A 112,864-nucleotide genomic window follows, 5' to 3' on the forward strand; every position below is an offset into this window, starting at 1 on the left:
TCGCCACACGGTTCGACAAACTCGCGGTTCGTTACGAGGCAACCGTGCACATCGCGGCGATCAACGAGTGGCTACGACATTGAAACAGGCTCTAGGCCACCCTGGCCCTGACCGCGCAGCACCCGGCCGACCTCACGTTCACCCAGGGGGCGTTGTCGTTCGCGGTCGGCAGCACGGTGGGGTGCGGTGCCGGCCGTGGTGAGCCCGTTCTGGGTCGCCGCGGGACTGGCCGCGGCGGCACTGCTACTGGCGGTTCCGCTGCGGGGCAAGCCGCGTCACCGGCGCCGCCGGACGTAGTGGACGACCAGCAGCGCGATCGCCGCGATCGCGATGCCGCCGGCGACCATCCGCACCGGCAACCCGAAGCCCACCAAGGGACCTGCCGCGTTGACCGCGGCGCTGACCACCAGCACCAGCCACAGGAGAACCGGGCTCGAAGGACGCGTGGAAACGTTGTCGTTGTTCATGCCGGCAACGGTAGGGATCCGCGACGACGGCGAGAATGCCGTCCGCACCCGGATGCGGGGTGGTGCCTGCGCTACCCCGCGTCCCGACCCAGGTAGGCCAGCACCGCCAGGACCCGGCGGTGCCCCGCGCCTTCGTCGGACGGCAAGCCGAGCTTCGCGAAGATGTTCCGGATGTGCTTGAGCACCGCGCCGTCGCTGACGACCAGGAGCTCGGCGATCGTGCTGTTGTTGTAGCCCTCGGCCATCAGTCCCAGCACTTCCCGCTCCCGGGCGGTCAACGCCTCCAGCGGGTCGGCCGCGCGGCGGCGGGCCATCAGCTGGCCGATCACCTCGGGGTCCATCGCCGTGCCGCCCTTCGCGACCCGCTGGAGCGCGTCGAGGAACCGCTCGACCTTGCCGACGCGCTCCTTGAGCAGGTAGCCGACGCCGCCGACGCCGTCGGCGAGCAGCTCGACCGCGTAGCTCGTCTCCACGTGGGCCGACAGCACCAGCACCGGCAGCGCCGGGTGGATCTCGCGGGCGCGGACGGCGGCGCGCAGGCCTTCGTCGCGGTGGGTCGGCGGCATGCGGACGTCCATCACGACCGCGTCGGGCCGCTCGCCCTCGATGAAGGCCAGGAAGTCCTCGGCGTTGTCCACCGCGGCGGCCACCTCGATGCCGGCCGTTTTCAGCAGCAGGGAGAGGCCTTCGCGCAGCAAAGCGTCGTCCTCGGCGATCACGACCCGCATGGCAGCTCCACTCGCAGCACGGTCGGCCCACCGGGTGGGCTGGTCAGGGTGAGGGTTCCGTCGAAGGCTTCGGCGCGGCGGCGGATGCCGGCCAGCCCGCTGCCACGGGACTCGTCGGCGCCGCCGCGGCCGTCGTCGCGGATTTCCAGGCACAGCAAGGACGCCGTGCCGCCGAGGGTGAGGTCCACTTGGGACGCGTTGGCGTGCTTGGTCACGTTGGCCAGCACTTCGGCGACGACGAAGTACGCGGCGGCTTCGACCGCGGCCGGGCGGCCCGTCTCGTACTCGACGGTGACGCCGACCGGCACCGGGCTGCGCTCGGCGAGCGCGCGCACCGCGCCGGGCAGGCCGCGTTCGCTCAGCAGCGGCGGGTAGATGCTGCGGACGACCGTGCGCAGCTCGGCCAGCGCGTCGGTCGCGGTGTCCTGGGCCTTGACCAGCAGGTCGCGCGCGGTGGCGGGGTCGCGGTCGTACAGCTGGCCGGCGATGCCCAGCTGCAGCACGACCGCCGCGATCCGCGCCTGCGTGCCGTCGTGCAGGTCACGTTCGATGCGCCGCAGTTCGGCCCCGTGCGCCTCCAGCGCCGCCGCCCGGGTCGCGGTCAGCTCGGCGACCCGGTCCGCCAGCACGACGCCGGGTGCGGGCGCCAGCAGCTTCCGCGCGGTGCGGGCCTGCCACCGGGCGACCCGCGGCAGCTGCAGGGTGGCCGCGACCATCGCGGCGGCCACCAGCAGATCCAGCCCCGCACGCGGCCAGGAGTCGACCACGATCCCGAGTGAGCCTTCGATCCCGCCGGGCACCAGCGGCCAGACGAGGACCGTGATCACCTGCTGGACCGCGCCGAGCGGCAGGCCGAACGCCAGCGCGCCGATGATCAGGCCGGTCGCGGCGTGGATGGCGAGCCACGCGAGGTCGCGGCGGGTGGCCGGGTCCTTGACGGGGGAGCCGTCGCGGTAGGGCTCCGGGATCGGCTCGCCGAGTGCGCGCGCGGCCCGGCGGCGGTCGAACCCCACCGGCCACCGCGCCAGCCGGATCGCCGGGGCCAGCGACGGGATCCCGACGCCGAACGGGCACAGCAGCAGGACCGCGAACAGCCCGGCGAGGGCGAACAGCGAAAGCAGCGAGGTGCCGGCGCCGACCACCAGGTAGCGAACCGCCGACCAGCACTCGCGCAGGCGGGTCGTCACCCCGACAGTGTCCCACCCCACCGCCGTGGTGGTGCTGGCGCTACCCCCGATCCACCCCTCCACGGGATCGAAGTCCCGCTGCGCGCGACCTAGTTTTCCGTAGGACGCAAGGAACAGTCTTAAGGGGACAGAGATGACCACATCGAGCGCGTACGCGCTGGAGCTGACCGGGGTGCGGAAGGTGTACGGCTCCGGCGACGGCGCGGTCACCGCGCTGGACGGGGTGTCGGCGGGGGTGGCGCGGGGGACGTTCACCGCCGTGATGGGCCCGTCCGGCTCGGGCAAGAGCACCTTCCTGCACTGCGCGGCCGGCCTCGACCGGCCGACGTCCGGGCAGGTGCTGCTCGGCGGCACCGAGATCGGCAGGCTCAAGGAACGCGAGCTGACGGAGCTGCGGCGCACCCGGATCGGGTTCGTCTTCCAGGCCTACAACCTGCTGTCGTCGCTGAACGTGCTGCAGAACATCACGCTGCCGCTGCGGCTCGCCGGGCGGAAGCCGGACCCGCAGTGGCTGCGGGAGATCGTCGACGGCGTCGGGATCGCGAACCGGCTGGAGCACCGCCCGGCGGAGCTGTCCGGCGGCCAGCAGCAGCGCGTCGCGATCGCGCGGGCGCTCGTCACCCGGCCCGAGGTGGTGCTGGCCGACGAGCCGACCGGCGCCCTCGACACCCGCACCGGGCGGCAGGTGCTGGACCTGCTCCGCGCGATCGTCGAGCAGATGGGGCAGACCGTGCTGATGGTGACCCACGACCCGGTCGCGGCGTCCGCCGCGCACGGCGTGCTCTTCCTGGCTGACGGCAAGCTGGCCGGCCACCTCTCGCACCCCACCCCCGAGCGGGTGGCGGAGCGGATGACGCACCTCGGGGAGTGGTGAACGTGCTGACCCTCGCCTGGCAGACCATCCGGAGCCGGCTCGGCGGCTTCGCCGGCGCCTTCATCGCGATCCTGTGCGGCACCGCCCTGGTGGCCGCCTGCGGCGTCCTCATGGAATCCGGCCTGCGCGCCGGCGTCCCCACCCAGCGGTACGCCGCCGCGGCCGTCGTCGTCGGCGGGGCGCAGACCGTGCGCCCGCCCGGCGCCGACGCCCTCTCCACCGAGCAGGTCGGCGAGCAGCCGTCGGTCCCGGCCGCACTGGCCGGGCGGATCGCCGCGGTGCCCGGGGTGCGCGCCGCGGTGGCGGAGCAGAGCTTCCCGGCGCAGGTCGTGGCCCGCGACGGGCAGGTGCTCGCCGGCCGGGAGTCGCTGGGGCACAACTGGGACGCGGCCGTGCTGGCGCCGTTCACCCTCCGCGGCGGCGACGCGCCCAGGACCGCCGGCGAGGTCGTGCTGGACGCCGACCTGGCGCGCCGGGCCGACGTCGGCATCGGCGGCCAGGTGCGGATCACGACCCGGTCCGGGACGGAAGCGGTCAAGGTGAGCGGCGTCGTCGACGGCAGCTCGCGCCAGTCGGCGGTGTACTTCACCCCCGAGCGGGCCGCGGAGCTGGCCGGACGGCCGGGCCAGGTGCACGCGATCGGCGTCCTCGCCGACCCCGGCGTCGCACCGGAGACCCTCGCCGAGCGGGTGCGGGCCGTCACCGGCGGTGCCGAGGTGGCCACCGGTGTCGAGCGCAGCAGCATCGAGTTCCTCGACGTCAGCCAGACGCGGACGCTGCTGCTGGCCATCGCCGGCTCGTTCGGCGGCTTCGCGCTGCTCGTCGCGGTGTTCGTGGTGGCGAGCACGCTGGCCCTCACCATCAACCAGCGCCGCCGGGAGTTCGCCCTGCTGCGCGCGGTCGCGGCGACCCCGCGGCAGATCCGCAAGCTGATCGGCATCGAGACGACGCTGATCGCGCTCGTCGCCGGCGTGCTGGGCGGCGTGCTGGGCCTGGCGGTCGCCGGGGGGCTGCGGGACGCGTTCGCCGCGATCGGCGTGATCCCGGCCGACTTCGGGCTGGCGATCAGCCCGCTCCCGCCGCTGGCCGCGGTCCTGCTCGGCCTGGGCGCGGCCCGGCTGGCCGCTTGGGCGGCGTCGCGGCGGCCGTCGTCGATCCGGCCCGTCGAGGCGCTGGGCGAGGCCGCGGTGGAACGCCGTGAGCTCGGCCGCGGCCGCCTGCTCACCGGCTGGGGCCTGGTGCTGGCCGGCGTCGGCGGCGCGCTCACCCCGCTCTTCCTGCGCGGCGACATCGCCGCTGCGACCTCGTCGATGGCGACGCTGGTGATCGTCATCGGGCTCGCCGTGGTCGGCCCGCAGGTGACCCGGCTGGTGATGCGCTTCCTGGTCCCGGTGCTGACGCGGCTCTGGCGGATCAGCGGCTACCTGGCGGGCGCGAACGCCCACGCCAACGCCCGGCGCGTCGCGGCGGCGGTGACCCCGCTGATGCTGGCGGTCGCGTTCGCGCTGGTGACGTTCTACGGCCCGATGGCCACCACGACCGCGGCCCAGCAGGAATCGGCGCGGTCGACGACCGCCGACTACGTGCTCACCGCACCGGGCGGGGTCTCGCCGGAGGTGGCCGCGGCGGCCGGCCGGGTGCCGGGGGTCGCGGCGGCGACGCCGGTGGTCCGCACGTCCGTGATCACCGCGACGACGGTCGGCGACAGCGTGGAGGTCCAGCGGACACCGGCGCAGGGCCTGGCGGCCGACCAGGCCGGGGCCACCCTCGACCTGGGCGTCGACGCCGGGCGGCTCGCCGACCTGACCGGGGACACCGTCGCGCTCAGCGGTTCCGAAGCGGACTGGCTGGGCAAGAAGCTGGGCGACGAAGTCGAGTTCTACTTCGGCGACGGTGTCCCGGCGAAGCTGCGGCTGGTCGCCACCTACACGCACGACCTGGCCTTCGGTGACTTCGTCCTGCCGGTCGCGCTGGCCCGCGAGCACATCGGTGGCCGCCTGGACGATTCGGTGCTGATCCGGCAGCAGCCCGGCGCCGACGCGGGCGCGGTGACCTCGGCACTGAGTGCGTTGCCGTACCCGGGTTTGGTGCTGGCCCCGGCCGCGGTCATCGCCGCCCCGGACGGCGGGGAACGGCAGGCGCAGTTCTACCTGAACCTGGTGGCGGCCGGCGTGATCGTCGGGTACCTGGCGATTTCGGTGGCCAACACGCTGGTGCTGACGACCGCGCAGCGCGGCCGCGAGTTCGCGCTGCTGCGGCTGGTGGGCACGGCCCGCCGTCAGGTGACCCGCATGATGCGGCTCGAAGCACTGGCCACGGTCGGGATCGCCGTCGTCATGGGGACGCTGGTGGCCTTGCTTCCGCTGGCGTTGCTCAACTTCGGGCTGCGGGGCAACCCGGTGCCCGCCGGGCCGCCGGCCGTCTACTTCGGAATCATCGCCGGTGCGGTCCTGCTCGGGATGGTGGCGATCGGGGTGGCGACGTCGGTGGCGCTGCGGGCCCGGCCGATCGACGCGATCGGCCTGCGCGAGTAGCGGGTGCGGGGTGGGCCGGGCCGGCTCACCCCGCACGGGCGTCAGCAGGCGGTGTGGGTGTCCACGCCCTCGAACGAGGTCACCAGGTACTGGGTCGTCCGGCCGAGCAGCACCGCGGTGCCCGCGGGCACGCACTTCTCGCCCCACTTGGTGCGGATGCCGCCACCGTAGGTCAGCGCCCACACCTCGATCTTCGTGGCGGCGGAACCACAATTGCCCCAGTGGTAATCGCGCGCGGACGGGCCGGACGAGCCCGGCGTCCAGTAGTTGCCGCAGGTGACCGACGTCGACGCGGACGCGGTGCCCGCCGCCAGGGGCAGGGCCGTCACGGCCATCCCCAGCGCGAGCGCCGCCGCAATGCGTTTCATGTGAACCCCCCGTTGTGGAAACAGTGCGGCGTCCACGCTAGCGCTTTCCGGAGAAGCAAATCCGGCTCAATTCCCGGGGGGTTGACGGAAGTCCCGCGCCGCGGGAACATCGAAAGTTTCCGAAAGTTATTGCCCGACCAGCGGCACCACTCGCATGCTTTTGCCATCCTGGCTCGCCTGCCAGCCTCGACGAGGAGGAAGCATGCTCACCAAGAAACGCGGCCGCAGCAGGGTGTTCGCCGGCGGCGCCGTCCTTGCGCTGATCGCCGCATTCCTGCCCGGAACCGCCTGGGCCGACACGGTCATCACGACCAACCAGACCGGCAACAACAACGGGTATTATTACTCGTTCTGGACCGCCGGTGGCGGCTCGGTCTCCATGACGCTCGGGTCCGGCGGGAACTACCGGACCAACTGGAGCAACGTCAACAACTTCGTCGCCGGCAAGGGCTGGAGCAACGGCAGCCGCCGGAACGTGAACTACTCCGGCAGCTTCAACCCCTCCGGCAACAGCTACCTGGCGCTCTACGGCTGGACGTCCAACCCGCTCGTCGAGTACTACATCGTCGACAACTGGGGCAGCTGGCGGCCGACCGGGACGTACAAGGGCAGCGTGACCAGCGACGGCGGCACGTACGACATCTACCAGACGACCCGCTACAACGCGCCGTCCGTCGAGGGCACCAAGACGTTCAACCAGTACTGGAGCGTGCGCCAGCAGCGGCGGACCGGCGGCACCATCACCACCGGCAACCACTTCGACGCGTGGTCCCGCGCCGGCATGCGGCTCGGCAGCTTCAACTACTACATGATCTTGGCGACCGAGGGCTACCAGAGCAGCGGCAACTCGAACATCACGGTGGGCTGATCATGCGCGCGTGGAGCACTTTGCTGGCCACGGCGGCCATCGCCGTGGCGAGCACCATCGCCGTCACCCCGGCGCACGCCGCGGCGTGCAACGGTTACGTGGGCCTGACCTTCGACGACGGCCCGTCGAACGCCCACACGCCCGCCATCCTGAACGCGTTGCGGCAGAACGGGTTGCGGGCCACGATGTTCAACGAGGGCCAGTACGCGGCCGCGTACCCGGCCCAGGTCCGCGCGGAGGTGAGCGCGGGGATGTGGGTGGGCAACCACAGTTACACGCACCCGCACCTCACCCAGCAGAGCCAGGCCCAGGTGGATTCCGAGATTTCCCGGACCCAGCAGGCGATCGCGGCGGCGGGCGGCGGCACGCCCCGGCTGTTCCGGCCGCCCTACGGGGAAACCAACGCGACGGTCCAGTCGGTCGAGGCCAGGTACGGCCTCCGCCAGATCATCTGGGACGTCGACTCGGGAGACTGGAACAACGCGAGCGTGGACGCGATCGTCCAGGCCAACGCCCGGCTCACGAACGGCCAGGTCATCCTGATGCACGAATGGCCGGCCAACACCCTGTCCGCCATCCCGCGCATCGCCCAGACGCTCGCCGGCCGCGGGCTCTGCGCGGGGATGATCTCACCGCAGACGGGGCGGGCGGTCGCCCCGGGCTGACGGTGCTGGAGGTGGCGCGGTGGCTGCACCCCGCCGCGCCACCCTCCGATCCTCCACAGTGGACCCTGCGGTGCCCGCGACGGTGGTAGCCTGCCCCGGTGGCAGGAGGGGGATCATGGGGCAGCCGCGGGTGATCAGGGTCGTCGTGGTGGACGACCAGCAGGCCGTGCGCGAAGGCCTGGTCGCGCTCATGGGCCTGCTCGACGACGTCGAGGTGGCCGGTTCGGCGGCCGACGGCGCCGAAGCGCTCGCGTTGCTGCGGCGCCTCGGCCGGATCGACGTGGTGCTGATGGACCTCACCATGCCCGTCATGACCGGGGTCCAAGCGACCGAGCGGATCGCCCGCGACCACCCGGATGTCGCCGTGCTCGTGCTGACGACCTACGCGGACGACGGATCGATCGCCGGCGCGCTCGCGGCCGGGGCCCGCGGGTACCTGACGAAGGACGCGGGCCGCGGCGAGATCGGGGCCGCGCTGCGGGCCGTGGTCTCCGGGCAGCTGACCTTCGGCGCCGGCGTGTCGGGCCGGGTGGCTTCCGCGCTGTCCGGCCGGAGCGCCGGAAAGGACCGGCTGCCGGACGGGTTGACCGCGCGCGAGGCCGAAGTGCTCGGCCTGATCGCCGCCGGGCTGAGCAACGGCGAGATCGCGGCCGAGCTGGTCATCGCCGAAGCGACGGTGAAGACGCACATCAACAACGCGTTCGCGAAGATCGGCGTGCGCAACCGGATCGAAGCACTGCGGTACGCCGTGCAGCACGGCCTCGGCCGCGGCTTCCCGGCTTAGCGCTTTTCTCCTGTGGTGAGTTGCGGAGTTTCTGGTAGCTGTTTTAGCTTCGAGTTCACGCTCCGTCCAGTCGATCAGCCCGGCTGCGTCCGCCCGGGCCTGCAGCACGGCCAGGATCTGCGCCCCGACTCCGTCACGCTGCCACCGACGGAACCACCGGTACGGCGTCTGCCACGGCGGATACACCGCCGGCACATCACGCCACGGCGACCCGGTCCGCACCCGTCACCGGATCCCGTCGACGATCACTCTCATCGGCCATCTACGCGGCCGATCACGACCCGGTCCCGCCGGCAGCAACGGCTCAAGCGCCGCCCACTGCACGTCGGTCAGGTCATGCCGCCTCACTGCCCGCTACGCTCGGCACGAGGTCTCCGGTGTGAAGTTCTGCTTGGTCGCTGCCAACACCCACGCCGTACGAAACACGGCCTGGCGACCGAGTTCATCCACGAGCGCGCGATGCGGCAGTCGCCACAGCCCGGCCAGCGGCTCGAACACCGGGATCAACGGCTCCGCCGGCGCCCACAGCTCAGCGGCCCAGTTTCTTGAGAATGATCGCCACCACGCCCAGCAGCAGGACGAGCAGCAGTATTCCGCCGCCGATGACGGCGAAGCGGAGAAACAGAAAACCGAGCACTTCGTTCATGGTCTTCCTTTCCGGGTGATTCCGACGGAAAGGAAGCTAGTGCGGCCGCCGGGTGGAGCGGGACCACCCGGCGGTGGAGATCCGGGTGGATTACTCGGCGACGCGGGTGCGGCCGCACCAGGCGAACACCGGGACCTGGTCGCCGCCGCTGGTCGTGGTGAACTCGCCGTCGTGGGAGAAGTGCTCGTAGCCGCCGCCGAAGCTGACCTTCGCGACTTCGCCGATGCTGCCGACCGTCCATTCGCGGTGCCGGTCGATCAGCTCGGCGGGACCACCGGAAAGCGTCACCTTGATCTTCGTCATGAGTCTTCTCCGTGAGTCGGTCGGCGCGGTGAATGTGGTCTTCGTCTCTCGACGATGCCTGACGGCCGAATGCCGTGCCAAGCTATCCGGCTTCTCCTCGGAATTCTTTTGAAGAGAGTTGACAGCGATTTCGGCGGGGTGGTATTACCGGCCAAGGCAAGGCGCTGGTTAACTCGGACATTTCACCGGACCGGTGACGGCCGGCCGGGTGCCGTTCCCGGAGCGTTCACTTCGGCTGCCCGCACCCGTCATTTGCGGTGCCTAAGTTTCTCCGCGTGGACGAACCCTTGGCCGTGCGAGCCCGCGGGATCACGAAGTGCTTCGGCGACGTCGTCGCGCTCGACGGCATCGACTTCGACGTGGTGCCCGGGCGGATCCACGGCCTGGCCGGCCCGAACGGCGCCGGCAAGACGACCCTGCTCGGCCTGCTGCTGAGCCTGGCCGTCGCCGACGAAGGGCGGCTGGAGATCCTCGGGACACCGGTGGGCCGGGCGCTCGCCGCACCCGCCGGGGTCGCGGGGTTCGTGGACGGGCCGGGCCTCTACCCCTCGCTCACCGCGCGGCAGAACCTCGCGGCGTTGGCCAAGCTCGGCGGGTACCTCGTCGGCGACGTCCTCGAGGAGGTCGGGCTCGCCGACGTCGCCGACGACCGGGTGCGCGGCTTTTCCCTCGGCATGCGCCAGCGGCTCGGCCTGGCGGCGGCCCTGCTCACCTCGCCCCGGCTCCTCGTGCTCGACGAGCCGGCCAACGGCCTGGACCCGGCGGGCAAGCAGCACGTCCACGGGGTCCTGACCCGGCTGGCGGCGGCCGGCACGGCGGTGGTGCTGTCCAGCCACCGGATGGACGACCTCGAATCGCTGTGCGCGGAGGTGACGATCCTGGCGACCGGCCGGGTCGTCTTCACCGGGCCGCCGGCCAAGCTGTCCGCGGAGAGCGGCGAGCTGGCCTACCGGCTGCGGACCGCCGACCCGGCCGCCACCCGCCGGGCGATCGAACAGACGCGGGGGATCCGGCTCGTCGAGGCGCCGCGGGAGGCCGACGCGGTGGTCGTGCGGGCGCTCGTGTCCGCGCTGGACGAATTGGTGCTGCGGCTGGGGCGGGACGGGGTCGCGGTGCGCGAGCTCGCACCCGTGGTGCCGCCCCTGGAAGCGGCGTTCCTCGCACTGACCGGGCAGGAGGCCATCCGATGACCACGACCGTCGCCGCGCGTCCCGTTCCCCTCTCGCGCGCCTACCGCTTCGAGCTCGTCAAGCTCTTCGCCACCTGGCGCATCCGCCTGCTCGTCCTGGCCTGCTGGCTCGCCCCCGCGGTCTTCGTCGCCGCCGTGAGCGAACAGAGCTCGCTGCCCGTCGACACGCTCTTCGGCCGCTGGATGAACGCCACCGGGTGGGCCGGCCCGCTCGTCATGCTCGGCTTCGCCGGCACCTACGCGCTTCCCCTCCTCACCTCCGTCGTCGCCGGGGACGTGTTCGCCGCCGAAGACCGGCTGGGTACCTGGCGGCACCTGCTCGTCGCCGTCCGGTCCGCGAGCCGGCTCTTCGCCGCGAAAGCGCTTGCCAGCCTCACCGTCCTGCTGGTGCTCGTCGCCGGGATGGCCGTCTCCAGCACCGCCGGCGGCCTGCTCACCGCCGGGAACCGGGCCCTCGTCGGCTTCGACGGGCACCTGCTCGCTCCCGGCGACGCGGCCACCGGCGTGCTCCTCGCCTGGGTGAGTGTGCTCGCCCCCACCCTGGCCCTCGCCGGGCTCGGGCTGCTCGGGTCCGTCCTTTGGGGACGGTCGCCGATGGGTCTGCTCCTGCCCGCCGTCGCCGCCCTCGCCATGGCGCTCGCCCAGCTGCTGCCGCTGCCCGTCGCCGTGCGGCTCGCTCTGCCCAGCTACGCCTTCATCGCGTGGAACGGCCTCTTCACCGCCCCGGCGCAGCTCGGGCCGCTGCTCGTCGCGGCCGGCGTCAGCCTCGGGTGGGCCGTGGCCGCGACGACGCTGGCGTACCTGCTGTTCCTGCGCCGCGACTTCACCAACGCCGCCCACGACGGCTCCGGAGGCCGGGCGCTCGCCGCGGTGCCACTGGTCGTGCTCTTCGGCGCCACCGCCGCGATCGTCGCCGTGGCGACACCCGCGCTGGGCTCCGGGATCACCCAGGACAAGGTGCAGCGGTCGGTCGCCACCGCGTTCGCGCACCTCTACCGCCTGCAGGCCGGTCAGCTGCACCGCCCCGACGTCACCGAAGCGGAGCTGGCGGCGACGGCCGCGTGCACCAAGGGCGACGGCCTGGTCGAGGCCGAAGGGCCCGGCAACGACTGGCGGTGCGTCGTCTCCTGGCACCTGCCCGGCGTCACGGCCACCGGGTCGGCGATCTACCAGCTGGACGTCACCGCGGACGGGCGGTACGTCGCCGACGGCGACGGGCCGAAGGAAGTCAACGGCTACTTCCAGGTGCGGACCCCCGGGGGAGACCAGCCCAACCCGCTCTGGCAGTTCGACGCGAACGTCGAACTGCTCGCCACCACGAAGGGATGAGCTCCATGCAGGTAACACGCCGCAGAAGGCGGGCCGGGAAAAGCCGGCTGGGCGGCCATCGGCTGCGTTACGCGACCGCCGGCTCCGCCACGCTCGTGCTCATCGCCATCGGCACCGGTGTCGGCGTCGCGTCGACCGAGCAGTTCGGCCAGGACCAGGTCGGCCAGGTCACCGAGAACGGCCAGGTCGTCTCGGCCGACCAGTACCTCAAGCCGATCGGCGATCGGCTGGTCGTGAACAACGGCAAGATCATGGCGTCCGCGGTCAGCCCCGACGGCGCCCACCTCGCCGCGCTGACCGCCGACGGCGGGATCGCGCTGACCATCGTCGACCTGAAGAGCTGGAAGGTGCAGCAGCTCGTCGGCAACTCCGCCACGGCGAACCTGCGCATCGCCGGCAACGACGTCGGCCAGGAAGGCCCGTCGTACTCCCCGGACGGCAAGAGCCTGTGGCTCGCGCAGACCGACGGCTACACCAAGTTCACGGTGAACCCGGACGGCACGGTCGCCGCGCCGGCGCCGGTGAAGATCCCGGCGGACGGCACCAAGCACGCGCTGGTGGCCCAAGCCGTCTTCTCGCCCGACGGCGCGACCGTGTACTCCGCGGTCAACGGCCAGAACCGCGTCGTCGCCCTCGACGCGGCGACCGGCGCGATCAAGCAGAGCTGGGCCACCGGCAACGCCCCGCGCGACCTGGTCCGCGTCGGCACCAAGCTGTACGTCAGCAACGAAGGCGGCCGCGCGGCGAAGCCCGGTGAGCCGACGCTGAACTCCTACGACACCCAGGTGCCGGCGAGCCGGTTCACCGGGGCCACCACCAGCGGCACGGTCAGCGTCATCGACCTCGCGAACGCGGCCGCCGCGCCGAAGAGCATCGATGTCGGCCTCCACCCGACCGCGGTCTACTTCAAGAACGGCGCGCTGTTCGTCACGAACACCGCGAGCAACAGCGTCTCCGTCATCGACACCGCCCGCGACAAGGTCGTCCAGACCATCGCGACCCAGCCGTGGCCGCAGGCCTCGGTCGGGTACGAGCCGGACGGCGTGACGCTGACCGACGACGGCCACCTGCTGGTGACGCTCGGCCGCGCCAACGCGGTCGCCGTCTACCGCTACTGGTGGGCGCAGGCGCCGGTGAGCTACGTCGGGCTGCTGCCCACGGACTACTTCCCGACGGCGATCACCACGGTCGGCACGGACGTCGTGGTCTCCAACACCCGCGGCATCGACGCCCGCCGTCCCACGACCGCGGCCGGCCACGGGACGCACGACACGACGTCGAGCGTGCAGAAGTTCCGGCTGCCGGACGACCACGCGATCCGCGGTTACACCGGTCAGGTCTTCAAGCAGAACGGCTGGACGGACAACTCGGTCCAGGTGGCGCAGGACCACGGCCACCGCCGTCCGGTGCCGGTGCCCGACCGGCTCGGCGACCCGTCGACGATCAAGCACGTCTTCCTGCTGGTCAAGGAAAACCGCACCTACGACCAGGTGTTCGGCGACGACCCCCGCGGCAACGGCGACCCGTCGGTGACGCAGTTCGGCGAGAACGTCACGCCGAACCAGCACGCGCTCGAGCGGCAGTTCGGGTTGTACGACAACACCTACGACATCGGCACGAACTCCGCCGAGGGCCACAACTGGCTCATGCAGGCCGACAACCCCGAGTACACCGAATCGTCGGCGGGGGAGTACCTGCGCAGCTACGACACCGAGGACGACGCGCTCGGCCACCAGACGTCGGGCTTCCTCTGGACCGGCGCGCAGGCGGCCGGGAAGTCGGTGCGGGACTTCGGCGAGTTCCAGCAGTTCCTGACCAAGCCCGCCGGGGCGAGCTGGCAGAACCTGTACTGCGACGCGAAGAACATGGCGTCCACGGGGGAGCCGACGGCCTACCCGCTGGTGTCGTCGTCGCCGATCCCGTCGCTGAACGACGTGTCGGTGCCGGGCTTCCCGAAGTTCGACACGGCGGTGCCGGACGTCTACCGCTACCAGATCTGGAAGGACGACTTCGAGAAGCACGGCCCGGCGAACCTGAACATGTTCTGGCTGTCCAGCGACCACACCGGCGGCCCGCCGAACGCGGCCGCCCAGGTCGCCGACAACGACCTCGCGGTCGGCAAGATCGTCGACGAGATCTCGCACAGCCCGTACTGGAAGGACTCGGCGATCTTCGTGGTCGAGGACGACTCGCAGGCCGGTCTGGACCACATCGACGGCCACCGGGCGCCGGTGCAGATCATCAGCCCGTACGCCCGGCACGGCGTCGTCGACAGCCACTACTACTCGCAGATCACGATGATCCGCACGATCGAGCAGATCCTCGGCGTCAAGCCGATGAACCAGAAGGACAGCGCGGCGACGCCGATGAGCGCGGCGTTCACGCCGAAGCCGGACTACACGCCGTTCACGGCGCTCCCGAACCGGACGTCGTTGACCGGGGGCCTGGCGACCCAGCCGTCCTGCGGCGCGGACACCCCGGCGCCACCGAACCCGGCGGCCGCACCGGTGCCGTCGTCAGCGGTGCCGTCGGACAAGCGGCAGGTGGCGGCGCAGTGGCAGGAATGGACGGCGCACCAGCGCCTGACCGGCCCGGACGCGGTCGCCGACTACGCCAATCCCGCGCAGATGAACCACTTCACGTGGTACCAGACGCACGGGTGGCAACGGCCCTACCCGGGTGAGAACCAGGTGTACGCCCCGGAGCAGGTGCCGGGTGCGTACCTGCCGTCCGCGGAATCGGACGGCTGACCCGGACGGCTGATGCGGAAGGCGGGAGGTCCCGCGCGGGCCTCCCGCCTTTCGGTGAGCATTCACTGCCCGTAGCCCGTCGGCGGGCGTCTTCTTCCTGAGTTCAGCCGCAACCGGACATCGCGGTCGACGGCCCCAGCCGCCCGCGCACCGGCCGCGCGGCAACGGCGGCGGGGGTCCGGTATTGCCGGGACGCGGCGGGCTTGCTGCGGCGGGTGGAGGCCCGGATGGGCGACCGTCCGGACTCGGTGGCGGCGTTCGCGAGGTGAGCCGTGGTCGCGGGAGGTCCGGTCCGGCGAGCCCCGCCGGCCCGGCCGGGCGGTGCCGGTCCGCGGCGGGCCGAACCGCGACCGAAGCCGCGGATCGACCGCTCAGCGGGCCGGTCGCAGGTGTTCGGCGCGCCAGTGCCGTCCCCGGCGGGGTGTCCGCCAATGCCGTCCCCGCCACGGCCGCACCGGGCCGCGGGAGGCCAGGAACGCCGGCTGGTGCTCCGCGAAACCCTCCGCCGTGAGGCCCATCAGCACCGGGTACCGGACCTCGCCCCGGCGCAGCTCGGTGTCCCGGGGGCGGCCCTCCTCGCGGAAGCCCAGCTCGCCGTGCAGCGCCAGCGAGGCGAAGTTGCTCCCGTTGATGCTGACCTCGCACTTGCGGTACCGCCGCAGCTCGAACATGTACCCCAGCAGGACCGTGACGGCGTCGGCCGCGTAGCCGCAGCGGCGGTACTGGGGGCCGATGCCGATGCCGTAGCTGAAGTGGCCGGAGGCCGGGTCGGCCTGGATCCAGATCGACCCGACCAGCGTCCGGTTGTGCAGTGTCTCGATCGCGAAGTGGAAGTCGTCGCCCGCCGGGCCGCGGTGCGTCGCCCAGTGGCGGTAGCCGCCGACCTGCCGGTCCGAAGCACGGTCGAACCCGATCAGGGCGCGGTGATCCGCCGGGCGGACCTCCCGCAACCGCACCTTCCACCCCGCCCAGCTCATCGGCAGTGATGGTACAGCCCGATCACCAGTAGCACTGCGTGGTCATGTCGTCGAGCCGGACGAACCGGGACGAGCCGTTCGCCCCGATGATCGCCTTGACGAACACCGGGTTGACGCCGTTGAGGTTCCACCGGGCCGTGTTGACCGCCTGGTACGCGCCGCTGCCGTTGAGCCACGGGTAGGTGCTGGACAGCAGGTGCCCGGAGGAGTCCCAGATCTCGATGCCGACCTGCGCCCCGCCCGCCGTCTGCATGGAGAACTGCGACGCGCACTGGGCGTTGCCCGGCACCGAGTTCGTGGGCACCCAGAAGCCCTCGAACGCCCAGCCGTTGGTGGCGAACAGCCAGCCGTTGTTGCGGCCGGACCGGGCGGTCCCGGCCCCGACGTCGAACCCGGCCGACGCGGAACCCCCGGTCGCCACCAGCCACGACGACTGCGGGTTGACCTCGAACCCGTCCTGCACCTGCGACAGGGAGGCGTGGGCCACCCCGGACGTCAAGGCCATCAGCGCGGCGGCCACCGCGGTGACGCCACCCAGCTTGCGCAGAAGCCGGCTGCGGCCTCCGGAAAACGTTGCGGACATGTTCGGTCCCTCCCTCGATTCGGAGCACTTCCGCCCCTCTGAGCACGCAGGGAGGAGCGGTGATACGTCCGGTAACGAGAAGGCCGGCCGGGGCGACGGACAGGACACGATGAACCTGATGCCCCTGCCGGACCGAGCCGCGAGCGACGGCTTCCCGCGCTGCCTGACCGAGTTGCTCGAGCTGTGCCGCGTGCACCTCCCCGACCGGACGGCTGAGGCCGGCGAGCACGAGGAGGACCAGCGCGTCGTCCTGCGTGGCGCGCTGGGCTACCGGCACGCCGACTGCCCCGATCTCCCGGAGCCGTTCTTCGACGCGCTCGTGCGCGCCGCGGTCCACGACCCGGACCCCAGCCTCAACCGGCAATTCGTCGAGCCGCTCCGCCGGGCGTTCGGTGTGCGCCGGACCCAGGAAGCCTTCCTCGAAGTCCTCACGACCGGCACGAACCCGGAACGCGCCGGGGCGGCCCGCGCCTGGTACTGGGCCACGCTCGAGCGGCTCGACGACGTCCAGGACCGCTGGAACCGCGCCGCCCTGCGCGAGTTCGTGGCCAACGACGACCTCGACGTCCGCCGGTGCGTCCTGCCCGGGCTCACCCTCGACCCGGCCCACCACCCCGCCGAACTGCGCCCGCTGGTCGCCGAGGCGGTGCACCTCGCGCGGACCCACCCCGACGACTACCTCCGGCACCGCGTCGAGCTCCAGGTGGCCGACCCGGAGGACTGAGGTGTCACAAGCTTCGCCCCACCGGTGTCTCGAGGTCGTTCCCAACCCACGACACCGGAGGACGAACCCATGGAACCCCGCCTCGACCTGTTCACCACCGAAACCGGCTCCCGGCTGGTGAAGCGGTTCGCCGGCCTCGGCCAGGTCGTCGACCAGTCGCCGCTGCCGAAGCTCACCCGGGAGCTGGTCAGCCTGCGGGCCAGCCAGATCAACGGGTGCGGCTGGTGCCTCGACATGCACGCCAAGGAAGCCGCCGCGGCCGGGGAGTCGGCGGTCCGGCTCGCGCTCGTCGCCGCCTGGCGGGAGTCGACGGTCTTCACCGAAGCCGAGCGGGCCGCGCTCGCGCTGGCCGAGGAGGGCACCCGGCTCGCCGACGCCGCCCAAGGCGTGTCCGACGAGACCTGGGCCCGGGTGCGCGAGCACTACGACGACGAGCAGGTCGCCGCGCTGGTCGCACTGGTCGCCTTGATCAACGCCGCCAACCGGCTCGCCGTGATCGTGCACCAGAAGGGCGGGTCCTACGACGCCGGGATGCTCGCCGCCGCTGCCGAACGCGGCTGAGCCGACGGCGGCCGCGAAGCACGCTTCAACAGCGTGGCGAGGACGGTGCCGAGCACGACCAGCGGGGTGATCGCGAGGAAGGCCCCGCCGATGTGCCCGGCCACGTCCTCGCCGAGCAGGGTGCCGAAGACGGCGACCCCGAACGCGGCGCCGATCGACCGGGCGAAGGTGACCACCGCGCTCGCGGCCCCGATGTCGGCGGCGGGCACCGCGTTCTGCGCCGCCGTCAGCGCGACCATCGGGACCATCCCGATCCCGACGCCGGTGACGGCGAAGTACCCGATCAGCGCGAGCGGCGTGGTGCCGGGCGTCAGGGTGCTCAGCAGGAGCAGCCCGGCGACGTTCAGCGCCATGCCGGTCACCAGGACGACCCGCACGCGCGCCGGGTTCGCGACCCACCGCCCGGCCAGCGACTGGCTGACGACCAGCCCGAGCACCAGCGGCAGCAGGTGCACCCCGGAGAGCGTCGCCGAGACGCCGTCGACGACCTGCAGGTACGTCGGCAGGTAGACCAGCACGCTGAACATCGCGACGTTGGCGATGAACCCGACGAGCGCGGCCAGCACGACCGTGCGCGAGGCGAACATCGCCGGCGGCAGCACCGGTGCGGCGGCGCGGCGCTCGACCGGGACCACCAGTCCGATGAGGACGATCGCGGCGGTCGCGAGCGCCAGCGTGCCCGGCGACGTCCAGCCCCACCGCGGGCCGAAGGAGGTGATCAGGACCAGCGCGGTGGCCGCGCCGGCCAGCAGCAGCGCGCCGGCGTAGTCGATGCGGGCGGAGGGCCTGCGGACCGTGGCCGGCAGAGCCCGCGCCGCGAGCACCACGGCCACCAGCCCGACCGGGACGTTGACCAGGAACGCCCACCGCCACGAGAGGTGATCGGTGAACAGGCCGCCGAGCAGCGGGCCGGCGATGCTGGCGACGCCGTAGACCGAGCCGAACCAGCCCTGGTAGCGCCCGCGGTCGGCCGGCGCGGCGATGTCGCCGACCAGCGCGAAGGTCAGGACGATCATGCCGCCGCCGGCCAGGCCCTGCAGGGCGCGGGCGGCGATCAGCTGGGGCAGGTCCTGGGCGAGGCCGCACAGCGCGGAGGCGAGCAGGAACGCCGTCGTGGCGACGAGGTAGAGGCGCTTGCGCCCCAGCATGTCGCCGAGCTTGCCCCAGAGCGGGGTCGCGGCGGTCGACGCGAGCAGGTAGGACGCGGTGATCCAGGCGATGTCCCGGAACCCGCCGAGGTCGCGGGCGATCCGGGGCAGCGCGGTGGCGACGATGGTCTGGTCCAGCGCGGCCAGCAGGACGGCGAGGATCAGCGCCGTCATCGCCGGCCGCACCGCGGGTCTGGCGGGGGTGTCGATGCTCATTTCGCTTCCGGAACGGTGATGGTCTTGTATTCGGTGTAGGTGCCGAGCCCGGCGGCGCCGTACTCGCGGCCGAGACCGCTGGCCTTGAACCCGCCGAACGGGCCGTCGAAGCCGATCGGCGCGCCGTTGATCGTGACCGTGCCGGTCCGCACGCGGCGGGCGACGGCGAGCGCGTGCGCCGGGTCGGCCGACCACACGCCGCCGGACAGGGCGTACTCGGAGTCGTTGGCGATGCGGACGGCGTCGTCCTCGTCGTCGTAGGCGATGACGACCAGGACCGGGCCGAAGATCTCTTCCTGGGCGATCCGCATCGCGTTGTCGACGTCGGCGAAGAGCGTCGGCGTGACGTAGTTGCCCGCTTCCAGCCCCGGCGGCACGTCCGGGCCGCCGGTGACGAGCCGCGCGCCTTCTTCGACGCCGAGGCGGATGTAGTCGAGGACGCGCTGCTGCTGGTCGCGGCGGATCATCGGGCCGATGAACGTGCCGTCGTCGGCCGGGTCGCCGACGCCCAGGGACTCGATCAGGTCCTTCAGCCCGGCGACCACCTCTTCGTAGCGGCTGCGCGGCGCGAGGATGCGCGTCTGCGCGATGCACGATTCGCCGTTGTTGAGCAGGGAGCCGAACTTCAGGCCCTGGACCGCCGCGCCGAGGTCGGCGTCGGGCAGGATGATCGCGGCCGATTTGCCGCCCAGTTCCAGGCTGACCCGCTTGAGCTGTTCCCCGGCCAGCGACGCGATGCGGCGTCCGGCGCGGGTGGAGCCGGTGAAGGCGATCTTGTCCACGTCGGGGTGCCTGACCAGGTACTCACTGGTCTCGCGGTCGGCGGGCAGGACGCTGATGACGCCCTTGGGCAGGCCGGCCTCCGCGAGCAGCTCCGCGAGGAGGTTCATGCTCAGCGTGTTCTCGGGCGAAACCTTGAGGACGACGGTGTTGCCGGCGAGCAGCGCGGGGATGATCTTGGCGGACGCCGAGGAGAACGGCGAGTTCCACGGGATGATCGCGGCGACCACGCCGATCGCCTCCCGGCGCACGACCGACCGGAACGGCGCGGCGGGATCCGACGGCGCCAGGGTCTCCTCCCAGCTGAACTCCTCGGCCGCCTTCAGGTAGGCGTTGGCCTGCCGGGTCAGGCCGGGCTGGCCGGCCTTGGTGAACCAGAGTGCGGAACCGTTCTCCGCGGAGATGAGCGCCGCGACCTCGTCGGCGCGCTTCTCGCGCAGAGCGGCTAGCTCGCGGACGACGGCGATCCGCTCCGCGGGCGAGGTGCGCGGCCACGGGCCGTCGTCGAAGGCCTTCCGGGCGGCCGCGACGGCTCGATCGACGTCGGCGGGCAGCGCCTGCGCGGCGCGGCCGATGACCGAGTTGTCGTGCGGGGACCGGATGTCCACCAGCTCGGTGCTGCTCGGCGCGGTCCACGTGCCGCCGATGAAGAGGTCCTCGTAGGTGATCACTGCTGCCTCCCTAGGCTGATCTGTCACATCAGTGTAGCACTTAACTGCCTCAGCAGTGTGGCAGTTACTGCTAGGGTGGAAGAGTGAGAGCCGACGCCGCGCGCAACCTCGAACTTCTGCTGACCACGGGCGCCCGCATGCTCGCCGAAGACCCGGCCACGAGCATCGCGGCGATCGCGGCCGAGGCCGGCCTCGACCGCCGGACCGTCTACCGCCGGTTCCCGAGCCGGGAGGAGCTCTTGTCCGCGGTCTACCAAGCGCGCCTGGATGCGATCGAAGCGGCGATCGAGGCCGCCCGGCTCCGGGAGGCGCCGGTGCCGGACGCGCTGGACCAGTACGTCCAGGGGATCGTCAGGGTCAACCGCACCTGGCCGACCGAGGTGAGCCGGATGCGCTCGGACCCGGAGATCTGGGCCCGCCGCCAGCGCGCGGTCGAGGAGGTCGACCGGTTTCTCAAGCGGGCCACCTACGAGGGCTTCCTGCGGGCGGGGCTGCCGCCCCGCTGGCCCGGCAGCGTCCTGGGGGCACTGGTGCGGCTGTCCACAAAGGACCTGTCGGTCCTGAACGACGTCCAGGCCGCGAACGTCATCGTCGACACGTTCCTGCGCGCCTTCGGCACGGGCGACGCGGGCTAGGAGCGCCCGGCCGCGGGTCGGCCCGCGTACCCGGACGGTCGGCCGGCGTACCCGGAGGGTCGGTTCGCGTACCGGAGCGGTCGGCCGGCGTACCCGGAGGGTCGGTTCGCGTACCGGAGCCGTCGGCCACCGATCCGCACGCGCCGACGCTCCAGGTGCGCGGGCCGACCTCCTAGGTGCGCGGGCCGACTCTCCAAGTACGCGGGCCGACTCTCCAAGTACGCCGGCCGACGTTCCAAGTACGCGGGCCGGCCTCTAGGCGCGCTGGATCTCGCCCGGGGCGTTGGTGCCGGTCTCCGATCCCGAAAGGTGCCGGGCCGTGTTGACCAGCCCGACCATGCTGAACGCCTGCGGGGTGTTCCCCACCTGCCGCCCCGCGTCGGTGTCGTACTCCTCCGACAGCAGGCCGACGTCGTTGCGCAGCCCCAGCAGCTGCTCGAACAGCCCGCGGGCCTCGCTCGTGCGGCCGGTCGCGTGGAGGGCGTCGGCGAGCCAGAAGCTGCACGCCAGGAAGCTGCCGTCGCCGCCGGGCAGTCCGTCGACGCCGCCGTCCGCGTCGGGGTCGTAGCGCCGGACGAATCCGCCGTGGGCGAGTTCGGCCCGGACCGCGTCCACCGTTCCGCGGACCCGGGGGTCCTCGGCCGGCAGGAAGCCGACGCGGGGGATGAGCAGCAGGGCCGCGTCCAGGCCGCGGGAGCCGTAGAACTGCGTGAACGTGTTCCGGTCGGCGTCGTAGCCGTGGGCGCAGACGTCCTGGTGGATCTTCTCCCGGAGGGCCCGCCAGCGGTCGATCGGGCCGTCGAGGCCGTGGGCCCGCACCGTGTGCACCGCCCGGTCGACGCCGGCCCAGGCCAGCACCTTCGAGTGGACGAAGTGCCGGCGCGGCCCGCGGACCTCCCAGAGACTGTTGTCCGGCTGGTCCCAGTGGCCTTCGAGGAAGTCGAGCAGCCCCCGCTGCAGGTCCCAGGCCGGGTGGGACGTCGGGAGCCCGGCTTCACGGACCAGGTGGAGCCCGTCGAGGACCTCGCCCCAGACGTCGAGCTGGAACTGGTCCGCCGCGGCGTTGCCGACCCGGACCGGGGAGGCGCCTTCGTAGCCCGGCAGCCAGTCCAGCGTCGACTCCGGCAGCCGGCGGGTGCCGTCGAGGCCGTACATGATCTGCAGGTCGGCGGGATCGCCGGCGACCGCGCGGACGAGCCATTCCCGCCACGCCCGGGCTTCGTCGTGGTAGCCGGTGCCGATCAGGGCCTGCAGGGTGAAGGTCGAGTCGCGCAGCCAGCAGTAGCGGTAGTCCCAGTTGCGCGACCCGCCGAGCTGTTCCGGCAGCGACGTCGTCGCGGCGGCGACGATGCCGCCGGTCGGGGCGTAGGTGAGGGCCTTGAGGGTGATCAGCGCGCGCCGGACCGCGTCCGGCCACTGCCCCGCGTACCGGCAGTTCCCGATCCAGTCCGCCCAGAAGCGTTCCGTGCCGGCGAGTGCGGTTTCGGCGTCGGCGGACCGCGGGCGTGGCCGGTAGGAGGCGTGGTGGGTGAGGACGAACGGGACGCGCTCCCCGGCGGCCACGGTGAACTCGGCGTGCGTGGCCAGGTCCTCGCCGTGCAGCGGCACCGGGGTGCGGACCCGGATCGCGTCGGGCCCGGCGACCGCGACGAACTCGCCGTCCTCGGTCCGCACCCAGGGGGTGACGGAACCGTAGTCGAGCCGCAGCCGCAGCAGCATGCGCATCGGGACCCGGCCGGTCACGCCTTCGACGATCCGGACGACGTCCGCGGCTTCCCCGCGCGGCGGCATGAAGTCCAGGACGCGGACCGTGCCGTCGGGGGTGTCCCACTCGGACGTCATGATCAGCGAGTCGCCGCGGTACGAACGCCGGGTCGCGGGGCCGCCGCCCGCCGGGGCGAGCCGCCAGGTGCCGGCGTGCTCGTCGTGCAGGAGCGCGGCGAAGCAGGCGGGCGAGTCGAAGCGCGGGAGGCACAGCCAGTCGATCGCGCCGTCGCGCGAGAGCAGCGCCGCCGTGTGCAGATCGCCCAGCAGGGCGTAGTCCTCGATCGGGGCCACGGCGATCAGCGCTCGCCGTCGAGGTCGATGACGACCTTGACGTCGTCGTCGTTCGCTTCGAAGGCGTCGGCCGCCCGGGCCAGGGGCACCCGCCGGGTGACGAGCCCGTCCAGCCAGTCCAGGTCCGCGCGGCCGAGCGCGCCGGCGGCGGCCCGGTAGTGGCGGAGGTTGGCGTTGACCGAGCCGATGACGACGTCGTTTTCGAGGACGAGCTCGCGGTTGACGGTCCCGGCGTCCACGGTGATGCTCCGGCCGGTGGGGGAGACACCGGTGAGGCAGACGATGCCGTACGCGCCGGTGCCCGCCATCGCGTCGAACACCAGGGAGCCGACGCCGGTGGCCTCGAGGACGATGTCCGGCTCGAGCGACGGCAGCACCTTTTCGACCGGGTCGTGGTGGTAGGTCGCGCCGAGCGCCTCGACGAGCCGGGGTTTGGGGCCGTCGGTGACGCGGTCGAGGACGTGGACGTCGAGGCCGCGCTGCACGCCCAGCAACGCGGCGAGCAGCCCGATCGGGCCCGCGCCGGTGACCAGCACCCGCCGCGGCTCGAACCAGGCGCGTTCCCCGACGCGCTGGATCTGCTCCCACGCCTTCGCGACGACCGTCGTGGGCTCCAGCAGCATGCCGACGTTCCGCAGGCGGGGGTCGAGGCGGACCGCGTAGTCCGCCTCGACGGTCCACCGCTCGCTGCCGTAGCCGTCGAGCTCCTTGATGCCGCGCTCGGTGTAGCGGCCGTTGCGGCACATGTCGAACTCCCCGGCCGCGCACGCGCCGCAAGGCACCGGGTCGGGCCGCCGGACGACCCCGACGACGAGGTCGCCCTCGGCGAAGCCGGCGGCCGGAGTGATCACCTGACCGAGTGACTCGTGCCCCAGCACCAGCCGGTCCCGGCCGGGTGGTGCCCAGCCGTACTCGCCGCGGGCGATCTCCTTGTCCGTGCCGCACACGCCGAGCGCGAGACCCCGCACGAGCAGCTCGCCCGGCGCCGGATGTGGCTCGGGCACCGTGCCGACCCGCAGAGACCCCCGCTGTTCCGGCACCACGGTCAGTGCTCGCATCTTCCCGCTCCTTCCCGCGGCGGCATGGCCGTCCGAACCGCTCGATCACGGTTTGACGCCCGTGCGCTCCGCAAAACATGCCGGCGGGCGGTGATGAGCGGGCAAATGCGACGTCGCGGGGCGGAAAGCCCGGACGGGACCGGAACACCGGCCCCGTCCGGGTGGCGGGCTCAGCCGGCGGCGACGATGCGCCACCGCTGGTTGGTGCTGCTGCTGTCACCGTATTGACCGAGATCGGTGCCGCTGCCGGTGCGGCCCATGCCGTCGAGGTATTCCCCGGTGCTGTTGTTCCGAATGCGGACGTTGTTCGCGTCGGTCACCACCGACCACAGCTGGTTGCCGCTGCTGCTCGCGGCGTACTGGCTCACGACGGCGCCGTTCGTGGTGCGGCCCGCGCCGTCCAGGTAGAGGCCGGTGGCGCGGTTCTTGATGCGCACGCGGTTGCCGGCGTTCTCGATGACCCACTGCTGGTCGTAGCGGCCGGGGTCGCCGCTCGCCTGGCCGGTGCCCGAGCCGCTGGCGGTGCGGCCCAGCCCGTCGACGTACAGCCCGGTGGCGGCGTTGACGATCCGGACGTACGTGCCGCCTCCGTCGCCCAGGCCCCACGCGTACTTCAGCCGGGTCAGCCCGCTGGGGTTCGACAGCGTCAGCTTGGTGCCCGCGCCGGTGCCCGCCTTGGTCGTCATGCTGTACCAGTCGCCGTCGCGCAGGCCCGGCCAGTACACGCTGCCCACGCCCAGGCTCCGCAGTTTCGCGCTGACGCCGCGGATGTAGTCGGCGAAGAACGATCCGCTCGGGATGCTGTAGTCGAGGGAGTCGTAGTGCACGCCGTTCTTGCTGCCCGGCGACATCGGGCCGCCCCATTCGGTGACGACGGTCCGGTCCGCGTACCCGCCGATGTAGCCGCCGATGTGGTCGGCCCACTCGGTTTCGCTTTCGTAGCCGGCGAAGAACGAGTAGTCGTGGGCCGCCAGCAGCGTCCCGTCGAGCCGCCGGTCGCCGCCGACCGCGGGCACGTTCTGGGCCAGGCCGGCGCCGTCGAGGATCACCCGGTCGCGCGGCACGCTTGGGTACCGGTTCAGCCAGGCGGTGTAGAAGTTGTTCAGGTCGCCCGCGCTGTAGGCGTACGGCTCGTTGATGACCTCGAAGTAGGCGTTCGGGTTGCTGCCGTACTTGGCGACGACCGTGTCCCACATCTGCTGGAACCGGCCCGTGTCCGTCGGCTTGCCGCCGGTGTAGGCCCAGTACGCCAGGATCACCTTGCCCTTGGTGAGCGCGGTGTCGATCGCCCCGGTGTAGGTGCCCCAGTAGCCGGAGACCGTCGGTTCGTTGATCGGCATCCGGACGGTGCCGCCCCCGGTGATGGAGTACAGCTGCCCGACGACCTGGTTCGCCGTGGCGGCGGCCGAGGAGTACGTGTCCGAGGCACCGAGCCCGGAGACGTACAGCACGCCGTTGACGAAGTTGTCCCGCGCGTCGGCCCAGTTGACGCCCTTGAGCCCGGCCGTCGACGCCTGGGCCTGCGCCGGGACGGCGGTCACCAGCCCGCCGGCCAGCGCGGACACCGCCAACAGCCGGACTGCCGTGGACAGCATCCTGCGAAGCACGGAGTGGGTCGGTCTCATCGGCTCGTTCCTCCCGGATCCTGCGCAGCGGCAAATGGTCGAGACACTGGTTAACACCCGGCCCCGGCAAGCGGCCAGGGTTCCGAAGCGAAACGCTCAGGATCGGTCAGAAAAGAACACCGTCGTGCCGCATTGAACAGGACGCTCCTGTTCAATGCGGCACGACGCACTGTGCTCAGCCGAAGTCGACGTCACTGCACCACATGTACGTCTGGTCCTGGTGTGAAGCCTGCCAGATCGTGAAGACGACGTGGTGTCCGCGATAACCGCCGGTGGTCTGGACGGTGAAGGTGATGTCCTTCGCCGGGGCGTAGCGGCCGGTCTGCGTGACCTGGTCGAGGTTGCCCCAGCCGAGGCGCTGGGTGGTGGGGTCGTAGCCGTTCTTGCTGACGTAGACCCGGATGAAGTCGGCGCCGTGGCTGGCCTGGTCGTACAGGTGCATCGAGAAGGTGCTGCCGAGGCTGGTGGTGCGCCACTGGCCGGGGGTGTTCAGGGAGTTGTTGCGCGCCAAGCCGTTGCTGCACAGCTGCCCGTCGGGCGTCGCTCCCTGGAAGTTGCCGTGCAGCCCGTCCCGCAGGGCGCTCATCCAGTTCCACATGGTGTCGGCGTTGGCCTGGAAAGCCGCCCAGCACATGGGATCCTGCTGCTGCATGGCGGGGTTGGTGTGCTGGCTGCCCCAGTCTTTCCAGCACTGGTAAGCCCGGGTGGCGGGACTGACGATGGTCCCGTGCGCCGAGGCGGCGGGCACCCCGACGAACAGGCCGGCCAGCCCGGCGAGGACCAGGGCGATCAGGCCCCGTCGTCCGGTGCCGGACCCGGAGAAGTTGCGCCTACGCATGGATGAGCCTCCATTCTCGGATGATCGAGCGGTGGTGGTTCATTGTGGGAGCGCTCCCAGGGTGGCAGCAGCTTATCCCCGATCCGGACAAACTTCAACCAAACGCCGGAGCGGAATCGCGGTTATTCCCCACCGGTTCCTCTTTCGAAAAGAACGGATTTCCCGCCGAAACTTTCGGAGTTTGTAGCTGAATCGTTCCCGGCGGTGACCCTGACCCGGAGCCCGGGGGCACCTCGGGGAGTTCCCCGATTGCCCGCGTGCGACCGGCGCGAAGAGACTTTGCCGCATGCGTTCTTCCGCTCTCGCGTTCCTCATCGCCCCGCTTTGCCTGGGCCTCTACGGCGTCATCAGGATCCTGGACGGCTTGGACGGCAGCCGCGGCCCGGGGCTCGCGTGGACCGCCGGTCACCTGGTTTTCCTCGTGGGGCTGGGATTCTTCGCACTGGCCTTCCGGACCATGTGGGCGATGGCGGGCCGGACCCGTCTCGCCACCGCCGGGTTCGCCGCCGGGATCGCCGGCGAGCTGGCCGTGGGCGGCCAGTTCGGCATCGACCTCGTGGCCGGGTTCCGGTCCGCCGACCGCGCCGGAATGGACGCGTACTTCGCCCGGATCCAGGACGTGCCGGGCGTCGACGCGGTGTTCTACAGCTACGGGCCGCTGCTGTTCTTCGCCGGCCAGCTCGCCTTGGTCACGCTGCTGGCCGTCGGACGGCAGGTGAAGCCGTGGGCGCCGGTACTGGTGCTCGCCGAGATCATCCTGCCGCTGCTCGACAAGGACTTCATCCCGCTGGGCGCTGCGCTGCTGCTCGTCGCCTTCGCCCCGCTCCTGCGGCGCGGCGACGTACCGCGGTCCACTTCGGACCCGGCCGGCACCGCGGTGGGCTGACGGCCCGGCGAGCCGGGGGACTGACCGGCGAAGTCCGGGCTTGCCCCTGACGTCGCGTCAGGTTCTACGGTCGGGGGGTGAGCGAACGCAGGTGGAGCATCGGTGAGCTGGCCAAGGCCGGTGGGGTCACGGTGCGCACGTTGCACCACTACGACCGCATCGGCCTGGTGTCGCCGGGCGAACGGACGCCGGCCGGGCACCGGCGGTACACCGAGGCCGACGTGCGCCGGCTCTACCGCGTCCGGACCCTGTGCGGGCTGGGGCTTTCCCTGGACGAGGTCGCCGCCGTGCTCCGGAACGCCGGAGACGACCTCGGCTCCCTGCGCGACCTGCTGACCGCTCAGCTCGCCGGCCTGGAGGCCCGGGCCGCGCGCATCGAGGAGTCGGCCCAGCGGCTGCGGGGCTTGCTCGCCCGGCTGGCGGAGGCGGCCATGCCGGAGCCGGAGCAGTTCCTCGCCACCCTGGAGCCGATGTCCGTCGACGCCGGCCGGTACCTCTCCGGCGGCCGGCTCACGACGATCACCGAACGGGCCGCGGAGCTCGGCGGCGGGACGGTCGAGACCCTGAAGACCGAGTGGCTCGGCCTGTTCGCCGAGCTCCGGCGGCACCTGCTCGCCGGGACCCCCGTCGACGACCCGGCGGTGCGGGCGCTGGCCGCCCGCTGGCGGGAGATCGCGGCCGCGTTCCACCCCGGCGGTCCGCCGTTCGAGGCGGCGACCACGGCGCTGTGGGAGGAAAACCGGGCCGGGCTGGGCGGGGAACTCGACGAGCGCCTCGGCTGGTCCGGGCCGGGTGGCGCCGCCGAGGTCGTCGACTACCTGCGCAAGGCCCGCGCCGCGGGCGAAAGCATTCGCGAGGACGAGGACGAGTGAAATGGACATCGACATCTCCGGCTGGCTCCGGGAGAACCTCGTCCGCCTGCGGACGCTCGAGCCGGACGACACCGCCCACCGCGAACTCGAACCGCTGCGGGACATCGTCGGCGACGCTCGTGTCGTGGCCGTCGGCGAGAGCACGCACCGGGTGCACGAGTTCTCCCGGCTGCGCCACCTGGTGACCCGGTTCCTCGCCGAGGAAATGGGGTTCACCGGCTTCGCGATGGAGTCCGGCTTCCCGGAGGGCTGGGCGGTCCACGACTGGGTGCTCGGCGGCGACGATGACCTGGACGCGCTCCTGCACACCGGGATCACCTACCACATGGGCAAGTGCGCGGAGATGCGCGATCACCTGGTCTGGATGCGCGAGCACAACCGCACCCACGACCGCAAGATCCGCTTCTACGGCATGGACCTGCCGGACTCCAGCGCGTCCGCGTTGCCGGGGGTGGTGGCCGCCTTGGCGTTCCTGGACGAGGCGGATCCGGCGTACGCCGCCGCGGCCCGCAAAGACCTGCTGCCGCTGTTCGGCTACCTGCCCGCCGACCGGACCGGGCTGGCCTGGGCCGCGCCCGCGATCCACGCCTACCTGGCGCTCGGCGCCGCGCACCGCCACGAGCTGACCGCCCGGATCGGCGAGCTGACCGAACGCCTCCACGCCCTGCGCGTCCCCTATTCCACTGTGGACGCCGAACGGGCCGGCATCGCGCTGCAGTGCGCGGTCACCGCGCGGTCCGCGGACGCCTTCCTCGCCGCCATGGCCGCCGCGCCGGGGCGCACCTACCGGGGCGCCAACGTCCGGGACGCGGCGATGGCCGCCAACGTCGAATGGATCCTCGACCGGGAGGAACGCGTCGTCGTCGGGGCCGCCAACGGGCACTTGCAGCGCTGGCCGTACCGCGTGCCGCCGATCATCAACGAAGAGCAGGTCATGCTCGGCCAGCACCTGGCCCGCTCGCTCGGCGACCGGATGGTGGTCATCGCGACCACGTACAACGGCGGTCGCGTGTTCGGCCACCGCCCCCTGCCCGACGGGCCGCCCGGCCACACGGAGGTGTTCTACGAGGACGTCGCCCCGTTCACCGAGCCGGGCAGCCTCGACGTCCTGCTCGCGAGCGCCGGCGAGCCGCTCGCCCTGCTCGATCTGCGGAACGTCCCCGCGGACGGCGAAGTGGCCCGCTGCTTCGCCGGGATCGACAGCACCCGGCAGGGACCGTACAAGCAGCTGGTGAACCCCCTGGAGGCGTTCGACGCCGTCGTGCACATCGACCGGATCACGCCCTGGCAGACCTTCATCGAAGGGTGAAACACCACGGCACGGGAGCCCTCGGTCCGAGGGCTCCCGCGCCGGCGGTCAGCCCTCAGGCGGTCAGCTCGAGCAGCCGGCCGGTGAGGTCGAGGTGTTCCTCGATGCTGCTGGTCAGGTAGGTGAGGTCGACGAACGTGTGGTCCGGCTCCACCAGTTCGACGATCTTGGAGACCGACTCGGCGATGACCGCCGCCTCCGTGCCGGGGTCGGGGTTCACCCGCAGCGCCACTCCCAGCGCCTGCGGGTCACGGCCGGCCCGCTCGGCGTCGGCGCGGAGCTTGGCCAGGGTCGAGGTGATCACCTCGGCGGGGGACTGCTCGGGCACCGACCAGACCGGGAGCCAGCCGTCGGCCCGCTCGGCGACCCGGCGCAGCGACTTCTCGCCGAAGCCGGCCAGGTGGATCGGCGGCTTGCGCACCGGCTTCAAGGCGACGTCGGACTCCGCGACCCGGTAGCCGACACCTTCGTGCGACACGGTGTCCTTCGTCCACCACGTCTCGAGCAGGTCGAGCAGGTCGTCGAGCCGCTTGCCGCGCTCGGACATCGGCACGCCGACGGCCGCGTACTCGTCGGGGGACCAGCCGATGCCCAGCCCCGGGAGCAGCCGGCCGTTGCTCGCGACGTCGATGCTGGTGAGCAGCCGGGCGAAGTTGACGGGCTGGTACTGCGTCGCGTTGATGGTGCTGGAACCGAGCACCGCGGTTTCGGTCACCGCCGCGGCGATGGCCAGCGCGGCGAACGGGTCCTGTGCGGTGTGGAACTCCTCGGGCATGGTGTCGTAGCCCGGGTACGGCACCACCGGGGTGACCGGCGACAGCAGCCGGTCGCCGACCCAGAGACTGGCCGCGCCGGCCCGTTCCGCTTCGCGCGCGTACCGGGCGATCCCGCCCGGTGTGGCCGCCGCCTTGCCGAACACCGGAAGGCTGAACCCAAGTGACATTGCTTCTCCCCTGAAGAGTGGACGGACTCATGCGGTCCTCAAGCCACTACTACCCGCATCTAGTTTCGCCTTCAAGTACTCTCACGGTTGCCCACCGGCCGGTTCCCGCGGCCGCCCGGCGCCTGGCAAACTGTTTCCTCCGCGAGGGAGGGAGCAGACGCTGTGGCACGCCTTCACGTCGGCTGCGCGATGTGGACCCACAAAGCGTGGTCCGGGCGGTTCCTGCCGCAGTCGCTGCCGGCCAAGGAACGCCTGCGGGCCTACGCCGGCTGGTGCAACGCGGTCGAAGGCAACACCACCTTCTACGCGACTCCCGCCCGGGCCACCGTCGAAACCTGGGCGCGGCAGACCGATCCCGGCTTCCGGTTCGTGGTCAAGCTGCCCAAGCTCGTCACGCACGAGCGCCGGTTCGCCGGGGTCGAAACCGAGATGCGGGCGTTCCTGGACGCGATCGAACCGCTCGGCGAGCGGGCGGTCCTGTGGACCCAGCTGCCCGGTTCGTTCGGCCCCTCGGACGTCGATGCCCTCGGCCGCTTCCTGCGCCGCCTCCCCGCCGGCCGCCGGCGCGCCGTGGAGGTGCGCCACCCGGAGTTCTTCACCGACGCCGGCTCGGCGTCGCAGCTGGAGGGGGCGCTCGCCGGCGCGGACGCCGAGTGGGTGCCGTTCGACACCACGGTCTTCTTCGGGCGCCCACCGGTGACCGAGGCCGAACGCGAGACCTGGGCCAAGAAACCGCGGGTGCCACGGCGGACGCGGGCCCTGACCGACCGGCCGATCGTCCGCTACCTGGGCCGCGACTCGGCCGAGGAGACGATCGAGGGCTGGCGGCCGTGGACGGCGGTGGTCGCGGGCTGGCTGCGCGAGGGCCGGTCGCCGACGGTGTTCGTGCACACCCCCGACAACAGCGAGGCACCGGCGCTCGCCCGCCGGTTCCACGACGACGTGCGCGCGCTGGTGCCCGATATCGAGCCGCTGCCCGAGCCGGTGCCGGTCGAGCCCGCGACCCTGTTCTGACGCCGTGCGGGCAAGCGCGGCTCGGGGTTGCCGATCCGCTCGCCGAGACGGCCGGCGTGGCGGGTGGCCGCCTCGGCGGACTCCTCCGCCGGAGGACTCCCTGTCCGGCGGTCCGCGGCCGCCCGCCAGGGCCGGAACCGGTTCCCGAGAGATCGGATCGTTACACAACTTCGGCTGGTCTGGCACGTCTTGAGGTTCGTGAGAATGATCCGCATCGCCGGACTCGGCCTGGTGGCCCTGCTGCTGGCGGCATGTAGTGGTGAGACCGGCACGGTGGGGGCTGCGCAACCGGCCGGAGCGATCGGAGCGGCCGGACCGGCCGGGACGCCGACCGTGCCGGGGGTACCGGCCGCGACAGTGGCGTTCGAGGGCGGGGACCAGCTGAGCCCGAAGGACCCGATCGTCGTCAAGGCGTCGGGCGGCACGTTGCAGGCGGTCGCGGTGACGAACCCGCAGACCGGCAACGGCGTCAAGGGCGAGCTCTCGGCCGACAAGACGACCTGGACCAGCTCGGACCGCCTCCGGTACGCGTCCACCTACCAGGTGGTCGCCACCGCGGTGAACCAGGCGGGCGCGGCGACCGAACAGCGCGGGGAAGTGCACACGGTCAAGCCGGCCGGGGTCGCGACGCCGGCGCTCTTCCAGTCGGCGTCGGGTGATTTCGGCGTGGGCCTGATCATCGGCCTGAAGTTCGACCACGACATCACCGACAAGGCCACGGTGGAGAAGTCCTTCAAGGTGACGTCCTCGCCCGCCCAGGAGGGCGGCTGGTACTGGGTCGGCAAGCGCGAGGTGCACTTCCGGCCCAAGGACTACTGGAAGGCCGGCTCGACGGTGAAGCTCGAGACCACGACCTTCGGCACGCCGATCGGGGGCGGCCTGTACGGCGGCCAGGACGTCTCGGCCACCTACAAGGTGCACGACTCCTGGATCGCCAAGGCGGACGGCAAGACGCACCAGATCAAGGCGTTCCACAACGGCCAGCTGGTGCGGACCGCACCGACCAGCATGGGCAAGACCGCCAACACCCCGCCGCGGGGCGCGACCCCGACCTTCAACGGCACGCACACCGTGCTGGGGAAGGAGGACCACAAGATCATGGACTCCTGCACCTACGGCGTGTGCGAAGGCGACCCCGGTTACTACAGCGCGCCGGAGAACTGGAACGTCCGGATCTCCAACGACGGCGAGTACCTGCACGAGAACCTGAAGACGGTCGGCGTGCAGGGCAGCGACAACGTCTCCAACGGCTGCCTCAACATGAACACCGAGAACGCCAAGTGGTTCTTCGACACTTTCAACGTCGGCGACGTGGTCGAGGTCACCAACTCGGGCGGCCCGCAGCTGGCCATCAACAACGGCCACGGCGACTGGGCCATCAGCTGGTCGGCGTGGCAGGCCGGCAGCGCCCTGCGCAGCTGAGCCCGCCCCGGTGGAAGGACGCCTTCGGCGCTCACGCTGAAGGCGTCCCACCCCGGCGATCGAGGTCGCGCACCGCGTATCGGTGGTGCTCGGCTTCTTCCTTCAGCACTACTTTGAGGCAGCGGCGCACGACGTATTCCTGTTCGGGGTACATGTCCGCCGGCTTGCGGCCGCACACCCGGTCGAGCTCGGCGGTGGTGAGCCCGTCGACGACCCGCCGCATCGCCGCCATGCGGGCGAGCCGTGGCGCGAGCACCTCCTCGAGCGTCGGGGTGGCTCCGAGGGTGAGGCCGAGCTTCGCCGCCGCGTCGGACGGCGTGCCCCCGGCGGGCAAGCCCAGCGGGTGGTAGGGCGCTTCCTCCTCGAGCACGGCGTTGCCGAGCCAGGCGTCGCAGGCGAACAGCAGATGCCGTTGCGTCTCGACGAACGACCATTCGCCGTCGACCCGCTCGTGCAGTGCGGCTTCGGGCAGCAGCCTCGCCCGGTCGAGCGTCGCGCTCCACACGGCCTCGATGGCGTCCCAAGCAGCCCGGTAGTCCTCGGGCGAAGCCGCGTTCCGCGCCAGCACCCGCGCGGGGTGCCGTCGGTCGAGCTCGGCCTCGACATAAGCGGTCACGTCGACGTCGTTGACGACGAGGCGCTCGAAGTAGCCACCCAGGTAGACGTCGCTGCCGTAGCAGTCGACGATCTTCAGGCCGGTCACCTCGCAATCGCGGATCTCGAGACCCGCGAGGTCGCACAGGTGGATGCGGGCACCACGGAATCGGTCGCTCTGGACGTATTCGGAGACCATCGAAGCAGTCTCGCTGACCGGCGGCGGCCTTTGCTGGAAAACGGCGAGAACTGCCCCCTGACCCGAGGGTACGGTGACCGACCTTCGCGAGTTCCGCCGCGCGTGCCACGAAGCGGCCCGGCGCACCGGCGGCCGGATCGTGGAGTTTCGCATCGCCGACGGTGTCACGCCGAACTTCCACCAAGGCGTCCTCGACCACGGCGGCCACCGCGTGTCGATCGTGTGCACCCGGGACCGGGCGGAGCCGGTCGTGGCGATCGCCGAGCCACGGGCGAGCGACGGGATGGGGCCGGCCGACCTGAAGTACTGGGCCCCGGCCGATTTGGGCGAAGTGCTCTTCAACTACTGGGACCGACGCGGACAGCACACCACCCTCGACACACCGTTCTCCGGATTCGGCAAATGAGCAAAGAATTCGAACTCCACGATCGAGTGCGACTCGTGACGGACCGGTTCTCCGCCGAGGGCGCCCTCGAAGGCTCGATCGGCTACGTGATCGAGAAGTACGGTGAGGCGGCCCTCGAGGTCGAGGTGTCGGATCCTCTGACCGGCGAGACGGTGGCCCAGTTCGTCGCCGAAGCGGCGGAGCTGGAACGAGCAGACCCCGGTGACGAAGCGAAGACGCCTCGCTGAGCCGCCGCCCCGAAGGAGCCGAGCGTGCGCGAAGTTCTCCGGATCGCGCACGACAGCCTTCGCGGCGGGCTGTCCCTGACCGCCGGTCGACTCGCCGCGATGGGCGCGCTCCGAGACTGCATGGACGCTTCCCGGGCCACCGACGTGCTCTGGCTACACCTCTGCAACGCCGCCTACTTCATCCGCCCGACGACCTCGGCTGGTCGCTGGACGAATCCGAAGCCTGGCTCAACGACACACTGCCCTTCGCCACTCCTCGACACGGACATCAGTCAGCTGACTTCCCGGCGAGCCGGGACTGACGCCGCCGTTCTTGCGACGGCGGGCCGTCTCCCCCTGCAGCGAGGGAGACGGCCCACCATCGGAAACCCAGGTTCACCCGTGAGCCGCGGCCACTGCGGCTCCGGCCGCCTGGCCGGTCGCCGGCGGCATCAGCTTCGGGTACACCTTCTGGAACTTCTCGATCATCGTCGCGGACGGGATGATCCGGTTCGGGTTGGCCTGGCCCGTCGCCTGCTTCTCGCCCCAGGCGCCGGCGGCTTTGCGCTGGTCGGGGGTGCCGTGGCTGTGGAAGCAGTCACCGATGGACGCGTCGAGGTAGACGACTTCCTGCTGGGTGCGGGCGTTCCAGGCGAAACCCTTGGCGTGCGCGACGAAGTAACCGCCGTAGGCGTCGGGACCCATCTCGGAGGACTCGTTGCGCGGGTAGTTCTGGTGGGCGAAGTCGACTTGGTGGCCGTACTCGTGGCCGATCACGGACTCCACCGAGACGTCGTCGAACCCGAGAGCGTCGACGGTGTCGAGCAGGCCGTCGCCGAGTGCCACGCGCTTGCCGCCGAGGCTGTCGGCCGGGGCGGAGAACGCGTTCAGGCTGATCAGCGGGTTGCGGCCGCCCTGCAGGGCCGGCACTTCGTAGAGCACCTTGGTGGCGAGCGCGGCGGCGTCCTTCACCTTCGCCGGCGCGAGCCCGAGGCTGAAGGTCTGCGCCATCTTCGCCTGGCTGCCGAGGTCGGTGCCCTTCCAGGCGACGAGCTGGATGTTCCAGCTTTCGATGTCCCAGAAGCCGCGCAGCTTGTCGATCGTGGCGGTGGCGCGCGCGGTGTACTGGCCGTCGGTGCCGAAGACCTGCGGGGTCTTGTCGGACGCGACGCCCTGGACGTAGAGCTCGCTGAGCCCCGACAGCGCGTCGAGCGCCTTGCCCTCGAGGGGGGTGAGCTGTTTCGCGAGCTTGTTCGCGTAGGTCAGCAGCGAACCTTCGGTACACCCCGGGATCGGGTCCTGCGCGGCCTGGGTCCGGGGGCCGATTCGCGGGATGGGTGACTCGATGAGCCGGTCGACGCCGCGCAGCGCGTCTCTGGGCAGGCCGTTGTAGAGGTCGATGACGTCCTGGTAGAGCTGCGCGACATCCTCCTCGACGGTGGATGGCGTGCTGGCGGCGGCGGGAACGGCCGTGGCGAGCACGAGCGCCGCCGCGGTGCCCGCTGCCGCGAGCGTGTTGCCGAGAAATCCGGTCCGCTTGGGCAAGGTGGTTTCCCCTCTACTGGTCCGTTTCAAGATCACCGATCGCCGCCACAGTAGGGCGGTGATTGGCGGCGGAACCGGCGCCGGGACAAGAACCCCGAAATGGCGCACGTCTTTCGGAGGGTTTCGGCGGTGCGGACATCGGCCGAAAGTACTAGGGACAGGGTGCTCGGTATCGTCTGCCGATGGGGTTCACCGAGCGGGCGCGCCGGGTGCGTGACGGGCGGCTGGCGCACGGCCGGCGGGTCGCGGCCTTGTGTTCGTGTGTGGGGTTGTACCACCCGATCGGCCACCGGGCGACGTTGAGCTTCCTCGGTGAGCTGGCCGGGCCGTACCAGCACCACGAATCGGCGCTGCTGCGGGCACTCGAGGCGCTGGAGGCCAGCCGCGCGGTGTGGCGCGAGGAGGTCGCTTCGTCCATCGACGCACGCGTGGCGCGGAAGCGACTCGGGCGGCGCATGCCCGCACCCGGCGGTCCGCCACCGGGCAGCATGGGCGGGCACTGGTACGCCTCGACCCCGGACGTATCACGCCGCGCCGCGCTGCACGCGCTCAAGCTGTGGGAGCGTGACTTGCGGCCGGACGCGGCGAACCCGGAGCTGCGGTCCCTCGTGCGCTCCTGCATCGCCACCGGCGGCCGGTTGACGGCCGAGCAGCTGGACGTCCTTTCGCACCAACGAACGTCGGCCGAGACCGAGGACGTTCGCTGGCCGATCACGCTCGTGGTGTCCGCCGGCGGTCGTCGACCCACGTGGCCGACGATGTCAAGGTGAGGTGAGAGCTCGCAGGCCGAATTGTGTCAGCATGAGCCGGTCATAGATCGGTTGAGCGCGATTCACCAGCGCGCTCCGGTCAAGGTCCGCTCTGCGGAAATACCACCTTCCTGATATCAGGTGGTCGTCGACCCAGGTGGTCAGCATTTCGTTGCACTTGTGCCGTGGGGTAAAACAAGGTGGGCTGTTGACCACCGCGAAAAGCGTGGCGCCGGTGCGTAGTGGCAGGGTGTCCGCCCTGGCGGCCCAGTCGTCGAGCATGGGGTGAAGAGCGAGGTGCTCGGCGTGCCGGGGTTCGCTGACGCCCTTGAAGGCTTGAGCGACTGCGCGCTCGCAGTTGGCGGCGTCGACGACTACCAGTCGCGCAGCCATCGTTTGCCTGCCTATTGCTTGTCGGAACTGTTCACGATGGCGGCGTCGGCTTCGGATATCTCGTGAGCCTGGTACGGCTCGCCCGGCGAGCCACAGCCGGACCTGGGTGTCGAGATTGCGAAGCAGTGTCTCGGAGACCCATTGCCGGTGGAGTCCGAGGTCCCACCGGCGGCACTGCTGTGATCGCCGGAGATCCTGCAGGACGGCGGTGGACGGCCGCCGGTCGGCCGATGCCAGCGGCCCTGTCCGCCGGGGTGGCCCGGCTGCGGCATGCCCCAGGAGGGGACTCGGATCGGTTGTGGTGGTCGGCTGAGATGCCGGATGTCCGGGTATCGGGATGACCGGTGGGCGTGATGGCGGCCCCATCGGGTGCGGGCCAGGGCCTGATCTGCGCCGCCGCAACCAATCCGTTATTGCGGTTCGGCGGCGGGCCGGGCTGCCCGGGCTGTCATCGGAAACGACCAGGAGGCCGCGGGTGCCCAGGTCTTCAGGGACGGCGAAGGTACGCACGCCGACTACCAGTGGCGCGGCCAGCCAGGTCCGGAAGGCGTCGTCCAACGCATCGATCGTGGTGACATGACCGTAGGTATATTCGAGCTCGGAAATCATCGCTGAAAGCAGGTAGAATGGTTGCCGTGGCACAGAATACGTCATTCCACTGCTCATCATGGTGAGGACGTGTTCCTCCTCGCCCAGGAATCCGCTTGCCGGTGTGCCGCCCTCATGGAATGAGTCGACGTAGACGCGTGGGCTGGAATGGACGGCTCGCCATCGCTCGCCGATCGTCGCCGAGAGCCGCCGCCGGCGTGCTTCCAGCCATATCCGGTACAGCTGCGGATCCAGTGGTGCCGGTCCGATCCCGCGAACCGCCCGGAACGTCTCCGGCGCCATCTGACCTGTTCCGGTGCCGGTCGGGCGTTGCTCGACAGCGTTGTCGTTGGCGGGCTCCACGCCACGAAAGGTCTCCGCCTCTACGGGCACTTCGGCGGGGACAGGCTCGGCGACCGGAGCCGGCTGTCGCTGAAGAGAGGCGTCAACCCTTCGTGCTCGCCCACTGACCTGGCCGAGAGAACTCGCCACGGCGGCGTTGCCGGCCAGCTTCTGGATCGTCTGTATCGCTGTAACGCTCCCGCGGTGGCTGGTGCGGAAGCATCCGCCGGCAACCGGCGCCGGAGGTGCCGACGGATGGTGGGGCTTCTTGCCCGGTCCATCAACCGCCGAGATGCTCGGGTCGGATTGCCTCATCTGCATAGGGCACCCACCTCAGCTCGAACCTCGGATGGTTCCACGGGGGTGAAGTTCATCGCAACGTCTGTGGGGGCAGCGTTTCGCTCCCGTGAGGGCAGCCGCCGCGAATCGACCTTGGCGGCATTACTGTTTTTGTAATGAGAATGGCACTTCGTGGGCGGAAAACGGGATTGTTCCGAAGGTGGCGATGGTGGCCGGGACCTGGTCCTGCGAAAGCGCGGATCGGCGTCGGTCAGGTCCTCAGCTTGATGGCTGAGCATGGGCGTGGGCCAGCTCGAACGCGCAGTTGGCCTCGTTCTGCCCGTCGCCGAGTTCGACGAACAGCGAGCAGGCGGCGGCCAGCACGTCGGTCGCCGTCGCGATGTCGCCGAGCATCGCGTGGGCGCGGCCCAGCTGGAGCCGCACCCGCGCGGTGCAACGCCGGTCGCGCTGGCCTTCCACGATCTCCAGGGCCCGCGTCAGCTGCCGCAACGCCTTCGCCGGCGCGTTCTGCTTGAGGTTGAACTCGCCGCAGCGGGTCAGCACGGCGGCCGTGCGGTGGTCGTCGCCCAGCGTCATGGCTCGTTCCAGCGCTTCTTCCAGCAGCGTCCACGCCCGATCGGGCCTGCCCTCGGCCAGGTGCAGCGCCGCCGCGCCCGCGCGGAGCTGGATCTCGAGGTGGCGGGCGCCGGTCTCGGCCGCCAGCACGGTCGCGCGCGCGTTGAACTCCAGCGCCTCGTCGGCTTGGCCGGTGACGCGGTAGGTGGTGGCCAGGCCGCCGAGCGCACGCGCGATCCCCGGCACGTCACCGATCTCTTCGCTGATCGCCAACGACTCCCGCAGCGCGGCGAACGCCTCCGGGAACCGGTCCCAGTAGATGTGCAGCTGCCCGAGCCCGAGCAGCAGCGCGGCCCGGCCGCGGCCGCCGGGCACCCCCGTGAGGGCTTCGGTGGTGAACTGGAACCACACCTCGTTGCGGCCGCTGTGGTCGAAGTACTGCTGGCACATGATGGCCAGTTCCCAGCTGTGGTCGGTCATCCCCTCGGCCACGGCGATCCTGATGGCCGCGTGCAGCGCGGGCAGCTCGGCCTCGAACCACTCCGTGGCGTCGGTGATCGGCTCGCTGTCGGCCGGCCACCGGGTCGCGTCGCCGGGCAGCGCGGTCAGCACGCTGCGCGGCAGCCGGGCCGCCGCCTGCTCGCTGAGGGAGAGCCAGCCGCCGAGAGCCCTGGTGATGGTCTGCCGGCGTTCGGCCTCCGGTTCCTCCTCGGCCTTCTCGGCCGCGAAGCACCGCAACAGGTCGTGCAGCCGGTAGCGGGCCGCGCCCGCCGCCCGGCCGGCGGGCTCCACGAGGTGGCAGCCGACGAGGTCCTCCAGCATCCGCTCGGCCGCGCGCGCGTCGATCCCCAGCACGGCGGCGGCCAGCCACGCGCCGAAGGTCGGCACGGACAGCGATCCCAGCCTGCGGAACAGGGTCTGGTGCGTGGCGGGCAGCTGGCGGTAGCTGATCGCGAAGCTGGCGCGGACGGCGAGGTCGCCGACCGCCAGCCAGTCCAGCCGGGTCCGCTCGGCCGTCAACCGGTCGGCCAGGTCCGCGGTGTTCCAATGGGGGCGTTCGGCGAGCAGGGCGCCCGCGACCCGCAGGGCCAGGGGGAGGCCGCCGCAGTGCGCCAGCAGTGCCTCGTCGGGCCCGTGCCGCACCCCGGTGATCGTGCTGAGCAGGCTGGCCGCGTCCGCATCGCTGAGCAGGTCGAGCCGGACCCGCTTGCCGTGCTCCAGCCCGCTGAGCGTTTGCCTGCTGGTGACGAGCACCGCGCAGCCGGGCGCGGCGGGCAGCAGCGGTCGGACCTGGCGTTCGTGCTGGACGTTGTCCAGCACGATCAGCACCTTGCTGTCGACGAGCAGGTCACGCAGCAGCGCGGAGCATTCGTCCTGGTCGGCGGGCACCATGTCGACCGCGACGCCCAGCGCGCGCAGGAACCGGGGGAGCACCGTGTCGGCACCGGCGTCCCCCAGCGTCGCGAACAGCTGGCCGTCCGGGTACGCGTCGCGGACTTCGTGCGCCAGCCGCACCGCGAACGTCGTCTTGCCCAGCCCGCCGACGCCGGAGATGGTCAGCACCAGCGGCTCGCGCCGGTCCGGCGTGCGCAGGTCGGCCGCCAGCTCGGCCAGCAGGCCGGCTCGGCCGGTGAAGTCGGCGAGATCCACCGGCAGCTGCCGTGGCCGGTTCACCTCGCGCGGGGCGGTGACCGCAGGCCGCAACGTCGGTTCGCCCCGCAGGACGCCGGCGTGCAGGGCGCGCAGCGCCGGTGACGGCTCGACACCGAGTTCGGTGACCATGGTCCGGCGCAGGTCCAGGTAGACCTCCAGCGCCTCCGGGATCCGCCCGGACCGCGCCAGCACCGTCATCAGCTGCGCCCGTGGCCGTTCCCGCAGCGGATGGGCGGCGATCACCTCGGTCAGCTCGTCGACGAGCCCGTGGGTGCGGCCCAGCTGCAGGTCCGCCTCGACGCGGTCCTCGATCGCGGCCAGCCGCAGCTCGTCCCACCGGTCGGCGGCCACCCGCGCGGAGGGCACGGGGATATCGGGCAGCGCCGGGCCACGCCACAGCCCGAGCGCTTCGTTCATCAGCCGGGTGCCCTGTTCGAGCTGCTCCTCCGCGATCAGCGTGCGGGCCGTCGCGGTGAGCGTCGTGAACCGCTCGACGTCCAGTGCTTCCGCGGGCAACTCGAGCACGTAGCCCGAGCGCCGGGTGGCGATCACCGGCCGCGGCAGGGCGCGGCGCACCCGCGAGATCAGGCCGTGGATCTGGGTCTTCGCCGTGGCCGGCGGGTGCTCGTCCCACAGCTCGTCGGCGATTCTTTCCCAGGTCACGGGTTGATTCGCGGACAGCAGCAGCACCGCGAACACGGCACGCGCCTGCGGGGAGCCGAGGTCTGTTTCGACGCCTTGCCAACCCACCCACAGCGGTCCGAGAACCTGGATGTCCCAGCAACCCTCCGGCATGCCGGAACCGTACCAGCCGGGTTTGGCCATACCAGAAAAAGCGGCCGGGTACAGGACCGTTTGGGTGAACCGGCGCTATGTGCGTCCGCTCCTGGTGTACAGCGTTCGAGAAGCGGTCGCTGCGAGCATTCCATCACCGGTAGCAACGTGGGGAGGCGTTGACGATGGATGCGAACTGGTGCCGATCGGCAGTGGCGAAGACCAGCGCGTGGGGCGCGGCCCCCGCATGCACGTGTGCGGCCCGCAACGGCGAGGACCTCGAGACGCCCGGGACGCGGTCACGAAGAAGGAGCTGACCGCTTCGCTCATTCGCGGCGAGCTGTGCTGGTCACCGGGCTGTCACTCCTTCCGGGCCAGAATCTCCTGGTCCCCCGAAACGGCGGTCTGCGCTTACCGCGCCTGAACGAACGAGGACCGGCAATCCGGGGATTTCGGCGCGCGGCTGTTCCGCGCCTGCCGTGAACGGAGTCGGTTGCTCATCGCGCGACAGCACGCGCTGCCCGAAAGCAGTTGCCGGGCATGCCAATCCAGGAGACCGACCATGAAGAAGAACACTGTCAAAGCATTCCCGGTTGTCTCGATCGCGGCAATACTGGCAGCGCTGGGAATGCTCACCGGCCCCGCGGCCGGTTACGCGAGCACGCCGGCAGCTCATCCGGTCACGCCGTTCCGCATGGAATACGGCGCCGGCGTTCTCGAGGGCTCCATCAGCTGGAACGCCCGCAGCATTCACACCACGGGCTCGGTCAACGCGGTCTCCGCGAAAAAGACGGCCGTCTTCCAAGGCGAGTCCCCCCACTGCATATCGAGTGTGGAAACGCGAACGGCGTCCGTCGGCGACACCCGGAAATTCGTCGTCGACATTCCCTGCGACGCACCGGGCGGGATCACCATCGCCTACGTCGAGCTGTGGGACTTCGACAACAGCTATTTGCACCGCGCCATCTGCACCAGGAACGGTTGCACGATCAAGGACTGAGCCGCCGCCGGAGGTGGCCGGTCTTGCTCTGATCGGGCGCTTCACCGGGAGTGACCAAGATGCCCGGCCGGCGAGGTCCATCGCCCGCCGGCCCCGGCGAGGATCGCCGAAGCGGGGCGGGCACCTATTCCTCGCCCATTTCCCGATACGCGGACCGACTCGTTGGAGATTGACTTTCCGGAAACGTCGATGACCGGCGAAAAAGGTGCCGCCGGAGATTGACTCTTACGAACGGGAAAGATCGGCGCTAGGGTCTTGCTCGCCGCCGGCGACGCTCGTCTCGATGCGCCGTACCGGGCACGCACCTTGCCGAGGCGACCGTCGCAGGGAATGAGGAGCCTGGATCGAAGCTTCCCCACCCGACCCCACGGCAGTCCGCCGGTCGCCCCCGCAGTGAAACGCCGCGCGAGCCCGGGCGCGTTTCCCGCGACCGCTCGATATCGGGTGCCGCTGCGTGGCGCGCTCCGGTTCCGCACCCCTGATGTCCCTGTCTCCGAGCGCCCCACGAGGACCTGATCGATGTCAGTGCACTTACCCGCGCACCACCAGGCCGTCCGCCTGCCGGTGGGGCGAGTCCTGTTCGTCCTGCCGGCCGCGATCGTCGTCACCGGCGGGATCTGGTGGTGGATGACGGCCGGGGCGCCCGCGGCGGACCGGACGTTCGTGGCCTGGTACGGCGCGGTGGCGGCCGTGGTGGTGTGCGCCGCGGTCACGGTCGCCGCGTACTGCGTGCAGGCGGTACGCCACCTGCGGGGCCACGCCGCGGCACTGGACGCGGAGATCGTCCGGCTCGCCGACGACACACTGCCCGCCGTGGTTCAGCGCGTGCGTGACGGCGCATCGGTGGACACCGCGCTCGCCGAGGTGCCCGGGTCCGTCGACGGCGTCCACCGGCGGCTGCTGGGCACGGTCGCGCAGGAGATCGGCCGGGGAGAGCGCATGCGCGCGGCCACGATGGCGGCCTGCGCCAACGCCGCCGGCCGGGTCCAGGCGCTGGCCACCAGCATGCTGGCCGACCTGCGGGAGATGGAAGGCCGGTACGACGAGAACGTGCTCGGCGACCTGCTCAAACTGGACCACAGCACCGCGCAGGCCGGCCGCCTGGCGGACAGCATCGCGGTGCTGACCGGGGCCCGGTCCGGCCGGCGCTGGACCAAGCCGATCGTGATGGAAAGCATCCTGCGCGGCGCGATGGGGCGCATCAGCGCTTACCAGCGGGTGCAAACCCACTCGACGAGCACCGTCGCGGTCGCCGGGTATGCCGCCGAAGGCGTCATGCACGCACTGGCCGAACTGATGGACAACGCCGCCGCCTTTTCGCCTCCGTCGGAGAACGTGCACGTGTACGTCGAGGAAGTGCACGCGGGGGTCGTGGTCACCATCGAGGACAGTGGCCTCGTCATGAGCCCCGCGGCGCTGGAGCGTGCCGTGCGGGCGGTGTCCTCCGAGCCGCTGGACCTGACCACGCTGTCCGGTACCCGGCTGGGGCTGGCGGTGGTGGGGTGCCTGGCGCGCAAACACGGCCTGACCGTGCACTTCCGGCCGTCCGCGCGGGGCGGCACCGGAGTGGTGGTCATGATCCCGCGGCAACTGATCACGCAGCCCGAACCGGACGTCCGGCCGGTCACGCCGCACCCGCCGGCCGCGCCGCCCGCACCCGCCGCCGCGGCCGCCGCGCCTCCCGCGACCGAGTCCAAAGTGGAGAGTACGTCGTCCGGGCTGCCGCAGCGACGTCGCGGGCAGACGCTGGCGGCCGCGCCCAAGACGGGCTCACCGCCCGCGGCGAGCCCCGCCCCGGCTCGGGCCGACGCCGGTGCGCGGTTCAGCGCCTTCCGCGCGGCCGGCCGGGGAACCCGCCCTTCCGCTCCTTCGGAGGACAGCCGATGAACACCACCGATCACGACCTGGACTGGTTGCTGGATAACCTCCTGAGCAAGACGCCGGGCACCCGGCACGCCCTGGTGCTGTCCAAGGACGGGCTCAAGCTCTGCCACACCCGGGGGCTCACGATGGACCAGGCCGACCAGCTGGCCGCCATTGCTTCGGGCATCCAGAGCCTGGCGTACGGCACGTCGATCGAGTTCGGCGACGGCACCGGCGGCGTCCGGCAGTCCATGACGGAGTTCCACGGCGGGATGCTGTTCATCGTGGAAGCCGGCGAGGGCGCGCACCTCGCCGTCATCGCCGGCGATGACGCGGACGTGGGCGTCATCGGCCACAACATGAACGAGCTCGTCGAGCAGATCGGCGAGCACCTGACCGCCCCGCCCCGCCCCGACCCCAGCCGCGGCACCGCGGCCGGCTGACATGAGCCGGGAAGACCTGCACCGCGAGGACCCGGACCGGTTGTACACCGTCACCGGCGGGCGCAGCCGCGCGAACGAGAGCGCACTGGACCTCGTGACGCTGATCGTGAGCGAAGGCGATCCGGTCCCGGGCATGCAGTCCGAGCACGTCAAGATCCTGCGGATGTGCCGGCACCCGACGGCGATGGTGGAGGTCTCCTCGGAGCTCGGCCTGCCGGTGAGCGTCGTGAAGATCCTGTTGTGCGACTTGCTCGACACCGGCCGGATCACCGCCCGCCACCCGTCCTCGGCTCCCGTCGACACCCGTCTGCCCGATCTCGAAACCCTGAAGCAGGTGCTTGTTGGACTCAAGAAGCTCTGAGCAAGACGCCCGTACGCCGCTGCCGAGCACCGCCAGGGACGGGCTGAAGATCGTGATCGTCGGCGGGTTCGGGGTGGGCAAGACGACCATGGTCCGTTCGGTCAGCGAAATCCGCCCGCTGAGCACCGAGGAAACCATGACGCAGGCGGGCGTCGGGATCGACGACGGCGCCTCGCACGGCAAGACCACCACCACGGTCGCGTTCGACTTCGGGCGGATCACCCTCAACGAGCACATGGTGCTGTACCTGTTCGGCGCGCCGGGTCAAGAGCGGTTCTGGTTCCTCTGGGACCGCCTGTTCGCCGGCACCCTGGGCGCCGTCGTGCTGGTGGACACCCGCCGGCTGGCCGATTCCTGGTACTCCATCGACCGCCTCGAACACCACGGGACGCCGTTCATCGTGGCGCGCAACAACTTCGGCCGGCCGGAACACACCCTGGACCAGGTGCGGCAGGCCCTCGACCTGTCTCCCCACGTCCCGCTGATCGACTGCGACGCCCGGCGGCGCGACTCCGGCAAGACCGTCCTGCTCACCCTCGTCAACCACCTCTTCGCCCTGTCCTCCGCCCGGGAGACCGCGTCATGACCACCCCCCAGCCCGCCCTCGCCACGCCGTTGTACGGGCCGCTGTTCCAGCAGAAGTCCGCCGACCTCTACGCGGAGCTTCGGCGGGCGCACGGGCCGGTGGCCCCGGTCCTGCTCGACGGCGACCTGCCGGCGTGGCTGGTACTGGGCTACCGCGAGGTGCAGCACGTCGTGAGCAATCCGGACGTCTTCGGGCGCGACTCCCGGCGCTGGAACGCCTGGGACCGGGTGCCGCCGGACTGGCCGTTGCTCCCGCTCCTCGGCTACCAGCCGACGATGATGTTCGCCGAGGGCGCCGAGCACCGGCGGCGGGCCGAGGCGCTCGACGAAGCGCTCGGCGCCGTCGACCAGTTCGACCTGGGCGCGCGTGCCCAGCAGGTGGCCGACGAGCTCATCGACGCCTTCGCCGGCTCCGGCGAGGCGGACCTGATCACGCAGTACGCCGACGGAATACCGCTGCCCGTCGTCGCCCGGATGATCGGCGTGCCGGCCGCGGAAACCGGCGACCTGGTCCGTGACGTCTACCGGACGCACGCCGCCGGCGAGGGCGCGAACGAGGCTTACGCGCGCGTCCGGGAGAAGGTGCGGCGAATGGTCGAGTCCAAGCGGCGCGATCCCGGGCCGGACGTCACGTCGCGGCTGCTGGCCCACCCGGCCGCGCTCGCCGACGAGGAGATCACCGAAGACCTGCTCCACCTGATGAACGCGGGGCAGCTGCCCACCGCCTACTGGATCGGCAACACCCTGCGGCTGATGCTCACCGACGACCGCTTCGCGATGACGTTGTCCGGCGGCCGCCGCAGCGTCGGCCAGGCGCTGAACGAGGTGCTCTGGGAGGACACGCCGACGCAGAACTTCCCGGGCCGGTTCGCCGTCCACGACCTCCGGCTGGGCGGCCGGCAGATCCGCCAGGGCGACCTGCTCATCCTCGGCCTCGCCGCGGCCAACCAGGACCCGCTCGTCCGCCCGGTCCCGCAGGCGTCGACCGGAAACCAGGCGTACATGTCGTTCAGCCACGGCGAACACCGGTGTCCGTACGCGGCCCAGGAGATCGCCAAGGTGATCGCCGAGGCCGCGATCGAAGTCCTGCTCGACCGCCTCCCGGACGTGGTGCTGGCGGTGCCGCCCGACACGCTGGAGTGGCGGCCGTCGCCGCTGTTCCGCGGCCTGGCGGCGTTGCCGGTGAAGTTCACGCTGGCCTGGTGACCCCGGACGGCGGGCAGCCCGCCGTCCGGCCGGCTTCCGGTTCCGCGCCGGGGACGTGGTGACACCGCGGGCCCTACCCGACTCGGCCGACTTCGGAGTGAGCCTGGCCAACTTGATCCACCACGTGCGGACGTTCCGGGAACACCGCGACTCGTCGCAGATCGCACTGTTCCGCTACGCGGTCCGGCACCGAACCCCGGTCAGGGCTGCACGAACGCGGTGAGCTTCTCGCCCGGCCGCCCGAAGGTGCAGGTCGCCGCGCGTACGCCGCCGATCCAGGATTCGCGGGTCGGGAGGTGCGCGAAGAACTCGAGCCCGGACGGCGGGGTGCCCGTGGTGAAGTAGGCCGCCGCCGCGATCCGGCAGGTGGTCAGCGCCGGTTCGCGAATCGCTTCGAGGCCCGGGTAGGCATCAGCGGTCTCGCCCACGTCGATGCGGTTGAAAATCTGTTCGTCGTGCGGTTTCTCGCACGGGATCCGGGTGACGTGTTCGCCGTCGGCGCCGGAGTCGAAGCAGTCGCCCGTCGCCAGCGCGTGGATGGAGTCCTTGCCGTCGGAGGTCAGCTGCGCGAGCGTGGCAGCCGGGTGCGCGAACAGCACGGGCGCGACCTTCACCACGCCGACGCCCAGCCAGAGCACGCTGAGCGCGAGGCCGGCCACCGCCAGTCCGCGCCCGGATCGGTTGGTGCGGACGAGCGCACGGATGCCGAACAGCGCGGCGAGCGGCACCAGACCGACGAGGCCGCAGAGGAACGCCGCGATCGCGAACCCGTCGGTCCGCTCGGTGGAGCCCACGGGGCCGTGGACCGTCGTCTGGTCGTGGCTGGACAGCGTCGAACGCGTTTCGTCGAACAAGGTTCCCCCTCCGGAATCCCCCGACCCGGCGGAGTGGATCCTAGCGAGCTCGTGCGGTCAGGCAGTGCTGCACCAGGGGACCGAACCTGTCGACCAGTTCGTCGACGGAGGCGGACGCGATCGGCTCGATCCGCATGATGTACCTCGCCACCGTGAGACCGAGGATCTGGACGTTGACCATGGCGGCCCGCAGTGCGGCGTCCGGCGTGCCGAGCAGCGCCGCCAGCCGGTCGGTGATTTCGCGGTCGATGAACTCGCGCAGCAGCTCTTGGGACTGGGCGTCGCTCGGTGCCGATCTGGTCAGCATCACGAGCGGGGTGCGGCCGGACTTGTCGAGGTTCTCCACCAGGGTCCGGATGATGCGCTCGCCGATGGTGTCGAGGCCGCCGGCGAAGATCGACTCGATGGCCGGCGGGACGTTCTCGGACATCTCGACAGCGGCGCCGAACAGGCCCTGCTTGGTGCCGAAGAAGTAGAACACCATCGCCGGGTCGACCCCCGCCGCGGTGGCGATCGCGCGCACGGTCGTGGCGCGGTAACCGTGTTCGCCGAACAGTTCACGCGCGGTCCGCAGGATCCGCTGCTTGCTCTCCGCGCCGGACCGCCAGCGTCCGGGGCGGCCGTGGGTGCCGTCTTCCGTCATGACCACCGAAGCCTAGCACCCTTTCTTCATCGGCCGGTGGAGTTTTGCCCGAACCCGCCGTAGCGTGTTCTTCACCAAGTGGTGAAGAAAGGGTGGGGACATGAGAGTGATCGTGATCGGCGGCGGTCTCGGCGGGCTGACGCTGGCCCATGGGCTCCGCCGGGCGGGCATCGACGTCGCGGTGTACGAGCGGGATGGCGCGCGAGGACGTCCGCAGGGGGTGAGCCTGCACCTCGACGACCGGGGCGCGGCGGCGCTGCGGGCGTGCCTGCCCCCGGCGCACGTCGCGATGGCGGAAGCCACCATGGGCGGGCCCCGCGAGCAGACTCTGACACTGTCCGATGTGGAGGGAGAGCTGACCGTCGTGGCCACCCGGCCGTCCGACGGTTCGGCCGGGCGGGCGCGGCCCGGCCGGCAGGTCCACCGGCCGTTGCTCCGGGCGGTGCTGCTGACGGGACTGGACGACGTGGTCCGGTTCGGAGCCGAGTTCACACGGTTCGAGCGGCGCGCCGACGGTACGGTCCGGGTCTTCTTCGCCGACGGCGGCACGGATACCGGGGACATCCTGGTCGGCGCGGACGGAATCGGTTCGGCGGTGCGCCGCCGGTACCTGCCGGACGTGCGGGTGGCCGACACGGGACGACGCATGATCATGGGGGCGACTCCGCTGCGCGCGGTGGCCGGCACCGGGTTGCCGGCGCTGGTCGGCGACAGCCCGGCCACCGCGAGTGCGGGCGGAACGATGATGGCGCTGGGCGTGCTGCGGTTCACCCGGCGGCCGGTGACCGCGCGGGAGGAGTTGTTGCCCGCGTTGAGTTCCCGCGCTGTCGTCGACGTCGAGGACTACGTGATGTGGGCGTTGCCCAGCACGCGAGAGCGGCTCGGCTCACCGGCCACGGTGTGGCACCAGGCCCAGGAGCTGGCCGCGGACCTGCACCCGACGCTGCGGCTGATCGTCGCCGAGGCCTGGCCGGACGTCACGGCCGCGCTCCGGATCGGGACGATCCCGCCGATGCCCGCCTGGCCGGCCAGCCCGGTGACGGTCCTCGGCGACGCCATCCACCTGGCCCCGGGTTTCGGTGGCAACCTGGCGATGCGGGACGCGCACCGCCTCGGCGAGGCGCTGGCCGACGCGGACCGTGGCCGGCTCGGCCTGCTCGAGGCGGTCGGCGTCTACGAAGAAACCCTGCGCCGCACCAGCTTCGCGCCCGTCGCGGCGAAGGCGAGCGCATGAGCCTCGACGTGCTGACCCGGAAGTCCCTGTCGGTGTTCGACGCGGTGGGCGGTTGGCGCACGGTCGCCGAGGGCGTCGCGTCCCGGGTGGTGTTCCTGGTCGCCTCCCTGCTGACCGGCGCGGTGTGGACCTCCGCGCTGATCGCCGTGGGCGCGGTGGCGGCGCTCGCGGCCGTGCGTGTGTGGACCGACCGGCGCTACTGGTCGGCGGCGATCGGGCTGGCCATCGTCGGGGGCTCCGCCTTGCTGGCCGGAGCCACCGGACAGGCGATCAACTTCTACCTTCCGGCCGTGGTGATCCAGGCGGCTCAGGGAGCGGTTTTCCTGCTGTCGATGCTGGTGCGGTGGCCGGCGGTCGGAGTGGTGCTGGGGGTGGTGCGCCGCGACCGGTTCGGCTGGCGGCGCGACCCGGCAGCACGGCGGCGCTACCAGCTGTGCACGGCGGTGTTCGTGGTGAAGTGCGCCATCGCGACGGCGGTGCAGCTGCCGCTGTACGTGGCCGGGCAGACCACCGCACTCGGCGTCGCCGCGACGCTGCTGGGAGGTGCGCCCTCGGCGGGCGTCTGCCTGTACCTGTGCTGGCGGATACTCCGCGGGCAGGACCGGACGTCACCACGGGATGGTGCCGTCGTCGTTGACGAATGAGCCGGTCGGTCCGCCGTCGGGCAGGGTGGCGAGCCGGATCGCGGTGGCCGCGGCCTCCTGGGGCGGACGCCCTCGGAAGCCGCTGAAATCGGTCGCGACGAGGCCCGGGCAGACGGCGTTGATGAGGATGTCCGTACCGGTGAATCGGCGCGCGTACTGCACGGTGACGGCGTTGAGGTACGACTTCGCCGGCGCGTAGGCCGCCATGATCGGGCCGACTTCGATGTCCGGATTCGCCTGCAGTGTCACGGATCCGACGCTGCTGGAGACGTTGACGATGCGCGGCGACGCCGCACGCCGCACGAACGGCAGCATCGCGTTGGTCACCCGGATCACCCCGTAGACGTTGGTTTCCACGATCCGGCGAACGACGTCGAGGTCGAGCGTGGCCGGATCCTGCATCCACCCCGGTCCCATTTCTCCGGAGATGGCGGCGTTGTTGACCAGAGCGTCCAGGCGTCCGCCTCGACGTTCGACGAGTTCCGCGGCCTCGGTGACGCTGCGGTCACTGGTGACGTCCAGCGGGACGGCGAACGCGTCCACCCCGGCGGCGTGCAGCGTCTTCACGGCCGCCTCGCCCCGGGCCTCGTCGCGGGCACCCACCGCCACGCGGTAGCCCCTCGCACCCAGCCCCGCGGCGATCTCGTAGCCGAGTCCTTTGTTCGCGCCGGTCACCAACGCGAGCTTCTTGTCGCTCATGACCTTGATCCTGCCCACCGGCGAGCGGTGTTCCCAACACCGATCAGGTGCGCTGTCATACCCGCCCGGTATCACGGCAGATATCGTGATGCGGTGGACACGCTGGAGACCCGCGAGCTGAGGTACTTCGTCGCCGTCGCCGAGGAACTGCACTTCAGCCGGGCCGCCGAGCGCCTCGGCATCGCTCAGCCGCCGTTGTCCCGGGCGATCCAGCAGCTCGAACGGCGTCTCGGTGTCACCTTGCTCGAACGCAACCGCCGCGGCGTCACCCTCACGAACGCAGGCCGGGTCCTGCTCGGCGAAGCCCGCGTCATCCTCGAGGCCGCCGCCGCGGCCGCCCGGCGCACCCGCCGCGCGGCGTCCGCCACGAACCGGCTGACGCTGGCGACAAAGGCCGGCGCGAACCACGAGCTGCTGCGGAGGCTCCTCGACGCCCACGCCGCCGAACCCGACGCGGCCGAAATCGAGGTGCTGCTGTGCGGAATGGGGGAGCAGGCACGGATGTTGCGAGACGGCCGCGCCGACGTGGCGCTCATGCAGCGCCCTTTCCATTCCCTCGCGGGGTTCGACACCGAAGACCTGCTCACCGAGGAGCAGGTCGCCATCCTGCCGGCGGCGCATCCCCTCGCCACACGCCCGTCGCTGACCATGGCCGACATCAGCGATCTGGCGGATCTCCCGATCGCCCGCTGGCCCTGCAACGACGGCGCTTACCCGCCCGGCCCGGGCCCCGAGATCCACGACCAGTCCCAGCTGGCGCAGCTGATCGCCCTCGGGCACACCGTCGCCGTCACGGGCGCCTCCGCCCGATCGTGGCTGTGGAGCGCCCACGTCGCCGTTCCGTTGACCGGCGCATCTCCCGTCACGACGGTTCTCGCGTGGCCCACCCACAGCCGCTCCCCGGCCGTCGCCAGGCTCGTCCGCACGGCTGCCGGCCTGTAACCGAAGCCCGTCAAGAGAGCTGGATCCCGCGCCGTGGTGGCAGGTCAGGTACGGCGGGCCGTGGCGAGCAGGGTGAGCGCGACCTGGAGTGCCTGTTCGCCGGCGCGGGTCGAGTTGTGGTGGTCGGCCACGACGGTGGCGCCCTCGACGAGGATGAGTAGGTGCTGTCCGAGTCGGCCGGGGTCGGCGGCTCCGGCGCGGCCGGCGATTCCGGTCAGCAGTTCGAGGTAGCGGCCGAGGTGGCGGGCGGTGATGGCCCGGACGGTGCCGGTGTGGTGCTGGGCGGCGGCGTTGAGGAGTGCGCAGCCGCGGAAAGCCGGCTCGTCGTACCAGCCCTGAAGCGTGCCGAACAGGGCGGTGAGCTGGTCGGCGGGGTCGTCTCCGGCGGCCTCGACGGCGTCGGTCAGCCAGCGGACGACCCGGTCACTCCGTGCTTCGAGCATCGCTTGGACGAGTCCGTCCTTGCTGCCGAAGTGCCGGTAGAGCGTCTCCTTGGACACGCCGAGGCGGGCGCACAGTTCGGCCACGCCGATGCCGTCGAGCCCACGTTCGTACAGCACCCGGGTGGCCGCGTGCAGGATCGTCGCGCGGGTGCGCTCCGGGTCGATGGTCGTGCCTTTGGCAACGGGCATGACTCGATCGTACCGATCGGTTCGATCCTTGTGCTAGCGTCTGGATAGAACTGATCGGTTCGATCTGGGGGTGCGCATGACGGCGACGGGGCGGGCCGTGCGGCTGGCGCTCGGGACCGCGTCCGCGCTGGGCCTCGCGCGGTTCGCGTACGGGCTGCTCGTGCCGGCCATGCGGGACGACCTGCGCTGGACGTTGGCCGACGCGGGAGTGATCAGCGCCGCGAACGGGCTGGGTTACCTGGTCGGCGCGGCGGTGGCGGGGGCGCTGGTACGCCGTTGGGGCACCGCCGCGGTCTTCCGCTGGGGCATGGTCGTCACCGCGTTGGCGCTGGCGGGTACGGCGGCGGGCGGCGATTTCGTGGTGCTGCCGGCGGTCCGCACCGTGGCTGGGGCGAGCGGGGCGGTGGTGTTCGTCGCGGGTGGTGTCATCGCGGCCCGGATCGCCGCGCGTGCCGGGTCCAGCGTGCCGATCACGGTGTACTTCGCGGGCACGGGCCTGGGGATCATCCTCAGCGGTGCGACCATCCCGGTCCTGGGTGATCAGTGGCAGACGGCGTGGGCCGTCCTGGGTGCCGCGGCCGGGTTGGCCACCCTGATCAGCTGGACGGCGGCGGGAACCGGCGAGGAGCCGCCGGCCGGTGAGGCTGGCCGAGCACGGGTGCGTCCGCTGCGCCGGGTCGCCGTGGCGTACTTCCTCTTCGCCGCCGGGTACATCACCTACATCACCTTCCTGTCCGTCTACCTGGCCGAACGGCACGCACCGGTCATGCAGGTGGTCCTCACGTGGACGGCGCTGGGCGCCGCGGTCGTGGTCGCCCCGGTCCTGTGGAGCCGCCCGATCACCCGCTGGCCCGGCACCCGCGCCCTGGCCGTCGTGCTCGGCGTGCTGGCCGGCGGCGCGGCGCTGGCGCTGCTGTCACCCTCACCCGCGGTCGTGATCGCCTCCGCGATCGCTTACGGGGTGACCTTCATGGCGGTCCCCGCGGCCGTCACCGCCCACATCCGGACCGCCGTCCCGCCCGCCGGCTGGACCGCCACGCTGGCCGCGTTCACCATGCTCTTCGCCACCGGGCAGACCGTGGGCCCGTGGCTGGCCGGCATCCTCGCCGACCACACCTCGACCGCCGCACCCCTCGCCTGGACCGCCGTCCTGTGTGCCGCCGCGGCGGCACTGGCGGCGGCCCGACCGGCTATACCGCCAGAACTCGACGCCGAAATCCGCTGAACCCGCACCCGACAACCACACGGAGCACGATCATGGCCACCTTCGTCCTCGTCCCCGGCATGTGCCACGGCGGCTGGTCTTTCGCCGATCTGACCGGGCAACTCCGCGGGCACGGCCACCGCGTCCACCCCCTGACGCTGACCGGGGTGGGCGAACGCAGCCACCTCCTGCACGGCGGGGTCAACCTCGACACGCACATCGAGGACGTGACCGCACTGCTGGCGGCCGAGAACATCCACGACGCCGTGCTGGTCGGCCACAGCTACGGCGGGATGGTGATCACCGGGGCCGCCGACCGCATGCCCGAGCGCGTGGACTGCCTGGTCTACCTCGACGCCGTCGTGCCCGCGAACGGAGACTCCTGCTGGGCGCTGGTTTCCGACCAGGAACGCCGCTGGTACCTCGACGTCGTGGACAACGGCTACGCCACACGTCCCCTGCCGTTCTTCGACCCGCGAGCCACCCCGCACCCGCTCGCCTCACTGCTCCAGCCGCTCCGCCTGTCCGGCGACAGCACCGGTTTCCGGCGCCGGGACTACGTCTACGCCGCCGGCTGGGACGGCCAGTCACCCTTCACGCCCATCTACGAGCGCCTTCGCGCGGACCCCGCGTGGACCACCCACGCACTCGACAGCGGACACAACCTCATGCGTGACGCGCCGGCCGAGCTGCTGAAGATCCTGCTCGACGCCGCTCAACCGTCGACTGTGGACAGGACGTGAATCCTCGCCTCAGGCCAGAGTCGGAGGTGAAGACGAGGTTGCCGGCCGATTTGCGGCGTCGCTGGGAGAAGGCCGCCTGCGGCCTTTATCAGAAGGGCGCTACCGGAATGGCGTGACCGAAGGAGGTCTGCGCGGTGTCGTCGGGGTCGGCAATGCCGACTGTCAGGCGGGCTCGTCGGTGAGCTGTTCGCGAAGCCAGTGGGTGGCTGTCTCACGCACTTCCTCTGCCGGGTCGGCCAATGCTTCGCGGACTACTGTGGCCAGCCGGCGGGAATCGTTGCGCCACCACAGCAGCGACAGAATCGCCAGGCGTCGGGCGACGGGGTCGGGGTCTTGCCGGATCGTGCGGCAGAGTAGCGGCAGCACCCGACGTCCGATGTCTTGGCCGAGCCGTCGTCGGCCGAGGACGGCGACGGCGTGCCGGCGGATGATCTGGTGTGGTGAGCTCAAGCCTGCCACCGCGGCGTCCACCTCGTGCGCTGCCAGGCCGGAGAAGCCGCTGCCGGGTGCGAGGTGGCGCTCCAGCGCGGGCAGGTACGCCGGCCGGTGTTCGATGAAGTCGGCCAGGGGCCGGTAATCCAGTGGCGGCGGGTTTCCTGCGTGGTCTCGGAAGCTGGTGTAGGGCGCGGCGACGGCCCCGACCAGCACGTCCTCGGGGAGGCTTTCGGCTCGGTCGAGAACGAGATCGAGGCGACCGAGCCGGGACAGCGCTCCCGCGACCCAGCCTTGGGCCGTCCCGTGGGTCCGTTCCAACGCGACGTGAAGTGCATGGATGATGGCGTCATCGGGCCGGCCGATGTCGGCCAGCAGTTTCGCGGCTTGCCAGGCCCGGTCCGCGGTGGCGAGCAGCGGGAGCAAGGCGGGAAAGGCCGCCGGTCCGAGATCGCGCAGAGCCGATTCGACGTCTTCGGATCGGACAGCGCCGACGGACGTTCCCAGCAAAGGAGCCAGGTAAGCGGCGCGTTCGGCTGGGGTGAGCGCGGTGATGCGGGTCAGTTCGGCCGCTCGTGCGTCCAGGTCGGGGAAGTGGCGGCGTACCTCGTCGGCGGTCAGGACCTGTCTGATCAACGTCTCGTGCTGTTCCTCGTCGAGAAGAAGCACCACGAAGTCGTCGTGGGTGACGCCTTGCTCGCAAAGTGTCTCCCGCGCTCGGAGGCAGACGCCGACCAGCGTTGTCAGGTAGCGGTCGAAGGTGGCCTGCCAATGCTCGGCCGTTCCGGAGCACGCGTGGGTGGTGAGATCCTTTTCCCAGCGTTCGGCCGCGTTGCCGGGCAGCCAGTCGTCGCGGTGGAGATCCCAGTCCGGGGCGCTCCAGCGCAGCTCCGCCCGCAGTTCGGCGGGCTCGAGGGCCAGTGCCTCGAGGCTGTTGATCCCGAGCAGCGGCAGCGTGATGTGGCCGTCTTCCTCCCGGTAGACGTGATTCAGCGCCGCCGCGTAGAACCGTTCGCCGGGATGGTCGGCCACCGCCGAGGCCACGGCCCGCACCACGCCGTCGTGGAGGGTCTGCTCGAAATCGGCCCAGTTCAAGCCCGCTGTCACGTGGATCATTGTGGCAGAGGGCGCACCTGCCGGCCCCGCATCGGCCGAGCATGGATCCACCGGGTCGCGCGCTCCGCGGCAGAAGCGGATGTTCACCCGGCGCGCCAGCCGTGTTCGAGGATGGCGAAGGCGGCTTCGACGGTGCGGGCCGGATCTTCGGAGCGGATCGCGAGTGCCGAGGTTTCCAGCGCGAAGTGGGCCAGTGCGGCGCATCCGGGATCGGTTTCGGCGGCGCCGGTTTCGGCGGCGAGGACGCGGCTGAGCGCGTCCTCGTGCCGCATCCACATCCGGTGCCAGTACTCGCTGAGTGCCGGCGTGCCGCGCACGAGGGTCATGAATTCCGGCGCCCCGTCGGCGGCGGCGCCGCGCTCGACGCGGGCCAGCGTGTAGTCCCGAAGCGCGGCGAGCACTGAAGTGCCCGGCGCGCGGTCGCGCACGGCGGCGATCAGGGCCTCTTCGATGTCGGCGTCCCGGTCGAAGACGAGGGATTCCTTGCTGGGGAAGTGTTTCTGCAGGGTCGTGGTGGACACGTCGGCGGCGTCGGCGATCTCGCGGACGCCCACGTTGTCGTAGCCGCGTTCGAGGAACAGCCGCAGGGCCGCGTCGGCCAGTGCCTGGCGGGTAGCTGCCTTTTTGCGCTCCCGCCTGCCCATCCCGGTCGTCATGCCTTGACGATACCACTAGTTGTACGGTGTACTCAGTTGTACGGTGTCACTTTTAGCTCGAGGAGTTCCGATGACGGTTCGTGTTCCTGTTCTGATCAGCGGTGGCGGGATCGCCGGGCTGACCGCCGCCCTGCTGCTGCGCCGCGAAGGGGTGGATCCGGTGCTGGTCGAGAAGCACGCCGGTGTGTCGCCGCAGCCGAAGGCGCGCCGGTTCAACCCGCGCAGCACCGAGGTGTTCCGCCTGCTGGGCCTCGCGGCCGAGGTCGCCGAGGCGAGCGCGCCACTGGCGTCGTTCACCGAGGTCCTGGCCGGTCCGACACTGGCCGCCGCCCGGGTGCGGGAAATGAGCGGCACCATGCGGGAACGGCGGCTGCAGCAGGCGAGGATTCCCGAGCTGAGCCCGGGACCGAACGTCTTGTGCCCACAGGTCGTGCTGGAGCCGATCCTGCGCCGGGCCGCCGAAGAACGGGGCGTGTCCGTGCGGCTCGGCACCGAACTGGTGTCCTTCACCCAAGACGACGACGGGGTGACCGCGCTGCTGAAGCCGGCGGACGGCGAGCCGTACGAGCTGTCCGCGGACTACCTGATCGCCGCCGACGGCGCCCGCAGTCCCATCCGCACGGCACTGGGCATCCCGCGCAGCGGCCACGGTCATCTCGCCGACAACCTCGACCTCTATTTCCGTGCCGATCTCACGGAGCTCGCGCGAGAAAAGCCGTTCAACCTGTGCGAGATCGACAACCCGGTGGCCTCCGGTGCCTTCCTCTCGGTCAACGGCACGGACCGGTGGCTGTTCTCGACGGCCGATTTCCCCGAGGCGCACACGCTCGGCGACGGCGACTGGCACGACCTCCTGCGCATCGTGACCGGCATTCCGGATCTCGACGTCGAACTGCTCAGCCGGTCGCCCTGGGAGTCGGCGATGCGCGTGGCCGACCGGTTCCGCGACGGCCGCGTGTTCCTGGTGGGCGACGCCGCGCACATGATGCCCCCGATGGCCGCGGCCGGCGCCAACACCGCCATCGCCGACGCGGCCAACCTCGCCTGGAAGCTCGCGGCCGTACTGGCCGGACGGGCGGCGCCCGCCCTGCTCGACACCTACCACGCCGAACGCCGTCCGGCCGGCTACGCGATCGCCGAAGCCTCCAGCACGGTCCGCGGGCACGTCGGCGACATGCTGGCCGCCTTCACCAAGCCCGACAGCCGGCACGACGACCTGCCGGCCACGATGTTCGGCACCCAGTACACCGAAGGCGCGTTCGTCCCGGACGGCCGCGATCCCGCGCCCGTCGACCACTACGCCCCGGCGGGCCGTCCCGGCACCCGCGTGCCCCATGCCTGGCTCGACGCCCAGACGTCCACTGTGGACCTCGCCGGGCCCGGCCTGACCCTGCTCACCGGCCCGGACAACGGACGCTGGATCGTCGAAGCAGATCGTCTGGGGTTGCGTCTGGCCACGGTGTCGCACCAGCACTGGCTCGCCGAGGTCTGCCTGCCCGCCGACGGTGCTCTGCTGCTGCGCCCGGACGTCATCGTCGCCTGGCACTCGGCATGCGGCACGCCACTCGCCGAGGCAGTGACCCGAGTGCTCGGCACCGCGGCCATCCCCGCATAACGGGCAAATCAGCTCCAGCGGAATCAGCGGCCTGGCCGGACGCGCACTCGGTCGCTTTGGTCGCGCTGCGGACCCCGAACCTGGTCCGTGTCCAACCCCATCGACAAGAAAGATCAAGGCCTTACCCACAGCGGCGGCACCTTTCCGAAGCCCGGCCGTGGCGGACGGAGTCGGTACCGCGGGCCGGCTGCGGTCAGTGCCCGATCAGGTTGGCCGATACCGTCCAGAGGCGTTCTGCGGTGGTCGGGTCGAGGGCCCATTCCTTCACGCCGTGCGGGTGGTCGGCGAGTTCGGCGTCGTCGGGCACGGTGTAGGCCTCTTGGGCGTCGTCGAGGTAGTGGCCCCCGGTGCGGGCGAACTGTGGTGCGACCGCTGCGACGATGCTCGTCGCTGCTCCCTGTTCGACGGTCTTGTAGGTGAAGACGCCCGCGGCTTCGGCCGCGGCGAGGGATTCCTTCTGGGCCGGGGTGAAGTTCCGTTGCAGTCCGGTGGCGACTCCGCCGGGGTTGGCGGTGTTCGCGAAGATCCCGTCGGCCGCCCAGCGGCGGGTTGCTTCCACCGCGAACAGCGAGTTCGCTGTTTTCGATTGCGCGTAGGCGATTTGGGGGTCATAGGCGCGGCGGGTGAAGTGCAGGTCGGCGAAGTCGACGCCGGCGCGCATGTGCGCGGTCGAGCTGACCGAGACGATCCGCGCCTCGCCGCGTGCCGCGGCACCGTGGGCGAGTGCGGTGTGCAGGCCGGCGGCGAGGGCGAAGTGGCCGAGGTGGTTCGTCGCGAACTGCAGCTCCCAGCCCTCCGGGGTGTGGGCCGGTCCGCCGGTGACGACGCCCGCGTTGTTCACCAGCAGATGCAGGGGTCCGTCCCAGTCCTGCGTGAAGCGGCGGACGGACGCCCGGTCGGCGAGGTCGAGCCGGGCGACTCGCGAGCGGGGCCCTGGGGTCACGGCGGCGGTGTTCCGGACGGCCAGGGTCACTTCGGCTCCGGCGGCGGCCAGTGCGCGGGCGGTTTCCGCGCCGATCCCGGAGGACGCGCCGGTGACGATCGCGCGGACGCCGGTGAGGTCGACGCCCGCGAGCACGTCGTCGGCGGTGCTGGCGGCGGTGAACGGTGTGGTGATGAGCCGGGATGAGGTCACTCGGCGGACTATACAGACTGAACAGAACTTGTATAGTTGAACTGGAGTCCGTAGAGTTGCCGCATGGCTGTTTCCGAAGTTCCGGATGCCGCCGAGCCGGGTCGCCGGGACGCGGTGCTCGAGTCGGCGCTGCTGACGTTCGCCCGGCACGGGTACCGCAAGACCTCCATGGAGGAGGTCGCGCGCGCGGCCCGGATCTCCCGGCCGGGGCTGTACTTCCTGTTCTCGTCCAAACAGGAGCTGTTTCGGGCGGCGGTCACCCGGGCGATCGAGCAGGACCTCGTCGTGGCCGGGGAGATTCTCGCCGACACCGGAAAGTCGTTGGGGGAGCGGCTGATCGGCGCGTTCGACCGGTGGGCCGGCCGCTATGTGGGACCGATGAGCCGTGACGTCCCGGAGGTTATCGAGCAGAACCCGGATCTGCTGGGGCCGATCACCCACACGGCTCCGAAGCGGTTCGAAGCACTCGTCGTCGCCGCGGTGGGCGGGGAGGCGGCAACTGGTGTCGCGCAGACCTTGATCAGCGCGTCGATCGGGTTGAAGCACCAGGTGGAGACCAGGGAGGCGTATCTCGGCCGCATGGCCACCGCGATCGGCCTCCTCGTCCCCTGACCAGGCGCGGGCACAGTGTGACCCGGCGCGGTTTCAGTGCCGGTGAGGCAGCGCGTCGCCGACGACCGGCTGCCAGCGCCGCAGCGCGGCGACGGTCACGCCAGGCGTGGTGTAGTACGGGTCGGCGGCCATGATCGCGTCCATCTTGGAGTGGTCGGCGCGGAACACCAGCAGCGCCCCGGAGTCGTCCTGTCACGGCCCGGCCATGATCAGTTGCCCGGTGGTGTGCAGCCTGCCGCGCGGCGCCACCTGCGGCGTGAGGATCTTTTGCCGGCTTCGGGCCGCGCCGGGGTTTGCAGGTCGCCGGAGTGCGGAGGCGTACGCCGGTGAACAGGCCGAGGCGTACCGGACGTTCGCCGAGGAGCCGGCGAGGCCCGAGCTGGAGCAGTTCTTCTTGCACGTGGGCGGATCGACGTACTCTGCTCGGGTGATCGAGATCGGTTCGCGAGCGCGTACCGTTCCGGCACCTCCGTCCGCCGTCCGGCCAGCACCAGAACCGTGTCCGACCTGGTTCGCCACCTCCATCTTCTCGGCAGCCCGAGCCGGCGACCGGATGGCTCCTCGATCGAACGCCGGCCACCAGAAGGCGGATACGTGGGTGACCCACTTCGCGTGCAACGCTACCGCCGCGCAAACCCAATACTTGCTGTGACTATGACGCGGCAATCAACTCCGGCAAGCGGTGGTGATCGGCCTGACCTGCGTCGCGGTGATCTCGAGGAGACTTTCCGGCGTCTGTTCGACGAGCATGCCGCGGTCCTGCACCGCTATCTGGTCGGGAGGATCGGTGCCGACATTGCCGGTGACCTGCTCAGCGAGACGTTCCTGATCGCGTTGCAGCAGCGCGACCGCTACGACGCCGAGCGAGGAAGCGCGCGGTCCTGGCTGTTCGGTATCGCGACGAACCTCCTGCGTACGGAGGTCCGCAACGAGGTCGCTGCCCAACGCAAGCAGTTGCACCTGGCCGCGCACGAGCACAGCAGGCGGGTTGTGCACGGGCATGCCGATCGGGTGGCCGAACGGATCGACGCGCAGACCCGGGTGCAGCACCTGGCCAGGGCGTTGGCGGAACTCTCGCCGAGCGATCTGGACGTGCTGCTGCTGACCAGTTGGGCGGAACTGACGCCGACCGAGATCGGCGAGACGCTCGGTGTTCCCGCCGGCACTGTGCGCTCCCGCTTGCACCGGACCCGGCGCTTGCTGAGGGCTTCCGCGGCATCCAGCTCTGCGCTCGATGAGGAAGGAGTACAGGCCGATGACTGAGGACAACGTCCACCGCTTGTGGACCGACGAAGAGCTGGACGAAGGGCTGATCTTGATGCGCCCCGGCGAACTCGCCAACCGGCAGCCCCTGGCCGAGGCACGAAACACGCTGTTGAACGCAGTGCGCTCACTCGAAGGAAGGGACACCCTGGTGGCCGACACCGACCCGGTGACCGAGCCGGCACGAAAGCCTGGGCTCCCCGCCGGACGGCGCTGGTGGCTCAGCGCGGCGGCCGCCGCGGTAGTGGTCGTTGCCGTCGGCGCCACCGTGGCGAGCACCGGCGGAGACCACGGTGCCCCCTCGGCCCAGCCGACGTCGTCGGTGCCGGCGGTGAAATTCGCGTCGGTGCAGCAGGCCCTGGACAAAGCGGCCGACATGATCCATGTCACGGGCGAGGCACCCATTCCCGCGGGGAAATTCCGGTACACCGAGACCCGTGGCTGGTACCTGGTCGCCAGCCAAGAGCACCAGTTCGCTTTCCTCGCCGAAGAGCTGAGGCAGATCTGGCAGCCGAGCGACTTCGACAGTGAATGGCTGCTCAAGATCGGGCAGACGGGGAACAAGCAGTGGCTGCTGGGCAACGAGCAAACCGCCACCACCACCGAGGGCCAGAACGTAAACGGAATCCGTCAGTCCGGTGAGTGGCGCGCGCGGGGTGGCCAGTTCCCCGAGAAAGCGTTGATCTTCGCCGGCCGGGGCGCCGGCGAATGGAGCGCACCCACCAAACAGCAGCTGGCCGACTTGCCCCGCGACCCGCAACAGCTCTACGACCTCATGCTCAAGGATCCCTATCTGGCGAACAAGCCCCGCGGCGGCGGTGTGCTGGCGGTCGCGGCCACTCTGCTGAAGACCGGTGTCGTACCCGCCGATCTCAAGGAAGCGGTGTACCGTGCGGTGGCCAAGGTTCCCGGGTTGAAGATCACCGCGCAGGTGGCGAACCTCAACGGCCGCAAGGGTGTCGCCCTGGGTGTCACGCCCCCGGACGGTACCTATCTCTACGACATCATCGTCGATTGCGACACCGGCGAGTTCATCGGGGAGCGGACGACCCAGTTCACGCCGGGAGGCGACGCGGGGATCGAAGGCATCAAAGCCGACACCGTGACCTCCTACAGTTCGGTCCGCACCGCCATCACCGACCAGGCGGGGACCGTTCCAGCGGGAAACTGACCGGCCCACGAGGCCGACCAGAGTGGACCCGGCACTCGCTCCTGGGCGGGCGCCGGGTCCACCAATTCGCGCCGTCATTCCGGGCAGTCGCGCAACCATCCAAGACGATCAGGGCGTCATCCCGATTAATGGCAATGTTAATGGCAGAAGGGATTAACATGGGGCGACTGAACGGCATGACGGTGACGGTGGGAGCAGTGATAGCCCTCGTCGGCGTGGCCGATCCAGCTGTGGCGGTGACACCTGGGGCCACGCCCACGGGGGTGACCCGTCCGGCTTCGTCCATTCACTGGCAGGCATGCGATGCGCACCCGGCGCTGGACTGCGCGACCGTGCCGATGCCGATCGACTGGAGCGCACCCGCCGGGCCGACGACACCGATCTCCGTCGTTCGGGGGAAAGCCGCCAAACCCCAGCAGCGCAAGGGCGTGCTCATCGTCAACCCCGGTGGGCCGGGTGGTTCCGGGGTCGACTTCGCGACCGACATCATCGAAAACCACGTCATGTCGCAGTCCCTCGCGGACAACTTCGACGTCATCGGGTTCGATCCGCGTGGCGTGGCACGCAGTGCCCAGCTCACCTGCGACGATGCCGTGCTGAACGACTGGGTCGATTTCTATCCGGAAACCGAGCCGGACTACCGCGGCATGCTCGATCACAACGACCGCTTGGGCCGCAGTTGTGTGCAGTACAGCGGACCCTTGGCCGATCACGCTGACACGACCAGTGTGGTACGGGACGTGGACGCGCTGCGGCAGGCACTGGGCGAGGACAAGATCAGCTATTACGGCAAGTCCTACGGCACCCAGATCGGCCAGCAGTACGCCGAACTGTTCGGTGAGCACCTGCGCGCGTTGGCCTTGGATTCCAATCTGGACCACAGCGTGGGCACCATGGGTTTCCTCGTCCCCCAGAACCGGGCGTTCGAGGATTCCTTCACCGACTTCGCGGCCTGGTGCCGGCGCACCCCTGCCTGCTCGCTGCACAACCGCGACGTGCTGGCCCTCTGGGACGATCTCTACGCCAAGGCGACTGCGGGGAAGCTGACCCGTCCCGGGAGCAGCTACGCCCTGTCGGTCGCCCAGCTCCGTGAGGAGGTCCTGTACCCCTTCATGTACGACCCGGCCGGGTGGCCCGAGCTGGCGGACTGGCTCAAGTCGCTCGCCGACGGCACTCCCGGGTCGCTTCGCGCCCAGTCGCAGGATCCGGGAGCCCGCAGTGAACTGCCGATCTGGTGCGGTGACTGGAAATGGAACGAGGTCGACAGCTTTGCCGCCCTGTCGGCGTACCGGAAACGGTCAGAGGTCGTCGCCCCGCACACCCGTCTCAGCCCGTTCTACACCCAGCTCACCGGATGTCTGGGCTGGGGCGGTCAGGTGAACAACCCCCAACACCGGCTCCATGTCACTCAGGCACCTCCGATCCTGATGACCAACAGCATCCATGACGTGGCCACCCCGTACCAGTGGGCGCGGTCCGTCGCCGCTCAACTGCCGACGTCCACCCTTCTTGCCTACGACGGCACCGGACACGGCACTTACCGGCTCAGTTCCTGCGTGCGTGCGGCGGTCGACACCTACCTGCTCACCCTCCACACGCCGGCCCCCGGCACCCACTGTCCCGCCGAATGGCCGACCACAGGTGACGCTGGGACGGCTCGCCCGGCCACGCTGCCGGGTTCACCGCCGGTAAGACAACGATAGAGCTGCCAGGCAAGGGGGGCCGCGTCATCCGGGCGCGGGCCTACCCGCGCAACCGGGACGCGAGCCGAACTGGCTCGCCTGCAGACACCCCGACGGCGGGGCACCCGGTTGCAGCCTGAAAATTTCCCGGGATTGCGCTCTTCTTTGAAAGTTTCACGGGATCGCGCTCTTCTTTCGTCGCAAGCCATAGACGTGTTTGACACCACGAGCCGACCCCGCTTATCGTTCTGTCGAACCGGTTCGAACACGATTGCTTACCGACCGATGCCCTGCTCCGCGGGCATGGCGCCGGCAGCCGAGTCCATAGTGGACCTCTGCCTTCGGCGATCTCGTCGGGTAGTGACGATGGGTCCGATGATCGGTGTATCACCGTAGACGCGACACCCGCGAAAGGGGTTTCTTGATGCGTCAGAACCGCCCTCGCACGCTATCCCGGCGCTTCGCCCGCGCAGCGCTGGCCTGCGCCACACTCCTCGCGATCATCGACACGGTACAACCCGCCGCCGCAGGACAGCCGGCCGTCGCAACACAGCCGGCCCCCGCGGCCGCAGCTGCCGGCGCCGCCGCGATCGCCTCGGTCGACCTGGCCGGGACGTGGAGTTTCACGCCGACGGGCCGGGGGGCGACCTCGATCACCGTGCCCGGTGGCGGCTGGTACAAGCAGGGCTTCACCGACGTGAACGAGGCGGTGTACTCGCGCACCATCACCGTGCCCGACTCGGGTCAGCCGCAGTCGACGTGGATCGAGTTCGGGGCGGTCAACCACCAAGCGACGCTGTCGGTCGACGGCCGGGTGGTGGCGACGCAGACCACGTCGTTCACGCCGTCGAATTTCGACATCACCGCCTACGCGGCCCCCGGCAGCACCCACACGATCAGCGTCGACGTGAAGGGCCGCGGCGCGTTGAAGGCGTCGAACGGCCGGTACCTGGTGCCCGACGCCGCCGAGTGGTCCGAGGCGGTCCCCCAGGGGATCTACCGTTCGGCGTTCCTGCGGACGTACCCGGCGGTGTCCGTCAGCGACACATTCGTGCGGACGTCAGTGGCGAACAAGACGTTGAGCTACGACGTGTCGGTGCGCAACACGTCGGGCAGCTCCCGGTCGGTGACGTTGACCGGGTCGCTGTCGTCCACCAACGGAACGGCTTTCAGCTACCCCGAACTGCCCAGCCGTACGGTCACCGTGGCGGCCCACTCGACCGCGACCGTGACCGTCGGGCCGGTCGCGTGGAACCTCGACAGCACCTCGTACTGGTGGCCCAACGTGCCGTACCGGCCGGGGTACCGGGCGCAGCTGCACGGGCTGACTGTGCATGCCGTCACCGATGACGGGCACACCAGCGACGCCACGTACCGGTTCGGGTTCCGGGAGGCCACCCAGAACGGTGACTACTACTACCTCAACGGCGTGCGCGTGAACTTCCGCGGCGACAACCTGCAGGGTGCCGACTACGACCGGATCAACAACGGCGGCAAGGGCGACGCCTACGACACCCTGCCCGGCTTCCTGCCCCCTTCGTCGAACAACGGCGGCTGGCCGCAGACGGTGGACAACTACCAGCGCCTTAACTACAACGTGATACGCGTCCACCAGGAGCCCGCAAGCCCGTACATGTTGGATGTCGCCGACGAGATGGGTCTGATGGTCATCGACGAGGTCGCGATTCGCGGCTCCCAGTCCGGGCAGGATTGGATCGCCGGGCACGACAACATGGTCAACCACGCCCGTGCGCTGGTCCTGCGCGACCGCAACCACCCCGCGGTCATCCGCTGGAGTCAGAACAACGAGCCGAACCAGAGCGGCCAGGATTCCGAACAGTTCGAGAAGGACCTGTACGCGGCGATGAACGGCGCCGACGGCACCCGGCCGGTCATTGCCGAGCTGGGCGTCGGCGCGAATGTCAACAGTTACCCCGGGATGACGTACCCCAACTTCGCGGTGATCTCGCACTACATCGACGGCTTCGGCAGGTACGGGGAGGGCGTGGTCACCGCGAATGGTCGGCCCGACGGCGAGGGCGAGTTCATCTGGCCGGCGTGCAACAACAAGCAGGGCTTCGAGTGGTTCGCCACGGCGACCCTGGCCAAGCGCGGCAAGAACGCCACCGACCTGCGTCCGTATACCCTGCTGTCCGCCTGGGCCAGCGTCGTGCCCGGAGTGCGGACCACCGACTTCACCCCGGAGGAGGGCGGCCACCCCATCTACGGCGCGGACAACCTCCCGGCCCCCTGGAGCAACCCGCAGATCCAGCGCGTACAGGCGGCGTACAACCCGGTGGCGGCGGTCGACCTCCCGTACTGGTCCGCATCCGGCGCCTCGGACTCGAACGGCACCTTCCCGCTGCCGCAGGCCGTGCCCAACTACGCCCGGAACGCCACGGTCACCCGCAACATCACCGTCTTCAACGACGACTTCGCCGACACTTCGGTGGGCTTCACCTGGACGGCGCGGCTCGACGCGCCGGACGGCGCGGTCGTCGCGTCCGGAAGCGCGACCCTGACCGTCCCGCTCGGCTCGCGGGTCACCCAGCCGGTGTCCTTCACCACCCCGGCCACCGGCAACCGCGTGTACCTGCAGCTGTCGACCACGAAGTCCGGTAGCCCCGTCTTCACCGACGCGGTGGAGTACTTCAACCTCGCCGGAGGCGGCGGAGACGGACCCGCGCCGGGCACTTACCGCATCGTCAACCGCAACAGCGGCAAGCCGCTCGCTGTCGCGGGCAACTCCACCGCGGACGGTGCCAAGGTGGTCCAGCAGAGCGGCACCGCCACCTGGACCATCGCCACGACCGCCGACGGCTCCTACACCCTCCAGTACGTCCCGAGCGGAAAGGTGCTCGACGTCAACGCCAACAGCAGCACGGCCGGGCTGCAACTGCAGCAGTGGACGGCCAACGGCGGCACCAACCAGATGTGGTACCTGCGGTCCACCGGCAACGGCTACTACACCATCGTCAGCCACGACAGCGGACTGGTGGCGGACGTCAACGGTGCGGCGACGAGCGACGGGGCGCAGGTCGTGCAGTGGGCCGCCAATGGCGGGGCCAACCAGCAATGGCAACTGAACCGGGCCTGACCGGACGAACCGTTTTCTCGCCTGCTGCCGCGGCGTCGACCGCTATACGGCCAGCCCCGTCAGTAGTGCGTCGCCTTCCTCGCCCGCCTCATCCGGATTTGGCTCGCTTTCAACGTGAGCCCTCGGTGGGTGAGGTGGCTGGTCGGGTTGGAGTGGAGGTGGCGGGCAAACCGACGCTGGCGTTGAGCACGGCGGCGACGGCCAGGACGAGCGTCGTGGCTCCAATGCGCGGGCACCCGGGGGAGTCGGCCCCTTGCTCCGGACGGTTTCAAGTGGCCAAAGGAGCGGAACGCGAACCAGTGCCCGTCGCAGCGGATCAGTTGTCCCGAGAAGATCGCCGGAAATTGAATCCGCGCTCGCCGATCTAGTGGACTGGCTGGCGCGCGACCTGGCATGCCGGAGCGTTTCCGGGACGGCTCGCGGCTTGGCGCCGGCGGATGCTGTTCGACAAAGTGCCCGACAAGGTCACAACCATGATCCTCGAAGCACGAAAAGTGCATGGTCGTCCGCCACTTCAGGAGTTTGTCGTAAAAACGGCATGCGTGGTGGTGTCTGGGGCCTCGGCGCGGAAGATCGCGTTGCCGCCGTTCCTGGTCGCGCTGCTGCGCGAGCATCTCGCGCAGCACCGCCGAGCGGGACGTGGTTATGGCGCTCGACGTTCCTGCGGCGCGTCTTCCGCCCGGCGGTCGACGGCAGCGAGGCGTCCGGGACGAAGGCGGGCTGCGCGGCGGTCCGGCCCGGGTTGACTTTCCATGGGCTGCGGCACAGCCCCAAGACCTGGATGATCGCGGACGGTGCGCCGGAGATCGCCCAGGCTCGTCGGCTCGGGCACCACCTGGACAACCGGGTCATCGAGACCTACTCCCACGTCGCCCCGGAGGTCGAGCAGCGGCTGCTCGACGACCTCGAGCGGCGCTGGCACACCGCGGCCCCGCCGTAAGTTGATCACTGCTGATCGAACCCGGAATGCAGAAAACCCCTCCGACCAGCCAGGAAGGCTGAAACGAAGGGGTTCCTCACGATGTGGAGCTAAGGGGACTCGAACCCCTGACCCCCTCACTGCCAGTGAGGTGCGCTACCAGCTGCGCCATAGCCCCGAGGCGAAGCTGAGCTCCGCATCTCGTATGCACATACATTACACCCCGCCCAGGCCCCCTCCACGCGGGGGTCCCCGCAACCCCCCGAAGCGATCCACAACCCGCTGACCAGCACGTTCACACCTTATTTTTAGTCCTGTATTGACGTCTCGCTGTGGCCGCCGTTACATTTTGCGCGGTTGTGACGCCGAGGTCCCCGCCCGTTACGCCGCGTCTTCAACTCGGGCACACCTCTCGATGACGCCGCGTGCGCGGCAGAGGAGGCTTCGATGACGAGACGGCGGGTGATGACGCTGCTCGCGGCAGCGTCGGTCCTGGTCGGAAGCATGACGACACCGACGGCAGCCAACGCTGCCGTGACCCCGGATGGGTGGTACACCGTCGCCGCCGGGAACAGTGGGAAGTGCGTCGATGCGCGGGGTGCTGGGGCGGCCGATGGGACCGTTGTCCAGCAGTACGCCTGCAACCAGACCGCGTCGCAGCAGTGGCAGTTCCAGTCCACCGGGGACGGTTACTTCCGGATCAACGCCCGCACCAACCCGGCCGCCGCCTGGGATGTCGCGGATGTCTCGACCGCCGATGGTGGCCTGCTCCAGCTCTGGACCTACGGAGGCGGCGCCAACCAGCAGTGGCAGGCCGTCGATGAAGGAAACAACCGGTACCACTTCGTCAGCCGCAACAGCGGGAAGTGCCTCGACGTCCCCGGCGCCTCCACCGCCGACGTGCAGCTCCAGCAGTACGCCTGCAACGGCACCGCCGCCCAGTCCTTCATGCTGGCCCCCGTGAACACGAGCCAGCCCGGGCAGCCCGACTTCGGCCCGAACGTGGTGATCTTCGACCCGTCCATGCCGAGCTCGACCATCCAAAGCCGGCTCAACAGCATCTTCGGCCAGCAGGAACGCAACCAGTTCGGCAGCCAGCGCTACGCCGTCATGTTCAAGCCCGGCACCTACGCCAACGACGTCAACGTCGGCTTCTACACGCAGGTGCTGGGCCTCGGCCTGAGCCCCGACGCCGTCACGATCAACGGCGCCGTGCACGTCGAGGCCGACTGGTTCCCGCCGCAGAACGCCACGCAGAACTTCTGGCGGGGCGCCGAGAACCTGTCCGTGAACCCGAACGGGGGCGCCGACCGGTGGGCGGTCAGCCAGGCCGCGCCCTACCGCCGCATGCACGTCCGCGGCGACCTGCAGCTCGACGACGGCGGCTGGGCCAGCGGCGGCTGGATCTCCGACACGAAGATCGACGGCCAGGTCCGCTCCGGCTCGCAGCAGCAGTGGATCTCCCGCAACTCGCAGTTCGGCAGCTGGAACGGCTCGAACTGGAACATGGTCTTCGCCGGGGTCCAGGGCGCACCCGCCAACACCTTCCCGGCGCCGCCCTACACGACCGTCGGCCAGACGCCGGTCGTGCGCGAAAAGCCCTTCCTCTCCATCGACGGCGCCGGCAACTACCAGGTCTTCGTCCCGGGTGTGAAGACCAACGCGTCCGGCACGAGCTGGGCGAACGGCACCGCGCCGGGCACGTCGGTCCCGATCGGCCAGTTCTACATCGCCAAGCCCGGCGCCACCGCCGCGGACATGAACGCCGCGCTCGCCGCCGGCAAGAACCTGCTGGTCACGCCCGGGGTCTACCACCTGAACCAGACGCTGCGCGTCACCCGTCCGGACACCGTCGTGCTCGGCCTCGGCATCGCCACGCTGGTCCCGGACAACGGCATCACCGCGATGACCGTGGACGACGTCGACGGCGTCAAGGTCGCCGGCCTGCTCATCGACGCCGGCACGACCAGCTCGAACACGCTGATGCAGGTCGGCCCGGCCGGCTCGGCCGCGAACCACGCGGCGAACCCGACGTCGCTGCACGACGTCTTCTTCCGGATCGGTGGCGCCGCCGTCGGCAAGGCGACGAACAGCCTGGTCGTCAACAGCAGCAACGTCATCGGCGACCACATGTGGATCTGGCGCGCCGACCACGCCGAGCGCGACGAGTACGTCGGCTGGACCACCAACACCGCCGACACCGGGCTCGTCGTCAACGGCAACGACGTCACGATGTACGGCCTCTTCGTCGAGCACTACCAGAAGACGCAGGTGGTCTGGAACGGCAACGGCGGCCGGACCTACTTCTTCCAGAACGAAATGCCCTACGACGTGCCGAACCAGGCGAGCTGGATGAACGGCTCGACGCCGGGCTTCTCCGCCTACAAGGTCGGCCCGAACGTCACCAGCCACGAGGCCTGGGGCCTGGGCAGCTACTGCTACTTCAGCACCAACCCGTCCGTCGCCAGCGCGCACGCGTACGAGGCGCCGAACACGCCGGGTGTCCGGTTCCACGACATGGTGACCGTCTCGCTCAACTACCAGGGCACGATCACGCACGTGATCAACAACACCGGCCCGGCGACGCCGTCCGGGACCAAGGCCGTCGACCTGGTGAGTTACCCCTGAGCACCGGCGTGCGCCGTGGTGGCGGCCGCGGCGCACGCCGGTCCTTCGCCGCTACCCCCGAATGGGGTGTTCCGGGAGCCGGACGGGGTAGTCGTCGCGATACTGGAGTCCCTCTATCCGGGAGCGGCAGATGACCTCCTTCGCAGCGTTCACCGTCGTCGAACCCCGCAAAGCCTGGCCGATCGCCGCCGTCCGCGGCGGGTTCGCCGTGCTCTTCGGGCTCTTCGCCCTGATCTGGCCCGGCGTCACCGTGCTCGCCCTGGCGATCCTGTACGGCGTGTACGCGATCGTCGACGGCATCGGCGGCCTGATGCAGGCCTTCCGCCCGGGTGACACCGGGCACCGGGTGGCCTACGGCGTCCTCGGCGCGCTCGGCATCGTCGCCGGGATCCTCGTCCTGGTCTGGCCGGGCATCACCGTCCTGCTGCTGGCCCTGCTGGTCGGCTTCTGGGCGATCATCACCGGCATCGCCGAGATCGCCGCGGCGATCCGGCTGCGCAAGCAGATCCGCGGCGAGGCGTTCCTCATCCTGGCCGGCGCGATCTCGCTGATCGCGGGCGTCCTCATCGTGATCAACCCCATCGCCGGCGCGTACGGCATCGCGCTGCTCGTCGGCATCTACGCCCTCATCTACGGCATCGTGCTGCTGGTACTGGCCTTCCGGCTGCGCAAGCTGGGAACGGGAGACGCCCGAACTGAGTAACGTGCGGGAGTGTCGACCCGCGAACTGGTGGTGCTGGGCACCGCGAGCCAGGTGCCCACGCGCCACCGCAACCAGAACGGCTACCTCCTGCGCTGGGACGGCGAGGGTATCCTCTTCGACCCCGGCGAAGGCACCCAGCGGCAGATGCTGCGAGCCGGCGTGGCCGCCACGGACATCACGCGCATCTGCATCACGCACTTCCACGGCGACCACAGCCTCGGCCTGCCCGGGGTGATCCAGCGGCTGTCGCTGGACAAGGTCGGCCACCCGGTCCACGCCCACTTCCCGGCGTCCGGCGCGCACTACTTCGAACGCATGCGGCACGCGACGGCCTTCTACGAGCAGGCCGACCTGCGGGAACACCCGATCGCCGAGGACGGCCCGATCGCGACCGGCAAGCTCACCCTCGAGGCCAGGCGCCTCAGCCATCCCGTCGAGGCGTTCGGCTACCGGCTGACCGAGCCCGACGGCCGCACCATGCTCCCCGAGCGGCTGCGCGAGCGCGGCATCGCGGGCCCGGACGTCGGCCGGCTCCAGCGGGAGGGGCGCCTGGGAGACACGAAAATCGAGGACGTCAGCACGCCGAGGTCCGGCCAGCGGTTCGCGTTCGTGATGGACACCCGGCTGTGCGACGCGGTGTACGCCCTCAGCGAAAACGCCGACACCCTCGTGATCGAGTCGACCTTCCTCGCCGAGGACACTTCCCTGGCGAAGGACTTCGGCCACCTGACCGCGCAGCAGGCGGCGCGAGTGGCCGCAGAGTCCGGTGTCCGGCAGCTCGTCCTGACGCACTTCTCGCAGCGCTACCCCGATCCGGAGCGCTTCGCGGCGGAAGCGCGAGCCGAGTTCGACGGCGAGATCGTCGTGGCGCAGGACCTGGAGCGGGTCCAGGTGCCGAAACGGCGGTCTTTCCCAACGGTGTGAGAAGCGCCGTAGGCTGCATCTCGTGAGCCAGCCGATCCTGATGACCGTCGACGACGATCCCGCCGTGTCCCGCTCGGTCGCCCGTGACCTGCGGCGCCGCTACGGCAAGGACTACCGCGTCATCCGCGCCGACTCCGGCCCGGACGCCCTCGACGCGCTGCGCGAGATCAAGCTGCGCGGCGACGCCGTCGCGGCGATCCTCGCCGACTACCGGATGCCGCAGATGGACGGGATCGCCTTCCTCGAGAAGGCGATGGACCTGTTCCCGCACGCCCGCCGCGCCCTGCTGACCGCCTACGCCGACACCGACGCCGCGATCCAGGCGATCAACGTCGTCGACGTCGACCACTACCTGCTCAAGCCGTGGGACCCGCCGGAGGAGAAGCTCTACCCGGTGATCGACGCGCTGGTCGAGACCTGGAAGGCGGTCGGCGACAAGCCGGTCGAGGAGGTCAAGCTCATCGGCCACCGCTACAACTCGCCCTCGTTCCACCTGCGGGACTTCCTCGCGCGCAACGCGGTCCCGTACCGCTGGTACTCGGTCGACGACGACGAGGGCTGCCGGATCCTGCAGGCCGCGGAGGCGACCGACAAGGACATCCCGGTGGTCGTCACGCCGGACGGCACCGTCCTCAAGAACCCGACCGGCAGCGAGATCGCCGACGCCGTCGGTTTGTCGACCCGGCCGGCCCAGGAGTTCTACGACCTCGTGGTGATCGGCGGCGGCCCGGCCGGCCTCGGCGCCGCGGTGTACGGCGCCTCCGAAGGCCTGCGCACGGTGCTCGTCGAGAAGAAGGCCACCGGTGGCCAGGCCGGCACCAGCTCACGCATCGAGAACTACCTCGGCTTCCCCGACGGCGTCTCGGGCGCGCAGCTGACCGACCGCGCGCGGCGCCAGGCCCAGAAGTTCGGCGCCGAGGTGCTGACCGCCCGCGACGTCGTCGGCCTGGAGGCCCGCGGTTCGCAGCGGGTGATCACCTTCGGCGACGGCAGCGAGATCGCCGCGCACTCGGTGATCCTCGCCAGCGGCGTCAACTACCGCGCCCTGGAGGCCGACGGCATCGAGGAGCTCACCGGCCGCGGCGTCTACTACGGCTCGGCCGCGACCGAGGCGCCCGAGTGCAAGGGCGAGCACGTCTACATCGTCGGCGGCGCCAACTCCGCCGGGCAGGCCGCGGTGTTCTTCTCCCGGCACGCCAGCGACGTCACGATCCTGGTGCGTGGTGCGTCGCTGGAGTCCTCGATGTCGCACTACCTGATCGAGCAGATCGCCGGGATCGAAAACATCCACGTCCGCACGCACACCACCGTCAAGGAGGTGCACGGCGACGGCCACCTCGAGCGGCTCACGCTGTGCGAGAACGGCGTCACCGAGACGGTCGACTCCGGGCACCTGTTCATCTTCATCGGCGCCGCCCCGCGCACCGACTGGCTCGGTGACGCCATCCACCGCGACGAGCACGGCTTCGTGTGCACCGGGCCGGACCTGCTGAGCGCCGGGCAGCGGCCGGCCGGCTGGTCGCTCGACCGTGATCCGCACTACCTCGAGTCATCCATCCCCGGCGTGTTCGTGGCCGGTGACGTGCGGTCGCAGTCGGTCAAGCGGGTGGCCTCCGCGGTCGGCGAGGGCGCGATGGCCGTGACGCTGGTACACCGGTACCTGGAGGAACAATGAGCGCACTGCCGCGGGAAGAGCTTCGCGGCCTCTTCCTGTTCGAACGCCTTTCCGAAGACCAGCTCGACTGGGTGGCCGCCAACGCCGTGCTCGAGGAGTACGAGGGCGACAGCTTCGTCATCCGCGAGGGTGACGAAGCGACCTGCTTCTACGTGATCCTGAACGGCGCCGTCCGGATGACGCGGCTGGTCAGCGGCACCGAGATCGAGACGAACCGGTCCGACCAGCGCGGCGCCTACTTCGGCGCGACCCAGTTCTTCGTGCACCAGGAGGCCGAGCACCGCTACGGCGCTTCGGTGCAGGCGCTGAGCGACCTGACGCTGCTGGCGCTGCCGTCGAAGGAGTTCTCCACCGAGTTCCGCAGGTGGTTCCCGATGGCGACGCACCTGCTCGAGGGCATGTACCTCGGCTGGCGCAACAGCGACACGGTGATCGGCTCCCGCCGCCGCCTGCTGGCGCTCGGCGAGCTCTCGGCCGGCCTGACGCACGAGCTGAACAACCCGGCCGCGGCCGCCGTCCGGGCGACGTCCGCCCTGCGCGAACGCGTCGCCGGGATGCGGCACAAGCTCGCCTTCCTGGCCAAGAAGGACATCGACCCGGAGCTGCTCTACCAGCTCATCGACGTCCAGGAACGCCTGGTCAAGCAGGTCGTGCAGGCCGAGAAGCTGACCGCGATGCAGCAGGCCGACCGCGAGGACGAGATCGGCGACTGGTTCGACGAACGCGGCATCGACGGCGGCTGGGACCTCGCCGACATCTACGTCCGCGCCGGGCTGACCACGGCCGACCTGGACAACGTCCTCGAGCAGGTGGGCGACACCTTCATCGACGGCGCCGTCCGCTGGCTCGCCTACGCGCTCGAAACCGAGATGCTGATGGGCGAGATCGAGGACTCCACGACCCGGATCTCCGCGCTGGTCGGCAAGGCCAAGCAGTACTCGCAGATGGACCGGGCGCCGCACCAGTGGGTCGACGTCCACGACGGCCTCGACTCCACGCTCGTGATGCTGTCGGGCAAGATCGGCGGCGGCATCCGCGTCGTCAAGGAGTACGACCGCAGCCTGCCGAAGATCCCGGCGTACCCGGCCGAGCTGAACCAGGTCTGGACGAACATCATCGACAACGCCCTGGGCGCGATGAAGGGCGAGGGCACGTTGACGCTGCGGACGTGGCGCGTCGACGACCAGATCCGCGTCGAGGTCGGCGACACCGGCCCGGGCATCCCGGCGGACATCAAGCCGCGGATCTTCGAGCCGTTCTTCACGACCAAGCCGGTCGGCGAGGGCACCGGGCTCGGCTTGGACATCTCGTGGAAGATCGTCGTCGAACGGCACCAGGGCGACCTGCGCGTCGAATCCGAGCCGGGGAACACCCGGTTCGAGGTCTGCCTGCCGACGGTCGAGCAGGCCTCGCTCTGATGGCTTCCGTCCCGACGGTCACGACCGAACTCGGGGCGCTGGTCGGGCTGGCGGGTGACGGCGTCCGCGTCTGGCGCGGGGTTCCGTACGCCCGCCCGCCGGTCGGCGAGCTGCGGTGGAAGGCGCCGCAGCCGCCGTCGCTGTCCGGCGGCGTGCACGTGGCCACCGAGTATGGGCCGCACGCGATGCAGTCGCCGGACCCGATGAACCCGGCCGCGGTGTGCGACGAGGACTGCCTGTACCTCAACGTCTGCACGCCGGAGGGACCCGCGCCCGAGGGCGGGTGGCCGGTGCTGTTCTGGCTGCACGGCGGCGGCTACCGCGTCGGTCACGGCGAGCAGCTGGGCGACGGCGAAGAGTTCGCGCGCGCCGGGGTCGTCGTGGTCACGATCAACTACCGGCTCGGCTCGCTCGGCTTCCTGCACCTCGCCGGGATCTTCGGCGAGTCCGAAGTGGACGCCGGAGTCTGCGGGTTCCTCGACCAGGTCGAGGCCTTGAAGTGGGTGCGCCGCAACGTCTCCGCGTTCGGCGGGGATCCCGCGCGGATCACCGTCTACGGCGTTTCCGCGGGCGCGAAGAGCGTCGGGAACCTGCTGGGCAGCCCGCTGGGTGCGGGGTTGTTCGCGCAGGCCATCAGCAGTTCCGGCGGCGCGGACCACGTGGCGACGCCGGAGGCCGGGACGGCGCTGGCGCGGCGGCTGCTGGACGAGGTGGGCTGCCACGACATCGCCGCGTTGCGGTCGCTGCCGGCCAAGGAGTTCGTCGAGGCGCAGGAACGGATCCTGAGCGGGTTCCAGGCGCTGTGGCTGTGGCGCCCGACGCTGCATCCGCGCGTGCTGCCCGAGGTGCCGATCGGGCCGATCCGGCGGGGGAGCGCGGCGGGGGTTCCGCTGCTGATCGGCTGCAACAGCAACGAGGGCAGCACGTACGCGTTGATGCTCGGCGACGACGTCGCAACGGCTCCGGCGTCCGGTGTGCTGACGAGCATCCTCGGCGATTCCGGTGCGTCGCGGCTTCTCGAGACGTACCTTCGCCGCGTCCCTGACCTGAAGGCCGCCCGGATCGCCGCGATGGGCGACGAGCGGTACGGCATCCCGACGCAGCGGCTCGCCGACGCCCAGTCCGCGCACGCTCCCGTTTACCGCTACCGGATCGACATCGCCGCGCCCGGCGTGCCCGAGCAGCTCGACGGCGGCCACGGCACCGAGACCACGATGGCGTGGAAGGTCCCGCTTCCCTTGGCCGCGCAGGGGACCGCCGTGAATCCGGCGCGCGAGCGGGCGGCCCTGCTCATCCACCGCGCCTGGGTGCGGTTCATCCGGGACGGCGTCGCGGACGCGGACGGTCCCGAATGGCCGCCCTACGGCCCGGAGCTGCGCCCGGTGCTGGTTTTCCGGGAAGACACCGATCTGGTGCTCGATCCACGCTCCGACGAGCGAAAAGCCTGGGGCGACACGGAATGGGCGTCCGGGACCTGGTTCCCGGTGACCTGAGACCGTTCCTTCACCCGCCGTTCACTTCGAACCGGCTCGCTCCCGCGTCCAATGAGCGAAGGCCCGTCGAGGGGAGTGGCTCGTGAAACGCCGGGTGTCGATCGGACTGGCCGTGGTGCTGGTGCTGGCCGTCGTGGGGGTGATCATCTGGGGGCGCGGCGACGACAGCGCCGCGGGCGCCACGACGACGGTCCGCGGGGTGATCGGTTCGGAGAAGCAGGCCTTCTTCACCGACCAGCGGGTCGTCGACGCCTTCGCCCGCCACGGCCTGAAGGTCGAAGTGGACACCGCGGGATCGCGGCAGATCGCGACGACCGTCGACCTCGGGAAGTACGCGTTCGCGTTCCCGTCGTCGTCGCCCGCGGCGCGGAAGATCCAGCGCGACCGCAAGGTGACCACGGTCTACACGCCGTTCCAGTCGCCGATGGCCGTCGCCTCCTTCGAGCCGATCGTTTCCCTGCTGCGGGCCGGTGGGGTCGTGCACAAGGGAGCCGGCGCGTACGACGTCCTCGACATCGCGAAGTACCTCGACCTGGCGAAGGCCGGGACGCGCTGGGACCAGCTGCCGGGCAACACCGCCTACCCGGCGCGCAAGAACGTCCTGGTCACCACGACCGACCCGCGCGAGTCGAACTCCGCGGCGATGTACCTGTCGATCGTTTCCTTCGTGGCCAACGGGAACGCCGTCGTCAGCACGCCCGATCAGGAGGCGAAGGTGCTGCCGTCGGTGGCGAAGCTGTTCCTCGACCAGGGGTACACGCAGAACAGCACCGAAGGGCCGTTCGAGGACTACCTCTCGGCCGGCATGGGCAAGACGCCGCTGGCGCTGATCTACGAGTCACAGTTCGTCGGCCGCGTGCTGAGCGGCGACGGCTCGATCCGGCCGGACATGCGGATGCTCTACACCGCGCCGACGGTGTACTCGAAGCACACGCTGGTGCCGTTGAGCGGCGACGGCGACAAGGTCGGGCAGCTCCTCGCGACCGACCCCGAGCTGGGCAAGCTCGCCGCGACCTTCGGCTTCCGCACGACCGACCCGAAGCTGTTCGCCCAGGTCGCCGCGCCGGCCCACGTGCCCGCCGACCTCGTGGACGCCGTCGAACCGCCGTCGTTCGAAACCCTGGAACGGCTGCTCGACGCCGTCGGCAAGCAGTACTGACATGGACTTCGCGCTCACGCCGCCCGAGCCGGTCACCGCGATTCCTTCCGAGCGCGCCGCCGGGCTGATCACCCTCGGCGAGGACACGCGGTCGGAAGTCGCCGTTCGCGCTTCGGAGTTCGCGTCCCGGCTCGAAGCCCTCGACGTCCGGTCGCCGGAGTTCACCGACCTCCTCGACGAGCTGCTGACCGTCGGCGAGGCCGACATGCGCGCGGCGGCCGGGGTCGCCGGAACGATGCTCGACCGGTCGTTGCGCAGTGCGGCGTCGCCGCGGGACGGCGTCACGACGAGCCTCGCGAGCCTGCGCCGGACGGTCGCCGAGCTGGACCCGGCGAAGCTGCCGCTCACCGGCCGGAAGCTGCTGGGCATGTTCCCGGTCGCGGCCGGGGCGAAGCGGGCGCTGGACCGCTACCGCGCGGCGAACGAGCCGGTCAACGCCCTGGTCGTCGACCTGCGCGGCCGCCAGGACGTCCTGCGCCGCGACAACGCCTCGATCAAGGGCGAGCGCGAGCGGCTGTGGAAGGTCATGGGGAAGCTCGCCGAGGCGGCCGCTCTCGCCGAGGCCGTCGACGGCGCGATCGAGGCACAGGCCGGCGTCTTCGACCTGACGGATCCCGCGCGCGCGAACGCGTTGCGCGCGGACGTGCTGTACCCGATCCGGCAACGGCACCAGGACCTGCTGACCCAGCTCGCCGTCAGCGCGCAGGGTTATCTCGCGCTGGACCTGGTGCGCAAGAACAACGACGAGCTGATCCGCGGTGTCGAACGGGCGGTGTCGACGACCGTTTCCGCACTGCGGGTCGCGTTGCTGGTCAGCGGCGCGCTGGCGAGCCAGCGGGACGTCCTCGACGAGGTCGCGGCCCTGCGGGCGACCACCGACGGGCTCATCCGCGCGAACACCGAGCTGCTGGGCCTGCAGTCCGCGGAGATCCGCCGGGCGAGCAGCGACCCGGTCGTCGCGACCGAGACGATCCGGCAGTCCTTCGACCGGATCTGCGCCTCGATCGACGCGATCGACGGGTTCCGCGCCGACGCCGTCGCCGCGATGGCCACGACCGTCGAATCGCTGTCCGGCGAGATCCGCCGGGCCGAAGACCACCTGCGGCGTTCGCACGAGGGGGAAGCATGATCAGGAAGGTGCCGGCGCTCTTTTTGGGCGCCGCGTTGCTGGCGGGGTGTTCCGGCTCTTCGTCCGCACCGCTGGGGGATCCCGAGCCGGGGACCTTGCGGGTCCTCGCGGGCAGCGAGCTGGCGGACATGCAGCAGGTGCTGGACGAAGCCGCGCAAGCCACCGGCGTGAAGGTGAAGTTCACCTTCACCGGCACCTTGGAAGGCGCCGAAACGCTGGCGAACGGCAGTGCCGACGGCAAGTACGACGCCGTGTGGTTCTCGTCGAACCGGTATCCCGCCGGCATTCCCGAAGCGGCGAAACGGCTCGGCAACCAGGTCAAGATCATGAGCTCGCCGGTGGTGCTGGGCCTGGCCACGCCGGTGGTGCAGCGGCTGGGCTGGGCCGGCAAGCCGGTCAGCTGGGGCGAGATCGCCGCGCAGGCCGGGAAGAAGGCGTTCAGCTACGGGATGACGGACCCGTCGGCGTCGAACTCCGGGTTCTCGGCGCTGGTCGGGGTCGCGTCGGCGCTGGCGGGCGCGGGCAACGCGATCGACGCCCGGCAGATCGCTTCGGTCACCCCGCAGCTGACGCAGTTCTTCGGCGCCCAAACGCTTTCGGCGGGGTCCTCGGGCTGGTTGTCGGACGCGTACGTCCGGCGTGCGACCGGGCCGGACCCGGTCGACGGGCTGATCAACTACGAGTCCGTGCTGCTCTCGGCGAACGCGTCCGGGAAGCTGCCGCAGCCGCTCACCCTGGTCTACCCGAGCGACGGAGTCGTCACCGCCGACTACCCGCTCACCTTGCTGGCCGACGCCGGTTCGGACGCGCGCTCGGCCCACCAGCGGCTCGCGGACCACCTGCGGACGCCGGAAGCGCAGAAGCGGATCATGGAGACCACCCAGCGGCGCCCGGTCGTGCCCGGGGTCGCGCTGGGGACGCAGTTCGCGCAGCGGGACCTCGTCGAGCTGCCGTTCCCGGCGACGCAGCAGGCGGTGGACGGGTTGCTGTCGGCCTACTTCGACAAGCTCCGGCGTCCCTCGCGGACGCTGTACGTGCTCGACACGTCCGGGTCGATGGCGGGCGAGCGGATCGACTCGCTGCGGTCCGCGCTGGTGGGGCTGACCGGCGCGGACACCTCCTTGACCGGGCGGTTCCGGCGGTTCCGGAGCCGGGAGGAGGTGACGATGCTGCCGTTCAGCACCGGGCCGGGTGCACCGCGGACGTTCACCGTGCCGGAGGCGAACCCTGAGGCCGAGCTGGTGCAGATCAAGACGTTCGCCGAAGGACTGGCCGCCCGGGGCGGAACGGCGATCTACGACAGCCTTTCCCGGGCTTACCAGGTGCTCGAGCCGCTGGCGGCCGCGGATCCGGACCGGTTCACCTCCATCGTGCTGATGACCGACGGCGAGAACGCGAACGGCTCGTCGTTGCCGGACTTCCTGGCGTCGCTGGGGTCGCTGCCGCCCGCGGTGAACCGGGTCCCGGTGTTCACGGTCCTGTTCGGCGAGGGCAGCAGCGACGAGCTGACCCAGGTCGCGACGCGGACCGGCGGCAAGGTGTTCGACGCGCGCGACGTCCAGCTGTCCCGGGTGTTCCAGGAGATTCGCGGGTACCAATGATGCTGCGTTATCTGGGGTCGACCAAGAACCTCGCCGGCTGCGTCGGCGGCCTGCTCGGCGTCGGGCTGTACCTGACCGGGGTGGCCGGGTGGTTCTGGCCGTTCGTCGTGGTGGCGCTCTACGCCGCGGGAGCGCTGCTGGCGCCGGGGGAGAAGGTGCGGCTGGTGCCCGATGCGTCCGCCGGGCTACGGGAGTCGCTGGACGGGCTCGAGGCCACGGTTTCCGCGCAGGCGTCCCGGATGCCGGCGTCCTCTGTGGACACTGTGCACCGGATCGCCGAGGTGCTGCGAGACCTGCTTTCCCGGCCTGAGCGGCTCTCGGGTGATCCGGAGCTGCAGCACGCCGTCGTCCGGCTCGCGGGTACGGATTTTCCGCTGTCGCTGGAAACCTACCTCAATCTGCCGCGGTGGTTCTCGGCGCGACGTGCGAGCGCGGACGCGGAATTGGTGACCCAGCTGGGTTTGCTGGAGGCGGAAGCGCACCGGGTGGCCGAGCGGTTCTACGCGACGGAGGTCGACCGGCAGGCTGATCACACGCGGTACCTGCGCGACCGGGACGCCTGAGTTCCACTCCTGTGAGTGATGACGTTCGAACGCGCGTTCGAGTAGCGTAATCGGTGTCGCACTCGTCGGAGAGGGGAAATCATGAACGCGCACCGAGGTTCGGCAGAGTCAGTGTCATCGCGGCGGTGGTCAGCCAGCTCAGCAGGTCCGTCAGGGGAATGCGGGAAAGGCGCTCCGGCCATTCCTCCGCCACTGTGTGCAGCACGAGTTCGTCGTGCCGCGGCTCCACCTTCGTCAGTTTCAAGCCGGGCGGAAGTTCGGGTAAAGGAAGCACGATGGGCTGGAAGCGGCGTGGTGGCTTCAGCTGTCGCTGTCCGATGTGGAGGGTCTGCGGCACGAGCAGCACGCCGTCGTCCGCCACCTGCGGGCGCAGCGTCAGGTGTCCCCAGTGCGGCCGCTTGGCCCAGTGGATCCGGAGCAGGCCACCGTCGGCCGGAGTCGCGACAATCCCCGGGCGGGCTTTCGCCACCCGGTCCCGCAGCACGTCGGCGGAGACGGCGATCGCCAGCTGCACCCGCGCGGGTTTGGCGGCCGGCGTGGGCAGCGAGCGGAGGCGGACGTCTTCGGCGAGCACGGTGACGCGGCGGAGCGGAATGCTTCCGGCCGCGCCACCGTCGCCGGCTTGGGCGTTTTCGGCGTCCGGTTCCGGCCAGTCGACGTCCTCGGCGACGATCCGGACGTCGCCGAGGCGTCCGGTGGCCAGCCGGAGGCTGTCGGCCGGGTAATCGAGTTCGGCGAGGGTGAGGCCGACTTCGCGGCCGCCCACCTTCGCGGTCAGCCGGCGGCCGACGAGCTGTTCGGTGACGGTGCGCGCCAAGGCGGCGGGCGTGACCGGGACGTTCGGGAGCAGTGAACGCCCGGCCGCGGCCAGCCCGGCCAGCTCGGGCCACGGCGACCAGCCGTCGAACCACCTGCCGTCGCTCATCCGTCCAGTGTCGCCCACGGACACGGACGGCGGCGACGGCGGGTGGTTCCCGGGTGGCCCAGCGGATCGCCTCCGGTCACCGGCCCGCGAAGCGGGCGATGATGCCGGTGATGACGAGCCAGAACACCGCGGCGAGGCCGAAGTCCAGGATCACGGCCAGGCTGGGGTTGTCGACCGGGAACAAGCCGGGCCAGAACAACGCGAGAGGAACCGCCAGTGACTTGATGAACTGGAAGAAGGCATTGCCGGCGTTCGCACCGGCGAGCACCATGATCATGTAGAGAACTTCGATCCCCGCGAAGATCGCGCCGATCGCCGTGATGACCCGCACGGCCGTGTTGCGTCTGGTGGTGGTTCGCCAAGGAGACATGTCGCGAAAATTCCCGGATTGGGTGACCGATCAAACGCTCCAAGGCCCAGATTGCGCCGTTTGGCCGCTTCTGTTGCTCTCCGTCAACGCTTCGGCGCAGCTGGTGAGCGAATCAAGCCCGGTGTCGGCCCTCTTGTCCTTTTCGTAGTCCGGCTCAGGGAGCTCACGGGCTTGCTCACCGGTATTCATCCGCTTCGGAGTGGGCTACCGGGCCGGGGATCAGTCACCTGACAGTGCTGGAGGTCTTCTCGCGCTACGGCGGCAGCATCGGAGTCAAGACCGCGGCCCATCCGCGGCAGCCTGGACACCACACGCGCACGCCGTCCGTCGGGCCAGCCGTGTCGTCGGGACCTACCCGCGCTGCCCCGCCGCCTCGCCGGACGGTCCCACCAGCCGGCCTACAACCACAGGAAGAGGACCGAGAGCGAGAAACGTAGCCACTTCCGCCTGCCTTGCCCGCCACCACCGCAACCCACGCCACGCCCCGCAACAACACCCCACACCCGCCGCGGCCTGGACACCACACAAGGGGAACCTCCAGGCGCGCAGGCTGTCAGCCTGGGCCCTACCCGCGCCGCCCCGCAGCCTCGCCGAGCAGCCGGGCCACTGCCCAGTCCTGCACAGCGAGCCCGACGGACTTGAACACCGTCCGCCCGCCGACCGCCGGCGGCGTACGCAGGGCCGGGCCCAGTTCGACCAGGTCATCGCGCGCGAGGAGTCCGGTGTCAACAGCGTGGATCACCTCGCCCGCCTCCTCGAGAGCGGCGTCGATCTGATCCACCACTACGCACCCAGCGGTGGCAAGCAACCCGGCGGGAAGCTCCCGCATGGACGGGAGGTACGACCCGATCGCGTTGACGTGGACGCGGTCCGGCAAGTCATCGACAGCAAAGAGAGGAGTACGGGACGAAGTAGCGCAACAGACGATCTCCGCGTCGGACACCGCGTCCGCGGCACTCGAAGCCACCCGCATCGCCACCTCCGGGAACTCGGCGCGCAACCGGTCCACCAACACCTGCGCACGCAACCGGTCACGGCCGAGCACCGCCACGCGACGCACCGGCCGCACCGCCGCCACGGCACGCACCTGGTCGGCGGCCTGGGCGCCGGTGCCGAGGAGCGCCAGCCGGCTCGCCGAGGGCGGGGCGAGCAGGTCCGTGGCGACGCCGGAGACCGCGCCGGTGCGCAAGGTGGTGACCTCGACGGCGTCGGCGACCACCTGGCCGTCGGCGGTGTTCCACACCAGCGTGCCCAGGATCATCGGCGTCCGGCCGGGGGCCAGGTTGAGCGTCTTCACGACCGTCGTCGACGTCGGGGTGTGGCAGGCGGTCATCACGAGCGTCGTGGCTCCGGCGAAGGACAGCCGTTGCGGCACCACGAAACGGCCGGCAGCGAGGTCGAGGAACGCCTCGCGGACCGCTTCGACGGCGGCCGGCATCGGCACGGCCCTCCGGACGTCGTCGGCGTCGAGCATGCGTGGCCCCTTCGGCATCGGGTCTGCCGCTAGCCTGGCGGCATGTCCGAGGCCACGCAAGATCCCGTCGAGGAGCAGCGGTTCTTCCGCGACGACTGGTACGGGGAGGAGATCGCCGGGCGGCACTACGTGCGGTGTGAGTTCCACGAGGCCGACTTCTCCGAGGCGGTCACGCGGAACTCGGTGTTCACCGACTGCGTGTTCGGCAACGTGCGCTTCAACGCGTCGCGGCACACGGACTCGGCGTTCACCGGCTGCGCCTTCAAGCGGTGCAACTTCTTCGACGCCGAATTCACCGGGTGCAAGCTCGTCGGCGCCACGTTCACCGAGTGCGAGCTGCGGCCGTTGCGGGTCACCGGCGGGGACTGGTCGTTCGCCGGCCTGGCGGGCGCCGACCTGCGGACGGTCACCTTCCAGGGGGTCCGGATGCGGGAAGCCGACCTCACCGGGGCGGACTGCGCCGGCGCGGTGTTCGCTGACGTCGACCTGTCCGGGGCGATGCTGCACGCCGTCAAGCTGCCGAAAGCCGAGCTGCGGGGCAGTGACCTCTCGGCGCTCGACCCGCTGAACGCCGAGCTGGCCGGGGCGATCGTGTCACCCGAACAGGCTGCGGTACTCGTCACGTCGCTGGGCCTGCGGGTCCGGGCGTAGGCTCGGCGCGATCGGGAAGGGAGAGCCGCATGGGTGTCGTGACACCGGGGTTCCAGGGCCGTGCGCGCAGCGGCAACCCGCGGCTGCCGCCCGGGCAGTACCTGGCCGAGGACTTCCCCGTGCTGTCGGCGGGACCGACCCCGCGCGTGCCCACCGAAACGTGGGAGTTCACCGTCACCACCGAGACGGGGGAGAAGCACACCTGGAACTGGGCCGAGCTGATGGCCCTGCCCAGCGAGAAGCCCACAGTGGACATCCACTGCGTCACCCAGTGGTCCAAATTGGACACCCGCTGGCGCGGCGTCGCGATCGACACACTGGTCGGCGGGCTCGACACCGAAGCCGACTACGTGATGGTGCACGCCTACGGCGGGTACACGACGAACCTGCCGCTGGCCGACCTGCTCGACGGCCAGGCCTGGATCGCCTACGAGTACGGCGGCAAGCCGCTGACCCCCGAGCACGGCGGCCCGGCGCGGCTGCTCGTGCCGCACCTGTACCTCTGGAAGTCCGCGAAGTGGGTGCGCGGGCTGGAGCTGAAGACCCGGGACGAGCCGGGCTTCTGGGAGAACGTCGGCTACCACGACTACGGGGATCCATGGCGCGAACAGCGGTATCAGGGCGACTAGCCTGGCGGGTCGCCCGCCTGGCCGGAATCCGCGACGAGACACCGACGGCGCGCACGCTCGTCTTCGACCTGCCCGGCTGGCCGGGCCACCTGGCGGGCCAGCACGTCGACGTCCGGCTCACGGCCGCGGACGGCTATCGCGCGCAGCGCAGCTACTCCCTGGCCGCGCCGGCGGACGGCGACCGCGTGGAGCTGACGGTGCAGCGCGTCGCCGACGGCGAGGTGTCCGAGCACCTCACCGGCCCGTACGCGATCGGCGACCCGATCGAGATCCGCGGCCCGGTCGGCGGCTGGTTCGCCTGGCGTCCGACGGACCCCGCCCCGGTGCTGCTGATCGCCGGCGGCTCGGGCATCGTCCCGCTGATGGCGATGGTCCGGGCCCGCCGCGCGGCGGGTGTCCGCACGCCGTTCAAGCTGATCTACTCGCTGCGCACCCCGGCCGAGCTGTACTACGCGGACGAGCTGCGCACGCCGGTGGCGGGCGTGGACGTGACGTACGTGTTCACCCGCGAGCTGCCCGAAGGCCGCTCCGGCATCCCCCGCCGCATCGACGTGGCGACGATCAACACGGCGGGCTGGCCGGCCGAGTTCGGCGCGTCGTGCTTCGTCTGCGGCCCGACCGGTTTCGTGGAAACGGTGGCGGACATCCTGGTCGCCCTCGGCCACGACCCGCACCGCATCCGCACCGAACGCTTCGGCCCCAGCCGCGATTGACCCACCGAGCCTGACCTACCGCGCCTGACCCCGGTGCCGCCGATTCGCCCAACAGGCATCCGATGATTAGGTGATCGTGTGCCCCGTTGAGCGGGAAATTGTCGACATCCCGCTCAAGAGATCCTATGTTTCCTCCATGCTGACCAAGTGGGGCTCGACGCGGCGCCGCACCGTGGTGACCGTCCTCCTGAGTGCGGGCGCACTGCTCGCCACGACCGGTCCGGTGGCCGCGGCCGGTCCCGATGCCGCCGGCCGGGACGTCTACGTCTCGCCCGGCGGGTCCGATCAGGCCTCCGGGACCGCCGGCCACCCCGTCCGGACCCTCGACCGGGCCCGCGACCTCGTGCGGCAACGCGCCCCGCACCTCACGCGGGACCTCACCGTCCACCTCGCGCCCGGCGTCTTCCGGCTGGCCGCACCCCTGCGGCTCGACGCGCGGGACTCCGGCGGCAACGGGCACCGCGTCATCTGGCAGGGCAGTGGCGACACCGAGCTGAACGGCGGCGTGCGAGTCGCCGGCTGGCGGCCCGTGCCGGGCCGTCCGGGCCTGTTCTCCGCGCCCGCGCCCGCCGGGCTGGACAACACCCGCCAGCTCTACGTCGACGGCGTCCGCGAGCAACGCGCCCGCGGCCCCCTGCCGGTGACCGTCAAGGCCACCGCCACCGGCTACACCGCCAGCGCGGACACGCTTGCCCACTGGCGCAACCCGAAGGACGTCGAGTTCGTGTACACCTCGGGTGAGGCGCTCTGGAACGTCCAGCGCGACGGCCTCGGCCAGTGGACCGAACCGCGCTGCCCCCTCGCCGCCGCCGAGGGCACGACGATCACCATGGCCAACCCGTGCTGGGACAACTCGACGAAACGCGTGCTGTTCCCGGACATCCCCGGCCGCAGCGTCAACATGGTCGGCCCGGCCGACCTCACCAACGGGCGGCACCCCACCTACGCCGAAAACGCCTTCGAACTGCTCGACACCCCGGGCGAGTGGTACCTCGACCGGTCCACCCACGTCGTCTACTACCTGCCGAGGCCCGGCCAGGACCTGCGTCGCGCGGACGTCGAAATGCCGGTGCTGGAGAAGCTCCTCGACGCGAAAGGCACGGCGGCCGCGCCGATCCACGACATCGCCTTCCGCGGCTTGCGCTACTCCTACGCGACCTGGCTGACGCCTTCGTCGCCCGAAGGGTTCTCGGAAATACAGGCCGGGTACACGATCACGGGTGCCGACGGCTGGGCCGTGCAGGGTCTCTGCCAGTTCGTGCCCGGCGGCACCTGCCCGTACGCCTCGTGGACGCGGGAACCCGCCAACGTCTCCGTCGCGCACGGCCGGCGCGTCGAATTCGCCGACAGCGTGTTCGCCCACCTCGGCGGGGCCGGGCTGGACCTCATCGAGGGCACCAAGGAAGCCCAGGTGCGCGGCGACGTCTTCACCGACATCTCCGGCAACGGCGTGCAGGTCGGCGGCGTCGACAAACCCGTCACCGACACCGACGCCGACGTCGTGCGGGACGTCCAGGTCACCGACAACCACCTGTACGGCCTGCCGCGCGAATTCCACGGCGGCGTGCCGATCGTCAACGGCTACACCGTCCGGAACACCATCTCCCACAACCAGATCGACCACGTCGGCTACTCGGCGATCTCCGTCGGCTGGGGCGGCTGGCCGGACAAGATCAAGCGGCCCGCGACGCCGAACCTGTCGCACGACAACGTCGTTGCGGACAACCTGATCTTCGACTACATGCAGATGCTCGACGACGGCGGTGGCGTCTACACCCAGGGCATCACCGGCACCTCCCTCGACGACGGCGAGAAGGTCACCGGCAACGTCATCCACGGCCAGTGGGGGCTCGGCAAGGCCGTCTACACCGACAACGGCAACACCTACGAGACCGTCCGCGGCAACGTCCTCTACGGCACGGCGTACTTCAACGTCGGCACGGTGCACGTCGACTACCGCGACGACCTCGGCAACAACGACCCGACGCTGATCGAGGGCAACTACTGGGAGCAGGGCGACCGCGACAAGGTCGACAAGGGCGCGATCACCCGCGGCAACCAGATCCTCGCCCGCCCGGCGGACGCCCCGCCCGCGATCGTCGCGAACGCGGGCCTGGAACCGGCCTACCGCCGGCTGCTTTTCCGTCCGGTCGGCGGGTGCGGGCCGGCCGAAGCACCATCACGGATCGGCACGTTCGCCGTCGCGGGCAAGCTCTACGCGACCTGGAACCCGACGTTCGCCTTCAACAACGCACCGATCACGGACTACGTGGTGACGGCCTCGGGCGGCGGCCGCACCCACTCGGCAACGGTGACGGCGGCCGACTTCGCGAAGCGCGCGTACGCCGAAGTGCCGGGACTGACGGACGGGACGCCGTACACGGTGACAGTCGCGGCGCGCAACGCATTCGGCACGAGCGAGCCGTCACTGCCATCAGCTCCGGTCACCCCCGGCCTGAACCCCATCGCGCTGCCGGACATCCCGACGAGCGCACGGGCATTGCCGAGCGCAACGGCGGCTTCGATCCGCTGGAACCCCCCGGCCGCGGCGGGCGACACCCCGGTCCTGGGTTACGTGATCACGGTGTCCGACGGCCGCACGATCCGGGTCCAGGGCCGCGACGCCCTGGTCACCCAGCCGACGATCAAGGGCATGACCAGGGTGGTCGACGGCCTGCACCCGGCCACGGCCTACACGTTCACGGTAGCGGCGGTCACGGCAACGGGAACGGGCCCGGCAGCCACATTCACCACCACAACGGCGGCTGCCTGAGCCGTCGGGCCTCGTTGTCCACAGTCCGGCCATGATGTGGACAACGAGGCCCGCTCACCGTCTTTCCCGGCTTTTCGTCGTACCCCCGCCGATAGACTGGACCAGGGACGCACCCCCGGAGAGGTCAGGGTTCCGGCAAAGTATTTGTGCTGGTCAGGTCGGTATTCCGAGCAGGGTGAGGGCTCGGGTGGCGTTGCGGGTGGTGTGGCGGAGTACTTGGGCGATGTTGGTGTGCCCGGCTTGGCGGTGTGCGCTGGTGGCGAGGTTGCGCAGGGGTGATCTCGAGTGCAGCGCCGATCGCGGTGAACGACTGGGCTCCCGCGACGACGGCCGCGGCGGCGAGCGTCGGAATCGATCCGTTCGAATGCCGCACCCCACGCCGATCTGGTGGATCAGGCACGGCGGCGAACTGTTTCCGCAGGTCAGTGGCCCAGAGTGGATCGGGACCGGAATCGAGGACCGGGGTCAGACGATCACGTACTGCGGGGATCAGGCACGAGTGGGAAGCGGGCACGGCTCTCTCCCACAATCATGGGACCTAGACAATCACATGATCAACGAGAGCCGTGCCCGTCCTGCAACCAGGCCAAAAGACTTTGCCGGGACCCTGCCGGAGAGGGTGGGGGCTGCGGAGAAGTCCGGCTGGCTCGCTACTTCACCCGCCACGGCGCGCACCGAACCGGTCGCGCAGTCGGTGACCGGACAGGGCCCGACCCACGGTCAGGCAAGCCGGCTTGCAGGGCAAACCCGTTGCCGGGCCGGGAGCGCCAAGCAGCGGCATCGGCGGCGAGTTCTCAACCTGCTCGGGAATGCCCGGAAATGAGCCCCGCACGACCCCCGCCCAGGCGGTCCGGGTGCTGACCGGCGCCGGGTGGGTGCGGTCGAACGGGCTGGACCCGGTGTGGTCCCTCTTTGAGGGCGCGCAGGTGGGTGGAGTCGACCAGCGCGGCGGACAGGTCCAGTAGCCCGGCGGCCCGCAGCTCGCCGAGCAGGCGTTCGTGCAGTTGCTGCCAGACGCCGCCCCGTGCTATTCGGTCGGGCGCCGCCAGCAGGCGGCCCCGGAGGCGCCGAAGACCCCTCAACCGCGGCTAAGTCGCGTCCGGGCGGGACAGCAGTTCCCGCAGCGTCGCCAGCAGCTCCCGCCGGTCCGCCGCCCCGAGCTTCCCCCGGATGCGGGCCATGTGGTGCTCCACCGTCTTGCCCGAAATGAACAGCTTGCTGCCCGCCTGCTTGTACGTCAGCCCCTCCACGACCAGCCGGGCCACCTCCAGCTCGCGCTCGCTCAGCGCCGCCAAGCCCGCCCCTGCCGCCGGTTCCGAGGAGGATCCCGGTTCTCGGCGGGCCGCCGTTCCCTGGAACTGGCGGGCCGCCTCCAGGAGCTGGACCATCGCCTTGCGGTCGGACGTCCTGATCGCCGCCTGGCCCGCCAAGCGGGCCGCGTCCCAGCGGAGGCCCAGGTCGTGCAGCTCGGCCGCCGCCGCGGTGATGGCGTCCGGGGCGAACGTTCCGCCCAGGACCGCCAGCCAGCCCTGGGCCGCCGTGGCCAGGGCGCGCGGGTGGCGGCCGCAGTGGGCGTGGGTGGTCAACGTCGCCAGGTGGGCCTTGACCGCGTCCGCGTCCTCCAGCGTGATCGCCGCGTGCAGCTCGTGCCAGACCAATGAAACCGTCCACAGTGGAGGCTCGCCGAGGCGGGCCAGCAGGCCGTGGGCGCGTTCGAACTGGCCGGAAAGCTTGGCGAACGCCCCGGTGCGGGCCGCGGCGATCGCCAGCTCGCCCAGCGGCAGCAACGTGAACAGGTCCGTCTGCTGCCGCATCGATGCCTGGTACGCCCGGTTCCACGACCGCTGCAGCCCGACCAGGTCGCTGGCGCGCCGGGCCAGGCCGAGCTCCAGCGTCGCGAAGAACAGCTCGTCCCGTGCCTCCAGGGGCCGGCCCGCGACGGCGTCACGGTGTTCCGCGGCCGTCGCCAGGTCGCCCGCCGTCATCGCGACCCAGCCCAGCAGCAACCGGTGCCGCACGGCCAGGAGGTCGCCGCCGGCCCCGCCGGCCAGCGCCCGGCTCAGCACCGACTCCGCCAGCGCCAGCTCGCCCGTGTGCAGGGCGACGAGCGCGGCCAGCGCGGCCGGGCTGTCCGGCAGCAGCATGCCGCCCAGGGCCGGCTCCAGCATCGTGGCCGCGCCGAGCAGGGTCGACAACGTCTCCGTCGCGCAGCCGGACACCGAATCCACGATGCCGCGGGCCATCCGGGTGGCCGCGCCGGCGAACAGCGTCGGCGCGACGCCCGGGGCGGGGGAGTCGAGCAGGCGCCGGGCCCCTTCGATGTCCCCGGTCCCGACCAGGGCCGTCGCCGAGAACGCGTCCGCGCGGCCCGCCCAGTGGTACAGCTCGGCGCTGCGGGCCAGTTCGCCGCGGTGGGCCAGCACGGTCGCCGCGATCTCCGCGCCCGCCGCGCGGGTTTCCGCGTCGGCGGCGCCGAGCATCCCGTCGCCCAGGCGCAGCGCGGTGTCGAGGTCGCCGGACAACGCGGCCGCGCGCGCCCAGCCCGCCGTGACGGCGGGAGAGCGGTCGCCCGCTTCGGCGGCGGCTTCGAACAACTGCGTCGCCAGCCGGGCGTCGGAGGGCAGCGCTTCGCCCGCCGCCGCGGCGAACGCGGCCGCCGCGGACGCACCGGAACTGCCCGTGCCGAGCAGGGACAAGGCCAGGTCCAGCACCGGGAGGCCGTTCGCCAGCTGCAGTTCGACCAGCCGCTGCACCGTTGTCAGCCGGCGCGCGGGCGGCCCGAAATCGCGGACGGCGGCCGCGGCCAGCGGCAGCAGCGTGTCGTCGGGGGCGAGCAGGCCGGTCGCGCGGGCGCCCTCGACGATGGCGGGCAGCTGATCGGGACGGCGGTCGAGCAGGGCGCACAGCAGGTCGAGGTTGCGCCCGGCGCCGGCTTCGGCCGCGATCAGGTAGCGGAGCACGTCGTCGTCGAGCTCGTCGAGCTCGGGCCGGAATTCCTCCAGCCGCCCGAGCAGCGCGCGTTCCGCCAGCCGCGGCACCCCGCCGCTGCGGGCGTGCAGCTCGGCCGCGGCCGCCGGGTCGGCGGGCGAACCCGTCACCGTGGACATCAGCCGCGCCACGTCTTCGACGCCGAGCGGGCCGAGCTGCAGCAGCGTCCAGCCGGACGCCACCGCGGCCGGCCGGTGCGCGACGACGATCGGGCCGTCCGCGCCGGCGAGCAGGTCCTCGAGCTGGTCGTGGCCGAGCCGGTCGGCGTCGTCGACCAGCACGGCGTCGACGCCGGCCGCCCGGTAGCGGCGGTCGAGCGCGGCGAGCAGCACGCTCTTGCCGTAGCCGCCGGGGGCGACGACGGCGAGCCGCAGCGGGGCGGCCGGCTCGGCGGTGACGCGGTCGAGCAGCTGCCGCGCCGCGGGGTGCACGGGAACCGTGTGCGGCGGGGGGACCTGCGTGAGCAGATTGTTCAACAGTGACCTTCACCGGAGGGGACGCAATGGGTGGGGGCGGGGGTACCGGCGGGGCCGGCGGTGGCTTCGCGGGCGGTGACGGTGATCACGACGCCCGAAACGGCCGCGGCGAGCAGCAGGACCGCGGCGGCGAGCGGGCGCCGCCGGCGGAACAGGTTCATCGGGCCGGTGCGCTCGGGCAGTTCGAACGGCGTGATCTCGATCGGCGGCCGGGGCGGCCGCTCGCCGAGCTCACCGAGCGTGTCCACCTTGGGGAGCAAAGTGGTCTCGACGGCGGGGGGTTCCTGCGGGGTCCCCCGGTGGTCGGCGCGCAGCGTCGCGAGGGCGGCCGCGCCGAGCGCGGTGGTCGCCGGCGGAACCGGTCCCGCGAACACCGGGCACGGCGGCCGGGCCGGCAGCGCGTGCGGCGGGACGTCCCCGCAGAACACCACGCCGGCGAGCCCCTTGGGGGACGTGGAGGCCGCTCCGGCGAGCGCGAACAGCGTGCTCAGCGCGGCCGCCGGGGCCACGCCTTCCGCACCCTGGCCGAGCTGCCAGCCACTCGCGCCGCTCGCCGTCGCCAGCGTCACGTTCACGCCGTCGGTGCCGTATTCGCAGACCCCGGCCACCTGGGCGCCGGGGCCGGGGAGGGGCAGGTGCGCGCCGAGCGCGGCGATCGAGCCGGGGACCAGCGTCACCGCGGTGAACCCGGCGTCGGCCAAGGCCCGGCGCAGCACGTCACGGCGGTAGCCGCCCCAGTCGCCGGGGTGGGTCAGCACCAAGTGCTGCGGGGGGCCGCCGTACAGGTTCGAGGCGTGCTCGGCGATCCCTTCGACGAGCACGGTGGTGAGCGTCTCGGGCGGGAACGGTTCGCCTTCGACGAGCATCGGCACGTCGTCGCCGATCCGCCGGTGGAAGCCGGTGAGCAGCCGGGACGGGACTTGCGCGCCCGCCTCGGCGGCGGCGTCGCCGGTGAGCAGGTAGCCCTCGTCGTCGAGGAACAGCGCGGACGCCGCGGCGGGGGACCTCGTGCCCAGCCAGAGGGGTTCGGGCTCACCCCACCCGGGGCCCTGCCGGTGGCAGGTCGCGGCGTGGGTCCGGCCCTGGGCCACATCGATGCCGAGGACGTAGGGCAACGGCGCTTTCCTCCTCACCTCGCGGCGGCCGATCGGGGGCAGGCAATCCCCCTAGGGTCCGGGGCATCCTCACCCAAACGGGTTAGTCAGGCAAGGGTCTGGAGGGATTTAACCCAACTGAGCGCGTCTCGGATGACCCCCTAACTCCCTAACGATGACATATCGATCCCCTATCGGCTGACCGAGTCGCGACTCGGAGTGATCCCCGATGTGCGCGGGGGGACGGTCTCCCTACCTTGATGACGGTGCACCGGTCCCTGCGGCCCGTGCTGTCCCCCGAACCACCGGATCTGGAGAAACCCATGGACTCCGTGCAGACCCTGCACGATTTCGCCCTGAACCTGCTCAACGACCCGACCGCGCTGGCGGCCTTCGGGACGGACCCGCAGGGCGTCCTCGCCGCCGCCGGTCTCGGCGACGTGAGCGCCGCCGACGTGCACGAGGTCATCCCGCTGGTGCTCGACTACGTGCCGGTCGACAGCCTCCCGGCCGTGGGCGGCCTCCCCGTCGTCGGCGACCTGTCCCCGGTCGGCACCGACGCCACCGGCGTCCAGGGCGCGATCGACCAGCTCACCGCCCTCACCGCGGGCCTCGGCCTGCCGGCCACCTCGGGCCTGCCGGGTGTCGGCGACCTGGGCGTCGGCGAGCTCCCCGTCGTGGGCGAGCTGCCCGCCGTCGGCACCGTCGGCTCGCTGCCGGGCGTGAACGTCGTCACCAACGCCGCCAACGTGACCGCGCTGGCCGGCAACGCCACCGGCGCCATCCTCGGTGGCGACCTGGCCCACGGCCTGGACTCGCAGGCGCTGGCCAACCTGACCGCCCTCCCGGCGCACCTGACCGACGCCAACACCGTCGCGCCGCTGGCCACGCTGGCCGAGCAGCCGGTCGTCGGTGGCGTGGGCACCGTCCACACGATCGGCAGCGAGGTGCTCGGCACCGCGTCGACCCCGGTCAACGAGGCCGTCTCGCACGTCGGCGACGTCAGCGGTGACCTGACCCACACCGTCAACTCGGTCGTGGGCAACGTCGGCGACTTCTCCGGCATCCTCAAGGGCGCCGGCGACCTCGACGTCAAGCACGTCACGAGCAATGTCACCGGTGCCGTCCACGGCCTCGGCGACGTCACCAACACGGTGACCTCGGCCACCGGCATCAACGTCGACCACAACGTCGTCGGCCAGGTCGGCGAGCTCGCCAGCGGCAACGGCACGGCCGTCCACGACGTGGTGTCCGACGTCGCCGACGTCAGCCACAACGCCCTGGGGAACCTGCACCTGGGCGACATCGCCTCCGGCAACGACATCCACCTCGGGCACTGATCCCCGAACCGGTCACCGGTGCCCGTCCCGCGGTCTGGGTGCAGCCGCGGGACGGGCACCCGGTGTGCGTACGGGGAGTGAACCGGGGACACTCGACCATCGTGACCGCACCGGCTTGGCTCGAAGTGCTCAACGAGACGCTGGACGCGTGCCGCACGCACGGCCGCGCCGATCTCGCCGAGCGCCTGCGCAGACGCCGGGACGCCCCCACCGGGCAGACCCGGCTCGGCGTGCTCGGCTTTCCCAAACAGGGCAAGGGTTACCTGCTCAACGCCGTGCTGAACGCGCCGGTGTGCGCGGTCGGTGACGCCGCGACCCCCGCCGTCCCCACGGAAATCGCCTACGCCCCCGAACCCGCCGCGACCCTGGTCGGCCGGTCCCGCGAACGGATCCCCGTCGCGGTCGAACGGCTCACCGGCGAACTCGGCGCCCGGCCCGCCGGCACGCTCAGCCGGGTCGAGGTCGGCGTGCCGCGCGAACTCCTCTCGGCCGGTCTCGTCCTGGTCGACACCCCGCCGGTCGGCGACCCGCGGTCACCGCGCACGGCCGCGGCCCTGGACTTCCTCGCCGAAGCCGACGCGGTGATCCTCGTCTCCGACGCGACCGCCCCGCTGAGCGCCGCCGAACTCGCGCTCGCGCGGCACGTGCGCACCTGGTGCCCGCACGTCGTGCTGGCGCTCACGAAAATCGACGCCTGTCCGGGGTGGCGGGCGGTCGCCGAACGCGACCGCGCCATGCTCGGCGAGGCCGGGGTCGACGCGCTCGTCCTGCCCGTTTCGGCCGTCGTGCGCCAAGCCGCCGCGAAGGCCGGCGACGCGGAACTCAACGCCCGCTCGGGTTTCCCGGAGCTGCTGGCCTGGATCGCCGAGCAGGCCGCCCGCCCGCACGAGCAGTCCCGCGCGCTGCTGGCCGCCGTCGGTGTCCGCGCCGCCGCCGCCGAACTGGTGGAGTCGCTGCGCGACCGCGTCGACGCGGTCGCACAGGACGCCGGGCTCGGTCAGGCCGCGCTGCTGCAGCGGGCCCAGCGCCGCGCCGACGACCTGCGCCGGCAGAACACCCGGTGGCAGAACCTGCTCTCCGACGAGATCACCGACCTGCTCTCCGACGCCGAGTACGACCTGCGCGAGCGGACCCGCAAGATCGTCAACACCATCGACCGGACCTTCGACGAAGGAGACCCGGCGAAGGTGTGGGACGAATTCGCGCCCTGGCTGGACAACGCGCTGGCCGAAGCCGTCGACGTCAACTACACGTGGCTGGCCGAGCGGGCGGAGTGGATCGCCCAGGCGGTCGCGGCGTGTTTCGGCGCCCAGTACGACCGCGCGCTGCCGGACCTGCGGCTCGACGGCTCCGGCCTGGAGTACCTCGACGACGTCGGGCGGCCGAAGATCGAAAAGTTCAAGATCGGCCAGCAGGCCTTCACCGGGCTGCGCGGGTCGTACGGTGGCGTGCTGATGTTCGGCCTCGTCACCAGCCTCGCCGGGCTGCCCCTGATCAACCCGATCTCGATCGGGGCCGGCGCGGCGTTCGCCGCCAAGACGATCAAGGACGAAGGCGGGATGCGGCTGCAGCGGCGGCAAGCCGTGGCCAAGCAGGCGGCGCAGCGGCACGTCGACGACGTCTTCCTGCGGTTCAGCAAGGAATGCCGGGACGCCATCCGCGTCGTCCAGCGGCGGCTGCGCGACCACTTCACCGGCCTGGCCGAGGAACTCGCCGACGAGCTGACGCACGAGCGGGAGACGATCCTGGCCGGCACCGCCGAGCGCGAGCGGCGGACCGGGCACATCCGCCGGGAAATCGACCGGCTCGCCGCGCTGCACCAGCGTGCGGGCGAGCTCGGCACGATCGCCGGACGGCAGCAGCGGCGGGAGCTCTCGGCGTGACCCAGGACGTCCGCGACCTGCTGCACGCCGCGGCCGGGCTCTACCGGGACGACCCGCGGGCTTCGGGGCTGCTGCACGACTGCCTCAACCGGCTGGAGCAGCCGCTGCGCGTCGCGTTCACCGGGGCGCCGTCGTCGGGGAAGACGACGCTCGCCGCCGCGCTGGGCGAGTGGCCGACGCGCGCGCTGCGCGACCTCGTGCTGCTGGACGACCCCGGCCCGGCCGACGACGTCCCGGACGCGACGGTCCGGCTGGTCCGCCACCTCGAACCGGACGAGCTCGCGGCGGCGCACCCGCCGGGCGGCTCGGCGTTCGCCCGGCAGAGCGCGGTGAACTCGGTGCTGGTGCTGTCGCGGGCCGACGAGGTCGGCGCGGGCCGGATCGACGCGCTGCTCACCGCGAAGCAGCTGGCGCGCCGCGCGTGGCGGGAAGACCCGCTGTGCACGGGGTTCCTGGGCGTGATCGCCGTCGCCGGGCAGCTCGCCTACGGCGGCCGGTCCTTGCGCGACGACGAGTTCGACCTGCTGGCGGCCTTCGCCGCGGTGCCGCGCGAAGAGCTGGAACGGCACGTGCTGTCGGTGGATTCGTTCACCGATCCGGCGTTCCCGGGCCCGATCCCGGTCGAGACGCGGCGATCCCTGGTGGTGCGGTTCGGGATGTTCGGCGTCCGGCTGGCGCTCACGCTGATCCGCACCGGCTGCGACGACCGCGTCAAGCTCTCGGCGGAACTGGTGCGCCGCAGTGGGCTGGGCGAGCTGCGGGACACCCTGGCCGGGTGTTTCGTGGCGCGGGCCGAGGCACTGCGGGCGCGGACGGCGATCATCCGGCTGGAGGCGCTGCTGGCGGCGCACCCGCGTCCGGGCGGGGATCGCCTGGTGTCCCGGGTGGAGCGTTTCGCGGCGGCGGCCCACGACTTCCGCGAGCTGCGCCTGATCGCCGACATCCGCGGCGGCCGGACGGCGCTGTCCGGTGCACCCGCGGAGGAAGCGGTCCGGTTGCTGGGCGCCCAGGGCACAGCCCCCGCGGACCGCCTCGGGCTGGAGCCGGACGCCGATCCGAACGAGATCTACGACGCCGGGCTGGACGCGCTGCGGCGCTGGCGGCACGAGGCCGAACGCCCGGACCGCCCGCACGCCGAGCGGACCGCGGCGCACGTGGTGGTGCGCTCCACCGAGGGGCTGCTCGCGCTGTTCGCCTAGAGGACGGCGGTCACCTCGACCTCGACCAGGTGCTCCGGGACGTCCAGGGCCGCGACGCCGATGAGCGTGGCGGGCGGCTTGGCCGTGGTCCCGATCTTGGCGCTGCCGCGGGCGATGCCGTCGAGCAGGGCGGGCATCTTCTCGGGCTTCCAATCGACGGCGTAGACCGTCAGTTTCGCCACGTCGTCGAACGATGCGCCGGCCGCGGCCAGCGCGGCGGCGACGTTGACGTAGGCCTGCTCGACCTGGTCGGCGAGGTCGGGCCCGGTCTCCCAGGCGACCTGCCCGGCGACGAAGACGAGCTTCGTCCCCTCGGCGACGGCGACCTGGTGGTAGACGTCGATCTCGGGCAGTTCGGGGGGATTCACCATGGTGACGGTCATCTTTTCCTCCGTGCTCTCTTGTGGTTACTCAGGAACCATAGGAGAGTGTGGGAGCGTGCGGAAGAAGGCACTTTTCGGTGACGGGGGAACCAGATGGTGACCAAGCAGGACACGGACCTTTCCCGCGCGGATTCCCTGGCGCGCGAGATCTTCTCGGACGTCGCCAACAAGTGGGCGTTCCTGATCATCGAGACCCTCGGCGAGCGCACGCTGCGGTTCAGCGAACTGCGCAACGAGGTCGCGGGCATCAGCCACAAGATGCTGACGCAGAACCTGCGCATGCTGGAGCGCAACGGGCTGATCGAGCGCGAGGTGTACCCGACCGTCCCGCCGCGTGTCGAATACACGCTCACCGAGCCCGGCCAGGGCCTGCGTGCGACGGTCGACAGCATGTGCGGCTGGACCCAGCGGTTCATCGAGGACATCGAATCCGCCCGGCGCAGCTTCGACGCCTGACGGCGTCACGAAAACACCGACCGGCGGGCCGGTTCGGGACCGGTTGTCCGGTGTTGACGCCCCGCCGGGCCGGGGCGCACCATAGACCGGTCTATGGTCCAGTGCCGGCCCGAAGGGGACTCCCATGCCCGAAGACGTCCGCCCGCGGGTCCGGTTGTTCGGCGAGCTCTTGGCGCACTGGGCGCGGGAACGTCCAGCGGACACCGCGCTGATCTTCGGGGACCGGTCGTGGACCTGGGCGGAGTTCGACGAGCGGGTCCGGCGGCTGTCCGGGGCTCTCGCCGCGGCCGGGATCGCGCACGGCGACCGGGTGGCGTTCGTCGACAAGAACCACCCCGCCTGCCTGGAGACGACCTTCGCCGCGGCCGGGCTCGGCGCGGCCAACGCCGTGGTGAACTGGCGGCTTTCCGGCGACGAACTGGCCTACGTGCTCAAAGACGCGGGTGCGAAGGTGGTCTTCGTCGGCGCCGAACTCGTGCCCGCACTCGCGGCGATCCGCGAGCGGCTGCCCGCGTTGGAACGCGTGATCGTCGTCGGCGGCGACGCCGACGAATACGAGTCTTTCCTGACCTCCGCCGCGCCGCACAGCGGGAGCGGTGTCGACACCGACGACGGCGTGCTGGTCTTGTACACCAGTGGCACCACCGGCTTCCCGAAGGGCGCGGTGCTGACCCACCGCAGCGTCCTCGCGCACGGCCTCGCCGCCGGGACCGCGTTCCCGATCGGCCCGGGCGACGTCAACCTGGTCGCGATGCCGCTGTTCCACGTCGGCGGCAGCTGTTACGCGGTTTCGGGATTCCTCTACGGCGAACCGTCCTACCTGACGCGCGAGCCGGACGCGGCGTCGCTGTTCGCGGCGCTGGGGGCCGGGATCACGCACGCCTTCCTGGTGCCCGCCGTCGTGGCCGGGATCGCGCAGGCCGGCGAGGCCGCGCTCCAGGCGTTCTCCCGGCTGAAGTACCTCTGCTACGGCGCTTCGCCGATGCCGCTCCCGCTGCTGCGCACGGTGCTCGCCGCCTGGCCGGACGTCAAGTTCGCCCAGGTCTACGGCATGACCGAGCTGTCCGGCGCGGTCACCGCGCTGACCCCCGAGGCGCACCGGGACGAGGCGCGTCCGGAACGGCTGGCCTCGGCGGGCACCGCACTGTCCGGAGTGGACATCCGGATCGTCGACCCGGTCACGGCGGAAGACGCCGAGGTCGGCGAGGTGTGGGTGCGCACCGAGCAGCGGATGGCGGGCTACCTCGGCAAGCCCGAGGCCACCGCGGAGACCATTGTGGACGGCTGGGTCCGCACCGGCGACGTCGGGCGTCTCGACGACGGCGGGTTCCTGTTCCTCGAGGACCGCGTCAAGGACATGATCATCACCGGCGGCGAGAACGTCTACTCGCCCGAAGTCGAGCGCGTCGTGGCGGAATTCCCCGGCGTCGCCGAGGTGGCCGTGATCGGCGTGCCGGACGAGAAGTGGGGCGAGCAGGTCAAGGCCGTCGTCGCCGGCGACCAGCTCGACGCCGAGAAGATCGTGGAGTTCTGCCGCGAGCGGCTGGCCCACTTCAAGTGCCCACGCAGCGTCGACGTCGTGGAGGCGTTGCCGCGCAACGCCACCGGCAAGATCCTCAAGCGTTCGCTGCGCGAGCCCTACTGGCGGGACCGGGACCGGAACGTCTGATGCCGCCGGTCACACGCCGCGGGTACTTCGAGGCCGCGCTGGAGGTACTGGCGGAGCACGGGTTCGCCGAGCTGAACGTCGGCGTGCTGTGCCGCGGCCTCGGCGTCACGAGCGGGTCGTTCTACCACCACTTCGGTGGCTGGCCGGGGTTTGTGGCGCAGCTGCTGGAGCACTGGGAGAACCGCCAGGTCCGCATCCTGCGCGAGGGCGGCTTCGGCACGGGCGGCCCGGCGGCCGACTTCGCCGCGCTGATGGACCTCACCCTCGGGCTGCCCCACGAGGCCGAGGCCGCGATCCGCGCGTGGGCGAAGAACGACGAAACCGTGCGCGCGGCGCAGAAGCGCGTCGACGACGCCCGGCTGCGCACGGTCGGCAAGGCGGTCGAAGGCATCGTCGGCGACCGGGCACTGGCTCGCACGCTGACGTCGCTCGGGATGGCGCTGCTGGTGGGGCACCAGCAGCTGGCGTCGGCGGGCGAGCACGGTGAGCTGACGGAGCTGCTCGCGGAGTACACGCGGCTGGTGCACTCCCGCGCGGGTTAGGCGTTGCCGAGCACCCGGGTCACGGTGATCTCGATGACCACCCGCTGCGGGTTCGGCTTGGGCTGCCGGTAGCGGGCGGCGTACCGGTTTTCCGCGTCCCGCACCGATTCCGGGTCGTCGCGCAGCACCGCTCGTCCCTCCAAAGTGGACCAGCGGGGGCCGTCGAGCTGGCAGACCGCGACCGGGATGCCGTCCGGGCCCGCGGCGCGCACCAGCCGGGCCTTGACCGACGGGGTGAAGGTGATCACGCGGGCGAGGCCGGCCTCGAAGTCGACGGTCACGCCGACCGCGACGACGTGCGGGGTGCCGTCCGGGCGGACCGTGGTCAGCGTGGCCAGGTGGCGCTCGGTCCAGAACGCGCGGAAGTCCGGCCCGCGGCCGTCGAGGTCGATCTTCATGACGTCCACGCTAGTCCGTCCGGGTGGGCGGAGCGCCGAGGGACCCACTCACGGTGATAGTAAGGAAAGTTTCCTAACCCTCTTGACCTGGTCTTGAAGCTTCTGTCAGGCTTCGATCACCTTCGCCGCAGCCAACGATGCCTTTACGGAGGAGCCATGAAGAGAGTCATCCGGGCGGCGGTGGTTTCGGCCGCGCTCACCGCGGGGCTGGTGAGCGTGCCGGCGGTCGCGTCCGCGGCCGGCACGCCGTACGTGCCGGGAACGCTGCGGCCGTCCGTCTCGCAGGCCACGCAGGATGCCGCGCTCCAGAAGTACTACGACTTCTGGAAGAAGAACTTCCTGACGACCAAGTGCGGCACCGGCACCTACGCCGTGCTGTCCAAGGACGCCGACCACTCCTTCGTCGCCGAAGGCGAGGGGTACGGCATGACGATCTCGGCGATGATGGCGGACAAGGACCCGCAGGCGCGCTCGATCGTCGACGGGATCCTGAAGTTCGTGAAGGCGCACCCGTCGGTCAACAACAAGGACCTGCACGCGGCCGAGCAGGATTCGAACTGCAAGAGCGTCAACGGCGGCGACTCCGCCACCGACGGCGACCTCGAAATCGCCTACGGCCTGCTGATCGCGGACAAGAAGTGGGGCAGCGGCGGCTCGGTGAACTACCAGGCCGAAGCCATCCGGATCATCAACGCGATCAAGAAGAGCGAGGTCAACGGCACCACGAAGTTCACCCTGCTCGGCGACTGGGGCAACGACGCGGAGTACAAGAACAGCTCGCGCTCGTCGGACTGGATGCCGGGCCACCTGCGCGCGTTCGCGACGGCGACCGGCGACAGCTTCTGGACTTCGGTCCGCGCCCGGTCGGAGACGGCGGTGAGCCAGCTGCAGTCGTCGTACGCGCCGAACACCGGGCTGCTGCCGGACTTCGTGGTGAACACGAACTCGACGCCGAAGCCGGCGCCGTCGAACTTCCTCGAGGGCCCGTACGACGGCAAGTACAGCTGGAACGCCTGCCGCGACCCGTGGCGCCTCGGCGCGGACGCGATCACGGCGTCCGGGAGCGCGGCGGTGGCGCAGGTCCGCAAGATGAACACGTGGATCAAGTCGGCCACGGGTGGTGACCCGGCGAAGATCCAGAGCGGCTATTCGCTGTCGGGTTCGAAGACGGAAAGCGGCCAGCACCCGTGCTTCACGGCGCCGTTCGCGGTGGCCGCGATGACGGACCCGGGCAGCCAGGCCTGGCTGGACAAGCTGTGGACGGCGGTCTCGTCGTGGTCCCCGGACTCGACGGACTACTACGGGACGGGCATCACGATCCAGGTCCTGCTGATCCTGAGCGGCAACTACGTGGCCGCCTGAGTGTGGGGATCGGCCCGCACCCGGAAGTCGGGTGCGGGCCGAGTCTCCGGCGGGTGAGCTTGGTGTCATGACCAGTCGCCCGCGCAGTGTCGAGGAGCTGACGCGCGCACTCGATGCGCGGCAGCGGTTCGAGAGGCCCTGCGCGGCTGATCGTCGCGGCGCTGAGTGGGGCCGGTCCGGTCGGAGCAGCCCCCGATTCCACGCTAACCCACGGCACCGACAGTCTTGTTTGCTGCTGAGCAGAGCGGCACCGTTTGTCCACAACTTTCAGGTTGGTGCGGAGGTCGCCCCAAGAGCGAGGGCGGCTTCGGGCAGGTAGCAGGTGCCCGGTATGCGGATTCGCCGGATTCGACCGGCACCGAGTGGCGCTTGAGCCGCGCGGAGTGGCTCAGAACTGTCGGTCCCTTGCGTTACCGTGGAAATCGGGGGCTGCTCAGTGCGGCCGACGACCCGCGCGGAGAAGCCGCGGGCGTGGCGGGGCCTGAACCTGCTCGGCTTCGCCCTCGCCGACGTGTGCGCGCTCAGCTCGGTTCGCGGACCGGCAGCCCGGCGGCCCGGTAGATCTCGTCGATCACGGTCATCGTCTCGACCGCGTCGGCCGCCGAGGTCTTCACCGGTGCGCCTTCCAGGGCTGCCGCCGCGAATGCCTCCAGCTGGTACGCGTACGTCGATTTCCGCGGGAACTTCTCCGTGCGGCGCGACCCGCCGGTGCGGACCGTCAGGCGGTGGTAAGCCTGCGGCATCAACGGGTTGAGCACCGACAGCGACCCCCGCGAACCCACGACCTTCGCGCTGATCTTCAGCACCGAGGACGACCAGATCGAACACTCCACCCGCCCGGTGTGCCCGGACGGGTACGCCAGCTCCGCCGTCATCGCCCGGTCCACCCGAGGTGACCGCAGCTTCGCCGAGGCCGAAACCACCGACGGCGTCTCGCCACCGAAGACGCGCGCCATGTGGACCGCGTAGCAGCCCGCGTCCATCGTGGCCCCGCCCGCCAAGCCGTAGTCGTAGCGGATGTCCGAGAACTTCGGCAGCGGGAAGCACAACGCCGTCTCGACGCGCTGAAGAGAGCCCAGCTCGCCCGACGCCACGATCTCCTCCACCCGCAGCGCCAGCGGGTGGTAGCGGTAGTGGAACGCCTCCATCACCACGCGGTCCGAAGCGGCTGCCGCCTGGGCGACCTCCCGGGCTTCCGCCGCGTTGGCCGTGAACGGCTTCTCGCACAGGACGTGCTTCCCGGCCGCCAAGGCGGCGAGTGTCCAGCGTCCGTGGAGGCCGTTCGGCAGCGGGTTGTAGACGGCGTCGATGTCCGGATCCGCCAGCAACTCGTCGTACCCGGCGAAGACCCGGGGGATGCCGTGCCTGGTCGCAAACGCTTGCGCGCGGTCGCGTGACCGGGCCGCCACCGCGGTGACCGACACCGGTGAAACCGAAGACGCGGGCTTGATCAGGGCCGCCGGGGCGATGCGAGCCGCCCCCAGGATGCCGATCCGCAGGCTCATGGGCGCGAAGTTAGCACCGAACCGGATTTCAACAGGTGGTTGACCTCTTCAACAACTAGTTGTAGCGTTCCGGCCAGCCGAACAGTGGAGGTCCGCTATGTCCCGTTCTCGTGCCGTGCAGGCGGGAGTGTTGCTCGCGAGTGTCGCCGTGTTGGTGGCGGCTTGTGGTGGCGGTCCGGACGGTGCGGGCGGGACGTCGCAGGCCGCCGGGGCGCCCGCGTCCGGCATCCCGGACACCGCCGCGATCGTCCAGGGCGTGCAGAAGGACGCCCAGCTCAACGCGGGTTTGCCGGACACCGTCAAGCAGGCCGGCCTGCACCTGGCCTCGAACCTGCAGTCCGCGCCCAACAACTTCTACGCCGCCGACGGCAAGACCCCGATCGGCTACGAGGTCGACCTCGCCAAGGCGATCGCCGCCAAGCTCGGCGTCGCCGTCACCCACCAGGACATGGCGTTCGGCTCGCTGATCACCAGCCTCCAGTCCGGCCGCATCGACCTCACCATGGCCGGCATGAACGACACCAAGGCCCGCCAGGCGCAGATCGACTTCGTCGACTACTTCACCTCGGGCATCACGATCATGATCCGCAAGGGCAACCCGGACGGCATCACCGGCCCGGACACCCTCTGCGGCAAGAACGTCGCCGTCGTGCAGGGCACCAGCCACCAGAAGTTCGCCGAAGCGCAGAGCACGAAGTGCACGCAGGCCGGCAAGCCCGCGGTCACCGTCACCGCGACCGACAGCGACAACCAGAACCAGAACCAGCTGCGCACCGGCCGCGTCGCCGCGATCCTCAACGACCTCCCGAGCGCGGTCTACATCTCCCGCACCGCGGGCGACGGCAAGTTCTTCGAGGTCGTCCCCGGTGAGCCCATCGAAGGCGGGCCGTACGGCATCGGCGTCAACAAGCAGAACACGCCGCTGCGGGACGCCGTGCAGAAGGCGCTGCAGGCCCTGATCACCGACGGCACCTACGGCAAGATCCTGCAGGCCTGGGGCGTCGAGCAGGGCGCGATCAAGGAGGCCGCGGTCAATGGCGGCTCCTGAACCGCTCCCGATCGTCCGGCTCCGCCACTGGGGCCGGTGGGTCGCCGCCGCGATCATCCTCGCGCTGCTCGTGCTGCTGGGCATCGCGCTGGGCAACGCGCAGATCGCGTGGAACCAGGTCCCGGACTTCGTCTTCTACAAGGTGATGGCGACCGGCCTGCTCAACACCGTCGTGCTGGCCGTGCTCTCCCAGGCCGTCGCGATCGTGCTCGGCATCGTCATCGCCCTGCTGCGCCGCAGCGCCAACCCGGTCGCCCGGTGGTTCGCCGCCGGGTACATCTGGATCTTCCGCGGCCTGCCCGTGCTGCTGCAGATCCTCCTTTGGTACAACCTGGCGCTGGTCTTCCCGGTCATCGACATCCCGTTCCTCGTCCACGAGCAGACGAACGTGCTGATCAGCGCGTTCACCGCCGCGTTCCTCGGCTTGGCGCTGAACGAGAGCGCGTACATGGCCGAGATCGTCCGGGCGGGCCTGAACAGCGTCGACAGCGGACAGACCGAGGCGGCCAAGTCGATCGGCATGACGCCGGCGGCGACGCTGCGCCGGGTCGTGCTGCCGCAGGCGATGCGCGTGATCATCCCGCCCACCGGCAACGACTTCATCAACATGCTCAAGGGCACGTCGATGGCGTCGGTGATCGGCGTGACCGAGCTGATCCACGCGGCCAACAACATCTCGTCCAACAACCTGCTGGTGATGGAGACGCTGCTGGCCGCGGCCGTCTGGTACATGGTCGTGGTGACCGTCGCCGGCGTCGGCCAGCACTACCTGGAACGCGCCTTCGGGCAGGCCGATCGCGGGCCGCTCGCCCGGGCCGGCAAGGCGTTGCGCGGCGTGCCGCTGGTGAGGAGTGCCCGTGTCTGAGCCACTGCTGCGCGCCGTCGGGGTCCGCAAGTCCCACGGCCACACCGAAGTCCTCGGCGGCATCGACCTCGAAGTCCACAAGGGACAGGTCGTCTGCCTGCTCGGCCCGTCCGGCGCCGGGAAGAGCACGTTCCTGCGCTGCATCAACCACCTCGAGACGATCGACGCCGGCCAGATCTGGGTCGACGGCGAGCCGATCGGCTTCCGGCAGCGCGGCGGCAAGCTGTACGAACTGCGTGAACGCGACGTCGCCCGGCAGCGCCGGGACATCGGCATGGTGTTCCAGCGGTTCAACCTCTTCGCGCACCGGACGGCACTGGAGAACGTCGTCGAGGGCCCGATCCGGGTGCTGGGCGTGAAACCGGACGAAGCCCGCAAGCAGGGGCTGGCGCTGCTCGACCGCGTCGGCCTCGCCCACCGCGCGGACGCGTACCCGGCGCAGCTGTCCGGCGGGCAGCAGCAACGCGTCGCGATCGCCCGGTCACTGGCGATGAAACCGAAGCTGATGCTGTTCGACGAGCCGACGTCGGCGCTGGACCCGGAGCTGGTCGGCGAGGTCCTCGAGGTGATGAGTACGTTGGCGGGGGAGGGGATGACGATGGTCGTCGTGACGCACGAGATGAGCTTCGCCGCGGAGGCCGCCGACGAGGTGGTGTTCCTGGCCGACGGCGCCGTCGTCGAGACCGGGCCGCCCTCGGAGGTGCTGAGCGCGCCGAAGCACGACCGCACCCGGCAGTTCCTGGCGAGGATCCTCGCGTGACGCGGATTTCGCCCCGGTACCTGCTCCAGTTCGACGAGCCCGCCGGCTACCTCGACTTCGCCCGCTTCGGGCCGCCGTCGCACGCGGTGCTCGACACGACGGCCGCCCTGCTCGACCAGGCCACCACGGCCGGGCCGTCCACAGTGGACGAGCTGATGCGGCAGGAGGTCCGGGCCAAGGCCGCCGCCGCGCGGCTGTCCGGCTCGGACACCGACCACACGGTCCTGCTGCCGAACACCAGCCTCGGGCTGTTCCAGGCCGCGTTCCACAGCACCGGCGAGGTGCTCGTGCCGGCCGCGGAGTTCCCGGCCAACACCTATCCGTGGGCGCGTGCCAAACAGGCCGGCCGGCTTCGTGTGCGGCGCCTGACCGGCGGTTACGTGACTCCCGAGCGCGTCGCCGAAGCGTTGACGCCGGAGATCACCACGGTCAGCGTCAGCGCGGTCGACTTCCGCACCGGTTTCCGCGCCGACCTCGCGGGCCTGCGCGACGTCGTCGGCGACCGCCTCCTGGTCGTCGACGGCATCCAGGGCTTCGGCGTGATCGAGGCGCCGTGGGAGGTCGCCGACGTCCTGGTCGTCGGCGGCCAGAAGTGGCTGCGCGCGGGCTGGGGGACCGGCTTCGCGGTGTTGTCCGACCGCGCGCTGGAGCGGATGGACCCGGTGCTGTCGGGCTGGACCGGAGCGCGCGACCCGGGCCTGTTCGACGACGAGATCCACCCGCCGGACGGCACCGCCCAGTCGTGGTCGATCTCCAACCTCAGCCCGATCACCTCCGGCGCGTTCGCCGAGGCCCTCGAGCTGGTCGAAGAGGCCGGCGTCGGCCCCATCGCGGCGCGGATCGCCGAGCGGCTGGGGGAGGTCGAAGAGGTGCTCGCCTCCTGCGGCGCCGAGGTCGTGTCGGCCGTGGACCGGCGCGCGGGCATCCTCGCGTTCACCCTGCCCGGCCACCCCGCCGAGCAGGTCGGGGCGGCGCTGGCCAACGCCGGGATCGCGGCGACCGTGCGTCCCGAGCACGTCCGGCTTTCGCCGCACGCGTCCACCCCGGCGGCCGCCGCGGACCTGCTGCGCTCGGCGTTGGAGACGTTGACCGCCCCCCGGCAGCCGCTGGTCGTCCCGGCCGCGGGCGCGACGACGCACGAGGTGCTCACCGCCCTGGTGCCGGCCATCCCGGGACTCGCGGCGATGCTCGGGCCGGGCAACGAGGTCCTGCTGCACGACCTGAGCCGGCTGCCGGATTCGATCATCGCCATCGCCGGCGACCTCACCGGCCGCAACATTGGCGGCCCGATGACCGACCTGCTGCTCGGCCTGGTCCGCCGCGGCACCACCCAGGACCTGACGAACTACCGCACGCACGGCCCGGACGGCCGGCCGATCCGCTCCTCGACGCTGTTCCTGCGCGACGCCGACGGGGTCGCGGTCGGCTGTCTGTGCGTCAACAGCGTCGAGGAGGCCGCGTCCCCCGGGGGCAACGGAGAGCCGGAGACTTTCCCACCGGACGTCGACAGCCTGCAACGGTTCCTGGTGGACCGGGCGGTGACCAAGGCGGGGATCCCGGTGGACCTCATGAAGAAGCGGCACAAGGCGGCCGTGGTGCGGGAGCTCGACGAAGCCGGTTATTTCCTCATCAAGGACGCGGTCGACCACCTGGCCGGTCGCCTCGACGTCACCCGGTACACGATCTACAACTACCTCAACGAGATCCGCGCCTGATCGGCCCCTTGCCACCTGCGCTTTCCGGGCGGACCATGGCCCGCATGACCGAATCGGACACGCGGGCCCTGGTCCGGCTCGAAGCGGACGGCGAGGCGGACGCCGAGGAGTTCGACCGCCTGGCCCGCCGGCTGCGTGCCGAGCTGGGCGAACTGGACGTCGACCTGCTGGCGGTCCCGGGCGAGCTCCCCCCGGGCGCGAAGGGCGCCGACCCGGTGACGATCGGCTCGCTGATGGTGGCGTTCAGCGCCGCCGGCGGCGTGTTCCCCGGGCTCGTCGAGACGCTGCGCGAGTGGCTGGGCCGCCAGGCGGGCCGCCACAAGATCAAGGTGACGATCGACGGCGACACGGTCGAACTGGAGCGAGCGACGACGGCGGAGCGCCAGCAGCTGATCGACGCCTTCGTCCAGCGGCACGGCTAGCCGCTATGTGTTGCTGATCACTCCAAATAGGACTCCACGGCACTCGCGGCGAAGGAAACCCCGCCATGGCCACGGATCTCCGCCTTCAGCTCCGCCAGCCGCGAAGCCACCGAAGCCGACGAAGACACCTCCTCGACCGCTTCCCGAAGCGAAGAAGCCGTCACCGAATCGGCCGGCAGATGCCGCCCCACTCCGAGGGCCTCCAGCTGGGCGGCGTTGCCGAACTGGTCCGCCGCCTGCGGAATCGCCACCGTCGGGACGCCGAACCACAGCGCTTCCGTTGCCCCGCCCATCCCGGCGTGCGTGATGAACGCCGACGCCGCTTCCAGCACCGCCAGTTGCGGGACGCTCTCGTGCACCTCCACCGAGTCGGGCAACGGCCCGAGTGCCGCCGGCGAGACGTGCTTCCCCAGCGAGATCACGACGTGCCAATCCGAAGCGAACGCCGAAACGCACGCCTGGTACACCGGAAGCTGGTCGTTGAACGCCGTCCCGAACGACACCAGCAGGACCCGCTGGCCCGACGCCGGCGGCGTCCACGACCGGTCGGCCAGCCGCGCCGGATCCAGGCAGGGCCCGACGAACCGGACGTGCGGACCCACCCGGCCGGCTTCCGGCTGCATCGCGCGCGGGATCAGCGACAGGACCCGCGCCGGGTGCCCGAGCCACTCCCAGGGATCGGCCTGGACGCCGTGGGAAGAAAGCCATCGCGACAACGTGGCCGCGTAGTCCACACCGGACGGTGACGTCTTGATCGGCTCCATCACCGAAGCCATGTCCTCGTCGTAGCCTTCCCACGCCACCAGCGTCGGCGACAGCTGGACCGCGGGCACGCCGTAGCGCGCGCCCAGCAACGGTGCGCCCAGCCCGCCGATGTCGTACAGCACCAGGTCCGGCCGGTCGGTGTCGAACCGGGCCGTCAGCAGCGGGTGGACGGCGATGGCTTCGTCGAGGAAGACGCGCATCGCGTCGGCCGGGTCGTCCGGCCACACCGCCGCCTCACCGAGCGGGAAGGTCGTCGGGTGCTCGACGACCTCGGCGCCCGTCGGCGCGACCAGTGAAGCCAGCGGCGCGCCGACGACGTAGGACACCCGGTGCCCGCGGCGGACCAGCTCGCCGATCACGCCCAGCGACGGGTAGATGTGGCTCGGCGCGGTGCAGCCGACCATGACGATGTGTTTGCGCAGCATGGTGCTCCTTCAAAACGAAGAAAGAACAGACGGCGCGCAGGTGAAGGGACCCTCCCGGTGGGCGGGGAGTCCGGCGGTCACGCCGTCTCAGACGAGGCGGATCCGGGTGAAGGCGATCATGAAACCGACCGTACGGGATCCCGGATCGGCCGCGCCACCCGATTTCCACCTTTCGTAGGGCATTCGCGGTCATGCCGCCCCGGCGGACCCCGGCCGGGACTAGGGTTCTCCCGCCCGAAGACGCAGGGGAAAGGGAGAAAACAGTGAGACGTGCCGCAATCGCCGCGGTGGCCGCCGCCGCGGTGGCGTCCGCGCTCGTGGCCGCCCCAGCCGCGACCGCCGCGCCTGCCGCCCCGGCGGCGATCGCCTGGGGACCGTGCACCGATCCCACGCTGGTCGCCGCCGGTGCCGAATGCGGGTACCTCGGCGTGCCGCTCGACTACCGCAGGCCGGCCGGGGAGCAGGTCCAGCTCGCCGTCAGCCGCGTCAAGCACAAGGTTCCCGACGCGCAGTACCAGGGCGTCATGCTGACGAACCCCGGTGGCCCCGGCGGTTCCGGCCTGCTGCTGGCCACCCGCGGCCCGCGCGTGCCCAACCACGCCGGTGACGCCTACGACTGGATCGGCTTCGACCCGCGCGGCGTCGGCGCCAGCAAGCCCGCGCTGAGCTGCGACCCGAACTACATGGACTACAACCGGCCGCAGTACGTGCCGTTCACCCCGCAGCTGGAGCGGACCTGGCTCGACCGGTCCAAGGGGTACGCCGAAGCCTGCGCGAAGAACAACTCGCGCGCGCTGCTGGAGAACATGAAGACGACCGACACGGTCAAGGACATGGACTCCATCCGCCAGGCGCTCGGCCAGAAGCAGCTGAACTTCTACGGCTACTCCTACGGCACCTACCTCGGCCAGGTGTACGGCTCGCTGTACCCGCGGAACGTCCGCCGGATGGTGCTCGACTCGACGGTCGACCCGCGCGAAGTCTGGTACGGCGCCAACCTCAACCAGGACGTCGCCTTCGACAAGAACATCCTCATCTGGTTCGGCTGGGTCGCCCAGCACGACGACGTCTACCACCTCGGCAAGACCCAGGCCGCCGTGCAGCGGGTCGTCAACGAGCAGCTGCTCAAGACGTCCTTCAACCCGGCCGGCGGCGTGATCGGGCCGGACGAGATCATCGACGTCATCCAGCAGGCCGGCTACTACCAGCTGCGCTGGACGCTGCTGGGCGACGCGCTGTCCCGGTTCGTCAACAAGGGTGACTGGCAGAACTGGAAGACGCTCTTCGAGGCCTTCGGCGGCCGTGGCGACGACAACGGCTACGCGGTGTACCTCGCCGTGCAGTGCACCGACGTCCAGTGGCCGCAGAGCTGGAACCAGTGGCAGCGCGACAACTGGCGGACCTTCGCCAAGGCGCCGTACTTCACCTGGCAGAACGCGTGGTTCAACGCGCCCTGCCTGTACTGGCCGGCGAAGGCCGGGAAGCCGGCCAAGGTCGACGGCCGGGGCGTCCAGAGCGTCCTGATGATCGACGAGACGCTCGACGCGGCGACGCCGTTCGAGGGCAGCCTCGAGGTCCGCAGCCGGTTCCCGGGTGCTTCGCTGATCTCGGAGCCGGGCGGCACCAGCCACGCGATCACCCCGCGCGGCAACGCCTGCGTCGACAACAAGATCGCGGACTACCTGGCGACGGGCGCGCTCCCGGCTCGCAAGCCGGGTCGCACGGCCGACGTCGAGTGCGCGCCGCTGCCGCAGCCGACGCCGCCGGCCCCGACGGCCGCCAAGTCCGACGTCGCGGCGACGCAGGGCGTGGTGGCCGGACGGTTTGCCGGCTGACCTGCGTAAACCCTGAGAAACGGGGTGCCGGGCACACTGCCCGGCACCCCGTTTCGTTATGGGCTCCGCGCGCTTTCCGACGCCGGGGGCTTTGAGTCCGCGTGGACTTTGTGTTACAAAGTGCACGGCAACTTTGCGATTCAAAGTCGAGGAAAGGAGGACGCCATGACTGGGGGACCGGCGTTCGCACTGCACGGCCTCACCAAGCGGTTCGGGCAGGTCACGGCGGTCGGCGGGGTGACCGTCGAGGTCGCGCGCGGCGAGGTCGTCGCGCTGCTCGGGCCGAACGGCGCGGGCAAGTCGACCACCGTCGACATGCTGCTCGGCCTGACCAAGCCGGACGCGGGGGAGGTCACCGTCGCCGGTGGCAGCCCGCGCGAAGCCGTCGACCGGGGGCTCGTCGGCGCGATGATGCAGAACGGCGCGCTGCTGCCGGACGCCACGGTTGGCGAGATCGTCGGCCTGATCGTTTCGACGCACGAGAAGCCGCTGCCCGCCGAAGAGGTGATCGCCCGGGCGGGCCTCGAAAAGCTCGTCAAACGCCGCTGCGGCAAGCTGTCCGGCGGCGAACGGCAGCGCGTCCGGTTCGCGCTCGCGCTGGCCGGCGACCCGCAGCTGCTCGTGCTCGACGAGCCGACCGCGGCGATGGACGTCGACGGCAGGCGCGCGTTCTGGGCGGCCATCCGCGAGTTCGCCGCCGGCGGCCGGACCGTGCTGTTCGCGACCCACTACCTGGCCGAGGCCGAGGACTACGCCGACCGGGTCGTGCTGATGCGCCACGGCGTCGTCGTCGCCGACGGCCCGGTCGCCGAGGTCCGGGCCGCGGTGTCCGGCCGGGT

General features: G+C 71.0%; 101 protein-coding genes, 1 tRNA gene and 2 pseudogenes (1 of these 104 cut by a window edge). 65 read left to right on the top strand and 39 right to left on the bottom strand.

The features are described 5' to 3' along the window. Positions 1-275: 275 nt before the first annotated feature. From AB0M30_RS35100 to AB0M30_RS35110, 3 genes are all read right to left on the bottom strand, one after another. Positions 276-467: a hypothetical protein gene (locus AB0M30_RS35100; protein ID WP_364592975.1), complete on the bottom strand. Its 192-nt coding sequence runs from the start codon at positions 465-467 to the stop codon at positions 276-278. Between the two features lie 71 nt (positions 468-538). After that, positions 539-1,195, bottom strand: a complete 657-nt coding sequence (locus AB0M30_RS35105; RefSeq protein WP_103340013.1) for a response regulator transcription factor — start codon at positions 1,193-1,195, stop codon at positions 539-541. Next, positions 1,183-2,382, bottom strand: coding sequence for a sensor histidine kinase (locus tag AB0M30_RS35110; protein ID WP_364592977.1), 1,200 nt, complete (start codon positions 2,380-2,382; stop codon positions 1,183-1,185). The genes AB0M30_RS35105 and AB0M30_RS35110 overlap by 13 nt, the downstream gene beginning before the upstream one ends. A 133-nt stretch (positions 2,383-2,515) precedes the next feature. Here AB0M30_RS35110 and AB0M30_RS35115 point away from each other — a divergent pair, with 133 nt between their 5' ends. After that, entirely contained in the window at positions 2,516-3,256 is a 741-nt protein-coding gene (locus AB0M30_RS35115; protein ID WP_103340012.1) for an ABC transporter ATP-binding protein, read from the top strand. Further along, on the top strand, positions 3,250-5,790 hold the full coding sequence (locus AB0M30_RS35120; protein ID WP_364592979.1) for an FtsX-like permease family protein: 2,541 nt from the start codon (positions 3,250-3,252) through the stop codon (positions 5,788-5,790). Before AB0M30_RS35115 ends, AB0M30_RS35120 begins: the two co-directional genes overlap by 7 nt. A gap of 41 nt (positions 5,791-5,831) precedes the next feature. On the opposite strand, the gene AB0M30_RS35125 is transcribed toward AB0M30_RS35120, so the two are convergent. Then, positions 5,832-6,158, bottom strand: a complete 327-nt coding sequence (locus tag AB0M30_RS35125; protein ID WP_364592982.1) for a hypothetical protein — start codon at positions 6,156-6,158, stop codon at positions 5,832-5,834. A 202-nt stretch (positions 6,159-6,360) separates the two neighbouring features. Here AB0M30_RS35125 and AB0M30_RS35130 point away from each other — a divergent pair, with 202 nt between their 5' ends. The 3 genes from AB0M30_RS35130 to AB0M30_RS35140 all read left to right on the top strand — a co-directional run bounded on the left by AB0M30_RS35130 (position 6,361) and on the right by AB0M30_RS35140 (position 8,475). Beyond that, positions 6,361-7,026 (top strand): glycoside hydrolase family 11 protein, encoded by a 666-nt coding sequence (locus AB0M30_RS35130; protein ID WP_364592985.1) that lies wholly within the window; start codon positions 6,361-6,363, stop codon positions 7,024-7,026. Positions 7,027-7,028: 2 nt separating this feature from the next. Next, positions 7,029-7,691, top strand: coding sequence for a polysaccharide deacetylase family protein (locus AB0M30_RS35135; protein WP_103340008.1), 663 nt, complete (start codon positions 7,029-7,031; stop codon positions 7,689-7,691). A 115-nt stretch (positions 7,692-7,806) separates the two neighbouring features. Next, positions 7,807-8,475: a response regulator transcription factor gene (locus AB0M30_RS35140; RefSeq protein ID WP_364592988.1), complete on the top strand. Its 669-nt coding sequence runs from the start codon at positions 7,807-7,809 to the stop codon at positions 8,473-8,475. 126 nt (positions 8,476-8,601) lie between these two features. On the opposite strand, the pseudogene AB0M30_RS35145 reads toward AB0M30_RS35140, so the two are convergent. Both AB0M30_RS35145 and AB0M30_RS35150 read right to left on the bottom strand, forming a co-directional pair. After that, positions 8,602-8,697 (bottom strand): annotated as a pseudogene (locus tag AB0M30_RS35145) (transposase); the annotation flags it as partial. Between the two features lie 514 nt (positions 8,698-9,211). Next, positions 9,212-9,424: a DUF5988 family protein gene (locus tag AB0M30_RS35150; RefSeq protein WP_103340007.1), complete on the bottom strand. Its 213-nt coding sequence runs from the start codon at positions 9,422-9,424 to the stop codon at positions 9,212-9,214. A gap of 293 nt (positions 9,425-9,717) precedes the next feature. Between AB0M30_RS35150 and AB0M30_RS35155 the strand changes: the two genes are divergently transcribed. The 3 genes from AB0M30_RS35155 to AB0M30_RS35165 are packed head-to-tail and all read left to right on the top strand — an operon-like array spanning position 9,718 to position 14,692. After that, a complete protein-coding gene (locus AB0M30_RS35155) occupies positions 9,718-10,614 on the top strand; it encodes an ABC transporter ATP-binding protein (protein WP_364593267.1) in 897 nt (298 codons plus the stop codon). Next, positions 10,611-11,942 (top strand): ABC transporter permease, encoded by a 1,332-nt coding sequence (locus AB0M30_RS35160; protein WP_364592991.1) that lies wholly within the window; start codon positions 10,611-10,613, stop codon positions 11,940-11,942. Before AB0M30_RS35155 ends, AB0M30_RS35160 begins: the two co-directional genes overlap by 4 nt. Positions 11,943-11,947: 5 nt before the next feature. Beyond that, the gene (locus AB0M30_RS35165; RefSeq protein ID WP_364592993.1) at positions 11,948-14,692 is read left to right on the top strand and encodes an alkaline phosphatase family protein; all 2,745 of its coding nucleotides are present in this window, start codon (positions 11,948-11,950) and stop codon (positions 14,690-14,692) included. 371 nt (positions 14,693-15,063) lie between these two features. Here AB0M30_RS35165 and AB0M30_RS35170 read toward each other — a convergent pair whose 3' ends face one another. Both AB0M30_RS35170 and AB0M30_RS35175 read right to left on the bottom strand, forming a co-directional pair. Beyond that, positions 15,064-15,669 carry a GNAT family N-acetyltransferase gene (locus AB0M30_RS35170; protein ID WP_364592996.1) on the bottom strand — a complete coding sequence of 202 codons (606 nt, stop codon included), beginning with the start codon at positions 15,667-15,669 and terminating at the stop codon, positions 15,064-15,066. A gap of 22 nt (positions 15,670-15,691) precedes the next feature. Beyond that, positions 15,692-16,252: a hypothetical protein gene (locus AB0M30_RS35175; protein ID WP_364592999.1), complete on the bottom strand. Its 561-nt coding sequence runs from the start codon at positions 16,250-16,252 to the stop codon at positions 15,692-15,694. A 118-nt stretch (positions 16,253-16,370) separates the two neighbouring features. Between AB0M30_RS35175 and AB0M30_RS35180 the strand changes: the two genes are divergently transcribed. Then, positions 16,371-16,976, top strand: coding sequence for a hypothetical protein (locus tag AB0M30_RS35180; RefSeq protein WP_364593002.1), 606 nt, complete (start codon positions 16,371-16,373; stop codon positions 16,974-16,976). A gap of 69 nt (positions 16,977-17,045) precedes the next feature. After that, positions 17,046-17,537, top strand: a complete 492-nt coding sequence (locus tag AB0M30_RS35185) for a carboxymuconolactone decarboxylase family protein (protein ID WP_364593005.1) — start codon at positions 17,046-17,048, stop codon at positions 17,535-17,537. Here AB0M30_RS35185 and AB0M30_RS35190 read toward each other — a convergent pair. Beyond that, positions 17,495-18,901, bottom strand: a complete 1,407-nt coding sequence (locus AB0M30_RS35190) for an MDR family MFS transporter (RefSeq protein WP_364593008.1) — start codon at positions 18,899-18,901, stop codon at positions 17,495-17,497. The genes AB0M30_RS35185 and AB0M30_RS35190 overlap by 43 nt on opposite strands. Continuing rightward, positions 18,898-20,352 (bottom strand): aldehyde dehydrogenase, encoded by a 1,455-nt coding sequence (locus tag AB0M30_RS35195; RefSeq protein WP_364593011.1) that lies wholly within the window; start codon positions 20,350-20,352, stop codon positions 18,898-18,900. Before AB0M30_RS35195 ends, AB0M30_RS35190 begins: the two co-directional genes overlap by 4 nt. A gap of 83 nt (positions 20,353-20,435) precedes the next feature. Between AB0M30_RS35195 and AB0M30_RS35200 the strand changes: the two genes are divergently transcribed. Then, positions 20,436-20,987, top strand: a complete 552-nt coding sequence (locus tag AB0M30_RS35200; protein ID WP_364593014.1) for a helix-turn-helix domain-containing protein — start codon at positions 20,436-20,438, stop codon at positions 20,985-20,987. A gap of 255 nt (positions 20,988-21,242) precedes the next feature. Here the strand turns inward: AB0M30_RS35200 and AB0M30_RS35205 are convergent, their stop codons facing one another. The 4 genes from AB0M30_RS35205 to AB0M30_RS35220 form a co-directional block, all read right to left on the bottom strand. Then, positions 21,243-23,045: a glycoside hydrolase family 15 protein gene (locus tag AB0M30_RS35205; RefSeq protein WP_364593016.1), complete on the bottom strand. Its 1,803-nt coding sequence runs from the start codon at positions 23,043-23,045 to the stop codon at positions 21,243-21,245. Positions 23,046-23,050: 5 nt separating this feature from the next. Further along, positions 23,051-24,103 (bottom strand): glucose 1-dehydrogenase, encoded by a 1,053-nt coding sequence (locus AB0M30_RS35210; protein WP_364593019.1) that lies wholly within the window; start codon positions 24,101-24,103, stop codon positions 23,051-23,053. Positions 24,104-24,273: 170 nt separating this feature from the next. Further along, positions 24,274-25,698, bottom strand: coding sequence for a ricin-type beta-trefoil lectin domain protein (locus tag AB0M30_RS35215; RefSeq protein WP_364593022.1), 1,425 nt, complete (start codon positions 25,696-25,698; stop codon positions 24,274-24,276). A 205-nt stretch (positions 25,699-25,903) separates the two neighbouring features. Then, a complete protein-coding gene (locus AB0M30_RS35220; RefSeq protein WP_364593025.1) occupies positions 25,904-26,566 on the bottom strand; it encodes a lytic polysaccharide monooxygenase in 663 nt (220 codons plus the stop codon). 286 nt (positions 26,567-26,852) lie between these two features. Between AB0M30_RS35220 and AB0M30_RS35225 the strand changes: the two genes are divergently transcribed. The 3 genes from AB0M30_RS35225 (at position 26,853) to AB0M30_RS35235 (ending at position 29,633) form a co-directional block, all read left to right on the top strand. After that, positions 26,853-27,452, top strand: coding sequence for a hypothetical protein (locus AB0M30_RS35225; protein WP_364593028.1), 600 nt, complete (start codon positions 26,853-26,855; stop codon positions 27,450-27,452). A gap of 77 nt (positions 27,453-27,529) precedes the next feature. Further along, entirely contained in the window at positions 27,530-28,324 is a 795-nt protein-coding gene (locus AB0M30_RS35230; protein ID WP_364593031.1) for a MerR family transcriptional regulator, read from the top strand. A 1-nt stretch (position 28,325) separates the two neighbouring features. Next, complete coding sequence (locus AB0M30_RS35235) at positions 28,326-29,633, top strand: erythromycin esterase family protein (RefSeq protein WP_364593034.1); 1,308 nt, start codon at positions 28,326-28,328, stop codon at positions 29,631-29,633. A gap of 55 nt (positions 29,634-29,688) precedes the next feature. On the opposite strand, the gene AB0M30_RS35240 is transcribed toward AB0M30_RS35235, so the two are convergent. Then, positions 29,689-30,576 carry a TIGR03619 family F420-dependent LLM class oxidoreductase gene (locus AB0M30_RS35240; protein WP_364593036.1) on the bottom strand — a complete coding sequence of 296 codons (888 nt, stop codon included), beginning with the start codon at positions 30,574-30,576 and terminating at the stop codon, positions 29,689-29,691. A 189-nt stretch (positions 30,577-30,765) separates the two neighbouring features. Between AB0M30_RS35240 and AB0M30_RS35245 the strand changes: the two genes are divergently transcribed. Together AB0M30_RS35245 and AB0M30_RS35250 are read left to right on the top strand one after the other, a co-directional pair. Next, a complete protein-coding gene (locus AB0M30_RS35245) occupies positions 30,766-31,590 on the top strand; it encodes a DUF72 domain-containing protein (protein ID WP_364593270.1) in 825 nt (274 codons plus the stop codon). A 204-nt stretch (positions 31,591-31,794) separates the two neighbouring features. Continuing rightward, entirely contained in the window at positions 31,795-33,012 is a 1,218-nt protein-coding gene (locus tag AB0M30_RS35250) for an Ig-like domain-containing protein (RefSeq protein WP_364593039.1), read from the top strand. Positions 33,013-33,043: 31 nt separating this feature from the next. On the opposite strand, the gene AB0M30_RS35255 is transcribed toward AB0M30_RS35250, so the two are convergent. Continuing rightward, the gene (locus AB0M30_RS35255) at positions 33,044-33,805 is read right to left on the bottom strand and encodes a DinB family protein (protein WP_364593042.1); all 762 of its coding nucleotides are present in this window, start codon (positions 33,803-33,805) and stop codon (positions 33,044-33,046) included. Between the two features lie 73 nt (positions 33,806-33,878). Here AB0M30_RS35255 and AB0M30_RS35260 point away from each other — a divergent pair, with 73 nt between their 5' ends. Continuing rightward, positions 33,879-34,211: a hypothetical protein gene (locus AB0M30_RS35260; protein ID WP_364593044.1), complete on the top strand. Its 333-nt coding sequence runs from the start codon at positions 33,879-33,881 to the stop codon at positions 34,209-34,211. A 35-nt stretch (positions 34,212-34,246) separates the two neighbouring features. Beyond that, a complete protein-coding gene (locus tag AB0M30_RS35265; protein WP_364593047.1) occupies positions 34,247-34,438 on the top strand; it encodes a hypothetical protein in 192 nt (63 codons plus the stop codon). 375 nt (positions 34,439-34,813) lie between these two features. Here AB0M30_RS35265 and AB0M30_RS35270 read toward each other — a convergent pair whose 3' ends face one another. Continuing rightward, positions 34,814-35,962, bottom strand: coding sequence for a hypothetical protein (locus tag AB0M30_RS35270; RefSeq protein WP_364593050.1), 1,149 nt, complete (start codon positions 35,960-35,962; stop codon positions 34,814-34,816). 182 nt (positions 35,963-36,144) lie between these two features. On the opposite strand from AB0M30_RS35270, the gene AB0M30_RS35275 reads away from it, so the two are divergent. After that, positions 36,145-36,732: a hypothetical protein gene (locus AB0M30_RS35275; RefSeq protein WP_364593053.1), complete on the top strand. Its 588-nt coding sequence runs from the start codon at positions 36,145-36,147 to the stop codon at positions 36,730-36,732. On the opposite strand, the gene AB0M30_RS35280 is transcribed toward AB0M30_RS35275, so the two are convergent. Then, entirely contained in the window at positions 36,724-38,055 is a 1,332-nt protein-coding gene (locus AB0M30_RS35280) for a hypothetical protein (protein ID WP_364593056.1), read from the bottom strand. The genes AB0M30_RS35275 and AB0M30_RS35280 overlap by 9 nt on opposite strands. 537 nt (positions 38,056-38,592) lie before the next feature. Continuing rightward, entirely contained in the window at positions 38,593-41,337 is a 2,745-nt protein-coding gene (locus AB0M30_RS35285) for a BTAD domain-containing putative transcriptional regulator (protein WP_364593059.1), read from the bottom strand. A 541-nt stretch (positions 41,338-41,878) separates the two neighbouring features. Here AB0M30_RS35285 and AB0M30_RS35290 point away from each other — a divergent pair. From AB0M30_RS35290 to AB0M30_RS35315, 6 genes are all read left to right on the top strand, one after another. Continuing rightward, the gene (locus AB0M30_RS35290; protein WP_364593062.1) at positions 41,879-42,316 is read left to right on the top strand and encodes a hypothetical protein; all 438 of its coding nucleotides are present in this window, start codon (positions 41,879-41,881) and stop codon (positions 42,314-42,316) included. A gap of 519 nt (positions 42,317-42,835) precedes the next feature. Next, positions 42,836-44,203 carry an ATP-binding protein gene (locus AB0M30_RS35295; protein ID WP_364593065.1) on the top strand — a complete coding sequence of 456 codons (1,368 nt, stop codon included), beginning with the start codon at positions 42,836-42,838 and terminating at the stop codon, positions 44,201-44,203. Beyond that, positions 44,200-44,622, top strand: a complete 423-nt coding sequence (locus AB0M30_RS35300) for a roadblock/LC7 domain-containing protein (protein WP_364593068.1) — start codon at positions 44,200-44,202, stop codon at positions 44,620-44,622. Before AB0M30_RS35295 ends, AB0M30_RS35300 begins: the two co-directional genes overlap by 4 nt. A gap of 1 nt (position 44,623) precedes the next feature. Next, positions 44,624-44,983, top strand: a complete 360-nt coding sequence (locus tag AB0M30_RS35305; protein ID WP_364593071.1) for a DUF742 domain-containing protein — start codon at positions 44,624-44,626, stop codon at positions 44,981-44,983. 52 nt (positions 44,984-45,035) lie between these two features. Continuing rightward, the gene (locus AB0M30_RS35310) at positions 45,036-45,569 is read left to right on the top strand and encodes an ATP/GTP-binding protein (RefSeq protein WP_013223335.1); all 534 of its coding nucleotides are present in this window, start codon (positions 45,036-45,038) and stop codon (positions 45,567-45,569) included. After that, on the top strand, positions 45,566-46,774 hold the full coding sequence (locus AB0M30_RS35315; protein WP_364593074.1) for a cytochrome P450: 1,209 nt from the start codon (positions 45,566-45,568) through the stop codon (positions 46,772-46,774). Before AB0M30_RS35310 ends, AB0M30_RS35315 begins: the two co-directional genes overlap by 4 nt. Before the next feature lie 200 nt (positions 46,775-46,974). Here the strand turns inward: AB0M30_RS35315 and AB0M30_RS35320 are convergent, their stop codons facing one another. Continuing rightward, on the bottom strand, positions 46,975-47,628 hold the full coding sequence (locus AB0M30_RS35320; protein WP_364593077.1) for a septum formation family protein: 654 nt from the start codon (positions 47,626-47,628) through the stop codon (positions 46,975-46,977). Positions 47,629-47,668: 40 nt separating this feature from the next. After that, positions 47,669-48,271 (bottom strand): TetR family transcriptional regulator, encoded by a 603-nt coding sequence (locus AB0M30_RS35325; RefSeq protein ID WP_364593080.1) that lies wholly within the window; start codon positions 48,269-48,271, stop codon positions 47,669-47,671. A gap of 100 nt (positions 48,272-48,371) precedes the next feature. Between AB0M30_RS35325 and AB0M30_RS35330 the strand changes: the two genes are divergently transcribed. Both AB0M30_RS35330 and AB0M30_RS35335 read left to right on the top strand, forming a co-directional pair. Continuing rightward, positions 48,372-49,505 (top strand): FAD-dependent monooxygenase, encoded by a 1,134-nt coding sequence (locus tag AB0M30_RS35330; protein WP_364593082.1) that lies wholly within the window; start codon positions 48,372-48,374, stop codon positions 49,503-49,505. Next, positions 49,502-50,149, top strand: a complete 648-nt coding sequence (locus AB0M30_RS35335) for a DUF3159 domain-containing protein (RefSeq protein WP_364593085.1) — start codon at positions 49,502-49,504, stop codon at positions 50,147-50,149. The genes AB0M30_RS35330 and AB0M30_RS35335 overlap by 4 nt, the downstream gene beginning before the upstream one ends. Here the strand turns inward: AB0M30_RS35335 and AB0M30_RS35340 are convergent. Beyond that, on the bottom strand, positions 50,114-50,848 hold the full coding sequence (locus AB0M30_RS35340; protein WP_364593088.1) for an SDR family NAD(P)-dependent oxidoreductase: 735 nt from the start codon (positions 50,846-50,848) through the stop codon (positions 50,114-50,116). The genes AB0M30_RS35335 and AB0M30_RS35340 overlap by 36 nt on opposite strands. A gap of 93 nt (positions 50,849-50,941) precedes the next feature. Here AB0M30_RS35340 and AB0M30_RS35345 point away from each other — a divergent pair, with 93 nt between their 5' ends. After that, positions 50,942-51,790, top strand: a complete 849-nt coding sequence (locus AB0M30_RS35345; RefSeq protein ID WP_364593091.1) for a LysR family transcriptional regulator — start codon at positions 50,942-50,944, stop codon at positions 51,788-51,790. A 44-nt stretch (positions 51,791-51,834) separates the two neighbouring features. Here AB0M30_RS35345 and AB0M30_RS35350 read toward each other — a convergent pair whose 3' ends face one another. Then, a complete protein-coding gene (locus tag AB0M30_RS35350) occupies positions 51,835-52,422 on the bottom strand; it encodes a TetR/AcrR family transcriptional regulator (protein WP_364593093.1) in 588 nt (195 codons plus the stop codon). A 76-nt stretch (positions 52,423-52,498) separates the two neighbouring features. Between AB0M30_RS35350 and AB0M30_RS35355 the strand changes: the two genes are divergently transcribed. Together AB0M30_RS35355 and AB0M30_RS35360 are read left to right on the top strand one after the other, a co-directional pair. Next, a complete protein-coding gene (locus tag AB0M30_RS35355) occupies positions 52,499-53,647 on the top strand; it encodes a YbfB/YjiJ family MFS transporter (RefSeq protein ID WP_364593096.1) in 1,149 nt (382 codons plus the stop codon). A gap of 32 nt (positions 53,648-53,679) precedes the next feature. Then, entirely contained in the window at positions 53,680-54,369 is a 690-nt protein-coding gene (locus tag AB0M30_RS35360; protein WP_364593099.1) for an alpha/beta fold hydrolase, read from the top strand. Between the two features lie 162 nt (positions 54,370-54,531). On the opposite strand, the gene AB0M30_RS35365 is transcribed toward AB0M30_RS35360, so the two are convergent. After that, positions 54,532-55,908 (bottom strand): DUF4303 domain-containing protein, encoded by a 1,377-nt coding sequence (locus AB0M30_RS35365; RefSeq protein WP_364593102.1) that lies wholly within the window; start codon positions 55,906-55,908, stop codon positions 54,532-54,534. A 92-nt stretch (positions 55,909-56,000) separates the two neighbouring features. After that, positions 56,001-56,573 (bottom strand): helix-turn-helix domain-containing protein, encoded by a 573-nt coding sequence (locus AB0M30_RS35370; RefSeq protein WP_364593105.1) that lies wholly within the window; start codon positions 56,571-56,573, stop codon positions 56,001-56,003. 70 nt (positions 56,574-56,643) lie between these two features. On the opposite strand from AB0M30_RS35370, the gene AB0M30_RS35375 reads away from it, so the two are divergent. After that, on the top strand, positions 56,644-58,188 hold the full coding sequence (locus AB0M30_RS35375) for an FAD-dependent monooxygenase (RefSeq protein ID WP_364593108.1): 1,545 nt from the start codon (positions 56,644-56,646) through the stop codon (positions 58,186-58,188). 193 nt (positions 58,189-58,381) lie between these two features. Here AB0M30_RS35375 and AB0M30_RS35380 read toward each other — a convergent pair whose 3' ends face one another. After that, the gene (locus AB0M30_RS35380) at positions 58,382-59,323 is read right to left on the bottom strand and encodes an SDR family NAD(P)-dependent oxidoreductase (protein WP_364593111.1); all 942 of its coding nucleotides are present in this window, start codon (positions 59,321-59,323) and stop codon (positions 58,382-58,384) included. Between the two features lie 63 nt (positions 59,324-59,386). On the opposite strand from AB0M30_RS35380, the gene AB0M30_RS35385 reads away from it, so the two are divergent. Continuing rightward, the gene (locus tag AB0M30_RS35385; RefSeq protein WP_364593114.1) at positions 59,387-59,935 is read left to right on the top strand and encodes a TetR/AcrR family transcriptional regulator; all 549 of its coding nucleotides are present in this window, start codon (positions 59,387-59,389) and stop codon (positions 59,933-59,935) included. 33 nt (positions 59,936-59,968) lie between these two features. On the opposite strand, the gene AB0M30_RS35390 is transcribed toward AB0M30_RS35385, so the two are convergent. Together AB0M30_RS35390 and AB0M30_RS35395 are read right to left on the bottom strand one after the other, a co-directional pair. After that, entirely contained in the window at positions 59,969-60,103 is a 135-nt protein-coding gene (locus AB0M30_RS35390; RefSeq protein WP_364593117.1) for a hypothetical protein, read from the bottom strand. A gap of 24 nt (positions 60,104-60,127) precedes the next feature. After that, positions 60,128-60,454, bottom strand: a complete 327-nt coding sequence (locus AB0M30_RS35395; RefSeq protein ID WP_364593120.1) for a hypothetical protein — start codon at positions 60,452-60,454, stop codon at positions 60,128-60,130. A 135-nt stretch (positions 60,455-60,589) separates the two neighbouring features. Between AB0M30_RS35395 and AB0M30_RS35400 the strand changes: the two genes are divergently transcribed. From AB0M30_RS35400 to AB0M30_RS35420, 5 genes are all read left to right on the top strand, one after another. Beyond that, entirely contained in the window at positions 60,590-61,198 is a 609-nt protein-coding gene (locus tag AB0M30_RS35400; protein WP_364593127.1) for a sigma-70 family RNA polymerase sigma factor, read from the top strand. Further along, positions 61,191-62,369, top strand: a complete 1,179-nt coding sequence (locus tag AB0M30_RS35405; RefSeq protein ID WP_364593130.1) for a CU044_5270 family protein — start codon at positions 61,191-61,193, stop codon at positions 62,367-62,369. Before AB0M30_RS35400 ends, AB0M30_RS35405 begins: the two co-directional genes overlap by 8 nt. 158 nt (positions 62,370-62,527) lie before the next feature. After that, positions 62,528-64,072, top strand: coding sequence for an alpha/beta hydrolase (locus AB0M30_RS35410; RefSeq protein ID WP_364593133.1), 1,545 nt, complete (start codon positions 62,528-62,530; stop codon positions 64,070-64,072). Between the two features lie 403 nt (positions 64,073-64,475). After that, a complete protein-coding gene (locus tag AB0M30_RS35415; RefSeq protein WP_364593136.1) occupies positions 64,476-67,148 on the top strand; it encodes an RICIN domain-containing protein in 2,673 nt (890 codons plus the stop codon). Between the two features lie 538 nt (positions 67,149-67,686). Next, entirely contained in the window at positions 67,687-68,088 is a 402-nt protein-coding gene (locus tag AB0M30_RS35420; protein ID WP_364593138.1) for a hypothetical protein, read from the top strand. Between the two features lie 84 nt (positions 68,089-68,172). Here AB0M30_RS35420 and AB0M30_RS35425 read toward each other — a convergent pair. Then, positions 68,173-68,245 (bottom strand) — tRNA-Ala (locus AB0M30_RS35425). Between the two features lie 269 nt (positions 68,246-68,514). Between AB0M30_RS35425 and AB0M30_RS35430 the strand changes: the two genes are divergently transcribed. The 10 genes from AB0M30_RS35430 to AB0M30_RS35475 all read left to right on the top strand — a co-directional run bounded on the left by AB0M30_RS35430 (position 68,515) and on the right by AB0M30_RS35475 (position 81,360). Continuing rightward, entirely contained in the window at positions 68,515-70,695 is a 2,181-nt protein-coding gene (locus AB0M30_RS35430; protein ID WP_364593141.1) for an RICIN domain-containing protein, read from the top strand. A 130-nt stretch (positions 70,696-70,825) separates the two neighbouring features. Then, on the top strand, positions 70,826-71,398 hold the full coding sequence (locus AB0M30_RS35435; RefSeq protein ID WP_364593144.1) for an HdeD family acid-resistance protein: 573 nt from the start codon (positions 70,826-70,828) through the stop codon (positions 71,396-71,398). Between the two features lie 9 nt (positions 71,399-71,407). After that, complete coding sequence (locus tag AB0M30_RS35440; protein ID WP_364593147.1) at positions 71,408-72,322, top strand: ribonuclease Z; 915 nt, start codon at positions 71,408-71,410, stop codon at positions 72,320-72,322. Positions 72,323-72,344: 22 nt separating this feature from the next. After that, positions 72,345-73,997, top strand: coding sequence for an FAD-dependent oxidoreductase (locus tag AB0M30_RS35445; protein WP_364593150.1), 1,653 nt, complete (start codon positions 72,345-72,347; stop codon positions 73,995-73,997). Further along, complete coding sequence (locus tag AB0M30_RS35450; protein ID WP_364593153.1) at positions 73,994-75,415, top strand: ATP-binding protein; 1,422 nt, start codon at positions 73,994-73,996, stop codon at positions 75,413-75,415. Before AB0M30_RS35445 ends, AB0M30_RS35450 begins: the two co-directional genes overlap by 4 nt. Then, entirely contained in the window at positions 75,415-76,908 is a 1,494-nt protein-coding gene (locus AB0M30_RS35455) for a carboxylesterase family protein (protein WP_364593156.1), read from the top strand. The genes AB0M30_RS35450 and AB0M30_RS35455 overlap by 1 nt, the downstream gene beginning before the upstream one ends. An 82-nt stretch (positions 76,909-76,990) precedes the next feature. Further along, a complete protein-coding gene (locus AB0M30_RS35460) occupies positions 76,991-78,067 on the top strand; it encodes a hypothetical protein (protein ID WP_364593158.1) in 1,077 nt (358 codons plus the stop codon). A 1-nt stretch (position 78,068) separates the two neighbouring features. Further along, a complete protein-coding gene (locus AB0M30_RS35465) occupies positions 78,069-79,196 on the top strand; it encodes a toxic anion resistance protein (protein WP_364593161.1) in 1,128 nt (375 codons plus the stop codon). Further along, positions 79,196-80,797, top strand: coding sequence for an extracellular solute-binding protein (locus tag AB0M30_RS35470; protein ID WP_364593273.1), 1,602 nt, complete (start codon positions 79,196-79,198; stop codon positions 80,795-80,797). Before AB0M30_RS35465 ends, AB0M30_RS35470 begins: the two co-directional genes overlap by 1 nt. Continuing rightward, positions 80,794-81,360, top strand: coding sequence for a hypothetical protein (locus AB0M30_RS35475; protein ID WP_364593163.1), 567 nt, complete (start codon positions 80,794-80,796; stop codon positions 81,358-81,360). Before AB0M30_RS35470 ends, AB0M30_RS35475 begins: the two co-directional genes overlap by 4 nt. Before the next feature lie 79 nt (positions 81,361-81,439). On the opposite strand, the gene AB0M30_RS35480 is transcribed toward AB0M30_RS35475, so the two are convergent. The 3 genes from AB0M30_RS35480 to AB0M30_RS35490 form a co-directional block, all read right to left on the bottom strand. After that, positions 81,440-82,285 (bottom strand): hypothetical protein, encoded by an 846-nt coding sequence (locus AB0M30_RS35480; protein ID WP_364593166.1) that lies wholly within the window; start codon positions 82,283-82,285, stop codon positions 81,440-81,442. Between the two features lie 76 nt (positions 82,286-82,361). Next, complete coding sequence (locus AB0M30_RS35485) at positions 82,362-82,616, bottom strand: hypothetical protein (protein ID WP_103335577.1); 255 nt, start codon at positions 82,614-82,616, stop codon at positions 82,362-82,364. 604 nt (positions 82,617-83,220) lie between these two features. Beyond that, positions 83,221-84,129 carry an ornithine cyclodeaminase family protein gene (locus AB0M30_RS35490; protein WP_364593169.1) on the bottom strand — a complete coding sequence of 303 codons (909 nt, stop codon included), beginning with the start codon at positions 84,127-84,129 and terminating at the stop codon, positions 83,221-83,223. A gap of 42 nt (positions 84,130-84,171) precedes the next feature. Between AB0M30_RS35490 and AB0M30_RS35495 the strand changes: the two genes are divergently transcribed. From AB0M30_RS35495 to AB0M30_RS35510, 4 genes are all read left to right on the top strand, one after another. Further along, complete coding sequence (locus AB0M30_RS35495) at positions 84,172-84,780, top strand: pentapeptide repeat-containing protein (protein ID WP_364593172.1); 609 nt, start codon at positions 84,172-84,174, stop codon at positions 84,778-84,780. Between the two features lie 29 nt (positions 84,781-84,809). Further along, positions 84,810-85,409, top strand: a complete 600-nt coding sequence (locus AB0M30_RS35500; protein ID WP_364593175.1) for a sulfite oxidase-like oxidoreductase — start codon at positions 84,810-84,812, stop codon at positions 85,407-85,409. Continuing rightward, a complete protein-coding gene (locus AB0M30_RS35505; protein ID WP_364593178.1) occupies positions 85,379-86,122 on the top strand; it encodes a ferredoxin reductase in 744 nt (247 codons plus the stop codon). Before AB0M30_RS35500 ends, AB0M30_RS35505 begins: the two co-directional genes overlap by 31 nt. A gap of 136 nt (positions 86,123-86,258) precedes the next feature. Further along, complete coding sequence (locus AB0M30_RS35510) at positions 86,259-88,895, top strand: fibronectin type III domain-containing protein (protein WP_364593181.1); 2,637 nt, start codon at positions 86,259-86,261, stop codon at positions 88,893-88,895. Positions 88,896-89,800: 905 nt separating this feature from the next. Here AB0M30_RS35510 and AB0M30_RS35515 read toward each other — a convergent pair. The 3 genes and pseudogenes from AB0M30_RS35515 to AB0M30_RS35525 form a co-directional block, all read right to left on the bottom strand. Next, a pseudogene (locus AB0M30_RS35515) lies at positions 89,801-89,914 on the bottom strand (IS5/IS1182 family transposase); the annotation flags it as partial. Positions 89,915-89,983: 69 nt separating this feature from the next. Beyond that, positions 89,984-92,359 carry a helix-turn-helix transcriptional regulator gene (locus tag AB0M30_RS35520; RefSeq protein WP_364593184.1) on the bottom strand — a complete coding sequence of 792 codons (2,376 nt, stop codon included), beginning with the start codon at positions 92,357-92,359 and terminating at the stop codon, positions 89,984-89,986. Then, complete coding sequence (locus AB0M30_RS35525; protein WP_364593187.1) at positions 92,356-93,474, bottom strand: molecular chaperone DnaK; 1,119 nt, start codon at positions 93,472-93,474, stop codon at positions 92,356-92,358. The genes AB0M30_RS35520 and AB0M30_RS35525 overlap by 4 nt, the downstream gene beginning before the upstream one ends. Positions 93,475-93,776: 302 nt before the next feature. Here AB0M30_RS35525 and AB0M30_RS35530 point away from each other — a divergent pair, with 302 nt between their 5' ends. From AB0M30_RS35530 to AB0M30_RS35540, 3 genes are all read left to right on the top strand, one after another. Continuing rightward, complete coding sequence (locus tag AB0M30_RS35530) at positions 93,777-94,793, top strand: IniB N-terminal domain-containing protein (RefSeq protein WP_364593276.1); 1,017 nt, start codon at positions 93,777-93,779, stop codon at positions 94,791-94,793. 101 nt (positions 94,794-94,894) lie between these two features. Then, complete coding sequence (locus AB0M30_RS35535; protein ID WP_364593190.1) at positions 94,895-96,676, top strand: isoniazid inducible protein IniA; 1,782 nt, start codon at positions 94,895-94,897, stop codon at positions 96,674-96,676. Then, positions 96,673-97,875, top strand: coding sequence for a GTPase (locus tag AB0M30_RS35540; RefSeq protein WP_364593193.1), 1,203 nt, complete (start codon positions 96,673-96,675; stop codon positions 97,873-97,875). The genes AB0M30_RS35535 and AB0M30_RS35540 overlap by 4 nt, the downstream gene beginning before the upstream one ends. Here AB0M30_RS35540 and AB0M30_RS35545 read toward each other — a convergent pair. Next, positions 97,872-98,258, bottom strand: coding sequence for a RidA family protein (locus AB0M30_RS35545; protein WP_364593196.1), 387 nt, complete (start codon positions 98,256-98,258; stop codon positions 97,872-97,874). The two genes, AB0M30_RS35540 and AB0M30_RS35545, sit on opposite strands and share 4 nt — an antisense overlap. 93 nt (positions 98,259-98,351) lie before the next feature. Here AB0M30_RS35545 and AB0M30_RS35550 point away from each other — a divergent pair, with 93 nt between their 5' ends. From AB0M30_RS35550 to AB0M30_RS35560, 3 genes are all read left to right on the top strand, one after another. Continuing rightward, a complete protein-coding gene (locus AB0M30_RS35550; protein ID WP_364593199.1) occupies positions 98,352-98,714 on the top strand; it encodes a helix-turn-helix domain-containing protein in 363 nt (120 codons plus the stop codon). A gap of 124 nt (positions 98,715-98,838) precedes the next feature. After that, positions 98,839-100,383: a long-chain fatty acid--CoA ligase gene (locus AB0M30_RS35555; protein ID WP_364593201.1), complete on the top strand. Its 1,545-nt coding sequence runs from the start codon at positions 98,839-98,841 to the stop codon at positions 100,381-100,383. Continuing rightward, complete coding sequence (locus tag AB0M30_RS35560) at positions 100,383-100,925, top strand: TetR/AcrR family transcriptional regulator (protein ID WP_364593204.1); 543 nt, start codon at positions 100,383-100,385, stop codon at positions 100,923-100,925. The genes AB0M30_RS35555 and AB0M30_RS35560 overlap by 1 nt, the downstream gene beginning before the upstream one ends. Here the strand turns inward: AB0M30_RS35560 and AB0M30_RS35565 are convergent. Beyond that, positions 100,922-101,323 carry a PPOX class F420-dependent oxidoreductase gene (locus tag AB0M30_RS35565; RefSeq protein WP_364593207.1) on the bottom strand — a complete coding sequence of 134 codons (402 nt, stop codon included), beginning with the start codon at positions 101,321-101,323 and terminating at the stop codon, positions 100,922-100,924. The genes AB0M30_RS35560 and AB0M30_RS35565 overlap by 4 nt on opposite strands. A 156-nt stretch (positions 101,324-101,479) precedes the next feature. Between AB0M30_RS35565 and AB0M30_RS35570 the strand changes: the two genes are divergently transcribed. Next, entirely contained in the window at positions 101,480-102,685 is a 1,206-nt protein-coding gene (locus tag AB0M30_RS35570; RefSeq protein WP_364593210.1) for a glycosyl hydrolase family 8, read from the top strand. A gap of 521 nt (positions 102,686-103,206) precedes the next feature. Here AB0M30_RS35570 and AB0M30_RS35575 read toward each other — a convergent pair. Next, positions 103,207-104,190: a Gfo/Idh/MocA family oxidoreductase gene (locus AB0M30_RS35575; protein WP_364593213.1), complete on the bottom strand. Its 984-nt coding sequence runs from the start codon at positions 104,188-104,190 to the stop codon at positions 103,207-103,209. Between the two features lie 97 nt (positions 104,191-104,287). On the opposite strand from AB0M30_RS35575, the gene AB0M30_RS35580 reads away from it, so the two are divergent. Genes AB0M30_RS35580 through AB0M30_RS35600 form a run of 5 tightly spaced genes read left to right on the top strand, consistent with a single transcriptional unit; the run spans position 104,288 to position 109,000 of the window. Next, positions 104,288-105,238 carry an ABC transporter substrate-binding protein gene (locus AB0M30_RS35580; RefSeq protein ID WP_364593216.1) on the top strand — a complete coding sequence of 317 codons (951 nt, stop codon included), beginning with the start codon at positions 104,288-104,290 and terminating at the stop codon, positions 105,236-105,238. Then, positions 105,225-106,103 (top strand): amino acid ABC transporter permease, encoded by an 879-nt coding sequence (locus AB0M30_RS35585; protein WP_103335610.1) that lies wholly within the window; start codon positions 105,225-105,227, stop codon positions 106,101-106,103. Before AB0M30_RS35580 ends, AB0M30_RS35585 begins: the two co-directional genes overlap by 14 nt. Then, on the top strand, positions 106,096-106,863 hold the full coding sequence (locus tag AB0M30_RS35590; RefSeq protein WP_364593220.1) for an amino acid ABC transporter ATP-binding protein: 768 nt from the start codon (positions 106,096-106,098) through the stop codon (positions 106,861-106,863). The genes AB0M30_RS35585 and AB0M30_RS35590 overlap by 8 nt, the downstream gene beginning before the upstream one ends. Next, positions 106,860-108,578: an aminotransferase class V-fold PLP-dependent enzyme gene (locus AB0M30_RS35595; protein WP_364593223.1), complete on the top strand. Its 1,719-nt coding sequence runs from the start codon at positions 106,860-106,862 to the stop codon at positions 108,576-108,578. The genes AB0M30_RS35590 and AB0M30_RS35595 overlap by 4 nt, the downstream gene beginning before the upstream one ends. 44 nt (positions 108,579-108,622) lie before the next feature. Then, positions 108,623-109,000, top strand: coding sequence for a hypothetical protein (locus AB0M30_RS35600; RefSeq protein ID WP_364593226.1), 378 nt, complete (start codon positions 108,623-108,625; stop codon positions 108,998-109,000). Positions 109,001-109,017: 17 nt separating this feature from the next. Here AB0M30_RS35600 and AB0M30_RS35605 read toward each other — a convergent pair whose 3' ends face one another. Continuing rightward, a complete protein-coding gene (locus AB0M30_RS35605; protein ID WP_364593229.1) occupies positions 109,018-110,190 on the bottom strand; it encodes a macrolide family glycosyltransferase in 1,173 nt (390 codons plus the stop codon). Between the two features lie 263 nt (positions 110,191-110,453). On the opposite strand from AB0M30_RS35605, the gene AB0M30_RS35610 reads away from it, so the two are divergent. Together AB0M30_RS35610 and AB0M30_RS35615 are read left to right on the top strand one after the other, a co-directional pair. After that, positions 110,454-112,025, top strand: a complete 1,572-nt coding sequence (locus AB0M30_RS35610) for an alpha/beta hydrolase (RefSeq protein ID WP_364593232.1) — start codon at positions 110,454-110,456, stop codon at positions 112,023-112,025. 165 nt (positions 112,026-112,190) lie between these two features. Continuing rightward, on the top strand, positions 112,191-112,864 hold the 5' portion of the coding sequence (locus tag AB0M30_RS35615) for an ABC transporter ATP-binding protein (RefSeq protein WP_103335620.1). 226 nt of this gene lie beyond the right edge of the window; 674 of the gene's 900 nt are visible here — the first part of the coding sequence; the start codon lies at positions 112,191-112,193; its stop codon lies off the right edge, out of view.

The sequence above is a fragment of the Amycolatopsis sp. NPDC051716 genome (assembly GCF_040681595.1).
In the GTDB taxonomy this organism is placed as follows: Bacteria; Actinomycetota; Actinomycetes; order Mycobacteriales; family Pseudonocardiaceae; genus Amycolatopsis.

What these genes read in the sequence shown, in the direction of transcription:
- AB0M30_RS35215 (WP_364593022.1), bottom strand. Translation starts at nt 25,698, where the DNA reads ATGCTGTCCACGGCAGTCCGGCTGTTGGCGGTGTCCGCGCTGGCCGGC.
- AB0M30_RS35165 (WP_364592993.1), top strand. Translation starts at nt 11,948, where the DNA reads ATGCAGGTAACACGCCGCAGAAGGCGGGCCGGGAAAAGCCGGCTGGGC.
- AB0M30_RS35115 (WP_103340012.1), top strand. Translation starts at nt 2,516, where the DNA reads ATGACCACATCGAGCGCGTACGCGCTGGAGCTGACCGGGGTGCGGAAG.
- AB0M30_RS35295 (WP_364593065.1), top strand. Translation starts at nt 42,836, where the DNA reads ATGTCAGTGCACTTACCCGCGCACCACCAGGCCGTCCGCCTGCCGGTG.
- AB0M30_RS35375 (WP_364593108.1), top strand. Translation starts at nt 56,644, where the DNA reads ATGACGGTTCGTGTTCCTGTTCTGATCAGCGGTGGCGGGATCGCCGGG.
- AB0M30_RS35160 (WP_364592991.1), top strand. Translation starts at nt 10,611, where the DNA reads ATGACCACGACCGTCGCCGCGCGTCCCGTTCCCCTCTCGCGCGCCTAC.
- AB0M30_RS35170 (WP_364592996.1), bottom strand. Translation starts at nt 15,669, where the DNA reads ATGAGCTGGGCGGGGTGGAAGGTGCGGTTGCGGGAGGTCCGCCCGGCG.
- AB0M30_RS35400 (WP_364593127.1), top strand. Translation starts at nt 60,590, where the DNA reads ATGACGCGGCAATCAACTCCGGCAAGCGGTGGTGATCGGCCTGACCTG.
- AB0M30_RS35370 (WP_364593105.1), bottom strand. Translation starts at nt 56,573, where the DNA reads ATGACGACCGGGATGGGCAGGCGGGAGCGCAAAAAGGCAGCTACCCGC.
- AB0M30_RS35575 (WP_364593213.1), bottom strand. Translation starts at nt 104,190, where the DNA reads ATGAGCCTGCGGATCGGCATCCTGGGGGCGGCTCGCATCGCCCCGGCG.
- AB0M30_RS35550 (WP_364593199.1), top strand. Translation starts at nt 98,352, where the DNA reads ATGGTGACCAAGCAGGACACGGACCTTTCCCGCGCGGATTCCCTGGCG.
- AB0M30_RS35500 (WP_364593175.1), top strand. Translation starts at nt 84,810, where the DNA reads ATGGGTGTCGTGACACCGGGGTTCCAGGGCCGTGCGCGCAGCGGCAAC.
- AB0M30_RS35305 (WP_364593071.1), top strand. Translation starts at nt 44,624, where the DNA reads ATGAGCCGGGAAGACCTGCACCGCGAGGACCCGGACCGGTTGTACACC.
- AB0M30_RS35235 (WP_364593034.1), top strand. Translation starts at nt 28,326, where the DNA reads ATGGACATCGACATCTCCGGCTGGCTCCGGGAGAACCTCGTCCGCCTG.
- AB0M30_RS35290 (WP_364593062.1), top strand. Translation starts at nt 41,879, where the DNA reads ATGAAGAAGAACACTGTCAAAGCATTCCCGGTTGTCTCGATCGCGGCA.
- AB0M30_RS35210 (WP_364593019.1), bottom strand. Translation starts at nt 24,103, where the DNA reads ATGCGAGCACTGACCGTGGTGCCGGAACAGCGGGGGTCTCTGCGGGTC.
- AB0M30_RS35340 (WP_364593088.1), bottom strand. Translation starts at nt 50,848, where the DNA reads ATGAGCGACAAGAAGCTCGCGTTGGTGACCGGCGCGAACAAAGGACTC.
- AB0M30_RS35180 (WP_364593002.1), top strand. Translation starts at nt 16,371, where the DNA reads ATGCCCCTGCCGGACCGAGCCGCGAGCGACGGCTTCCCGCGCTGCCTG.
- AB0M30_RS35105 (WP_103340013.1), bottom strand. Translation starts at nt 1,195, where the DNA reads ATGCGGGTCGTGATCGCCGAGGACGACGCTTTGCTGCGCGAAGGCCTC.
- AB0M30_RS35480 (WP_364593166.1), bottom strand. Translation starts at nt 82,285, where the DNA reads ATGAGCGACGGCAGGTGGTTCGACGGCTGGTCGCCGTGGCCCGAGCTG.
- AB0M30_RS35225 (WP_364593028.1), top strand. Translation starts at nt 26,853, where the DNA reads ATGCGTTCTTCCGCTCTCGCGTTCCTCATCGCCCCGCTTTGCCTGGGC.
- AB0M30_RS35450 (WP_364593153.1), top strand. Translation starts at nt 73,994, where the DNA reads ATGAGCGCACTGCCGCGGGAAGAGCTTCGCGGCCTCTTCCTGTTCGAA.
- AB0M30_RS35410 (WP_364593133.1), top strand. Translation starts at nt 62,528, where the DNA reads ATGGGGCGACTGAACGGCATGACGGTGACGGTGGGAGCAGTGATAGCC.
- AB0M30_RS35100 (WP_364592975.1), bottom strand. Translation starts at nt 467, where the DNA reads ATGAACAACGACAACGTTTCCACGCGTCCTTCGAGCCCGGTTCTCCTG.
- AB0M30_RS35255 (WP_364593042.1), bottom strand. Translation starts at nt 33,805, where the DNA reads ATGGTCTCCGAATACGTCCAGAGCGACCGATTCCGTGGTGCCCGCATC.
- AB0M30_RS35555 (WP_364593201.1), top strand. Translation starts at nt 98,839, where the DNA reads ATGCCCGAAGACGTCCGCCCGCGGGTCCGGTTGTTCGGCGAGCTCTTG.
- AB0M30_RS35190 (WP_364593008.1), bottom strand. Translation starts at nt 18,901, where the DNA reads ATGAGCATCGACACCCCCGCCAGACCCGCGGTGCGGCCGGCGATGACG.
- AB0M30_RS35570 (WP_364593210.1), top strand. Translation starts at nt 101,480, where the DNA reads ATGAAGAGAGTCATCCGGGCGGCGGTGGTTTCGGCCGCGCTCACCGCG.
- AB0M30_RS35455 (WP_364593156.1), top strand. Translation starts at nt 75,415, where the DNA reads ATGGCTTCCGTCCCGACGGTCACGACCGAACTCGGGGCGCTGGTCGGG.
- AB0M30_RS35385 (WP_364593114.1), top strand. Translation starts at nt 59,387, where the DNA reads ATGGCTGTTTCCGAAGTTCCGGATGCCGCCGAGCCGGGTCGCCGGGAC.
- AB0M30_RS35285 (WP_364593059.1), bottom strand. Translation starts at nt 41,337, where the DNA reads ATGCCGGAGGGTTGCTGGGACATCCAGGTTCTCGGACCGCTGTGGGTG.
- AB0M30_RS35335 (WP_364593085.1), top strand. Translation starts at nt 49,502, where the DNA reads ATGAGCCTCGACGTGCTGACCCGGAAGTCCCTGTCGGTGTTCGACGCG.
- AB0M30_RS35250 (WP_364593039.1), top strand. Translation starts at nt 31,795, where the DNA reads ATGATCCGCATCGCCGGACTCGGCCTGGTGGCCCTGCTGCTGGCGGCA.
- AB0M30_RS35465 (WP_364593161.1), top strand. Translation starts at nt 78,069, where the DNA reads ATGGACTTCGCGCTCACGCCGCCCGAGCCGGTCACCGCGATTCCTTCC.
- AB0M30_RS35130 (WP_364592985.1), top strand. Translation starts at nt 6,361, where the DNA reads ATGCTCACCAAGAAACGCGGCCGCAGCAGGGTGTTCGCCGGCGGCGCC.
- AB0M30_RS35325 (WP_364593080.1), bottom strand. Translation starts at nt 48,271, where the DNA reads ATGACGGAAGACGGCACCCACGGCCGCCCCGGACGCTGGCGGTCCGGC.
- AB0M30_RS35565 (WP_364593207.1), bottom strand. Translation starts at nt 101,323, where the DNA reads ATGAAGATCGACCTCGACGGCCGCGGGCCGGACTTCCGCGCGTTCTGG.
- AB0M30_RS35240 (WP_364593036.1), bottom strand. Translation starts at nt 30,576, where the DNA reads ATGTCACTTGGGTTCAGCCTTCCGGTGTTCGGCAAGGCGGCGGCCACA.
- AB0M30_RS35545 (WP_364593196.1), bottom strand. Translation starts at nt 98,258, where the DNA reads ATGACCGTCACCATGGTGAATCCCCCCGAACTGCCCGAGATCGACGTC.
- AB0M30_RS35275 (WP_364593053.1), top strand. Translation starts at nt 36,145, where the DNA reads ATGGGGTTCACCGAGCGGGCGCGCCGGGTGCGTGACGGGCGGCTGGCG.
- AB0M30_RS35135 (WP_103340008.1), top strand. Translation starts at nt 7,029, where the DNA reads ATGCGCGCGTGGAGCACTTTGCTGGCCACGGCGGCCATCGCCGTGGCG.
- AB0M30_RS35475 (WP_364593163.1), top strand. Translation starts at nt 80,794, where the DNA reads ATGATGCTGCGTTATCTGGGGTCGACCAAGAACCTCGCCGGCTGCGTC.
- AB0M30_RS35360 (WP_364593099.1), top strand. Translation starts at nt 53,680, where the DNA reads ATGGCCACCTTCGTCCTCGTCCCCGGCATGTGCCACGGCGGCTGGTCT.
- AB0M30_RS35415 (WP_364593136.1), top strand. Translation starts at nt 64,476, where the DNA reads ATGCGTCAGAACCGCCCTCGCACGCTATCCCGGCGCTTCGCCCGCGCA.
- AB0M30_RS35315 (WP_364593074.1), top strand. Translation starts at nt 45,566, where the DNA reads ATGACCACCCCCCAGCCCGCCCTCGCCACGCCGTTGTACGGGCCGCTG.
- AB0M30_RS35300 (WP_364593068.1), top strand. Translation starts at nt 44,200, where the DNA reads ATGAACACCACCGATCACGACCTGGACTGGTTGCTGGATAACCTCCTG.
- AB0M30_RS35405 (WP_364593130.1), top strand. Translation starts at nt 61,191, where the DNA reads ATGACTGAGGACAACGTCCACCGCTTGTGGACCGACGAAGAGCTGGAC.
- AB0M30_RS35435 (WP_364593144.1), top strand. Translation starts at nt 70,826, where the DNA reads ATGACCTCCTTCGCAGCGTTCACCGTCGTCGAACCCCGCAAAGCCTGG.
- AB0M30_RS35140 (WP_364592988.1), top strand. Translation starts at nt 7,807, where the DNA reads ATGGGGCAGCCGCGGGTGATCAGGGTCGTCGTGGTGGACGACCAGCAG.
- AB0M30_RS35175 (WP_364592999.1), bottom strand. Translation starts at nt 16,252, where the DNA reads ATGTCCGCAACGTTTTCCGGAGGCCGCAGCCGGCTTCTGCGCAAGCTG.
- AB0M30_RS35245 (WP_364593270.1), top strand. Translation starts at nt 30,766, where the DNA reads ATGTGGACCCACAAAGCGTGGTCCGGGCGGTTCCTGCCGCAGTCGCTG.
- AB0M30_RS35490 (WP_364593169.1), bottom strand. Translation starts at nt 84,129, where the DNA reads ATGCTCGACGCCGACGACGTCCGGAGGGCCGTGCCGATGCCGGCCGCC.
- AB0M30_RS35125 (WP_364592982.1), bottom strand. Translation starts at nt 6,158, where the DNA reads ATGAAACGCATTGCGGCGGCGCTCGCGCTGGGGATGGCCGTGACGGCC.
- AB0M30_RS35530 (WP_364593276.1), top strand. Translation starts at nt 93,777, where the DNA reads ATGGACTCCGTGCAGACCCTGCACGATTTCGCCCTGAACCTGCTCAAC.
- AB0M30_RS35580 (WP_364593216.1), top strand. Translation starts at nt 104,288, where the DNA reads ATGTCCCGTTCTCGTGCCGTGCAGGCGGGAGTGTTGCTCGCGAGTGTC.
- AB0M30_RS35420 (WP_364593138.1), top strand. Translation starts at nt 67,687, where the DNA reads ATGCGTGGTGGTGTCTGGGGCCTCGGCGCGGAAGATCGCGTTGCCGCC.
- AB0M30_RS35560 (WP_364593204.1), top strand. Translation starts at nt 100,383, where the DNA reads ATGCCGCCGGTCACACGCCGCGGGTACTTCGAGGCCGCGCTGGAGGTA.
- AB0M30_RS35430 (WP_364593141.1), top strand. Translation starts at nt 68,515, where the DNA reads ATGACGAGACGGCGGGTGATGACGCTGCTCGCGGCAGCGTCGGTCCTG.
- AB0M30_RS35185 (WP_364593005.1), top strand. Translation starts at nt 17,046, where the DNA reads ATGGAACCCCGCCTCGACCTGTTCACCACCGAAACCGGCTCCCGGCTG.
- AB0M30_RS35510 (WP_364593181.1), top strand. Translation starts at nt 86,259, where the DNA reads ATGCTGACCAAGTGGGGCTCGACGCGGCGCCGCACCGTGGTGACCGTC.
- AB0M30_RS35355 (WP_364593096.1), top strand. Translation starts at nt 52,499, where the DNA reads ATGACGGCGACGGGGCGGGCCGTGCGGCTGGCGCTCGGGACCGCGTCC.
- AB0M30_RS35585 (WP_103335610.1), top strand. Translation starts at nt 105,225, where the DNA reads ATGGCGGCTCCTGAACCGCTCCCGATCGTCCGGCTCCGCCACTGGGGC.
- AB0M30_RS35350 (WP_364593093.1), bottom strand. Translation starts at nt 52,422, where the DNA reads ATGCCCGTTGCCAAAGGCACGACCATCGACCCGGAGCGCACCCGCGCG.
- AB0M30_RS35505 (WP_364593178.1), top strand. Translation starts at nt 85,379, where the DNA reads ATGGCGCGAACAGCGGTATCAGGGCGACTAGCCTGGCGGGTCGCCCGC.
- AB0M30_RS35495 (WP_364593172.1), top strand. Translation starts at nt 84,172, where the DNA reads ATGTCCGAGGCCACGCAAGATCCCGTCGAGGAGCAGCGGTTCTTCCGC.
- AB0M30_RS35150 (WP_103340007.1), bottom strand. Translation starts at nt 9,424, where the DNA reads ATGACGAAGATCAAGGTGACGCTTTCCGGTGGTCCCGCCGAGCTGATC.
- AB0M30_RS35330 (WP_364593082.1), top strand. Translation starts at nt 48,372, where the DNA reads ATGAGAGTGATCGTGATCGGCGGCGGTCTCGGCGGGCTGACGCTGGCC.
- AB0M30_RS35220 (WP_364593025.1), bottom strand. Translation starts at nt 26,566, where the DNA reads ATGCGTAGGCGCAACTTCTCCGGGTCCGGCACCGGACGACGGGGCCTG.
- AB0M30_RS35605 (WP_364593229.1), bottom strand. Translation starts at nt 110,190, where the DNA reads ATGCTGCGCAAACACATCGTCATGGTCGGCTGCACCGCGCCGAGCCAC.
- AB0M30_RS35600 (WP_364593226.1), top strand. Translation starts at nt 108,623, where the DNA reads ATGACCGAATCGGACACGCGGGCCCTGGTCCGGCTCGAAGCGGACGGC.